The sequence below is a fragment of the Sphingobium wenxiniae genome (assembly GCF_007830065.1).
In the GTDB taxonomy this organism is placed as follows: domain Bacteria; phylum Pseudomonadota; class Alphaproteobacteria; order Sphingomonadales; family Sphingomonadaceae; genus Sphingobium; species Sphingobium wenxiniae.
The window spans coordinates 222735-332419 of the sequence record NZ_VLKK01000003.1; the positions used below are offsets into that span (position 1 = coordinate 222735).

The 109685-nt window shown below is 64.1% G+C and carries 127 protein-coding genes, 2 tRNA genes, 1 other RNA gene and 1 pseudogene (2 of these 131 cut by a window edge); 59 read left to right on the top strand and 72 right to left on the bottom strand.

Going from position 1 to position 109685, the window contains the following annotated elements; translation table 11 throughout:
- The 4 genes from IQ35_RS05410 to IQ35_RS05425 form a co-directional block, all read left to right on the top strand.
- Nucleotides 1-11, top strand: the 3' end of a protein-coding gene (locus tag IQ35_RS05410; RefSeq protein WP_021246975.1) for an FAD assembly factor SdhE. The gene continues 253 nt to the left of window position 1, outside the view; only the last 11 of its 264 coding nucleotides appear in the window; the start codon falls outside the window, past its left edge; it ends in the stop codon at nucleotides 9-11.
- A gap of 46 nt (nucleotides 12-57) precedes the next feature.
- The gene (mfd, locus tag IQ35_RS05415; RefSeq protein ID WP_145072191.1) at nucleotides 58-3537 is read left to right on the top strand and encodes a transcription-repair coupling factor; all 3480 of its coding nucleotides are present in this window, start codon (nucleotides 58-60) and stop codon (nucleotides 3535-3537) included.
- 120 nt (nucleotides 3538-3657) lie between these two features.
- Nucleotides 3658-4068, top strand: coding sequence for a hypothetical protein (locus IQ35_RS05420; protein WP_145072192.1), 411 nt, complete (start codon nucleotides 3658-3660; stop codon nucleotides 4066-4068).
- Nucleotides 4040-4792 carry a TorF family putative porin gene (locus tag IQ35_RS05425; RefSeq protein ID WP_311768308.1) on the top strand — a complete coding sequence of 251 codons (753 nt, stop codon included), beginning with the start codon at nucleotides 4040-4042 and terminating at the stop codon, nucleotides 4790-4792. The genes IQ35_RS05420 and IQ35_RS05425 overlap by 29 nt, the downstream gene beginning before the upstream one ends.
- Here the strand turns inward: IQ35_RS05425 and IQ35_RS05430 are convergent.
- Nucleotides 4781-6796 carry a putative bifunctional diguanylate cyclase/phosphodiesterase gene (locus IQ35_RS05430; protein ID WP_145072193.1) on the bottom strand — a complete coding sequence of 672 codons (2016 nt, stop codon included), beginning with the start codon at nucleotides 6794-6796 and terminating at the stop codon, nucleotides 4781-4783. The genes IQ35_RS05425 and IQ35_RS05430 overlap by 12 nt on opposite strands.
- 131 nt (nucleotides 6797-6927) lie before the next feature.
- On the opposite strand from IQ35_RS05430, the gene moaA reads away from it, so the two are divergent.
- The 5 genes from moaA to IQ35_RS05455 all read left to right on the top strand — a co-directional run bounded on the left by moaA (nucleotide 6928) and on the right by IQ35_RS05455 (nucleotide 11010).
- Nucleotides 6928-7941, top strand: coding sequence for a GTP 3',8-cyclase MoaA (moaA, locus tag IQ35_RS05435; RefSeq protein ID WP_145072194.1), 1014 nt, complete (start codon nucleotides 6928-6930; stop codon nucleotides 7939-7941).
- Nucleotides 7938-8714, top strand: coding sequence for an NAD kinase (locus IQ35_RS05440; protein WP_021246981.1), 777 nt, complete (start codon nucleotides 7938-7940; stop codon nucleotides 8712-8714). Before moaA ends, IQ35_RS05440 begins: the two co-directional genes overlap by 4 nt.
- A gap of 79 nt (nucleotides 8715-8793) precedes the next feature.
- Nucleotides 8794-8868: transfer RNA gene (locus tag IQ35_RS05445), tRNA-Asn, on the top strand.
- A 146-nt stretch (nucleotides 8869-9014) separates the two neighbouring features.
- Complete coding sequence (locus tag IQ35_RS05450; RefSeq protein WP_145072195.1) at nucleotides 9015-10265, top strand: tyrosine-type recombinase/integrase; 1251 nt, start codon at nucleotides 9015-9017, stop codon at nucleotides 10263-10265.
- A gap of 28 nt (nucleotides 10266-10293) precedes the next feature.
- A complete protein-coding gene (locus tag IQ35_RS05455; protein ID WP_145072196.1) occupies nucleotides 10294-11010 on the top strand; it encodes a helix-turn-helix domain-containing protein in 717 nt (238 codons plus the stop codon).
- 170 nt (nucleotides 11011-11180) lie between these two features.
- Here IQ35_RS05455 and IQ35_RS05460 read toward each other — a convergent pair whose 3' ends face one another.
- From IQ35_RS05460 to IQ35_RS05480, 6 genes and pseudogenes are all read right to left on the bottom strand, one after another.
- Nucleotides 11181-12020, bottom strand: coding sequence for a DNA adenine methylase (locus IQ35_RS05460; RefSeq protein WP_145072197.1), 840 nt, complete (start codon nucleotides 12018-12020; stop codon nucleotides 11181-11183).
- A gap of 81 nt (nucleotides 12021-12101) precedes the next feature.
- Nucleotides 12102-12482, bottom strand: a complete 381-nt coding sequence (locus IQ35_RS21425) for a hypothetical protein (RefSeq protein WP_242003286.1) — start codon at nucleotides 12480-12482, stop codon at nucleotides 12102-12104.
- 91 nt (nucleotides 12483-12573) lie between these two features.
- Nucleotides 12574-13047 (bottom strand): annotated as a pseudogene (locus IQ35_RS21865) (DNA cytosine methyltransferase); the annotation flags it as partial.
- On the bottom strand, nucleotides 13019-13240 hold the full coding sequence (locus IQ35_RS21870; protein WP_145072198.1) for a Com family DNA-binding transcriptional regulator: 222 nt from the start codon (nucleotides 13238-13240) through the stop codon (nucleotides 13019-13021). The pseudogene IQ35_RS21865 and the gene IQ35_RS21870, both read right to left, overlap by 29 nt.
- 183 nt (nucleotides 13241-13423) lie before the next feature.
- On the bottom strand, nucleotides 13424-14596 hold the full coding sequence (locus IQ35_RS05475) for a tyrosine-type recombinase/integrase (protein WP_145072199.1): 1173 nt from the start codon (nucleotides 14594-14596) through the stop codon (nucleotides 13424-13426).
- Between the two features lie 262 nt (nucleotides 14597-14858).
- Complete coding sequence (locus IQ35_RS05480; protein ID WP_145072200.1) at nucleotides 14859-15125, bottom strand: hypothetical protein; 267 nt, start codon at nucleotides 15123-15125, stop codon at nucleotides 14859-14861.
- A gap of 364 nt (nucleotides 15126-15489) precedes the next feature.
- Between IQ35_RS05480 and IQ35_RS05485 the strand changes: the two genes are divergently transcribed.
- A complete protein-coding gene (locus tag IQ35_RS05485) occupies nucleotides 15490-15765 on the top strand; it encodes a hypothetical protein (protein ID WP_145072201.1) in 276 nt (91 codons plus the stop codon).
- Nucleotide 15766: 1 nt separating this feature from the next.
- Here IQ35_RS05485 and IQ35_RS05490 read toward each other — a convergent pair whose 3' ends face one another.
- The 30 genes from IQ35_RS05490 to IQ35_RS05630 form a co-directional block, all read right to left on the bottom strand.
- Nucleotides 15767-16003, bottom strand: coding sequence for a hypothetical protein (locus IQ35_RS05490; protein WP_145072202.1), 237 nt, complete (start codon nucleotides 16001-16003; stop codon nucleotides 15767-15769).
- Nucleotides 16004-16189: 186 nt separating this feature from the next.
- Nucleotides 16190-16789: a glycoside hydrolase family 108 protein gene (locus IQ35_RS05495; RefSeq protein WP_145072203.1), complete on the bottom strand. Its 600-nt coding sequence runs from the start codon at nucleotides 16787-16789 to the stop codon at nucleotides 16190-16192.
- 4 nt (nucleotides 16790-16793) lie between these two features.
- Complete coding sequence (locus IQ35_RS21180; protein ID WP_184204894.1) at nucleotides 16794-16967, bottom strand: hypothetical protein; 174 nt, start codon at nucleotides 16965-16967, stop codon at nucleotides 16794-16796.
- 30 nt (nucleotides 16968-16997) lie between these two features.
- Nucleotides 16998-17348 (bottom strand): DUF7936 family protein, encoded by a 351-nt coding sequence (locus IQ35_RS05500; protein ID WP_145072204.1) that lies wholly within the window; start codon nucleotides 17346-17348, stop codon nucleotides 16998-17000.
- A complete protein-coding gene (locus tag IQ35_RS21185) occupies nucleotides 17345-18157 on the bottom strand; it encodes a hypothetical protein (RefSeq protein ID WP_184204891.1) in 813 nt (270 codons plus the stop codon). Before IQ35_RS21185 ends, IQ35_RS05500 begins: the two co-directional genes overlap by 4 nt.
- Entirely contained in the window at nucleotides 18157-18978 is an 822-nt protein-coding gene (locus IQ35_RS05505; RefSeq protein ID WP_145072205.1) for a hypothetical protein, read from the bottom strand. The genes IQ35_RS21185 and IQ35_RS05505 overlap by 1 nt, the downstream gene beginning before the upstream one ends.
- Nucleotides 18978-20018 carry a hypothetical protein gene (locus IQ35_RS05510; RefSeq protein ID WP_145072206.1) on the bottom strand — a complete coding sequence of 347 codons (1041 nt, stop codon included), beginning with the start codon at nucleotides 20016-20018 and terminating at the stop codon, nucleotides 18978-18980. Before IQ35_RS05510 ends, IQ35_RS05505 begins: the two co-directional genes overlap by 1 nt.
- Nucleotides 20015-24616, bottom strand: a complete 4602-nt coding sequence (locus tag IQ35_RS05515) for a tape measure protein (protein WP_145072207.1) — start codon at nucleotides 24614-24616, stop codon at nucleotides 20015-20017. Before IQ35_RS05515 ends, IQ35_RS05510 begins: the two co-directional genes overlap by 4 nt.
- A complete protein-coding gene (locus IQ35_RS05520; protein WP_145072208.1) occupies nucleotides 24613-25104 on the bottom strand; it encodes a hypothetical protein in 492 nt (163 codons plus the stop codon). Before IQ35_RS05520 ends, IQ35_RS05515 begins: the two co-directional genes overlap by 4 nt.
- Nucleotides 25068-25487, bottom strand: a complete 420-nt coding sequence (locus IQ35_RS05525) for a hypothetical protein (protein ID WP_145072209.1) — start codon at nucleotides 25485-25487, stop codon at nucleotides 25068-25070. Before IQ35_RS05525 ends, IQ35_RS05520 begins: the two co-directional genes overlap by 37 nt.
- Before the next feature lie 136 nt (nucleotides 25488-25623).
- The gene (locus tag IQ35_RS05530) at nucleotides 25624-26130 is read right to left on the bottom strand and encodes a hypothetical protein (protein ID WP_145072210.1); all 507 of its coding nucleotides are present in this window, start codon (nucleotides 26128-26130) and stop codon (nucleotides 25624-25626) included.
- 12 nt (nucleotides 26131-26142) lie between these two features.
- Complete coding sequence (locus IQ35_RS05535; protein ID WP_145072211.1) at nucleotides 26143-26601, bottom strand: hypothetical protein; 459 nt, start codon at nucleotides 26599-26601, stop codon at nucleotides 26143-26145.
- A gap of 78 nt (nucleotides 26602-26679) precedes the next feature.
- Entirely contained in the window at nucleotides 26680-26880 is a 201-nt protein-coding gene (locus IQ35_RS05540) for a hypothetical protein (protein WP_145072212.1), read from the bottom strand.
- Nucleotides 26881-26894: 14 nt separating this feature from the next.
- Complete coding sequence (gene gp17 / locus IQ35_RS05545; protein ID WP_145072213.1) at nucleotides 26895-27296, bottom strand: tail completion protein gp17; 402 nt, start codon at nucleotides 27294-27296, stop codon at nucleotides 26895-26897.
- Between the two features lie 2 nt (nucleotides 27297-27298).
- A complete protein-coding gene (locus IQ35_RS05550) occupies nucleotides 27299-27838 on the bottom strand; it encodes an HK97-gp10 family putative phage morphogenesis protein (RefSeq protein WP_145072214.1) in 540 nt (179 codons plus the stop codon).
- Nucleotides 27835-28185, bottom strand: a complete 351-nt coding sequence (locus IQ35_RS05555) for a phage head closure protein (protein WP_158636593.1) — start codon at nucleotides 28183-28185, stop codon at nucleotides 27835-27837. The genes IQ35_RS05550 and IQ35_RS05555 overlap by 4 nt, the downstream gene beginning before the upstream one ends.
- Nucleotides 28182-28709 carry a head-tail connector protein gene (locus IQ35_RS05560; protein WP_145072216.1) on the bottom strand — a complete coding sequence of 176 codons (528 nt, stop codon included), beginning with the start codon at nucleotides 28707-28709 and terminating at the stop codon, nucleotides 28182-28184. The genes IQ35_RS05555 and IQ35_RS05560 overlap by 4 nt, the downstream gene beginning before the upstream one ends.
- Before the next feature lie 3 nt (nucleotides 28710-28712).
- Complete coding sequence (locus IQ35_RS05565) at nucleotides 28713-29117, bottom strand: hypothetical protein (RefSeq protein WP_145072217.1); 405 nt, start codon at nucleotides 29115-29117, stop codon at nucleotides 28713-28715.
- A gap of 65 nt (nucleotides 29118-29182) precedes the next feature.
- Nucleotides 29183-30457 carry a phage major capsid protein gene (locus tag IQ35_RS05570; RefSeq protein WP_145072218.1) on the bottom strand — a complete coding sequence of 425 codons (1275 nt, stop codon included), beginning with the start codon at nucleotides 30455-30457 and terminating at the stop codon, nucleotides 29183-29185.
- Nucleotides 30458-30546: 89 nt separating this feature from the next.
- Entirely contained in the window at nucleotides 30547-31164 is a 618-nt protein-coding gene (locus IQ35_RS05575; RefSeq protein ID WP_145072219.1) for an HK97 family phage prohead protease, read from the bottom strand.
- Nucleotides 31133-32407 (bottom strand): phage portal protein, encoded by a 1275-nt coding sequence (locus IQ35_RS05580; protein ID WP_145072220.1) that lies wholly within the window; start codon nucleotides 32405-32407, stop codon nucleotides 31133-31135. Before IQ35_RS05580 ends, IQ35_RS05575 begins: the two co-directional genes overlap by 32 nt.
- Complete coding sequence (locus IQ35_RS05585) at nucleotides 32404-34176, bottom strand: terminase large subunit (protein WP_145072221.1); 1773 nt, start codon at nucleotides 34174-34176, stop codon at nucleotides 32404-32406. Before IQ35_RS05585 ends, IQ35_RS05580 begins: the two co-directional genes overlap by 4 nt.
- A 1-nt stretch (nucleotide 34177) precedes the next feature.
- Nucleotides 34178-34591 carry a P27 family phage terminase small subunit gene (locus tag IQ35_RS05590; RefSeq protein WP_242003288.1) on the bottom strand — a complete coding sequence of 138 codons (414 nt, stop codon included), beginning with the start codon at nucleotides 34589-34591 and terminating at the stop codon, nucleotides 34178-34180.
- A gap of 242 nt (nucleotides 34592-34833) precedes the next feature.
- Nucleotides 34834-35022 carry a hypothetical protein gene (locus IQ35_RS05595; protein WP_145072223.1) on the bottom strand — a complete coding sequence of 63 codons (189 nt, stop codon included), beginning with the start codon at nucleotides 35020-35022 and terminating at the stop codon, nucleotides 34834-34836.
- Nucleotides 35023-35347: 325 nt separating this feature from the next.
- Nucleotides 35348-35602 (bottom strand): hypothetical protein, encoded by a 255-nt coding sequence (locus tag IQ35_RS05605; protein WP_145072225.1) that lies wholly within the window; start codon nucleotides 35600-35602, stop codon nucleotides 35348-35350.
- Between the two features lie 3 nt (nucleotides 35603-35605).
- On the bottom strand, nucleotides 35606-35917 hold the full coding sequence (locus IQ35_RS05610; protein WP_145072226.1) for a PH domain-containing protein: 312 nt from the start codon (nucleotides 35915-35917) through the stop codon (nucleotides 35606-35608).
- Entirely contained in the window at nucleotides 35914-36570 is a 657-nt protein-coding gene (locus tag IQ35_RS05615; RefSeq protein WP_145072227.1) for a DUF3164 family protein, read from the bottom strand. Before IQ35_RS05615 ends, IQ35_RS05610 begins: the two co-directional genes overlap by 4 nt.
- The gene (locus IQ35_RS05620) at nucleotides 36567-36761 is read right to left on the bottom strand and encodes a hypothetical protein (protein WP_145072228.1); all 195 of its coding nucleotides are present in this window, start codon (nucleotides 36759-36761) and stop codon (nucleotides 36567-36569) included. The genes IQ35_RS05615 and IQ35_RS05620 overlap by 4 nt, the downstream gene beginning before the upstream one ends.
- Nucleotides 36762-36780: 19 nt before the next feature.
- A complete protein-coding gene (locus IQ35_RS05625; RefSeq protein WP_145072229.1) occupies nucleotides 36781-36981 on the bottom strand; it encodes a hypothetical protein in 201 nt (66 codons plus the stop codon).
- Nucleotides 36968-37225, bottom strand: coding sequence for a hypothetical protein (locus tag IQ35_RS05630; RefSeq protein WP_145072230.1), 258 nt, complete (start codon nucleotides 37223-37225; stop codon nucleotides 36968-36970). Before IQ35_RS05630 ends, IQ35_RS05625 begins: the two co-directional genes overlap by 14 nt.
- A gap of 189 nt (nucleotides 37226-37414) precedes the next feature.
- Between IQ35_RS05630 and IQ35_RS05635 the strand changes: the two genes are divergently transcribed.
- Genes IQ35_RS05635 through IQ35_RS05645 form a run of 3 tightly spaced genes read left to right on the top strand, consistent with a single transcriptional unit; the run spans nucleotide 37415 to nucleotide 38276 of the window.
- Nucleotides 37415-37723, top strand: a complete 309-nt coding sequence (locus IQ35_RS05635) for a type II toxin-antitoxin system RelE/ParE family toxin (protein WP_242003289.1) — start codon at nucleotides 37415-37417, stop codon at nucleotides 37721-37723.
- Between the two features lie 3 nt (nucleotides 37724-37726).
- Nucleotides 37727-38005: an addiction module antidote protein gene (locus IQ35_RS05640; RefSeq protein ID WP_145072231.1), complete on the top strand. Its 279-nt coding sequence runs from the start codon at nucleotides 37727-37729 to the stop codon at nucleotides 38003-38005.
- A 1-nt stretch (nucleotide 38006) separates the two neighbouring features.
- A complete protein-coding gene (locus IQ35_RS05645) occupies nucleotides 38007-38276 on the top strand; it encodes a type II toxin-antitoxin system HicB family antitoxin (RefSeq protein ID WP_145072232.1) in 270 nt (89 codons plus the stop codon).
- On the opposite strand, the gene IQ35_RS05650 is transcribed toward IQ35_RS05645, so the two are convergent.
- The 5 genes from IQ35_RS05650 to IQ35_RS05670 all read right to left on the bottom strand — a co-directional run bounded on the left by IQ35_RS05650 (nucleotide 38268) and on the right by IQ35_RS05670 (nucleotide 41523).
- On the bottom strand, nucleotides 38268-38897 hold the full coding sequence (locus tag IQ35_RS05650; RefSeq protein WP_242003290.1) for a hypothetical protein: 630 nt from the start codon (nucleotides 38895-38897) through the stop codon (nucleotides 38268-38270). The genes IQ35_RS05645 and IQ35_RS05650 overlap by 9 nt on opposite strands.
- A complete protein-coding gene (locus tag IQ35_RS05655; RefSeq protein ID WP_242003296.1) occupies nucleotides 38860-39288 on the bottom strand; it encodes a LexA family protein in 429 nt (142 codons plus the stop codon). The genes IQ35_RS05650 and IQ35_RS05655 overlap by 38 nt, the downstream gene beginning before the upstream one ends.
- 367 nt (nucleotides 39289-39655) lie before the next feature.
- On the bottom strand, nucleotides 39656-40330 hold the full coding sequence (locus IQ35_RS05660) for a zinc ribbon domain-containing protein (protein WP_145072234.1): 675 nt from the start codon (nucleotides 40328-40330) through the stop codon (nucleotides 39656-39658).
- A 52-nt stretch (nucleotides 40331-40382) separates the two neighbouring features.
- Entirely contained in the window at nucleotides 40383-41123 is a 741-nt protein-coding gene (locus IQ35_RS05665) for a tellurite resistance TerB family protein (protein WP_145072235.1), read from the bottom strand.
- A gap of 10 nt (nucleotides 41124-41133) precedes the next feature.
- Nucleotides 41134-41523, bottom strand: a complete 390-nt coding sequence (locus tag IQ35_RS05670; protein ID WP_158636596.1) for a helix-turn-helix domain-containing protein — start codon at nucleotides 41521-41523, stop codon at nucleotides 41134-41136.
- Between the two features lie 50 nt (nucleotides 41524-41573).
- Here IQ35_RS05670 and IQ35_RS21875 point away from each other — a divergent pair, with 50 nt between their 5' ends.
- From IQ35_RS21875 to IQ35_RS05755, 17 genes are all read left to right on the top strand, one after another.
- Nucleotides 41574-41858 carry a DNA-binding protein gene (locus IQ35_RS21875; RefSeq protein ID WP_145072237.1) on the top strand — a complete coding sequence of 95 codons (285 nt, stop codon included), beginning with the start codon at nucleotides 41574-41576 and terminating at the stop codon, nucleotides 41856-41858.
- Between the two features lie 256 nt (nucleotides 41859-42114).
- On the top strand, nucleotides 42115-42573 hold the full coding sequence (locus IQ35_RS05680; RefSeq protein WP_145072238.1) for a hypothetical protein: 459 nt from the start codon (nucleotides 42115-42117) through the stop codon (nucleotides 42571-42573).
- A gap of 137 nt (nucleotides 42574-42710) precedes the next feature.
- On the top strand, nucleotides 42711-43103 hold the full coding sequence (locus tag IQ35_RS05685; RefSeq protein WP_145072239.1) for a helix-turn-helix domain-containing protein: 393 nt from the start codon (nucleotides 42711-42713) through the stop codon (nucleotides 43101-43103).
- Nucleotides 43093-43299 (top strand): hypothetical protein, encoded by a 207-nt coding sequence (locus IQ35_RS05690; protein ID WP_145072240.1) that lies wholly within the window; start codon nucleotides 43093-43095, stop codon nucleotides 43297-43299. The genes IQ35_RS05685 and IQ35_RS05690 overlap by 11 nt, the downstream gene beginning before the upstream one ends.
- Nucleotides 43296-43697: a hypothetical protein gene (locus tag IQ35_RS05695; RefSeq protein WP_242003291.1), complete on the top strand. Its 402-nt coding sequence runs from the start codon at nucleotides 43296-43298 to the stop codon at nucleotides 43695-43697. The genes IQ35_RS05690 and IQ35_RS05695 overlap by 4 nt, the downstream gene beginning before the upstream one ends.
- Nucleotides 43697-44011, top strand: coding sequence for a MarR family winged helix-turn-helix transcriptional regulator (locus IQ35_RS05700; protein WP_158636598.1), 315 nt, complete (start codon nucleotides 43697-43699; stop codon nucleotides 44009-44011). The genes IQ35_RS05695 and IQ35_RS05700 overlap by 1 nt, the downstream gene beginning before the upstream one ends.
- Nucleotides 44004-44264 (top strand): hypothetical protein, encoded by a 261-nt coding sequence (locus IQ35_RS05705; protein ID WP_145072242.1) that lies wholly within the window; start codon nucleotides 44004-44006, stop codon nucleotides 44262-44264. Before IQ35_RS05700 ends, IQ35_RS05705 begins: the two co-directional genes overlap by 8 nt.
- Nucleotides 44261-44569, top strand: a complete 309-nt coding sequence (locus IQ35_RS05710; RefSeq protein ID WP_199739920.1) for a hypothetical protein — start codon at nucleotides 44261-44263, stop codon at nucleotides 44567-44569. The genes IQ35_RS05705 and IQ35_RS05710 overlap by 4 nt, the downstream gene beginning before the upstream one ends.
- Nucleotides 44566-45018 (top strand): hypothetical protein, encoded by a 453-nt coding sequence (locus IQ35_RS05715; RefSeq protein ID WP_145072243.1) that lies wholly within the window; start codon nucleotides 44566-44568, stop codon nucleotides 45016-45018. Before IQ35_RS05710 ends, IQ35_RS05715 begins: the two co-directional genes overlap by 4 nt.
- A complete protein-coding gene (locus tag IQ35_RS05720) occupies nucleotides 45018-45281 on the top strand; it encodes a hypothetical protein (RefSeq protein ID WP_145072244.1) in 264 nt (87 codons plus the stop codon). Before IQ35_RS05715 ends, IQ35_RS05720 begins: the two co-directional genes overlap by 1 nt.
- Nucleotides 45278-45757 carry a hypothetical protein gene (locus tag IQ35_RS05725; protein ID WP_242003292.1) on the top strand — a complete coding sequence of 160 codons (480 nt, stop codon included), beginning with the start codon at nucleotides 45278-45280 and terminating at the stop codon, nucleotides 45755-45757. Before IQ35_RS05720 ends, IQ35_RS05725 begins: the two co-directional genes overlap by 4 nt.
- A 305-nt stretch (nucleotides 45758-46062) precedes the next feature.
- Nucleotides 46063-48195 carry a ParB/RepB/Spo0J family partition protein gene (locus tag IQ35_RS05730; RefSeq protein ID WP_158636600.1) on the top strand — a complete coding sequence of 711 codons (2133 nt, stop codon included), beginning with the start codon at nucleotides 46063-46065 and terminating at the stop codon, nucleotides 48193-48195.
- Nucleotides 48192-48527 carry a hypothetical protein gene (locus tag IQ35_RS05735; protein WP_145072246.1) on the top strand — a complete coding sequence of 112 codons (336 nt, stop codon included), beginning with the start codon at nucleotides 48192-48194 and terminating at the stop codon, nucleotides 48525-48527. Before IQ35_RS05730 ends, IQ35_RS05735 begins: the two co-directional genes overlap by 4 nt.
- Complete coding sequence (locus IQ35_RS05740; protein WP_145072247.1) at nucleotides 48524-48841, top strand: hypothetical protein; 318 nt, start codon at nucleotides 48524-48526, stop codon at nucleotides 48839-48841. Before IQ35_RS05735 ends, IQ35_RS05740 begins: the two co-directional genes overlap by 4 nt.
- Nucleotides 48838-49416, top strand: a complete 579-nt coding sequence (locus IQ35_RS05745; protein ID WP_145072248.1) for a J domain-containing protein — start codon at nucleotides 48838-48840, stop codon at nucleotides 49414-49416. Before IQ35_RS05740 ends, IQ35_RS05745 begins: the two co-directional genes overlap by 4 nt.
- Nucleotides 49417-49665: 249 nt before the next feature.
- Nucleotides 49666-49875 (top strand): hypothetical protein, encoded by a 210-nt coding sequence (locus IQ35_RS05750; protein ID WP_145072249.1) that lies wholly within the window; start codon nucleotides 49666-49668, stop codon nucleotides 49873-49875.
- 5 nt (nucleotides 49876-49880) lie between these two features.
- On the top strand, nucleotides 49881-50087 hold the full coding sequence (locus IQ35_RS05755) for a helix-turn-helix transcriptional regulator (protein ID WP_145072302.1): 207 nt from the start codon (nucleotides 49881-49883) through the stop codon (nucleotides 50085-50087).
- A gap of 332 nt (nucleotides 50088-50419) precedes the next feature.
- On the opposite strand, the gene IQ35_RS21030 is transcribed toward IQ35_RS05755, so the two are convergent.
- Nucleotides 50420-50560, bottom strand: coding sequence for a hypothetical protein (locus tag IQ35_RS21030; RefSeq protein ID WP_021247056.1), 141 nt, complete (start codon nucleotides 50558-50560; stop codon nucleotides 50420-50422).
- A 45-nt stretch (nucleotides 50561-50605) separates the two neighbouring features.
- A complete protein-coding gene (locus tag IQ35_RS05765; protein ID WP_021247057.1) occupies nucleotides 50606-51286 on the bottom strand; it encodes a CDP-alcohol phosphatidyltransferase family protein in 681 nt (226 codons plus the stop codon).
- Between the two features lie 426 nt (nucleotides 51287-51712).
- On the opposite strand from IQ35_RS05765, the gene IQ35_RS05770 reads away from it, so the two are divergent.
- The 5 genes from IQ35_RS05770 (at nucleotide 51713) to IQ35_RS05785 (ending at nucleotide 54894) form a co-directional block, all read left to right on the top strand.
- Nucleotides 51713-51928: a hypothetical protein gene (locus IQ35_RS05770; protein ID WP_021247058.1), complete on the top strand. Its 216-nt coding sequence runs from the start codon at nucleotides 51713-51715 to the stop codon at nucleotides 51926-51928.
- Entirely contained in the window at nucleotides 51925-52167 is a 243-nt protein-coding gene (locus tag IQ35_RS05775; protein WP_145072251.1) for a hypothetical protein, read from the top strand. The genes IQ35_RS05770 and IQ35_RS05775 overlap by 4 nt, the downstream gene beginning before the upstream one ends.
- 4 nt (nucleotides 52168-52171) lie before the next feature.
- Nucleotides 52172-52339 (top strand): hypothetical protein, encoded by a 168-nt coding sequence (locus tag IQ35_RS21190; RefSeq protein WP_021247060.1) that lies wholly within the window; start codon nucleotides 52172-52174, stop codon nucleotides 52337-52339.
- A 165-nt stretch (nucleotides 52340-52504) separates the two neighbouring features.
- The gene (locus IQ35_RS05780) at nucleotides 52505-53542 is read left to right on the top strand and encodes a rod shape-determining protein (protein WP_021247061.1); all 1038 of its coding nucleotides are present in this window, start codon (nucleotides 52505-52507) and stop codon (nucleotides 53540-53542) included.
- A 125-nt stretch (nucleotides 53543-53667) separates the two neighbouring features.
- The gene (locus IQ35_RS05785; RefSeq protein WP_145072252.1) at nucleotides 53668-54894 is read left to right on the top strand and encodes an NAD(P)/FAD-dependent oxidoreductase; all 1227 of its coding nucleotides are present in this window, start codon (nucleotides 53668-53670) and stop codon (nucleotides 54892-54894) included.
- A gap of 206 nt (nucleotides 54895-55100) precedes the next feature.
- Here the strand turns inward: IQ35_RS05785 and mltG are convergent, their stop codons facing one another.
- From mltG to IQ35_RS05800, 3 genes are all read right to left on the bottom strand, one after another.
- The gene (gene mltG, locus IQ35_RS05790) at nucleotides 55101-56072 is read right to left on the bottom strand and encodes an endolytic transglycosylase MltG (protein ID WP_021247063.1); all 972 of its coding nucleotides are present in this window, start codon (nucleotides 56070-56072) and stop codon (nucleotides 55101-55103) included.
- Between the two features lie 10 nt (nucleotides 56073-56082).
- Nucleotides 56083-57342 (bottom strand): beta-ketoacyl-ACP synthase II, encoded by a 1260-nt coding sequence (gene fabF, locus IQ35_RS05795; protein ID WP_021247064.1) that lies wholly within the window; start codon nucleotides 57340-57342, stop codon nucleotides 56083-56085.
- A gap of 185 nt (nucleotides 57343-57527) precedes the next feature.
- Complete coding sequence (locus IQ35_RS05800; RefSeq protein ID WP_007689016.1) at nucleotides 57528-57761, bottom strand: acyl carrier protein; 234 nt, start codon at nucleotides 57759-57761, stop codon at nucleotides 57528-57530.
- 197 nt (nucleotides 57762-57958) lie between these two features.
- Between IQ35_RS05800 and IQ35_RS05805 the strand changes: the two genes are divergently transcribed.
- Entirely contained in the window at nucleotides 57959-58936 is a 978-nt protein-coding gene (locus IQ35_RS05805) for a phosphatase PAP2 family protein (protein ID WP_145072253.1), read from the top strand.
- 5 nt (nucleotides 58937-58941) lie between these two features.
- On the opposite strand, the gene fabG is transcribed toward IQ35_RS05805, so the two are convergent.
- Entirely contained in the window at nucleotides 58942-59697 is a 756-nt protein-coding gene (fabG, locus tag IQ35_RS05810; RefSeq protein ID WP_145072254.1) for a 3-oxoacyl-[acyl-carrier-protein] reductase, read from the bottom strand.
- Nucleotides 59698-59716: 19 nt separating this feature from the next.
- Nucleotides 59717-60652: an ACP S-malonyltransferase gene (fabD, locus tag IQ35_RS05815; protein WP_145072255.1), complete on the bottom strand. Its 936-nt coding sequence runs from the start codon at nucleotides 60650-60652 to the stop codon at nucleotides 59717-59719.
- Between the two features lie 159 nt (nucleotides 60653-60811).
- On the opposite strand from fabD, the gene IQ35_RS05820 reads away from it, so the two are divergent.
- The 5 genes from IQ35_RS05820 (at nucleotide 60812) to IQ35_RS05840 (ending at nucleotide 66269) form a co-directional block, all read left to right on the top strand.
- Nucleotides 60812-62284, top strand: a complete 1473-nt coding sequence (locus IQ35_RS05820) for an efflux transporter outer membrane subunit (protein ID WP_031292335.1) — start codon at nucleotides 60812-60814, stop codon at nucleotides 62282-62284.
- Nucleotides 62274-63812 carry an efflux RND transporter periplasmic adaptor subunit gene (locus IQ35_RS05825; protein ID WP_145072256.1) on the top strand — a complete coding sequence of 513 codons (1539 nt, stop codon included), beginning with the start codon at nucleotides 62274-62276 and terminating at the stop codon, nucleotides 63810-63812. Before IQ35_RS05820 ends, IQ35_RS05825 begins: the two co-directional genes overlap by 11 nt.
- Nucleotides 63813-63816: 4 nt before the next feature.
- On the top strand, nucleotides 63817-64521 hold the full coding sequence (locus IQ35_RS05830) for an ABC transporter ATP-binding protein (protein ID WP_021247070.1): 705 nt from the start codon (nucleotides 63817-63819) through the stop codon (nucleotides 64519-64521).
- A 49-nt stretch (nucleotides 64522-64570) separates the two neighbouring features.
- Nucleotides 64571-65776, top strand: coding sequence for an ABC transporter permease (locus IQ35_RS05835; protein ID WP_021247071.1), 1206 nt, complete (start codon nucleotides 64571-64573; stop codon nucleotides 65774-65776).
- 118 nt (nucleotides 65777-65894) lie between these two features.
- Nucleotides 65895-66269, top strand: coding sequence for an RcnB family protein (locus tag IQ35_RS05840; RefSeq protein WP_031292337.1), 375 nt, complete (start codon nucleotides 65895-65897; stop codon nucleotides 66267-66269).
- A gap of 65 nt (nucleotides 66270-66334) precedes the next feature.
- On the opposite strand, the gene IQ35_RS05845 is transcribed toward IQ35_RS05840, so the two are convergent.
- Nucleotides 66335-67735 (bottom strand): GntP family permease, encoded by a 1401-nt coding sequence (locus tag IQ35_RS05845; RefSeq protein WP_145072257.1) that lies wholly within the window; start codon nucleotides 67733-67735, stop codon nucleotides 66335-66337.
- 216 nt (nucleotides 67736-67951) lie between these two features.
- On the opposite strand from IQ35_RS05845, the gene rpsF reads away from it, so the two are divergent.
- The 7 genes from rpsF to IQ35_RS05880 all read left to right on the top strand — a co-directional run bounded on the left by rpsF (nucleotide 67952) and on the right by IQ35_RS05880 (nucleotide 71462).
- Nucleotides 67952-68398, top strand: coding sequence for a 30S ribosomal protein S6 (rpsF, locus tag IQ35_RS05850; protein WP_021247074.1), 447 nt, complete (start codon nucleotides 67952-67954; stop codon nucleotides 68396-68398).
- Between the two features lie 13 nt (nucleotides 68399-68411).
- Nucleotides 68412-68636, top strand: a complete 225-nt coding sequence (gene rpsR, locus IQ35_RS05855) for a 30S ribosomal protein S18 (RefSeq protein WP_004212076.1) — start codon at nucleotides 68412-68414, stop codon at nucleotides 68634-68636.
- A gap of 13 nt (nucleotides 68637-68649) precedes the next feature.
- Nucleotides 68650-69246, top strand: a complete 597-nt coding sequence (rplI, locus tag IQ35_RS05860) for a 50S ribosomal protein L9 (protein ID WP_145072258.1) — start codon at nucleotides 68650-68652, stop codon at nucleotides 69244-69246.
- 162 nt (nucleotides 69247-69408) lie between these two features.
- Nucleotides 69409-69741 (top strand): hypothetical protein, encoded by a 333-nt coding sequence (locus tag IQ35_RS05865; RefSeq protein WP_021247076.1) that lies wholly within the window; start codon nucleotides 69409-69411, stop codon nucleotides 69739-69741.
- Nucleotides 69738-69986 (top strand): hypothetical protein, encoded by a 249-nt coding sequence (locus tag IQ35_RS05870; protein ID WP_021247077.1) that lies wholly within the window; start codon nucleotides 69738-69740, stop codon nucleotides 69984-69986. The genes IQ35_RS05865 and IQ35_RS05870 overlap by 4 nt, the downstream gene beginning before the upstream one ends.
- A gap of 100 nt (nucleotides 69987-70086) precedes the next feature.
- On the top strand, nucleotides 70087-71019 hold the full coding sequence (locus tag IQ35_RS05875; RefSeq protein ID WP_021247078.1) for a DUF808 domain-containing protein: 933 nt from the start codon (nucleotides 70087-70089) through the stop codon (nucleotides 71017-71019).
- 122 nt (nucleotides 71020-71141) lie between these two features.
- Complete coding sequence (locus IQ35_RS05880; RefSeq protein ID WP_021247079.1) at nucleotides 71142-71462, top strand: hypothetical protein; 321 nt, start codon at nucleotides 71142-71144, stop codon at nucleotides 71460-71462.
- Between the two features lie 4 nt (nucleotides 71463-71466).
- Here the strand turns inward: IQ35_RS05880 and IQ35_RS05885 are convergent, their stop codons facing one another.
- From IQ35_RS05885 to folE, 6 genes are all read right to left on the bottom strand, one after another.
- Nucleotides 71467-72237, bottom strand: a complete 771-nt coding sequence (locus IQ35_RS05885; protein WP_021247080.1) for an ABC transporter permease — start codon at nucleotides 72235-72237, stop codon at nucleotides 71467-71469.
- The gene (locus IQ35_RS05890) at nucleotides 72234-73166 is read right to left on the bottom strand and encodes an ABC transporter ATP-binding protein (protein WP_145072259.1); all 933 of its coding nucleotides are present in this window, start codon (nucleotides 73164-73166) and stop codon (nucleotides 72234-72236) included. The genes IQ35_RS05885 and IQ35_RS05890 overlap by 4 nt, the downstream gene beginning before the upstream one ends.
- A 69-nt stretch (nucleotides 73167-73235) precedes the next feature.
- The gene (locus IQ35_RS05895) at nucleotides 73236-73865 is read right to left on the bottom strand and encodes a class I SAM-dependent methyltransferase (protein WP_021247082.1); all 630 of its coding nucleotides are present in this window, start codon (nucleotides 73863-73865) and stop codon (nucleotides 73236-73238) included.
- A gap of 164 nt (nucleotides 73866-74029) precedes the next feature.
- The gene (locus IQ35_RS05900; protein ID WP_021247083.1) at nucleotides 74030-74806 is read right to left on the bottom strand and encodes an enoyl-CoA hydratase-related protein; all 777 of its coding nucleotides are present in this window, start codon (nucleotides 74804-74806) and stop codon (nucleotides 74030-74032) included.
- A gap of 43 nt (nucleotides 74807-74849) precedes the next feature.
- On the bottom strand, nucleotides 74850-75686 hold the full coding sequence (locus IQ35_RS05905) for an SDR family oxidoreductase (RefSeq protein ID WP_021247084.1): 837 nt from the start codon (nucleotides 75684-75686) through the stop codon (nucleotides 74850-74852).
- Entirely contained in the window at nucleotides 75683-76291 is a 609-nt protein-coding gene (folE, locus tag IQ35_RS05910; RefSeq protein WP_021247085.1) for a GTP cyclohydrolase I FolE, read from the bottom strand. Before folE ends, IQ35_RS05905 begins: the two co-directional genes overlap by 4 nt.
- Nucleotides 76292-76440: 149 nt before the next feature.
- Between folE and IQ35_RS05915 the strand changes: the two genes are divergently transcribed.
- Nucleotides 76441-77043 carry a nucleotidyltransferase family protein gene (locus tag IQ35_RS05915; protein WP_145072260.1) on the top strand — a complete coding sequence of 201 codons (603 nt, stop codon included), beginning with the start codon at nucleotides 76441-76443 and terminating at the stop codon, nucleotides 77041-77043.
- On the opposite strand, the gene IQ35_RS05920 is transcribed toward IQ35_RS05915, so the two are convergent.
- Nucleotides 77044-78705, bottom strand: a complete 1662-nt coding sequence (locus IQ35_RS05920) for an MFS transporter (protein ID WP_145072303.1) — start codon at nucleotides 78703-78705, stop codon at nucleotides 77044-77046.
- Nucleotides 78706-78935: 230 nt separating this feature from the next.
- Between IQ35_RS05920 and IQ35_RS05925 the strand changes: the two genes are divergently transcribed.
- The 6 genes from IQ35_RS05925 (at nucleotide 78936) to IQ35_RS05950 (ending at nucleotide 86039) form a co-directional block, all read left to right on the top strand.
- Entirely contained in the window at nucleotides 78936-80144 is a 1209-nt protein-coding gene (locus IQ35_RS05925) for an acetyl-CoA C-acetyltransferase (protein WP_021247088.1), read from the top strand.
- Nucleotides 80145-80240: 96 nt separating this feature from the next.
- The gene (locus IQ35_RS05930; protein WP_145072261.1) at nucleotides 80241-82418 is read left to right on the top strand and encodes a 3-hydroxyacyl-CoA dehydrogenase NAD-binding domain-containing protein; all 2178 of its coding nucleotides are present in this window, start codon (nucleotides 80241-80243) and stop codon (nucleotides 82416-82418) included.
- Between the two features lie 66 nt (nucleotides 82419-82484).
- A complete protein-coding gene (gene galE, locus IQ35_RS05935; protein WP_145072262.1) occupies nucleotides 82485-83489 on the top strand; it encodes a UDP-glucose 4-epimerase GalE in 1005 nt (334 codons plus the stop codon).
- Nucleotides 83486-83962 carry a YbaK/EbsC family protein gene (locus IQ35_RS05940; RefSeq protein ID WP_145072263.1) on the top strand — a complete coding sequence of 159 codons (477 nt, stop codon included), beginning with the start codon at nucleotides 83486-83488 and terminating at the stop codon, nucleotides 83960-83962. The genes galE and IQ35_RS05940 overlap by 4 nt, the downstream gene beginning before the upstream one ends.
- Complete coding sequence (gene pgl / locus IQ35_RS05945) at nucleotides 83959-84654, top strand: 6-phosphogluconolactonase (protein ID WP_145072264.1); 696 nt, start codon at nucleotides 83959-83961, stop codon at nucleotides 84652-84654. The genes IQ35_RS05940 and pgl overlap by 4 nt, the downstream gene beginning before the upstream one ends.
- Before the next feature lie 125 nt (nucleotides 84655-84779).
- Nucleotides 84780-86039, top strand: a complete 1260-nt coding sequence (locus IQ35_RS05950) for a tetratricopeptide repeat protein (RefSeq protein ID WP_145072265.1) — start codon at nucleotides 84780-84782, stop codon at nucleotides 86037-86039.
- Between the two features lie 48 nt (nucleotides 86040-86087).
- On the opposite strand, the gene eda is transcribed toward IQ35_RS05950, so the two are convergent.
- From eda to zwf, 4 genes are read right to left on the bottom strand one after another with little or no spacing between them, the layout of a single operon-like run.
- Nucleotides 86088-86723, bottom strand: a complete 636-nt coding sequence (eda, locus tag IQ35_RS05955; protein ID WP_145072266.1) for a bifunctional 4-hydroxy-2-oxoglutarate aldolase/2-dehydro-3-deoxy-phosphogluconate aldolase — start codon at nucleotides 86721-86723, stop codon at nucleotides 86088-86090.
- Complete coding sequence (glk, locus tag IQ35_RS05960; RefSeq protein WP_021247095.1) at nucleotides 86724-87689, bottom strand: glucokinase; 966 nt, start codon at nucleotides 87687-87689, stop codon at nucleotides 86724-86726. It lies immediately after the preceding gene.
- Complete coding sequence (gene edd, locus IQ35_RS05965) at nucleotides 87686-89518, bottom strand: phosphogluconate dehydratase (RefSeq protein ID WP_145072267.1); 1833 nt, start codon at nucleotides 89516-89518, stop codon at nucleotides 87686-87688. Before edd ends, glk begins: the two co-directional genes overlap by 4 nt.
- A complete protein-coding gene (gene zwf / locus IQ35_RS05970; RefSeq protein ID WP_021247097.1) occupies nucleotides 89511-90974 on the bottom strand; it encodes a glucose-6-phosphate dehydrogenase in 1464 nt (487 codons plus the stop codon). The genes edd and zwf overlap by 8 nt, the downstream gene beginning before the upstream one ends.
- 201 nt (nucleotides 90975-91175) lie before the next feature.
- Here zwf and IQ35_RS05975 point away from each other — a divergent pair.
- Nucleotides 91176-91260, top strand: a tRNA-Leu gene (locus IQ35_RS05975).
- Between the two features lie 165 nt (nucleotides 91261-91425).
- On the opposite strand, the gene IQ35_RS05980 is transcribed toward IQ35_RS05975, so the two are convergent.
- From IQ35_RS05980 to IQ35_RS05995, 4 genes are all read right to left on the bottom strand, one after another.
- A complete protein-coding gene (locus tag IQ35_RS05980; RefSeq protein ID WP_059140272.1) occupies nucleotides 91426-92997 on the bottom strand; it encodes an amidase in 1572 nt (523 codons plus the stop codon).
- Nucleotides 92998-93002: 5 nt separating this feature from the next.
- Entirely contained in the window at nucleotides 93003-95483 is a 2481-nt protein-coding gene (locus tag IQ35_RS05985) for a TonB-dependent receptor (protein WP_021247099.1), read from the bottom strand.
- Nucleotides 95484-95583: 100 nt separating this feature from the next.
- Nucleotides 95584-97260: a tannase/feruloyl esterase family alpha/beta hydrolase gene (locus IQ35_RS05990; protein WP_145072268.1), complete on the bottom strand. Its 1677-nt coding sequence runs from the start codon at nucleotides 97258-97260 to the stop codon at nucleotides 95584-95586.
- Nucleotides 97261-97287: 27 nt separating this feature from the next.
- Nucleotides 97288-98661, bottom strand: coding sequence for a GntR family transcriptional regulator (locus IQ35_RS05995; RefSeq protein ID WP_145072269.1), 1374 nt, complete (start codon nucleotides 98659-98661; stop codon nucleotides 97288-97290).
- A gap of 319 nt (nucleotides 98662-98980) precedes the next feature.
- Here IQ35_RS05995 and IQ35_RS06000 point away from each other — a divergent pair, with 319 nt between their 5' ends.
- The gene (locus IQ35_RS06000; RefSeq protein WP_021247102.1) at nucleotides 98981-99640 is read left to right on the top strand and encodes an FABP family protein; all 660 of its coding nucleotides are present in this window, start codon (nucleotides 98981-98983) and stop codon (nucleotides 99638-99640) included.
- Between the two features lie 57 nt (nucleotides 99641-99697).
- On the opposite strand, the gene IQ35_RS06005 is transcribed toward IQ35_RS06000, so the two are convergent.
- The 4 genes from IQ35_RS06005 to ssrA all read right to left on the bottom strand — a co-directional run bounded on the left by IQ35_RS06005 (nucleotide 99698) and on the right by ssrA (nucleotide 105360).
- Nucleotides 99698-102382, bottom strand: a complete 2685-nt coding sequence (locus IQ35_RS06005; protein WP_145072270.1) for a TonB-dependent receptor domain-containing protein — start codon at nucleotides 102380-102382, stop codon at nucleotides 99698-99700.
- Between the two features lie 88 nt (nucleotides 102383-102470).
- A complete protein-coding gene (locus IQ35_RS06010) occupies nucleotides 102471-104066 on the bottom strand; it encodes a hypothetical protein (RefSeq protein WP_145072271.1) in 1596 nt (531 codons plus the stop codon).
- 252 nt (nucleotides 104067-104318) lie between these two features.
- Nucleotides 104319-104702, bottom strand: coding sequence for a hypothetical protein (locus IQ35_RS06015; protein WP_031292345.1), 384 nt, complete (start codon nucleotides 104700-104702; stop codon nucleotides 104319-104321).
- Nucleotides 104703-105000: 298 nt separating this feature from the next.
- Nucleotides 105001-105360, bottom strand: a transfer-messenger RNA (tmRNA) gene (gene ssrA, locus IQ35_RS06020).
- 34 nt (nucleotides 105361-105394) lie between these two features.
- Here ssrA and IQ35_RS06025 point away from each other — a divergent pair.
- Together IQ35_RS06025 and IQ35_RS06030 are read left to right on the top strand one after the other, a co-directional pair.
- Nucleotides 105395-106144: an NRDE family protein gene (locus IQ35_RS06025; RefSeq protein ID WP_145072272.1), complete on the top strand. Its 750-nt coding sequence runs from the start codon at nucleotides 105395-105397 to the stop codon at nucleotides 106142-106144.
- A gap of 106 nt (nucleotides 106145-106250) precedes the next feature.
- On the top strand, nucleotides 106251-106841 hold the full coding sequence (locus tag IQ35_RS06030; protein ID WP_021247107.1) for an anthranilate synthase component II: 591 nt from the start codon (nucleotides 106251-106253) through the stop codon (nucleotides 106839-106841).
- Nucleotides 106842-106917: 76 nt separating this feature from the next.
- On the opposite strand, the gene IQ35_RS06035 is transcribed toward IQ35_RS06030, so the two are convergent.
- The 3 genes in view from IQ35_RS06035 to IQ35_RS06045 are tightly spaced (at most 57 nt apart) and all read right to left on the bottom strand, a layout consistent with a single transcriptional unit that may run on beyond the window.
- A complete protein-coding gene (locus tag IQ35_RS06035; protein WP_031292347.1) occupies nucleotides 106918-108291 on the bottom strand; it encodes a sensor histidine kinase in 1374 nt (457 codons plus the stop codon).
- Nucleotides 108288-109370, bottom strand: a complete 1083-nt coding sequence (locus tag IQ35_RS06040) for a DUF2336 domain-containing protein (protein ID WP_021247109.1) — start codon at nucleotides 109368-109370, stop codon at nucleotides 108288-108290. The genes IQ35_RS06035 and IQ35_RS06040 overlap by 4 nt, the downstream gene beginning before the upstream one ends.
- 57 nt (nucleotides 109371-109427) lie before the next feature.
- On the bottom strand, nucleotides 109428-109685 hold the 3' portion of the coding sequence (locus tag IQ35_RS06045) for a hypothetical protein (RefSeq protein WP_021247110.1). 909 nt of this gene lie beyond the right edge of the window; the window shows 258 of its 1167 coding nt (coding positions 910-1167); the start codon falls outside the window, past its right edge — the gene reads right to left on this strand; it ends in the stop codon at nucleotides 109428-109430.

The following is a 109685-nucleotide window of genomic DNA, read 5'->3' on the forward strand; positions in this document are numbered from 1 at the left end:
AGATCGTTTGAAAATGGAAGCCGGTGCGCGATTGAGCCGAAAGACAATATTTCCCCTATGACCGACCTCCCCAAAATCCTTAAGGCCAGGGCGCCCCTCACCCTGTCGGGCGTCCCCGCGGGTTTCCAGCCTTGGCTGCTGGCCGACATGGCCCGCGCTGCCTTCGGTTCGGGCGAGGGCCGCGCTTTGTTCGTCGCTCCCGACGACGCGCTGATGCGCGCCGTCGCCGACTCCGCCGCCTATTTCGCGCCGGAAGTCGAGATCGTAGAAATCCCGGCCTGGGACTGCCTGCCCTATGATCGCGCCAGCCCCTCGCTGCGCAGCGCATCGGCCCGCCTCGCCGGGCTTCATATGCTTCAGGCCGGTCCTCAGCGGCCGCAACTCGTCGTCACCACCCTCAACGCGCTGACCCAACGGACCCTGACGCCCTTCCGCGTCCGCCAGCTTGTCGCGCGGCTCGCGCCCAAGGAACGGATCGCCATCCAGCGGCTGGCCGACATGTTGCAGGCCAATGGCTATGTCCGCACCGACACCGTGCACGACCGGGGCGAGTTCGCCGTTCGCGGCGGCATTGTGGACCTCTTTCCCGGCGGCGAGGACCAACCCCTGCGCCTCGACTTCTTCGGCGATGAGATCGAGACGGTCCGCCGGTTCGACCCCGCCGACCAGCGCACCACCGGCAGCGTCGATGGCTTCACCCTCCTCCCCGCCTCCGAAGCTCTGCTGGACGAGGACACGATCAAGCGTTTCCGCAGCCGCTATCGCGAAACCTTCGGGGCGACCGCAACCGGCGATCCGCTCTATCAGGCGGTGAGCGACGGGCGGCGTCTCGCGGGCATGGAGCATTGGCTGCCCCTGTTCGAGGAACGGCTGGTGCCGCTCACCGATCATCTGAGCGGCGACAACACCGTCATCATCCTCGACCATGGCGCCGCGGGCGCGGCCGAAGCCCGTTTCGAGGCGATCCGCGACTATCACGCCAACCGCATCGCCGCGAAATCGTCCGATCCCGGAGCCTATCGCCCGCTGGAACCGAAAGCGCTCTATCTGGACGCGCAGGAGTGGGAAGCTCTGGCCCGCGACTGGCCGATGCACGCCACCACGCCTTTCCACGAACCGGAAAGCGCCGCCGTCATCGACTTCAACGTCGACGGCCCCCGCGACTTCGCCCCCGAACGCGCCCAGAACGCGAACGTCTACGAAGCTGTAGGAAAACATATCGCCGCCCTCCAGCGCGATAGGAAAAGGGTGATCATCGCCTCCTATTCGCCCGGCGCGCGCGAACGCCTGTCCGGCCTCCTCGCCGACCACGGCGTCAAAAGGCTGGCGGCCGCCGACGACTGGCAGGAAGCCCTCGGCCTCGCCGCCACGGGCGCAATAACGCTTTCCGTTCTATATCTCGATCATGGTTTCACTACGCCCGATGTCGCCGTCCTCACCGAACAGGACATGCTGGGCGACCGCCTCGTCCGCCGCGCCAGACGCAAGAAAAGCGCCGACGCTTTCCTCCAGGAACTGGCGACCCTGTCTCCCGGCGACCTCGTCGTCCACCGCGACCACGGCATCGGCCGCTATGAGGGGCTGACCCAGATCCCGGTCGCCAAGGCCGCGCATGATTGCGTCGCGCTGGAATATGCAGGCGGCGACAAGCTTTACGTCCCGGTCGAAAATCTCGAAGTCCTCTCCCGCTACGGCTCCGAAAGCGAAGGCGTTGCACTCGACCGCCTGGGCGGCGAGGCATGGCAGCGGCGCAAGGCGCGGATGAAGGAACGCATCCGCGAGATTGCGGGCGAACTCCTCAAGACCGCCGCCGAACGCGCCCTGCGCCCCGCCACCGTCGCGGAGCCGGATGCGGCGGGCTATCCCGCCTTCGTCGACCGATTCCCTTATCAGGAAACGGACGATCAGGACCGCGCTATCAGCGACGTAGTCGAGGATCTGGGCACGGGTAAACCGATGGACCGCCTCGTCTGCGGCGATGTCGGCTTCGGCAAGACCGAGGTCGCCCTGCGCGCCGCCTTCGTCGCGGCCATGGCGGGGATGCAAGTCGTGCTCATCTGCCCCACCACCCTGCTCGCTCGCCAGCATCACATGAATTTCGTGGAGCGTTTCCGCGGCTTCCCGGTCAATATCGGCCGCCTCTCCCGCCTCGTCCCCGACAAGGAGGCAAAGGCTGTGAAAGCCGGTTTGGCGGACGGCACCGTCGACATCGTGGTCGGCACCCATGCGCTGCTCGCCAAGGGTCTGGAGTTCAAGCGCCTCGGCCTCGTCATCGTGGATGAGGAACAGCGCTTCGGCGTCACGCACAAGGAACGGCTCAAGAGCCTCAAGACCGACGTGCATGTCCTGACGCTGACCGCCACCCCCATCCCCCGCACGCTCCAGATGGCGATGTCGGGCTTGCGCGAACTGTCCGTCATTCAGACGCCGCCGGTCGACCGCCTCGCCGTCCGCACCTATATCATGCCATGGGATGGCGTGGTCATTCGCGAGGCGCTGCTGCGCGAACATTATCGCGGCGGGCAGAGCTTCTTCGTCGTGCCGCGCATTGCCGACCTTGCCGACATAGAGGAATATCTGCGGACCGAAGTGCCCGAAGTCCGCCCCGTCGTCGCCCACGGCCAGATGGCGGCGAGCGAGGTGGAAGAACGCATGTCGGCCTTCTACGACAAGCGTTACGACGTGCTGCTGTCGACCACCATCGTCGAAAGCGGCCTCGACATCCCCAGCGCCAACACGCTCATCATCCACCGCGCCGACCGCTTCGGCCTCGCCCAGCTTTACCAACTGCGCGGGCGCGTGGGCCGGGCCAAGACGCGGGCCTATGCCTATTTCACCACGCCCGCCAATCGCGTCATTACCGAAACGGCGGAAAAGCGGCTGAAGGTGCTGTCCGACCTCGACACACTGGGCGCAGGGTTCCAGTTGGCCTCCCACGATCTCGATATTCGCGGGGCGGGCAATTTGGTGGGCGACGAGCAGTCGGGGCACATCAGGGAAGTCGGATTCGAACTTTACCAGTCGATGCTGGAGGACGCGATCATGGAGGCAAAGGCCGGCGGCGTCGGCCTCGAACGCCCGCGCGACAGCTACTCGCCCCAGATCAGCGTCGACGCGCCGATCATGATCCCGGACGATTATGTCCCCGATCTCGACCTGCGCATGGGCCTGTATCGCCGTATCAACGAGCTGGAGGACCGGCAGGGGCTGGAGTCCTTTGCCGCCGAACTCATCGACCGTTTCGGCAAGCTGCCCGCGCCGACGCAAAACCTGCTCAAGATCATCGAGATCAAGCAGAACTGCCTCAAGGCCAATATCTCCAAGATCGATGTGGGACCGAAGGGCGCGCTGGTCAGCTTCCATGAGGACCGTTTCCCCAATCCGGCGGGCCTCGTCAGCTATATCCAGCGTCTCGATGGCGTGGCGCGGCTCCGCCCCGACAGCAAGGTCGTGGTCAACCGCGCATGGACCGATCCTGGCGCGCGGCTCAACGGCGCGCTGCAATTGTCCAAGGGGCTGGCCAAGGCGGCGGGCTGACCCCTTGCAGGCGCGGGGCAGGACTTTGTCATTGCCCGGCAAAAGAGCAGCAACAGTCTTTTCCTAAATCCTGCCGTGACGACCGGGCGGCACAGTCCGGCTTCGCAGCAGGAGAATGACATGAGTTTAACGCTTATCGCGCTCGCGGCAGCTGTCGCGACGCATACCGTCCAGATCGACCATCGCGGCGCCCCGGTCGAGGCAACCTATACCGCCCGCGCCGACGTCAAGACGCGCACGGTCGGCGCCCACACGCCCAACCGCGCCGACATGCGCCGCTGCCACTGGAAGGCAACGGTGGTGGTAGATCGCCAATTGAGCCACAGTCCGTCCCTGACGCGCGCCATCCCGACCGACCATGCCTTTTCCGGCAGCGAAGCGGGCGCCTGCACCCCCGGCCGCGACATTGCGGCGCGTCAAGTCGCCAAGCATCAGGACAATATCCGCGCTCATCTCATGACGGTTGCGCAGCAGGACCGTGCGCCGCTATTGGCGGAGCTTGATGCCATTCTTAATCTTGCCTCGAACTGATCGGACGGGCTGGGCGGCGCTCGCCTGCTGCGCGATCGCCGCTACAGGCGCCGCTCCGGCCCATGCCCAATATGCCAGCGGTCTGTCCGCCACGGTTGAGGCCGCCAGCGACGAACGCCGCCGGGGCATAAGCTGGAGCGACGGCGACCCGGTGTTCCGCGGCACCCTGTCCCTGCCCGTCGCCGAGGGCCTCAGCCTGGATGCCGCCGCCGTTTCCCTTTGGGGGAGCGACCGGCACGGTGGAGCGGACGCCGTGGCCGATCTCGGCGCGACCTATGTGCGGCAGATCGGCGGCTGGCGTCTGTCCGCCGAAGGGCGCTATCACCTGTTCCCCGGCGCATCGCATCAGGGCTATGGCGAACTGGGCGCGGGAGCGGGTTTCCTGATCGGACCGGCCAGCATCGATCTCGCGGCAAATTATGCGCCGAAGCAATCGTCCATCGGCGGCGACAACCTGTACCTTGCGGCATCCGCGGCGGTCGGCGTTCCGGGCACGCCCCTCACCCTGTCCGCCCGCGTGGGACGCTCATCGGGCGATGTGGACGATCCCGTCCGAACCGCGCGGCTGCGGCCGGACGGCGCCTATTGGGATCATGGCGTCAGCATCGACTATCTGCAAGGCCGCTGGTTCGCAGGGCTTCGCTATGCGAACAGTGACATCGACGGGCCGGGCAGCGCGCATGCGGGCGCGAGCCTGATCGCCCGCTTCGGCCTAAGTCTTTAGGACCAGCGCCACCAGCTCATCGGACGACACACCCGCCGACCGCAGGAAACCCTGATAATAATCGCAGCCTTCATGGGCCAGCAGGTCCAGTTGCTGCTCGGTCTCCACCCCCTCCGCGATTACCTTCAGCCCAAGCGATTTCGCCATGTGGATGACCCCGCGCACGATGATCCGGTCCCGTGCCGTGCCCGAAATATCCTGCGCCAGCCCGCTGTCGATCTTCAGATAATCGAGCGGCAGGTTCTTGAGATAGGCAAGGCTGGAATAGCCGGTACCGAAATCGTCGATCGCCACCGCCAACCCCTCGCCTCGCAATGCCGTCAGCAATGCGGCGGCGGCGCTCACATCCTCTATCAGGCCGCTTTCCGTGATTTCCACGGTCAGGCGCGATCGCGGGAAGCCGGCCCGGTCGACAAGCGCCAGGAACTCCGACAGGAAGCCGGGCTGGGCGATATCGGCGGCCGTGACGTTGAGCGACAGTCGCAGGTCCGACAGGGCGCGCGGCCATGCGGCGGCTTGGCGCAGGGCTTCCGCCTGGATATGAGCGGACAACGGCAGCATATAGTCGGACCGTTCCGCCGTGGTGAACAATATCCCTGCGCCCAGCGGCCCATATTGCGAATGATTCCAGCGGGCGAGCGCCTCCACGCCGATGATCCGTTCCTGCCCGACGGAATATTGCGGCTGGAACGCGATGCCGATCTCCCCCCGATCGAGCGCCAGGCGCAAATCCGTTTCAAGCTGATCGGAATCGACCTGACGGCTGCGCTTTTCCGCGGAAAGGATCCGAATTCCCTCCCCGTCCGTGCGTCTGGCGTCGGCCAAGGCCGTTCCCGCCCGCTTCAACAAGTATGTCGCGTCGTCCTCCGGACGGGACTGGGCGATGCCGCAGCGCGCCGTCAGGCGAATGAGGTGATCGCCCGCGCTGAAGGGCCGGCCGATCGCCCCGATGATCTGGCGCGCAAGGAACGTCGCCCGATCACGCTCGGCCGCTTCGCCCGTCAAGCCGACCAGAAATTCGGTGCCCGCTATCCGTGCCACGGTAGCGCCCTCCGCCACATCGCCCGCCACGCGCTCGATCCGGCGCGCTATGCGGCCCAGCAGGGCGTCCCCGACCACTTGTCCATAAGCGGCATTCATCCGGTCGAACTGGCTGATCGAAAGGAGCAGGATCGTCGTCGCCAGCCCCGCTCGCCCATCCAGCCAGTCAAGCGCGGCCTGCCGCGAATACAAACCGGTCAGATAGTCGCGGCCGACCCCTTCCTGCTCGTTCCCGCCATGCAGCCATTCGACATCCGCCGCGGGGACGCCATCCGCATAACGCAGATGGTGGACCAGCCTGTCGCCGTCGCGCCCCGGCACATCATGCGCGAACGCAGCGGACCGGCCGGACCGTCCCAGGCTCTGCAACGCGGCCAGCGCGGCGCGGCGCTCCGGTCGCGACAGACGGCGCAGCAAACCGGATGCTGTCATATACCGGTCCGGCAAATCCAGTTGACGCGCAAGATTTTCGCTGAGCCGCACTTCGCCGCGATTGCGGTCCATCTCCCAATAGAGGGCGTCTCCCCGCCTGATCCGCTGGGCGCGGCGGCTGTGCATCGCGCCGCCGCCCAGCCGCTCCACCAGCCGCTCCGCCGACCACAATGTCGCGTTCAACGCGGCCTGAGTGAAAGGCTCCGTCAGGAAATGCGTGGCTCCCGCCGTCAGCAGGGCGGGAATCGAGGCGGTATCGATCGCATCCACCAGAATGATCAGCGCACCGCCGCCCGCCACGGTGGCGGGCACCAGCGGCGCAAGCAGTCGTTCGGCTTCGCCCCCGTCCCGCATGTCTATCAGCGCGATCTGCGCCTCGCTCCGCAAATAACGCTGGGGCGCGTCGGATGCGCGGCGCGCGCCGATGGCATGCCATCCGGCCGCCTGCACGGCATGGCACAGCCCATCCCGGTCTCGCGGGGAGAGGATGAAAACACTGCGCTGCCCATCGGGCGCGGCCGTTCCGCTCACACATTCGACTCCTTGGGCGACTCCTCGAGAAGCGCACCGCCTCCCCTTAGCAGCAATCGGTTACCGTCCTCTTGCCCGCCCCGCAACCGGCGGCGCTTGCACCTGCGCGGTGCATCGCCTAGCTATAAGCCATGGCCATGGTCGCCCCTTCCCGCGCGTCGATGACCGACGGCCTTGGCCGCCGGATCGATTATCTGCGGATATCCGTTACGGATCGCTGTGATCTGCGCTGCCGCTATTGCATGGCGGAGCGCATGACCTTCCTGCCGAAGAACCAGGTGCTGACGCTGGAAGAAATCGCCCTGCTGTCGGACCTGTTCATTGCGCGCGGCGTCAGGAAGATCAGGCTGACGGGGGGCGAACCGCTGATGCGGCGCGACATGCCCGATCTGGTCCGCCGGATCGGACGCCATCTGGGCGGGAGCCTGGACGAGCTTACCTTGACCACCAACGGCACCCGGCTGGCCGAACATGCCGCCAGATTGCACGATGCCGGGGTGCGGCGGATCAACGTCAGCCTGGACAGCCTTTCGCCCGCGCGTTTCGCGCACATCACGCGAGGCGGCGAGATTTCCAGGGTCATGCAGGGCCTGGATGCGGCGCGAGAAGCGGGCCTTGCCGTCAAGATCAACATGGTTGCGCTCAAAGGCGTGAACGAAGATGAAATCCTGCCCATGCTCCATTGGTGCGATAGCCGGGGCTTCGACCTTACGCTTATCGAAACCATGCCGCTGGGCGATACCGGCGAAGATCGCACCGACCATTATCTACCGCTGACGCATGTGATGGAACATATCCGGCAGCGCCGCCGCCTGACGGCCCTGCCGGAACGGACCGGCGGCCCCGCGCGCTATTACGCGGTCGAAGGCATGGGCGCGCGCCTGGGATTTATCACGCCGCTCACCGATAATTTCTGCGCGGACTGCAATCGGATGCGCATGACCTGCGAGGGCAAGATTTTCATGTGCCTGGGTCATGAGGATCATGTCGATTTCCGTGCGGCTCTGCGCGAAGGCGGGCTGGAAGCCGTCCAGCCCCTGATCGGTCGCGCTCTGCGCCTGAAGCCCGCGCGGCATGATTTCCGCATCGGGGCGGCCGCCCCGGCCGCCGCCCTGTCCCGCCATATGAGCGTCACCGGCGGATGAACGGCGAAGCGCGGCGCGCTCTTGTCGCGTCTCCGACCCCGGCGGCCAGGGCGGCCGAAGAAAGGCTTCGGGCCGCTTACGACTTCGTGCCGTTGGAGCAGGCGAACATGATCGTTGCGCTGGGCGGCGACGGCTTCATGTTGCAGACGCTCCATTCCATGCTCGAAAGCCGCCGCATTCTGCCGATCTTCGGCATGAACCTGGGAACCGTGGGCTTCCTGATGAACGAATGGCGGCTGGAAAGGCTGGATCAGCGGATGCAGTCGGCCAAGCCGTTCAAGGTCACGCCGCTGCGCATGACCGTGGACACGGTGGATGGCGAACGCTTTTCCATTCCTGCTATCAACGAAGTATCGCTACTCCGCGAAACCCGCCAGACCGCCAGGTTGGAAGTTCAGGTCAACGGCCGCACAGTCCTGCCGGATCTGGTGTGCGACGGCGTGCTGGTTGCGACACCCGCGGGATCGACGGCATATAATCTGTCGGCCCATGGCCCGATCCTTCCCCTCGGCTCCGGCCTTGTCGCCCTGACGCCGATCAGCCCATTTCGTCCCCGGCGCTGGCGGGGAGCCATATTGCCGGAAAACACGACGATCCTCTTCACCGTGCTCGATCCCGTCAAACGTCCCGTCAGCGCCGTGGCCGACCAGCGCGAGGTCCGCGACGTGGCGCGGGTGGAGGTCGGCATCGATCGCGCGATCCCCCTGACACTGCTTTTCGACCCGGAACATACGCTGGACGACCGAATCGCCGCCGAGCAGTTCATAGCGTAAAATTTTCCACGGATTAGCGCTTGCCATTCCGTGAATCCCGCTGCTATAGGCGCGGCCTGCCCGGTGAGAACCAGGCTGCTCCCCGATAGCTCAGCGGTAGAGCATTCGACTGTTAATCGAATGGCCGTAGGTTCGAATCCTACTCGGGGAGCCAACTCTTTGTTTCTGGCAGTGTCAGCCAGCGCCGAAACCCTTGCAAATCTGCGCCTTTTCCCTCTAGCATAGTCTCATGCGGAATCATCGGGGATCATCCGAGCGCCCCCATTTCGGGGGCACTACCGGGGGCATCGGGGGCACGACATGCTGACAGATGTCCGATGCCGAACGGCGAAGCCGAAGGAGAAGCCTTACAAGCTCTCCGACGCGCACGGCCTTTATCTCTACGTCATGCCATCTGGCACCCGCTCTTGGCGATTGAAATATCGCTTCGGCGGCAAGGAACATCGGCTGACGTTCGGCACCTACCCCGACATGACCTTGGTCGAAGCGCGCGAGGCGCGCGAGGCAGCGCGCAAACTCCTGCGGGAAGGCACCAATCCCAAGGTAGACAAGAAGCAGCGACAGGCCGTTGCGGCCATCGAGAACGGCAACACGTTCGAAGCGATAGCGCGCCAATGGCATGCCCAACAGGAGAAAATCCGGGCGCAGCGCTATGCGGGACAGATTCTCGATCGACTGGAAGCAGACGCTTTCCCGGCGATCGGGGCGCTGCCCATCAAAGCGATTACGCCCGCTTTGCTATTAGCGCTTATCCGCGCGATCGAAGGGCGCGGGGCGATCGAAATGGCGCATCGCGTCCGTCAGCACATATCGTCAGTCTTCGTCTTCGCGATCGGAGCGGGATGGGCCGAAGCGAATCCTGCCGCCACGATCCAGCCCGTGCTGGAGCCGCGGCGCAAGACTTTGCGTCCGGCGATGCTGAAGATCGAACAGGCCAGGAAGGTTTTGCGAGACGTCGAATCACAGGAAGACGCCTATGTCGTCACGAAGCTGGCATCGCGCATGCTGGCGCTGACGGTGGTGCGCCCGGGCGTGTTACGTTTGGCCGAACCGAAGGAATTCGAGGATCTGGACGGCAAGAGCCCGATCTGGCGCATTCCAGCCGCGAAAATGAAACTGACACGCGAGCGCAAGCAGGATGCGAGCTACGAATTTGTCGTTCCGCTCAGCGCGCAAGCCGTGGAAACGGCGAAGGCCGCGATGGAACTGGCGGGCGCGAAGCCCCTCCTTTTTCCCAGCGTCCGTTATGTCGACCGGCCAATCACGGACAGCACTTTGAGCAAGCTCTATCGGACGGCGGGCTATGCAGGCAAGCACGTCCCGCATGGCTGGCGCGCGACCTTCTCGACCGTGATGAACGAACTGGCGGGACGCGAAAATCGCGTCGGCGATCGGGAGGTCATCGACCTGATGCTGGCGCACATACAGGAAGGGGTCGAGGCCGCTTACAACCGCGCCGCCTATATGCCCCGCCGCCGCGAACTCGCGCAGGAATGGGCGGATATGCTCATGACGGCAATGCCACCTGCCAGCGCGCTGCTGAAGGGCTGACATTTGCCCTCGGGCGGGAGGCGCGGGCATGACCGCGTATTCCTTTGGGCAGGTCGCCGACCGTTTCGTCGCCAACCGCAAGCCCGGCCGACGCACCGAGCAGCCCATTCGCCGCAACAGCTATGACGTCGACGACCGCCGCGCGCAGGTCTTCCGCCCGATCGGCGACGGGACGTTGAAGGGCGCCATGCGATGGCGCGACAAATACCTGCAGGTCGCCAAGGAATATGACCGGCAGATGAAGGAGAAGGGCAAGCGCCATCCCATCGGCGCCAACGCGCTGCGCGTCCTCGAAGCTCTGCTCTGGCACAAAGGCATCGACTTCAAGACCGGCCGTCTCGATCCGGCGATCGCCACCATCCAGGACGTCACCGGCTTCGCGCGCAAGACCGTCATCGACGCGCTGGCTCGACTGAAGGACCATGGTTTCCTGAGCTGGATCAGGCGCACGGAGAAGACCGGAAACGAAAAGGGCTTCGGCCCCCAGGTCAAACAGGCGACCAACGCCTACTATTTCGACCCGTCGCGCCTGGCGAAGCGGGCCCTGATGCGCCTGCAGCAGCTTCTCAGGCGAAAGGGGGACTCCCCCTCTCCCTCCCCGGCCCAGGGCGACAAGTCCTCTCTGACCCCATCCCCTCCCCAAAATAACCCTGAATTAGAAGGAGTTCTTTCGCGTATCGACAGCGCCTTGGAAACAAGGGATGCGAGTTCAGAGAGCGGTCGGAATCACGCATCCAGAATTTAAGAGGGAAAAGGACTGCCTTCGGCAGACTTAATTAGCGGGATATTTCACACACCTAGCGCCCACCTGGCACCGTCACCCTTGCGACGCACCGCAGGGGACGGGGAGGCTTTGCCTCCCCGCTTGCTCTCCAGGGGAGCAAGAGGTTGGGATCGCCCTCCCCAGCCCCTGTATCATGCAACGGCACGGTCGGGCGCGAAATTCGTGACGATCAGCTCGCCGACCTTCTTCGTCCGGCCTGTCGCCTTCGCCGCGATGGAGTAGCTCGTCTCAATCTCCGTCATGTGCAGACCGACAAAGCAGGCGCGCACCTCCGGCGTGTCGTTGATCGAGAGAATGAATTTCCCCGCGGCCCCCTTCATTTGGGCCGCGATCGCGGCGAAATCCTCCTTGGCAAAGAGCCCCGCGCCATAATCCCGCTCACAATCCCAATAAGGGGGGTCGAGGTAGAACAACATGCCCGGCCGGTCGTAGCGCCGGATGAACTCGCCATAGGGCAACCGTTCGATGACGGTCGGCGCGAGGCGGTCGCGGATCTTCGCCAGGGTTGACCGGAGGATAGCCAGATTGAACCGCGCCGGCGCATGACGATCTACGCCGAAAGTCTGGCCCTTCACCTTGCCGCCGAACGCGAGCCGCTGGAGATAGAGGAAGCGCGCGGCGCGCTCGATATCGGTCAGCGTCGACGGATCGACCATCTTGAGCCGGTCGAACTCATCGCGGCTGGCGAGCAGCCACTCCAGCTCGTCGACCAACGCTTGATAATGGCGGCGCACTACGCGGAACAATGTGGTGATGTCACCGGAAATATCGTTGATGAACTCGGCGCGCGGCCGGCGCGCGCGGCGGAAGAATATCCCGCCCATGCCGACAAACGGCTCGGCATAGCCGTCATGCTCGACGGCTTCGATGAGTGTGCAGATCCGGCGGGCCAGATTGCGCTTGCCGCCCAGATAACCGGCGGCGGGAGAAACGGGGGAAACGGCGGAAAGAACGGATTGATCGAAAGACATGCGGAAAAACAGGCTCCATGGCGCCCGCCTGGCGGCGGGCGCCGCATAAAGGGAAAAATGGGAGGAAGGATCAGGCGTCCGTCAGGACGAAGCCGCGCGCTCGGGGAGGCTCGCCACGATGGGCAGCCGTGAGAGTGCGCCACGCGATCGCCGCAGCCATGCTGCAAACCCCGTTACCGGCTGCGCGGGTTCGCTCCACCCGATCGGCCAGCCCATCAGATGTTCGTAAAATCGCGGGTTGGAGACGAGCATCGCGATCGAGGATTGCCGCCCATGCGGGAAGGTCACCCGGACCGGGAGCGAAGAGGGGCGCCGCGTCGCCGTCGGCCGAAGCCCCAGCGCATGAATTGCGATCCAGAACTGCGTCCAGATCCGCGCCGCATTGTTCACCGCGAACTGGCCGCAACTCCCCTTCGCGATGTCCAGGGGCGATATCGTCCGCATCGGCTCCTGGCCGATCATCAGATCCGGGAAATAGCCCGCATCCGTTGCGGTCGGCGTGGGCCAGGATGAAGATCCTTCGCCGGCGATGGCTTGCGCCTGCTTCTCGCGCCGTGAACAGTCCTGCCTTTGGCGTGTAGCCCATGCCGCGAAGGCAGTCGGCGACGTCGGCAAGTCCCAGATCGATATGCCCTTCGACATTTTCGCAGAACACCCATTCGGGATCGGTCTCTCCGATGACGCGGGCGACGTCGGGCCACAGGTGGCGCGGATCGTCGCTCCCCCGGCGTTTTCCGGCGCGGCTGAAGGGCTGGCAGGGATAACCGGCAGAGACGATATGAACGCGGCCGCGCCATGGCCGGCCGTCGAAGGATTTAAGATCGTCCCAAATAGGGGCCTGGCCCAGGGACGCGTCTTCCATCCGGGCCACGAGGGTTGCCGCAGCATGGGCTTCCCGCTCGACATAAGCCACAGTCCGATATCCGGGCTCGGCGATATGCAATCCGAGATCGAGTCCGCCGTAGCCGGCGCAGAGCGAGATGCCTCGCAGGTCGCGTTCATGAACGCGGGGGGAATGTAGATCCACAATGGTTGCCTCCTTCTGCCGCTCGGCTGGCGGTCGAATGGGGGCTCGCGGGCCTCAGACAGTTGAAGGTGCCGCAACGGCGGCACTTGATCTCGATGACGCCGGCGATGGCGTCGGGATCGCATTTGAACAGCAGAGCGCGGCAATGCGCGCATTTCATTGAAACGGTAACGAAATGAGTTGACGGAACCATGAAAAATCGCTCCTAGACCCCCGCCCGTATGCGCGGGTGCGGGGCGGCCGGTCGGCCAGCCGTGTCGTGGCGAGGAGGATTCTCGTCGGTTCGCCGGGTGGCAGCCCGGAGACCCCCGCTCCCGGCGCTTTGGGCGTCAGGTTCGGCGGAAACTCATGATTTTATGTGGGACGACACATGTAATTATGTGCTCAGCATCTCTCCCCAGCGCTGGAACAGGACGCGCCGCTGATCGAGCAGCTTGGCGCGGTTATAGGCATATTCGCTTTCGCTCTCGCCCTTGGGCGTGTGCGCCAGCGCCATGTCGATCGCGGCCCGCTCCTGGCGGAACTGCTCGTTCATGATGGTGGAGAAGGTCGCGCGCCAGCCATGCGGCACATGCCGCCCCGCATAGCCCGCGCGGGCATAGAGCGCGCCGATCGCCGCCGGCCGGATCGGGAAGACGCGAGAACGGGTATCATACCCGTTCGTCCGCACGTCCTTCAGCACCGCGACCGCCGCGGCGGACAGCGGCACGATATGATCATTCTCCGGGTTCTCCTTGCGCGCTTTCTTCAGCTTCATATGCGCGGCCGGGATGCGCCACAGCGGCGCGTCGCCGTCGAGATCCTCGATCTCGTCCCAACCCATGGCGATCAGCGCGCCCATGCGGACGGCGGTAAGGGCGAGGAAGCGCGAAGCGAGCCGCACGATCGGCAGACCCCCCGCCCGTTCGCAGGCCGCGAGCAGCGCGCGCGCACCGTCGATATCGGTCAGCGCCGGCTGCCGCCTGGACGGCGCGGGCGGGCGCAGGGCCTCGCCCACGTCGGCGGCGGGGTTCTGAGTGGCAATGCCCTCCGCGATCGCGAAGGAAAAGACCGCCGAGATCCGCTGCCGGATTCTCCGCGCGGTTTCGATCGAGCCGCGCCGCTCCACCTCGCGCAGCACCTGAAGCACAGCCGGTGCGCTGATCGCGCCGACCGGCAGCGCCCCCAGCTCGGGGAAGACGTCCCGCGCGAGGCTGTCGATGACGTCGGCCGCGTGGCGCTCCGTCCAGTTCTCCCGCTTCAGCCCATGCCATTCCCGCGCGACAGCCTCGAACGTCCGGATCTGGCGCGCCGCGCGCGAGCTGCCCGAAGGATCGACGCCCTGCGCGACAAGCGCCCTCGCCTCCTCCGCCCGGTCGCGCGCGTCGACCAGTTGCACGTCGGGCCACTGGCCCAGGCACAGCAGCTTCTCGCGGCCCTCGATCCGGTATTTGAGCCGCCAGCTCCGCAAGCCGCCCGGCGTCACGAACAGGAACAGCCCGCGTTCGTCGAACAGCTTATAGGCGCGCGATCGCGGCCGCGCGGTTTTCACCGCGGCGTTGGAGAGCATGACAGATCTCGCTATGACAATGGGATGGGAAGGTCGCTTGCTGCTAGCGAAAGCGGCCCTGACTGAAGACAAACGGGTTTGTTGCTAAGAGGCAGCCGTCAAATGACCATTGGCGCGACGGACAATCCCTCCGTCACGCGATTCAAAAAAATAGCGGATTTCCGTGTTTTTCGCGGCATCGAGAAAGGGGTCGATACCCCACACGATACCCCGTCATTTGGCCGACAATACCTTGGGGCGACCCGAAGGCAGCAGGCCGAACTTAGGCCTTGGTGCTGATTTCTATGTTCTTGCGCAGCTGGCGACGGATCGCACACCGCAATGCTGGCAGCATTCTTACCAGCACTTGCAGTTCACGCATTGCCCCGTCCTGATAGCCCCGTTGATATGAGTCTACGGTTTCCGGCCGACCAAGCACACCCGGAGCCGGAAATAGCATTTCAATTCGATCTTCGTCGCCAAGCCTGAGAATGGCGTGATGGTGCGCCATCCTTTCCGCGATGGCGCTCGCCAACTCATTGTAAGGCATAGTAGCAGTTCCCCCCACGCCCAGCGATTTCGCTGCGGCTGGAGTCGCATAGCTAACTTAATTAATAGGAAAACAAAAAATTAATCATATGTAATGAGTTCACGGCAAATTCATTAAGATGACCTCCGCAGCCGATGGGCGCACCAGCGCAAAAACGGGTGTCGATAGTGAAATGCCAGAGCCAGTCCCACTAGATTTCCGGCAATGAACCAGGCGGCAGGCGTCATCATATCTCCTTGGCGCGACCTCAATTATCGCTGCATAAAGCCTCGCTGACCCAACGGTTCCAATTTTCCATCAAGGGAACCGTTTGCCGGCTCGCGCATTTTGAGGCGGCGCCGCATATCGGCCTGGGAGAAACAAATTGCCTCCGCTTGAACGCGCTGCCCGCGCCTTCGCCAAAGCCTATCTTATTGAAAGCCAATCCTGGCACGAAGGCGATCCCTATCTCGCGGATTGGGTGAACACACATTGGTCGGACTTCCTGCCCCATGTGCGCACTGTCCTCGCCGCAATTCGCGAACTGGACCCCATACTGATTGCCAGGCTGAAGGACGAAGGAACTTGCGGCGCGGCCATCAAAGGGATTGAAGCAACCCATGCCGCGACGATCGACGCTATGCTGGAAGAGGTAGCCTGATCTAACGCGCGGAGCACAGCGCGTCCCACTTGGCATTGTGTGCATCGATTTCATTCACTGTCGGGTCGCTGTCCGCCTTGTTCCCCAGATCATCCGCGACGCCTGCGGGGAGCTGTGCATAGCTGATCGCCCGGAAGGACGTGCAGGACGTATCAACGACAATTTTCCGGGGTTCGGGAGTGGCGCAGGCAGCCGTCACGGCGAGCAACGGGATCAGTGCGCACGGCTTCAGCGGCATTGTGGGCCTCCATGGTTCGATTGAGGGTTTCGTCGGCCGCTTCTTCCCGGATCTGGGCCGCCCCGGCTTCGCGCGCCTGCTCCACGGCGCTGTCCTGCGATCGGTCGGAGCAGCGAACGAGAAGGAGGATCAAGGCGAGGATCGAAACTGCGGCGATGACAGGCCAATAGCGCGACGGACTGATGCTCACGCGCATTTTCCGAGCGGCACATTGCCGATCCGGTTGATCGTCCATCCGGGCATGAAAGTTTCATAGGTCGAATTATCGCCCGCCAGGCGAAGATAATGGCCTGCCTGCTGGGCATCCATCAGCTTGACGATCATCCGGCAGGCTTCGGCCCTGCCCCGGACGCGCTGAAGGCTGGCATAGGCCGCCATGGTGGCCGGTCCGGTACGGCCGTCGACCGTGACGTCCGGATAATCCTTGCCGCGCCGGTTGAGGCTGTTGAGCGCGATCTGCAACCATTTCGATGGCTGCACGGGCCCGGCATTGACGCCGCTGTCCACCGCTTCCTCGCCCACGGCCGGCGAAAGCTCGATCAGCCGGTCGAAGCCGGGCTTGCGGATATAATCCTCGAAATAGATCTGCTGAGCCAGTTCCTTGGGAAAATCCCGCATGTCGCCCTGATAGCCATGCTCGCGCGCGACGGCCTGCGTCACGCCATGACGGGTCGGCCCGCCCGGATCGTTCGGATTGTTCACATAGTCGCCTTCGACATGGAATATGGCCGCAATGATCGCCAGCGCCGCGGCGCTGGCCCCGGCGAGCAGCTTCACCTTATTCATAATGTCAGTCCTTCCGGCCGGTCAGCCGCTTGGCTGTGTCTGTTTCCCAGATCCGGATCGCGGTCCAGATGATGGTCATGAGCGCCGCGAGTGCAGGCAGCACATTGGCGAGGGTGCCGATCATCACGCCGATGGACAGCCCATCGGCCGCATGCTTCAGCCCTTCAGTCAGGTTCATTAATCGCTCCGGCTAAGAAAAAGGCGGCTCTCAGACCGCCGGTTCGTTGTCAGTCTGCTGCGCCGCCCATGGCGGCGTCAGGATCGCCACGGGCGGATCGATCATTTCCGCGATCCGCGCATCCAGCATCGCCTTGAGCTTGCCCGCCTCGCTGCCGAGCTGGTCCTCGACCCAACCCTGCACCTGCTCGGTGGTCAGGCTGTCGAAATCGGTGAAACTGCCTGCATCCGGGTCGGCGATGCCCACGCGCCCGGTGATGGCGGCGCTGTGGCCTTCGTCGTCGCTCGCGCTCAGCATCCAGTCCACATCGGTGACGACATTGCTCAGCCCGTCCGCATGGCGCGCGACGTGCAGCGCGGGGAAATTCCACGAATAGATCATAAATAATACTCCAGGATAATCAGGCCCGCGCCGCCCGCGCCGCCTCCCGCCGTTCCGCCGCCGCCCCCGCCGCCGTAAAGTCCGCCGGCACCCCCCGAGGCGCCGCCGCCGCCGCCGCCGCCGCCGCCTGGGCCATAGATAGTGCCGCCGCTCGAATTGAAATGCATGATCGCCATGCCGCCATCGCCCCCCTTCGACCCCGAAATGCCGCTAGCGCCGCCCCCACCGCCATCGGTGCCATTGCCGCCATTTCCTGACAGTCCACCGCCAGCGCCCCCGCCCGTGCCATATGGGCCATTTCCACCGCTATCCCCGCCGGCTGCCGTGGACAGTCCGCCGCCGGCCCCGCCGCCTCCGCTATAGTTGGCGCCTGCTTTGCCTGTCCCCAATGGTCCGGCTGCTCCTCCACCGCCACCATATGCCCCACCGCCAGCGCCGCCCGCATATTTGATGTCTCCCACGCTCGCCGCGGAAGAACCGCCAGCGCCGCCAGAGCCGGACAATCCGTTGCCCGCCGCCATAGCGAGAACGGTTCCGGTCGATGAAAACCATGTAGCGTTGCCGGAGCCGCCCGCGCCGATCTGGCAGGACACGGAGCCTCCCGGCGTGACGCTGACGCCCGCCTTGAACGCATAGGCTCCCCCGCCGCCGCCTCCCGGTGGAGATGCGTTGGAGCCGTTACCACCCGCGCCATAGCAATGCACATCGACCTTCGTCACGCCGGACGGCACGGTCCAGCTCGTGCCGGACGTGAGCGCCACAACCTTTTTGCCACCGCCGCCCAGAAGCATATGGATGCATCCGGACATCAGGAAACCCCCGGCCCGGAAACGATCCAGCGATCGGCCTTCACCTTCTTGAGCGTTGCGATGCCGCCCGGAACCACCGTCCTGTTTCCCGTGGACGTCGATCCCGCCAACCTCAGCGTCACGCCAGAACCCTGCGAAAGCGTGATGTTGCTCGTCCCCTCATTGATGATCGTCAGAACAGTATTGAGCGGGAAAGCCGCGCTGGAATTGGGCGGAACGGTGATGGTCTGCGCGCCGGTGTTTTCCGAATAGACCGCGCCGCCCAGATCGGTCAGCGCCAGCGTGAAATTGCCGTTCTGAGATGTCTGCGGAATGCCGCGATAGGGCGCAAGGGCGCTGACCTCTCCTGACAGAACGCCGACATCCCCCTGCAAGGCGGCGATGGCAGCGTTGATGACGCTCAGCACGGCCGGATTGACCGAAAGCGCGATCATCCAGCTATCGAACGTCCCCGATCCCGTCACCGCCGTGACGTTCACCACCAGCGCGCCGGTCACCGGATCATAGCTGATGACAGTCCCCAGCATCGCATTGCCGGGGCCTGAAGCGCTGGCGATCGAAACGAACTGCCCGGCCTTCAGCAAGCGCCCGGTGGACGCGGTGAAGGATTTGGAGCCCGTCCCGATCGCCACGCTGCTGCTGGACGTGGCATTATAGTTCGTCGCCTGAGCCGCCTCCTCGACAGCCTCGCCGAACGCATTCATCTGCGTCGCCAGCACCGCCATCGCCGCGACGAAGGCATCCGCGCGCGTGATGAATGTAGCAGGCGCATCGGAACGGCTCGGCGGCGTTGGCAGGGGGTCGATTGCAGGCAAAGCCATCAGGTCAGTCCTTCGATTTCGAGGGTGCAGACGCTCACCGTCGGATAGGCGATCTCGACGTTGAAATCCTTGTAGAAGCCGAACAACGCGGTGACGGCCATGTTTTCCTCACCGATCCAGACGACCGGCGTGGCGCGATAGTCGCCCATCAGACTGAGCAGCGCCTCGACCTGTGTATTTCCGGTCCAGACGGTAAAGCGGCCGCGCCGGGAAAAGGCGCGGGGAATTATGACGTAATTGCCGAAATCGTCCGCTTCCTTTTTGGAAAAATCCGTGATCCCGATCGACGCGCCATACTGCGCTGCCCCCAGTTCGCGGGCTGCTCCCAGCACCAGCGTCCCGCAAGACACTTCCGATCCGGGATCGCTGAGCGTCACCGTGACCGCAGGATTGGCATAAAAGGGCAGGTTCAGCCGCACCAGGTCGCTGCGGCGGATGATCTCCTCGAAGAAATAGGCGAACCAGTCGGTAATGCCGCTGTCGCTCGCCATGTTGATCGTCTCATCATGGATAATGCCGTCCGCCGCTGTGGAAACCGTGATCTGCACCGTCGCGGCCGACACGTTGAACAGCGCGATGCTGTCGATGCGGCCCGCAAGGTCGATGGTGACGGTCAGGCTGTCGCGCGCGCGCGTCGCCGTGCCGTTTACCTGGTCGAACATGGCCCAGCGGTTCGACGGGAGCGGATACCACCACGCCGCATCGGTCAGCGGATGATTGAGGTTGCCCGCCTGAAGGCTGACATATTCGAGACGATTCGCGGCATCGAGGGCGCGATCGTCCTCACCATAGGTCGTGCCGCCCGCCCAGGCGAGCCAGGTGGTCGCGACCTCCCGCCACCAGGCAGGGGAGGACACAGGATCATTGCCCACATTCGCCGCCGCAAGACTCTCATAGACAACCGCCCGCGATCCGGTGACGATGCTGGCGCGTTCTCCCTCGCCATAGGCTGTGCCGCCCGCCCAGGCGCCGGGCGCGGTTTCGGGGACTGAGCTGGTGAGCGTCGCCGGCGTCACCGCGACCGGACGGATCATCTTCATGCGGTTTCCACCGTGACGGCCTGCGTATCGCCCCGGTCGTGGCGGCGCGCGATTCGGGCGCTTTCACCCGTATTGCTGGCGATGGAGATCAGCGCAGGCTGCATTTCGGCGCGGAGCGCGGCGATCTGTTCGGTCGTGTCGGCCTGCGTGTCATTGAGCCGCTCGATCACGTCGCCGATATCGGTCAGATTGACATTGACCTCCTGAAGCTGGGGCACCGGATTGGTCAGCTTGTCCAGCTCGGCCTGCGCCTCGTCCGCTTCCTCCTGCGCCTTTTTCAGGTCGATGATGGCCTGCGAGACGGAAGTCACATTGTCGTTGAGGTCGATCAGCCCCTTTACGCTGGCGGTGAGTTGGGCGAGCTGGCGATCCGCCATTGATGCGACGCCATTGGCCCCGGCCTGCGCCTGATCGGCCGCGCGCGCCACGCGGGCGACGTCCCGCGCATAATCGAGCGCGGACCCGGCCTGATTGCGGGCAGTGTCCAGATAGGATTGCGCATCGCCGGTGAACGCGCTGAGGCTCGCTTCATTGCCCAGCCGGGCAAGGCTGGCGGTCTTTTCGAAACGCGCGCGGGCGATGCCATAGGAATCGACGCCGGGGACATCGGTGAACAGGCTGGCGCGGAACTCGCCAATGGCCTTGGCGAAATCGCGGAACCTGTCCGCAGTCGACTGGATATTGGCGCTCTCGCGGCTGTAGGCGGCCGACAGGGCGCTTTGAGCATCGCTCACCTTCTGCGCGGCTTCCTGCTGCTTCGCCGCCAGATCCTGATAGGCATAGATCGCGCGCTGAAGCGGTCGGAGGCTTTCGTCCATCGCGGCCAGCTCGGCGCGCCGGCGCAGGGCCAGCGCCTCGGTCTTGCGGCCCATCAATTCCAGCAGCGTGATTTCCATGCTCTGACGCTTGTCGGCCAGCGCCGCCTGATATTTCTCGACCGCGTTGAACCCCGGCGCCAGCGCCATCAGCGCCGCATAGAGTTCGCGGCCAGCTTCGGTCGTGAGGTCGAGGCCGTTCACCACGGACTTGAAGGAATCGATGCTGTCAACGCCCGAAAGGCCCAACCGCTCCAGCTCGGCCGCCACCGCCGTCATCACCGGCGCGACCTGCTCGGCTTCGGTGAGGAAATTGTCCCGATAATATTGCGTCTGGTCGACGAACTCGTCCAGCGACCCGAACAGATCGATCAGGGCTTCGCGCGCTTCGACGGACGATGCGCCGACCGCGCCGAAGGTCCGGCCTATCGACTGCATTTGCACGTCGATGGTCTGATAATCCTTCGCCAGCCGCATCAGCGTCTCGAACTGCCCCTCTCCCACCTTCTGGAAGGCGGAAAGGCCGGGGATCGCGGCGGCCGCCATGTCGTCGCCCAGCTTCGAGAAGATCGCGGAAAGCTGCTCCTGGATCTCGCTGCCCTTCAGATCCTTCAGGCTGATCTTGCCCAGGTCCACCCTGAAGGCGTCGATGGCGGCCTGCGCGCCCTCGATGCCCAGCGCGCCGGCGGCAGCCATGATCCCAGAACGCATGGAGCCGATCAACAGCGCAACCTGCTGCTCGGTGCCGTCGTCCAGCGCGCCGGTGACCGTATCGACGCGCGTCTTGTTGCTGGTCGTGATCCCGAACGTCTTCTTCTTTTTCTTGGTCTGGATGTCCTGATAGGTCTGACCGTCGATTCCGCCCGCCAATATGTCGGCGACCGTCGCCGGATCGAACATGATCCCCTGATCGAGCAGTGTCTTCGTGGTCTTGGTGCCGAACAGCGCCTTACCGATGCCGCCCAGCAGCCCGCCGATGGCGGGGATTTTCGACGCGAGGCTGAGCGCGTTCTTGACGATGAAGCCGAAGCCCAGATCGCTTTCGATCTTCGTCGATGACCCAAGGCCCAACCCGGACGTATCGAACGACCCGCCCGACACGCCGAGCTGGCGCGCGAGGAGTGAGGAAAGGGAGCCGATATTAGTCTCGATAGACCGCAGCGACCGCACCATGGCATTGGAATATTCCAGCTCACGGTCGCTGTTTGCCGTCAGCAGGTCCAGCGAGCGCGCTATGCTGTCGGACTTGGCGGTGGAATCGCCCAGCACCGATCCGGTGCCCATCGCATCCTGATAGGATTTGAGGTCGAACGACGGCCCCGACTTTCCGCCGGAACGGAAGCCGAGCGACGCCATGACGCCCAGCATCGCCGCGACGGCCGGGAAAGCGAACGGGCCAAGGGTGGCGAACATGCGCGCAGCGCCGCCCGCGACGTCCACGGCCGTGCGCGCAAGCTGGATCGCGGACAGCACCTTCTCCGCCGCCGCCATCGCCTGATAGCCTTTGCTATGTTCCTTGAAGAGGCCCTTCGCCGCGCTGGTCAGGGCGACCATGCCGGAAAGCTGGTTGCTGGCCTCGCGCTTGCGCAGTTCGGCAAGCTCCCTTTCGCTCAGGCCACCGATCTTGCGCTGCTCGTCGATCTCCGCCTGACGCTTTCCATATTCATCCAGGACCGTGATGATATCGCCGATCGCGCCGCCCACCGATCCGAAGGCGTCGCGCATCGAAGCCGCCGCCGCGTCGACGCGGTCGGATACGACGTCGAGGCCGCGCGAGAAATTATCCAGGTAATCGTTCCAATTATCAGCGGCAGCTTGGGCCAGATCGGCGGCGTCGCGCATCGTCTTTATATCGAAATTGCCAAGAACCGGGCCGTTATTCTTGGCGAAATCGGCATCGTTCCAATCATCCTGCTGCCGCTTTTGCGCCTCCTGCGCCAAGTCCCAGACATTCCCCTGGGCGACGGCGCGGGCATTGAGCATGGACTTTACGAGTTCATCGACGTCACTCTTGGCCTGCTTCGCCTTTTTGCCGGTTTCACCGAGGGCCTTGACGATGCCGCCGCCAGAGAGGTCGCCATTGCCGAGAGGTGTATTCAGCGCCTTATCCAGATCCTCGCGCAGCCGGCCTGCAATGCGGGCGGCATCCTTCATATCGCGCAGGCCGTCGCGGCCCGTCCTGCCGCCGCTAAACAGGTTGGCGAGATCGGATTTAACCGAGCTCCAGCCCAGGCCGACGCCCCGCGAAATATCCCACTGGCCCAGCGCCTCCCAAGATTCCCGCGACAGATTGCGGCTTCCAGCCCATGTGGAATCGAATGCCTCGTTCTGGCGCTGCTCGGCCTCAGCGACTTTTTTCTGGAGCAGTTCCACCTTCGCAGCTCGCGCGGCTCTAGCCTGTTCCCAAAGCGATTGGGTTAGGCCGTCGACGCTGTTCTTGAATGACCATATTTCCGGCTCCGCCTGTCCAGCAGCGATCCCCACGCCGGTCTGTCCCTCCGCCGCCGCCAGCGCCTGCCGGCTGGACTGCGACAGGCTAATGCCGAGTTCATCGGCGGCCTTAGCATTGGCGAGCAGCCGCTTTTCCGACGCGGCATTGGCATCGGCCACGGACATGAGGCCGACTGCGACCAATCCGGCGACGCCAATCAGGGCGTTCATAGGCGTGAATACCGCCGCAGAAGCGCCCTGGAGGGACTTCTGCGCGGCGCTGAGCATGGCGGTTCCCGCCGTGGTTGCGCCCAATGCGCGCTCCAACGCCACCAGAGACGCGATGTAACGATAGACGCTGCCGATGGCGAGCGCAGCGTGAAAGGTTACGAAGCCAGCCGCAGCCATGACGACAAGATCTTCGAGCAACTCCAGATTTTCGAGCACGAAGTTAAGGGGCTCGCCCAGGATCGCTGCCAGCTCAGCGCCCATACGGATGAGATTGCCTACCATCTCGCCCAGCTCGGCCGCTGCCGTCTGCGATCCATCCGCTGTGGCGGTGAGGCCGGCGAGAACCTCCGCGAGTGCGTCATTGAACCCGCCCTGCCCAAAGGCAACCATGGCGGCTTGCACTGCATCCTCCAGATTGGCGAAGCCGCCTTCCAGCGTCTTCATCTGCTCGTCCATCGTGCCGGCGAACTGCACGTTGCCGATGTCCATCAGATATTTCTGGATCGCGGCCGAGCTGTTCTGGACCGTCGTCGTGACCCCCTGGAAGGTGAAGCTGACCTTGCTCCCCTCCTTCGATGCGCGGATGCCGAATTCCTTCAGGCGCTCGAATTCTCCGGTGGCGGCGTCCGCCACCGCCTCGATCATGTCCATCAGGGTTTTGCTCATGGACGCGGCCGTGTTGCCGTAGCTGGTGAGCGCCGCCGTGCTGGGATCGAGGCCGAGATTCTTCAGGCGCAAAAATGCCTGCACCGATTGTTCAAGGCCGTAGGGCGTCTTTTCGGCGAAATTGCGCAGCACCGCCATCTGCGCGGCGGCCGCATCAGCCGATCCGGTGGCGACCTTCAGGGAGGCGTCGAGCCGCTGGAATTCCCGATTGACGCCGATCGCTTCTCCGCCGAGCGCGGTGAGGCCGAGGGCGGCGGCGGCGGCCTTCACCAGGCCGAAACCGGACGCCAGTCTGGCGCCGGTCGCGTTCAACGCCGTCATCGCCTCTTCGGCTGCTTTCGACGACATTTCGACGTCGTGCATCGCCGATCCCACGGACCGTTTCATCTGGTCCATGTCCTTTTGCAGCCGCGCCATGTTGGCGATCAGCTCGATTTCAAGCGTTCCTGCCTTCATGACGGTCTCCGGCCGCGCGAGCCCAGCAATGCGCGGAACGCATTGCCGACCTTCGCGGAAATGGCGGCGCGCCGCTCTGCGTCCGGATCGGGTTCCGTCCAGGGCGGCGGCGCATCGGGTTTTTCGGCTGCCTGGGATTCGGCGAGCCAGTCGGATGACAGGCGCCGCAGCAAGCGGGCCTGCCAGGGTGGCAGCGTGACGCAGGTCATCGCCGACCATGCGGCGATATCGGCCCAGCCGATCGGCGCTCGGCCCATGCCAGCGGCGACGACGGGGCCGATCTCGACGAGCTGCTCGACGATCCACGGGGTGGCGCACGGCGGCATCGCGGGAACGATACCGCCGTCCTTCATCTCGCGCAGGCGGCTTTTCGGTTCGGTCTTATCGGTGATCGACCGCTTTTCCGGCTTGGGCACGGTGTTGAGCCATGCCAGATGCCGGACATGGAGACTCAACTCGTCGCCGAGTTCCCCGTAAAATTTTCCCATTCGCCGATGAAGGCGAAGACCTGCTCACGAATGAAGCCCAACTTCGGATCGGCATAGGCCGCGCGGAACATCTCCTGCTGGCTGACATTGCCGGCGGGCGGATAGGTCCAGCCGTCGAAGCTGACGGTGCAGGCGGCGAGGAATTCCGCATTCTCGGCAGCCATCTCGGCGGCGCTGGCGTCCACCTTGCCCTTCTTGCGGAGGCGGGTGACGATCCGGTTCTGCTTGCGCTGCTGCGCTTCGGCATATTGCTCGGAACCGGGACCATAGACGGTGACCGTCAAGCGGTTGCCCTCATTGTCGAGCAGCGGAGCGTCGTCGCCGTTCACCAGCTTGACGACCGCAGTGTCGGCGGCGGCGAATTTCGTGATGTCGAAAGCCATGTTTCTATCCTTTCACGGCAGGAATGGTGGCGCCCCGGCCCGCCCGTTCCGTGACACGAACAGGCCGGGACATAAGGCCCCGACGAAGCGGGACATGCGTTGGAGGGAAATATCCGGCTCACGGGCCGGATGGAGATCAGACGACGCCTATGACGACGATCGTGAAGGACACGGCGGACCCTGCGCCGCTATTGGCGACCTTCAGCAGATCGGCGGTGCCGGCCGTCAGTGCGTAGCCGGCCGCATCGGGCGCGACGAGCGCGACCATGCCACCGGGCTTCACCCTGATCGTGTCGGATACGTCGCCGAAAACCGAGGCGATCGCATTGGCGGCCGCTCCGCCGACGACCACGTCGTTGGTGTTGGCGGCAGCCGCCACGACGACGAGGGCCTTGATCTTTGTGAAGGCGAGCGACGTGCCGAAAATATCCGACACGCCGCCGCTCAGATCGAGATCCTCGCTACCGGACGCCGCGATGGTGCGGGTATCCGCCCACAGCTCATTCGCCTGATTGGCGCCGGTGCCGTTCTGAAGCACATAGGTCGGCCCGAAGGCCACCTCATGAGCGCCCGTGCCGACGTCCAGCGCGGCGGCGAGGTTCGCCGCGACGCTGAGCGCGATCTTGGAGGTCAGTGTTGCCATGGATCAGCCTCCTCAGCTCAGCTTCTCGACGACGCCGGTGCCATCGTCGGCCGACGAAATCTCCAGCGTCGCGGTGGCGGACGTGATCTGGTCGACGCCGCCGACCCCGACCTTCCAGCTCATGACCTTCGCGGGGAAGAAATAGATTTCCCCGTTCTGGAGCGTGACGCGGAAATAATAATCGGCGTCGGACTTCGAAGCAGCCTTCATGATGACCTGGCCGGCGTCGTTATTGTCGAGGCCGAGCTGGAGCGTAATCGATCCCTCGTTGAAGCTGCCCTTGAATTTGCGGGTGCTGCGCGTCCCCAGGGGATTATGCGTCACCAGATTATATTCGCGGCCGAACTCGCCCAGATCGGTGACTTCGCCGACATCGGTGAAGGTCAGGGCGGCATATCCAGCCGCGTTGAAGGTGGCGGGTGCGGTGGCGGTGACCGCAAGAGTGGTCCCCGCCGACGTGCGAACGGTCATATTCGGTTCCTTTTCCAATAAAAAAGCCCGCCGGAGGGGCGGGCTGGGCTGCCACGGATGGAGGGGAAGGAGGCTCGATCAGCCTTTGGCGGATCGGGATTTCCTGCCGGTCGAAGGGAGAGAAACCGGCGCCAGATCCTCGGGCTTCGCCGCGCGAACCAGTTCCACCGCCTCAAGGTCGGAAAACTGTCCGTCGGGAAGATCCGGCAGGATCGCTCCTTGCAGATACGACCTGTCGCCCAGCGTGAACCGGCGAATGGCCACGGCCTGTTTGCCCATGATGAAAATTCCCGTCAGATCTCGTTGTAGGACACACGGAAATCCTGCGTCCCCATATGGATGCCCGTTTCGGGATCGCGCCCGTCGGCGCCCGCGCCGATGCTATGCACGGTGACGTGCAGAATTCCCTCGACGGTCGGCATTTTCCCATCGGCGGCTTTCTTGGCCGTCCGCTGGACGAGCTGCCGCACGGCGCTATCAGGCGCCATCACCGTGGCCTGGACGCGCTCCGTCACCCGCTTCACCGCGCCGTGCTTCAGCGTGTTGCGGTCGACCGCCGATATGGAAAACAGGGCAATGCAGGGCACGGGAAAACCTGCCGGGACATCGCCGATGACGATCCGCTCCGCCGGAACCAGTGCCGTCAGCGCATTGTCGCCGGCGAACAAACCGCGCACCGCTTCGCATCCGCCCATCTTTAGTCCTCGTCGATTTCAAGGGGCGGCAGGGTGCTGATGTCGATCTGCATCCGCTTGCGCACATATTCGCCCACTGCGGCGATCGCCTCGCCCTGCTTCTCGTCCAGCGCTGGCCGCATGAATGGGTGCGGGCGGATACCGGGATGTGAAATGATGCCGGAGACGAAATCGCCGCCGATCTTCATAGGCCGGTTGGCTATCGTGCCGTTGCCCTGCGCGGCCTTCCGCACGGCAACGCGCCCCTCTCTGGCGCCCGTCCGGGCGATCAGGTGCGGCGTGACGCCGGTTTCCAGAAAATATCCGACATGCGCATGGGGGCCTTTCAGCTTCACGCGGGCCTTGGGAATGCCGCCCTTTGCATCGGTTTCGATCTTGATATCCTTGGCTGTCTGGCCCGATTCCTTCTCGACCTTCTGCCGCGCGGATTTCTGAAACACCTTCGCCCCGGCGCGCAGCGCGCCGCGCATCACATTCCGCTGCATTTTCACGGGATAGGCGCTAAGAAACGCATCCAACTCCCTGCCGCCCTTCAGCTTCATCCGCCGGCCCCCATGGTGGAAAGCTCCTCGGCGAGGATCTCGGTGCCCTGGCGTCGGCCCAGCTCCGCTGGCCCCGCGATGATCTTCAACATGCGTCCGCCGATCTTCACGCGCATCGACGCGTCGATATCGTCGCGGTAGCGCATCCGAATGCGACAGGGCCGGGCCGCGATATCGATCGCTTCCGCCACCCGCTCCGACCGGCTGGGCAAGATATCGACGACCTCGGCCCATGGCGCGGCCACTCTCAGCCAACGGTCGACGACATGCCCCTTTTCGTTCGGTCCGGGGGTATTGCTCCAGATCTCGATCCGCGTGTCGAGTTTCAGGGCGATGACGCCGGTCACAGCCAGATCCTGTCATTGACCGTCGCCTCGAACAGATCGAACGGCGTTCCATCGAACCGGGAACGGACGGCCATCTTGACCGCTAGAGCCAGGCTGGGCGGCAGATCCGCATAGCCCACCGTCAGGCGCGCCGCGATCGCGCCGGCGACGGGCCGCACGGCCGGCCAGCTCTGACCGGACGCCGGGCGGATGCCCATCGCCAGGCCGGAACCGAAAAGCTCATACGCATCTTCGGAAAGCGTCTGCTGCGCCCCGTCGCCATCTTCATATGTGATGGCAACGACGTCCGTTACGGGCCCGATATTAAAGCGCGCGAGATCCGCGAAGGAATCGGCGCGGATCTCCACCACCTGCGAGGCGAGCCGTGTCGACGTCATGCGCTCGATATCGGCAACGACCGCGCCGACATAGCCCGCGATCTCCGCATCCAACGCCTCGCCATCGACACGCAGGAACAGCTTCACCTCATCGATATCGACGGGCTCGTCAGTCGGCGCGGTGGTGACGATCGGCGCGCTCAGCATCGATCAGGCCTTCGGCGGTTCGCATTCGACGCCGAAACCGGCCTCGATCAGCCGCTGCGCCTCCGAAGGCTCGCCCTCCGGTCCGGGAACATCCCTGAAGGGATGGGTATCGCCGCGGCTGAGCGAAAGGCGCGGGCCTGACAGGCTCGTGGTCATTCGCAGCCACCGGACGGGGCCGGATACCTGCTCCTGTTCATCTACGTCCTGGTGAGCGTCCTCGATGTCGGCTGCGGTCGCGGAGCTTTCCGCAACGGCAGGCTCGGCCGGTTCGGACGCGGTTTCGGCGGCTTGATCCGTTTCCTGCGCGATTTCCGCTTCTGCAGGCGCAGGAGTCTGCTCGGCCGCTTCGGGCATTGCCGATTCTGGTTTCGCCGCGACGGCGCGGCGGGGGGGCTTGTTCGTGGCCATGGATTTGCTCCGGATGCGAAAAAGGGGCGAGCCAGGCCCGCCCCTATGAGGACGCCGATTGGCGCCTAGGACGCCGGCTGCGCCAGATGCTTGATGGCGATGGAATCGACCAGCTCGCCGTCATAGCGGATGAGACCCGCCATGCCGACCTTCGGCCAGAACCGCTCGCGGACCGTGCCGATCAGCGGCGAGCCGACCTTGCGAACCCAATAGCGGCTGAAATCGCCGAACAGGATGGACTTCGCGCTGGCGGCGATCGACGGCACGTCGTCGTTGATCGAATAGGGGTGGTCGAGCAGCATGGAAGGCGCGCCGACGCGGACATCGCCCATGGTCCACAGATAATTGCCCTCGCCGTCCTTCAGCTTGCGGATAGCCAGCAAGGTGGTGTCTGCGAACATCCACCGGCACTTGGGGCTGCGCCTATAAGGCGCGCGCACCGAATGCTGCAGTTCGATCAGCTCGTCGGCCGCGATCGCCGTGGCGCTGGCGGCGGTCTTGCCCAGGGTGCTGGCGGTCAGGACGCCATTGGCCTGGCCCGTGCCCGTCCCGGTCGTCAGGCGGCCATTGGCACGCCGGCCGAGTCGTTCGCCCAGCGCTTCAGCGAGGAACTCTTCCAGGTTGAACACGCTGTCCTGCAGCAGTTCGAAGCTCAGCTTCACCCACGGCGTCGCATCGACATAGGCGTCGAGGCGCTTCTGCCCGAATTCCAGGTCGCCGCTGTTATCGTCGGGCAAATCCGCACCTTCGGACAGGGCCGACGCGGAATTGCCGGTGTCGTCATTGGTCGGGATGTCGAATTCGTTGCCCGAGCCGGTGGTGATGTCGCGCACGATGGTGCCGTCATACATCGGCCCCCAGTCCTTCATGGTCTTGACGATCTCGTTCGCCAGATCCTTCGGAACCGTATAACCACCCGCCGAAGCCGTGCCTGCGATCTGGACGCGAAGCTCCTGATGACCGCGGCGCAGAAGATCGCGCTGTTCGGCCGCCAGGCTTTCCACGCTGCCGCCATCGCGCATGCAGGCATAGAAGGCATCGCGATATTCGGCCTGCACGTCGCCGCCGCCTTCGCCCTCGCCGCTGCGGGTTTCGCCATCGGGATTGAGCGGCCGGTTGCGTTCACGGCGCTCGGCTTCCTCCTTCTCGATGCGGGCGGTGCGCTCCTCGCGGGCGATATCCTTTTCGAGCTTGTCGAAATCGACCATGATCTTGTCATGGCGGTCCTCCAGCTCGGCCGCGCGGCTTTCGTCGGTGTTGGCGGTGATGGCGTCGAGCGCTTCGCGGGCCTGGGTCACCAACTGGCCCCGCTTCTCCTGCAGTTCGGTCAAAGACGGCATGTCATTCTCCTGGACATGAAAAAGCCCGCCAGAGGCGGGCGAGATGGCGGAAAGCGGGATGCTTCTGCCGACCGGCTGGGCCGGGATGGTTATCGGATGCCGCGCTCCATCTGCGCCTGGCGGGCGCGGCGCTCGGCGAGCTGGTGTGCAGGGGGAATATGGCGGCGCTCCGCACGCGCATGCTCCAGCGATCGCAGGCCGACGGACGTGTCGGGATAGGCCGGAAAGGCCGTGTAAGTGATCTCGAAGAGATCCGCTTCCAATATCGTGCGTCTGGGCGGATCGACCGTCTCGTCCCACTCCTCCTTGCGCGTCCGGAAGCCGAAAGACATGCCCGGTATGTCCTGCCGCTCGATCTGGACCGCCAGATCGCGGCCGTCGGACGTATCCGGCAGGTCGTTCGAAAATTGCAGGCCGGTGTCGTCTTCGCGCAGGCTTAGCGTCCCTGCATCCTTCCGGCCGACGACGCGGCCGGTGTCATGACTATGCAGCGCGACGACATCGCGCTCGCGCAGCGACCGGGTGAAGGCGCCGGGCGCGATCGTCTCCTTCCAATATCCGCCGATATCGGTTTCGACATTGAACAGCGCCGCATAGCCGGTCGCGGTGCGCCCTTCCCCCTCGCCGGCCGCACGCAGCTCCAGGCCGCGCGTGATGGCCCGCGTTTCGCGGCCGTCAGGATTCGGTTTTGTCGCCGGCGTCGGCATTGGCATCTCCGTTGTCTGCGGGGGCTTTCAGGAGCGGCTGGGTGCCAAGCGGCACGGTGGCGCCCTGAATGTAGAGCTTGTCGCCTTCCGGCATCGGCTCCCGGTTTTCGAGCTTTCTGGCCTCGTTCGGCGTGATTTGCGCCGTCTGGATCGCGCGGGCGATGCCCTCGACCCGGCTCTTGAAGTCGCCGCGCTGGACGCCATCGACATTATGTTCGACATGGCGGGCGCGGCTTCGCTGGCCGAAGAGCTTGAGGTTCAGCTCCTGCTCGAACTTCCCTGCCCAATGGGTGACGACGTGTTTTACGAGCTGCAGATCCTGCTGCTCGGTGTTGTTGAACGTGCCGTGCGCCAGGTCATGCAGAAAAACAGGCGGCAGACCCCAGATCCGGGACGATTCCCCGATCTGGAATTGCCGCGCCTCGATTGTCTGTCCCTTTTGCGGGTCGATGCCGATCGGGTTGAGCTTATGACCGGGAGGCATTCCGAAAAATGGGGAGCCGCTCTGCTTCGCCAGGTCGATGGCCCGCTGAATATCCGCCTGGGCGCGTTTGAACGCTTCAGCGCCTTGCGGCAACGGGCCTTCCAGCGAGAGCGGCGGCGTCCCGCCACTGGCGAAGAATGAACTGGCATAGTCGTTCATCGCCAGCATCAGCCCGATCGCGCGCTTGTTTTTCTGGATCGGGCTGTAGACGTCCAGTTGGTTCCGCTTCAGCAGGAAAGTGACATCGATGACGTCGGCGGCGGGATATTCCTTAGCCTCGAAACGATAATATTTTCGGCCATTGCGGCGGCGGACGGAGGTGCGGTCCGGGTCCATCGGCCAAAGGGCGAGGATCTTGCTTCCCTGCCGTTCGATCCACGTCGTGCCGCGACCGCCGGTGAAAACCTGCGACCAGATATATTCCCGCCATCCCTGGCTGGTCCATTCCGGGTTAGGCGCTTCATTGAGCAGCATCTGCAGGTCGCCATCGACGCGCTGCGATGTGTCGCCTACCTTTTTGAACAGATGCAGCGGCAGACTTGCCATCATGCGTGAAAGGAAATTGACGGCGCACCAGTTCGACGGCACCTCAAGGGCGCTCTCGATCGTGACGGTCGGCAGTTTCGGGTCATGACCGAGCAGGCCGAAGAAGGTCAGCAGATCGTCCGTGTGCGATCCGGTCGATACGACCGGGTTTTCCAGCGGATTGAGCGAACGCTGTTCCCCGCCGCCGCGCAGGAACTCGAAGGCGATCCTCAACTCGGCACCATGCTGTAATTCGGGTCATCCCAAGGCGATGCAGGCACTTCTTCCTTCTCCTCGCCCATGTGGACGCCGATCGCGCTCATCAGCGCGACCGGGTTGTCGATCTTCAAATGCGGCTGCCCCTCAGGCTTGTTGGGGTAGACATTGTCTTTCTTGTCCGGCGCGCCGACGACGTTGGAGATTTCCCACTCCATCACCGGATCGCCGCCATGGATGATGCGACGGGAGCGCGTGAGCGCGTCCAGTTCCTTCATCGGCTCGCTGAAATTCAGCACGGTCGGCCGATATTCGACGACCGGGACGCCGGCCTTCGCCAGGCGCGTCGATAACTGCGTCGCCTGGAACGGATCGTAGGGAACCGCCTCGACCTGCAAAATCTCGCTGATCTCGACGATCAGGGCCTCGATTTCGTCGTAATCGACGATATTGCCGGGCGTGACTTCCAGCAGCCCAAGGCTGTCCCAGCTCTGATAGTGCGGCACCTCCGCAACCGTATCTTCGGGTAGGAAGTAAAAGCCGAACCGGATATAGGGATCGTCTACGGTCGCCTTTTCACCGTTGGGCAGCACCAATACTTCCACGGCGGCGATATCGACCTTCGACGCGAGATCGAGGCCGATGATTGCGCGCCGCCCGCGCAGCCACGCCAGCTTCAGCGCATCGCGCGGATTTTGCGGAATCTCCGGATCCGCGCATTTTCTCCATGCCTCGACGTCGAAATAGGCCGCCTTCGCCGAAACCCACAGGTTGAGGTGCTTCGTCTTGAAGACGCCTGCCTTGCGCGGGGTTGCGATCGCGTCGCGTTGCCGCGCACGAAGGAAGTCGAGCGATACCGACACGTCGGCGTTCGGATTGGCCTTACGGAGCGCAAGGTCCGACTTCCAATCGTCATCCTCGTCCATCGTATATTCGATGAACAGGGTTTCGTCGTCGAGCGGCGGGCCACCGTTATGGCCGATCCCCGCGAGCTTTTTCCGCTCCTCCTGGATCAGCGCGTAACAAGGGCCGGCCAGATTGTCGCCGGCTGTGGTGATGAGCAGTTGCAGCGGCTGATCGCGCGCGCCCATGCCCGTCATCATGGTGTCGACCTGACCGTCGTCGCCATGTTCGTGATATTCGTCGTGGATCGAGCAGCTCGGGCTTTGCCCGTCGCCAGGATCTCCGATGATCGTCTCGAACTTCGATCCGTCCGCGATCCGAACGATCGCGCGCGCCGGCACCTCCAGGCCGAAATGCTTTTTGAGCGCGGGAGTGCGCTCCACCATCAGCCGCGCGGGTTTGAAGACTTCCCACGCCTGCTTTTCGTTCGTCGCGCCCGAATAGACTTCCGCGCCGAACTCGCCGTCGGCGCAGAGCATATACAGGCCAAGACCCGCCGCTATGGCCGACTTGCCGTTCTTGCGCGGAACGACCAGGAACAGACGGCGGAATCGCCGCAGCCCTTTCCGTTCGCCCGCCCTATGGACCCAGCCGAAGGTCAGGCAGATGATCCAGATCTGCCACGGCTGAAGAACCAGCCGTTCCTTCTTGCTGGCCCACTTTCCCTTGCTGTGCGGCAGCTTCTCGATGAACCGGCACGGGCGCGCCGCGAGCGCCTCGTCGAAGACGTAGGGGAATTTGCTCCCGCGAACCTTGCTGAGCTTCAGCTCATCCAGGAATCGGCGGCACTGAAGCCGGATCTGCAATCCGGCCGGGATCTTACCCGCGCAAACGTCGGTCGCATATTTAAGGGCTATCGCCGGATAGTCGCGCACCTCCGCCACATCAGAAATCGCCGAATTCGTTGTCGGCCTGCGTCTTGTGACCGCTCGCGAGCTTCAGCGCAGCCGACGGATTGAGCATCAGTTCGCCCAGCAGGGATTGCGCATGGCGCAAGGCTTCGGACAGCATCGCCACCTCCGGCCGAGCGCGCACCATTTCGAAGACGACTTCCTTGCCGTCGATCTTCTTCACCGTCTGACTGGTGAAGGTGTCGCCGGTCATTTCCAGCACGGCCTGGAACCGGGCGATCTGCGCCAGGCGCAACGCGAGCAGACCGACATGATCGGCATAGTGCGGGCTGGCGCGCTTCTGCTCCTCCAGAATCGTGGCGAGCGCCGCGAAGTAATTCCGCTCCGTTTCGGACAGGTGCAGCGGCGCGATCATCGGCCCGAGAGGAACGTCATCATTGACAGCCACATCGCGATCCTGCCTATAGGTGCCCTGCACCAGCTTCAGCGCCGGCTCCTTTCGCTTACGGCCGGCCCCCGATCGCGGCCCGCCTCTAGCCATCCGAGGGCCTCAACTTTTTACCCTTTGATTTCGACCGCGCAAAAATGTGGTCACAGGAGCGGTCCTGACCCGGACGGGCCTGAGCTTCGACCCCACCCCCTCCCCGGCGCCGGCCGGCGCGGTCTTCGAGGCGGTTCGATGGCCGACCCTCAATCTGCCGCATCGGCCGCATCGAACTGGACGGACACCTCGACATTGCAGCCGAGCACCGTCGCCGCGAGGCGCATAAGCGCCGCCGCGATGCGGACGCGAAAGCGAAAGGAACGACGCGGCCGAAACACGATGCGCAAGGTGCATCGCTCCATGACATCGCGGTCGGAGATGGTGACATCGGTCATGATGCGTTTCGCCTCCTCGCCCGCGCGCTTTCCTTCGCGGTCTTCGCCTTGCTGTGCGGCCAGCAAAGGCCCTGATAATTCTCGCGCTCGCTGCCACCGCCCTCAGCCTTGGGGCGGATATGGTCGGCAACGACGGATCGACGCGGTGGGACTGTCCCGTTAGCGATGCAGGCGCGGCAATATGGCTCCTCAATGAGGACGCGCTTGCGCATTTCATCATGCTCGCGCCCATATCCGCGCTGCTGTCGGCTCTTTCCCTTGGACGTCACCCACGCCTCGACAGGCTTCCATCCAGGTGGACGGAAGCGTGGCGCCTGGCGCGGCATCACGCCTGCGACCGGGCATTGTTCCTGATGGTGACGGTGACTTCGCCCGAAACTGTTTCGATCTGAGCGTTGCCTTCCCGGACGATGATCGTGTCTTTCTCATCGGTCGCATAGCGCACGATCTTGCAGCCGCACAGATCATAGCCGATGACCGCGCTCTGCACGACGCCATCGAGCGCGATCTCCAACAGCGCGCCAAGATCGGGATCATAGTCCGGATCACTGACGCTCAGCCTGTCGGGGATGATGGACATGGGCTAGGCTTCCTTCACCGTCGTCGCTTCCAGCGTGGCAAACAGATCCTCGCCGCGCCCTTCGATCGCGCCGATCTCCAGCCGCACCAGCACGAAGCCGGGCAGGTAAACCGAATGTTCGTCCAGCGCTTCCAGCCAGGCGCGCCGTGACAACCCGCCGAGCGCAAATGACAACTCGTGCAGCCCGCCCACGAAGCTCGCGCTATCCCATGGCCTGGTGCGCTCGACTATCCAGTCGACGGTGCAACCGGCCTGCTCGGCCGACCGCTCCAGTTCGCGCTTCAGCCGTTCGCCGGCGACGAGGTGGATGCTCACGCGGCGGACACGTCGATCGTGATCGCCTGCCACGGCGCCTGCGCATTCTGCCGCTGGTAGAGGCGGATATAGCGCTTCGAGCCGATGACGCGGATGCTGTCGCGGATCGCCTGCATGGCGTTGAGCCAGCGCGGGTCCGTAATATCCAGCCGTAGCAGCGAGAACAGGTCGTTCCGGTTGATCCGGCCCTGACTGTCCACGTCGAACGCGCGATTGATGATGGCGCGGATCTCGGTGCGGCTGTCGGCCGACCATTCGCGCAGGCATTCGTCGACAATGCCCTTGGCGACCTGCAACTCCGGGCCGAAGATGATATTCTCCGACACCTGCACCACCAGCTTCAGCAGGCCGTCATAGGAGGTGAAGGTCAGATTGCCCTTCGCCCCGCCCCGCCGCGACTGATATTCCTGTTCGAGCAGCGCGACGAACTCGTCCACGTCGTCGAAGCTATGTTGCCGGAACCGCGCCACCTGCGCGGAGAGCGGAAGCGCGAAGCCGACGATCTTGCGGACCAACTCGTCCTGCAGCTTGTCGATCGTCTTGACGGCCGCGTCCGGGATCAGCCCGCCATCGGCGTTTGCCCAGTAGATCGAGCCGTCAATCTCGCGCCGCCCCGCAGGCGTCGCGGACGGATCGCCTGGAGCGTCGGTCATGCGGCTGCGCGTCCCGGCACCGGCCAATGATAGCCGGCGGGATTGTCGAGCGGATCGAGGATCAGCCCGCCGCGCCTGACAGGCACGGGATGGAACTGGCCGTCAAGGCCCAACTCGATACGATAGCGGGTGCGCACATAGCCGCGCGCTTTCATGGCGCGGATCTGCATCCGCCGGGGAAGGCTGCTCATAAAAGGCTCCGAAAGTGGATCAGCGGGTGGGACGAGACGGCTGAAGATCGAGCAACGCGGTCCTGGCCTCGGCGCGCGTGATGGCGGCCGCGTCGAGCAGCTTCACCAGTTGAGCCAGATAGCGTCGTGTCACGCGGACCTGCTCCTGCTCGGGACCGTTGGCTTCGGCGCGTAGCCGGTCGATATCGATCACATCGCGCTCTCCGTCAGAACCAGGCACTGGATTTTGCGCCCTGGACTTCCATCCGGAGCGGCGGCGCGCTGCGCGTTACCTCTCCGCGAAAGGATGCGACGATGGAGGCGGCGATGGCCTGCGCCCGCTCTTCCAGATCGGCATGACGCCTGTCATGCCGCTGGTCGGGGGACACGCGGGCGTCGCGGATCAGCAGGTCCAGCTCATGGCTGGCATTTTCGAGCTGATCGGGGATCGAAGGCCGGGTAGCGCGCTTCGGGTTCGGTGCCACTGTGACGCCTCCATCGACGCAAAAAGCCCGCCGATGGGGGACCGGCGGGCCTTGGACGCAATTGTCGCGGGGTCGTTTCTGGCCCTTTCGTGACCGTTTAGGGAGGCCCGTTTTTGTAACGATTGCGATTTTTGCGCGGGGCAAGCAAATATGTCCACTTTAGTGAACATTCGCTTGACGAGCGCCGTCATGTCGTCTACCAAAGTTTACATGATCGAAGTCCGCCAGACAGTCCACTTCCGCACCTGGTTCGACGGGCTTCGTGACATGCGTGCGCGGGCGAAGGTCGATGCCCGCATCCGCCGCGTGTCGATGGGTAACTTCGGCGATGCCAAGTTCTTCGATGGGATCGGCGAACTGCGGATCGACTTCGGGCCGGGATACCGCGTCTACTTCGTGAAGAAGGGCAACGCTCTGGTGATCCTGCTCGCAGGCGGAGACAAGAAATCGCAGAAGCGGGATATCCGCGATGCAATCGAGATGGCGAAGGAGATTTGAGCCATGGTTACGACCACAGTTTGGGATGTGACGGAGCATCTGGACAGCGAAGAGGCGATTGCCGCCTATCTGGATGCGGTCATGGAGGAAGGTGATCCGGCGCTTGTCGTGGCGGCGCTTGGCGACGTTGCGAAGGCGCGCGGCATGACCGATATCGCGGCCAGGACGGGTGTCAGTCGCGCAGGGCTTTACAAAGCGCTTGGCGAGGGTGGCAATCCGACCCTGTCCAGCCTCATGGGCATCATGAAGGCGCTGGGCGTCCGGCTCGCCGTCGCCGCCTGACATGCACCACTATTACGGCATCCTTCATAAGGATAGTGACAGCGCCTACGGCATCCACTTTCCGGATCTGCCCGGCTGTTTTTCGGCCGCTGACGACGAAAACGACATTGTCGCGCGGGCAAGCGAAGCCATTGCGCTCTGGTTGGAAGGAAGGCCGCCGGTAAAACCGAGCGACTTGCGCAGCATCACCCGAATCGCCAGGGCCGATATCGCTCGCGGCGGGACTATCGTGCTCGTGCCCTGTCCTGCCCTGCCTGCCCTGTCACGATAGGCCAGCCTGCGCCGCCGCCAGATCGGCCGCGCTGACGTCGCGGCAGGTGGCGCGGATCATCGCCCCCCATAATTGCAGGCTGGCTTCGAGCACCGCGCCAGCGCGCCGCGTCGACATGCGATAGCGCCGCGCCGCCTCGGTCAGCGCCAGATCGCCGACGATGACGTCCAGCGGCAGCGCGGCCCTGCCGCCCAGCGCAGCGCGCCAGCGCGAATAGGCGACCTCTGCCCGCACCGCGCCCAGAGCTTCCCAGAACGCGTCGCCGTGGCGCGAACTATCGACGCGTGTTTCCAGGCTCGCGGTGCAGATCGCGACGTCCGCGCCGATCCGCTCGGCGACCGTCCGTATCTCCTGCGCCCAGCCCACCTCCTCGATGGCGAGCCGCCCGCTGGCATAGAGCCGCGCGACCGCGCCCTGCTGGACGCGGCTGGCATGATGGTGGGTTTCCGGCGTTCCGTTGCGCTTGTGGCTGAAGTCGGCGATCAGCTCCGCGCGCTCCTTGCGAAAGGCCCGCTCCTGCGCGGCCTGCTGCGGATGACGTCTAGCCCAGGCGCTGCGCTGGAGCGACGCCCATGATGGCGTCCTAGCGCCCTGCCCTTTCTTCGCCCCCGTCCGCGCCATATCCGCCGCCTCCCTGCAACGGCGCATTATGACCGTGCGGGGAGTGGCCGGGCAGGCCCGCTTTTGTAACAGGCATTTCGATATCCAGCAGCGGCACGGATGCGGGATCGAGCACCAGATAACCCGCATCGCGGACATGGCGCACGGCTTCCTCCTGCGCGCTGAGCGGCCGGACGCCCCGCGTCTGGCCCGGCGCGCGATGGATGCGCCCCTCCGCTGCCAGCTTGCGGATGGCGTCCTGCACCCGCGAACGGTTGGAACCGATCGCCGCGGCCATCTCGCTCAGCGAAGGGCCGACGCCATGCGCCGCATAAAAGGCGCGGATGAACGCCAGCACTTGCAGCTTCCTGCTCGCCATCTGCGGCGACAGGCGCGGTATGTCGTCGATCATGCCCAACAGGCTGCCTCCCTGCCCGCCGGAATATAGGAGAAAATCACCATTTTTCCAATTAATAGGGCGAACGCGGGCGCTGCCGCATATCTTCATGGCTGGGTCCGGTTGGCGGACACACGACCAGTCTGATCGCCCTGTCCAGCGCTTCCTGTTCCCCTTCCAAGGTGGAGGTGCCGAACCAGGCATGATGTTCCCCGTTGCGCCAGGTGCGTGCCTCGGCGTGCCAGTGTCCTTCCTTGCACCACGTCCGCCAGCGGTAAGTCAGCCCATGCTTTCGGGCATATTCGCGGAGTCGGCTGTCATCGGGCATAAGAACATATAAAGAACGTCTGGCGCGGCGGTCAACGCGCGCGGAACGCCCGCGCTATTCCGGCGGCCATTTCAGACCCTCGGTCTGGAAGGTGAAGTTCGGCTCGCCGCCCTGATAGATCTCCAGCGACACGACGACCTTTTTCGCGTTCTTCAGCCGCGTGATGAACTCGGCCGGACTGGCAACGAACACAGTGTCGGAACTATGGTCGGAAGCGCCATTCATCCGGATCTTGCGCGGCGCGGCGTCGTCGAAACGCACCATCGCTGAACAGCCGTCATAGGACCGGCAAAGCAATTGCCCACTGCTGAGCACGAAATACACGTCCGTTCCATGACGCGGATGCCGCCGCACGCTCATCCTTACATCGGATCCGCCGCTATAAGGCGGGGCAAGCTGGACGACATTGTCGCTGGTGACGCTTGCGACGTTCCATGCCTTGCCGCTCATCTCGTCGGTTCCGGACGAATAGCTCCAGCCGGGCACCTTTTCGGGAAGGGCCGCGCTTTCATCCAGCGACGCCAGGGACACCGAAGGAGAAGGCGAAGACGTATCCGGTCTATCGACCAGAGCGGCCACCACGATCAATGCGAGAATACCGCCGATGATCCACCTTAGTCGATTTCCTTTCGGCTTGGCTCCTTCACCCTTTTCAAGATTCCAGCCGCATGACCCGCAGAAGCGATCGCCGGGGCGCGTCTCCGCCCCGCAACCCGTGCAATTCGCCATGGATAACTCCCCCCGTGCCATTTCCTCCAGACTACACCTTAGGCTATGCAACCTATTCCCCGTCGGCTTGCGCCTTCAGAGCCTGACTGAGTTCCAGCGCCCATGTCACTTCCTTTCTATGATGCTGGCCATCCGCATCCATGATCAAGCCGCAATGATCTAGAATGAGGCGGGTGGCGCGCTTTCCAATCGGCGAAGTCCTCAGTCGTTTCAGGGCGAGCAACACATCCCTTCCGTCTGGAGCGATGGCGGGCGAACGATGCATCGCGGATTCGACCATCGCATCATCGCCGCCGAACCGCATGACATAAGCCGTGATCGCCGCTTCCAGCGCATCGGCCTCCATCGGGTGATAGTCTCCGTCGCACTTTGCCATGAACAGGGCGATCTGGACGAAGGCAGTGAATCCCTTGTCCTCGAAAGGAAGCACGCCGGTTGACGCGAGCGTGTCGAAATGGCTGATGGGATCGACCAATTCGCCGGTCGACAGGTCCATGAGTTCGCGGATGTTCCCGATCTTGAACATCCGGGGCCGCTCGCGGGAATGGCAATAGGCGTGGACATGGGTCGCCGCGCCATACCCGTCCAGCTTGCTGCAGGTGATCTGCCGCCAACTCTCGACGCCCTTCGCGTCGACATAGGCGATCTCGCATGACCAGGAAGAACTTTGATCCCGTTCCTCACTGTGGGCGGCGATCATGTCATCGTCGTCATCCTCATCGCAGCCCCACGTGAGGCTAATGCCAAGCGGCTCCGGCGTGACCTTCAGCCGCAGAAACTCATTCGAGAACATCTATTCCCCCTTATTCCCCCGTAAAATCCTGCCTCTTGTCGTGAACGGACGATGATGGCGCATGCGTATTGTTCACCATGCACTCCAGCACAGTGAAAACCGCGCCTTGTGCGGTCGGCCCGAGCAATCGAAACAGATCGACCAACCGCGCCTCGCCTTGGCTGATGCTATCGCTCACCCGCTGACCACTGAGGATCCAATACCAATCCGCGCCCGCATCGCCGATTCGAAGGAGGTATTCAATGGAAGGCAGCGTCCCAGATTCATAACGATGTTGTGTATTGAGCGTCACGCCTCCGAGGCCCGCAAAATCCTTTTGAGACAAGCCCATAGCGTTCCGCGCAGCCCGAAGCCGCATCGGAATATTATCAATTTCGATAATATCCTCTTGACTGTTCATCACATCTAGTAAACATCTGTCGCCAGTTACAACAGAATGGCACATTGCACATGTCGGGGGTCGGAGTCACACATTCCGAGAGCCAAAAGGCGCGCGCGCGGCGCATTCGTGAACGGTTCGTCGCATCCGGGACGAATATCAGCGAGTGGGCGCGTGAACGCGGCTTCTCGGTCAGCCTCGTCCAGTCTGTTCTTCAGGGCGATCGTCCCTGCCGCCGCGGCGAATCGCATCGCATCGCCGTGGCTCTTGGCCTCAAAGATGAAGTGCCTGCGCCTGGCACGGATGTCCCCGTTCGCTCGACGGCTCCCGATCGTCTCGAAGGTGTGCGCCCATGATCGCTGCATCCTTCCTCGCTATCCGCCGCGCAGTCGTTCGTCTTGGCGAATTGCAGCCGCATTTTCGTCCCCGTGACCCCGGCGCTTCGACCCGCGCCGGTCACGATCCTGCCGGCGCCGCCCCCCAAAGCGCGGCGCCGGTCTTTCTCATCGGGCGTCCCGGCCGCCCTGGTCCCGCTGCAACCTGGCCGTATGCCGGGATCGAGCGATCGGCGACCCTTCCCCTCGTCGTCCTGAGCGCAGCCGGGAATCTCGCATGACGAAGCGCCGCCCACCCCTTTCCCTCGATGCCGCCCTCGCGCGGATAGCCGGGCAAATCCCCGGCGGCTGGAAGACGATGGCCGAACTCGTCGGCTATGAGGAAAGCTATGTCCGTGCCTGGGGCGACGAAACCCGCGACGGCAAGATCAACCTGCCCGCCGCGATCACGCTCGATATCGCCTATCAGGCGGCGGGCGGCACGGGCGCGCCGATCTACACAGCCTATGGCGACCTGATCGGCGCGGCGCAGGCGGATCATTTCGGCGACAAGCAGGAACTGCAACGCGCCACCATCGACTTCATGCGCGAGAACAGCGAGGCGGAAACCGCCCTGCTCGAAGCCGCGCAGCCCGCCGCTGGACCGCTCGAGGAAGCGAAGGCCCAGCGCGAACTGCTCGACGTCCGCAACAAGGCGGACGAGCTGCTCTTGCGCATGGGCCGCAAGCCGCCCTGATCGCGCGGGCGGCCCCCATCCCGATCCTGGGGTGAACCACAGGATGATCGGGGGTGAACCCCCGGTTTCGAAGAACAGGAACCCAGCCGACCCGGCGCGACTCCGGGAGGGCTTTTTTGCTGCCCGGAAAGATACGGATGATGACTCCCGGCACCTATATCGCGAAGCGGCGGCAGGCGGCTGGCCTGTCGATCGATGACGTCGCCGCGATGGTCAGCACATCGCCGCGCCTGGGCGTGATCGATCGGCGCGCCTGGATCGAACGCATCGAGCAGGACGTCGCCTCGATCAGCTATGATGTCGCTGCCACGCTGGCCGATGCCTTCCCGTTGTCGCTGCATGTCCTGAAGCAGCTCATCGACCTACGCAGCTTCGGTCAATGCTCGGGGCCGGAACCCAGCCTCTGCATTCATTGCGGTTGTTCCGACCGCGACCCCTGCATCGATCCCGAAACCCACGCCGCCTGCGGCTGGGCGGCCGGGGACATCTGCACCTCCTGCACCGGAAAGGACTCATCCCATGCGGCATGAAGTCATCTCAACGAAGCTGCACCCACAGGATTGCCGCTGCAAGCTGCATCGGCCGCAACACAACCGCTGGGCGGCAGCTATGGAACCGGGCGATCTGGACAGCCTGAAAAAGGGCGTCATTATCGCCCTTTGGGGCAACGGATTAATCGCCGCCGCCCATTATGCGCCGACCGTCATCGACTGGCTGTCCTCGTGATCGGAGTCGCGCTCACCCGTCAGGATATCGCCGCAGTAGGCAAGGTTTCCGAGAGCCTGGGCTTAGGCTTCATCGCGGCCGCCAACACGATTCTGCAGCCGATAGCCGCGCGCGAACTTCCCCCGCTTTCGACGCCGGTCCTGCTCGACGAAACGGGAAGCGCATGGATTCCCCATGCTTGGCGGGCGGGCTGCTTCACTTATACGCCCATCTGTGAAGGGATAGGCGCCGCCTGGACGCCCGTGCCCGAGATCGGGAAAGTCCTGCTGGCGTTCGCCGGCGGCAACCCTTTCGCGCCCACCGATGAGGCCATCGCCATCGTGCTCAGCCGGGATGGCCTGCGAGAACTCATCGCCGATCTCCGGTCGATCGATCGGCAATGGGACGCGCGGGACTGATGGCCGACCTCGCCGCCGCCGCCCGCCGCTTCGTCCAGTCGCCCGCCTATAGCGAGCTGACGCTGCGCCAGCTTGCCTTGCTCTGCGTCGTCGCCGACGATGAAGGTCCGCATCATGTGCGGCATCTGGCGGCTACGCTCGGCGTATCGAAGCCGGTCGTCACCCGCGCCGTGCATCTGCTGGCGCGCCGGGGCCTTCTGAAACGCCAGCGCCGGCAGGACGATCGCCGCGATGTCGTCATCGCCACGACAGAGGCCGGGCGGGATCTGCGCGACTGGTTTCGCGACCCCGCAAACGGAGGGCATCGTGGCTGAGGCGCTGGCCTATCGCCCGTCCAACGGAACCGAGGACGACCTGTTTCTGTCGCGCTGGTGCGACCGCTGCGCCCGCAATGACGGCGGTTGCGAAATCCTGTCCGCGACCATGCACTTCCGGGTCACCGATCCGGAATATCCGTCTGAGTGGCGGACGGATGAGGCGAGCGGCCCCCGCTGCACCGCCTTCGATGCGCTCGATCCCCTCGATCAGCCGTTCGACCCCGCCGCCGCGATCGGACTGCTGCTATGACGGCCGCGATGAATGAGCGGCAGGAGATTCTCGACCGCTTCTATTGGCAGCACGGCCCCTGCTGCGCGGGCTGCGACCATTGGCGCCACATCAACGCGCTTTTCGGCGAGTGCGTGAAATCGCAGCCCGGCCTGTCGGGCGCCGATCGCGCGGCCATGCTGGGGATGACATCCATCTCGGCGCAGATCAGCGCCGGTCGCGCAGTGACCAAACGCGACGAGCATTGTGGCGCCTTTGCCGACGCGTTCGCCTGGCGCGCCCTGCCTCTCCCCTATCTCAAGCGAATTGGAGCGCCACTGCGATGAGCCGCGAAACCATCCCCGTCATCGCCTGCGACCGCTGCCGCCTGCGTCTCGAAGTGCGTGAGGAAGGCCAGGACAAAGGCTGGGGCCGCGCCTGGGCAAGTGCACCGCATGCCGATCCGGCGAAGCCGATGTCCCGGCAGATCGGCGGCGATACCATGCAGGCGGATCTCTGCCCGGCCTGCGTGGAGGATCTGTTTGCGTGGTGGACGTCGCCGCCGGCGCGCGAGGACGCGATCCCGGCCGCGCCCCCCGCCCGCAAAAAGCCCAGCCGCCGCCGTCTGGCCGATATCGTCGACCAGGCGCTGCGCGAGCAGGCCACGGAGTCGATCGACGCCATCCGGGAGCAGCCGACGTCCATCCTCAGCGGCGAAATCGTGCCGGGCGCCCTTGCTGGCGTCGAAATGCGCGCCAGGCGGATCGCCCGCGAATTGAGTGAGGAACTCGACTGATGTGCATCATCACCGATATCGCCGACACGCTTGCCGCTATGCCGCGCGGCCAGACTTTCCAGATCCTGCTGGGAAACAGCGGATGGCATGCTCTTCACGCCGCGGCGCACTGGATCGACAACGCCTCATCGAAAAAGCAGGCGGACTGGCATGCCATCAAGGATCTCGGTCGCTCCCAGACGACGGATTTTCAGGGATGGAGCCTTGAACCGGCCGGAACATACTGGCCCGTCCCGCCGCAGGGCGAAAGGCGGGCCGCATGATGTCTCTCCCTCCCTCCTGCGGATCATGCACCCTGTGCTGCACCGTGATGAAGGTCACGATGCCGTCGTCGGTGAAACCCGCCCATACGGCTTGCGAACATTGCACGCTGGCGGGCTGTTCGATCTATGCCGACCGGCCGGATGTCTGCGCGGAGTTTCAGTGTCTGTGGCTCGCCACCCAGCAGGCGCCACAGTTCGCAATGCCTTCCTCCTTCCGCCCGGATCGCTGCGGCGTCCTCATAGATTTGAACGCTGCAGGCACCGTGCTCGCGCATTGCGCCTTTCCTTCTTCGTGGAAGCGGCAGCCGATTCACGGCTGGCTTCTCGGCATGGCGCAGCGGGGTCATAATGTTCTGCTCCATAGCGCACACGCGGATCTGTTGCTGAAGGCGGACGGGTCCACCCAGCCGTTGCGCTGCATCGGCGTCGATCCCGTCACGAAAAATCGGGTCTATGTCCCCGAGGCGGCCGCATGAGCCGCGTGGGCCGATCCTTGCCCAAGCGGGCCAGCCCCTGCACCTGCCCGGAATGCCAGGCGCTCGACGCCGAATTTCCGAACGAAGGGCGCCAGCTCGCCCTGATCGAAGCACGGTCGCGCTGCGCGTCCGCCCCTCCCGCCCGTCTGCCGGCTGGCTCCCCCCAATCACCCGCCCGGCAGGCGAAGCGGCCCCGCGCCGGGCGTGTGCCTCGAAGCGAGTCACATGCCTCGCTTCGACCCGGCGCGGGGAAAGCATCCCCCGAAAACCTCCACGCCAGGGAGAGCAGCTCCAGGAGAAGCCCCATGTCCTTTACCACCATGACGATCGGCGATCTATGTGTCTCGCCTTATAATGCGCGCATCAACCGCCACGACGCCGAATCCGTCGACGGCATGGCGGGATCGCTACTGAATAGCGGGCAACTCTATCCGCTCATCGTCCATCCCATGTCCACAAAGAAGGGCGCGCCGAAACAATGGGGCGTCTTCGCGGGAGGACGCCGCTATCGCGCGTTCCGCATGTTGATCGACAGCGGCCGGCTTCCCGCCGACCATCCGATCGAGGTCATCGTCCGCGATATCACGGACGAGGCGGAGCTAGTGGCGCTGAGCCTTGCCGAAAACCTCGTCCGGCTCGGCCTGCGAACCTATGAGGTCTATACGGCCGTCGTGCGCGCCCATGAACGCGGCCGCTCGCTTCAGGAGATCGCGGACACCAACGGCCAGCCCGTCACGACCATCCGCCAATGGATACGTCTCGGTCGCCTTCATCCTGCCATCTTCGCGGCGCTGGAACAGGAAGAGATCGCGACGCCCCATGCGATGGCGTTCGCCGCCACCGAGGATCATCAGCTCCAGCTCCGCACCTTCGAACAGTTCATGCAATTGTCGCTGCCCCAGCGCCGCGACAAGGACGCGCCGACCGTCATCCGCCGGATGCTGAAGATCGGCGATAGCGAACTGACGAAGATGCTGCGCTTCGTCGGCGAGAAAGCCTACGCCGACGCCGGCGGCCGCTATGAGCTGGATCTGTTCGCCGAGCAGGCGGAAGAGCGCGGCCGCATCGTGGACGAGGGCCTGCTCATGCAGTTCGCCGACGCGAAGCTGGAACGGGTCCGCGACCTTCTGCGCCGCCAGGCCGGCCGTGATCTTCGCTTCGAGCGGGAATATCCCCGCGATCCAGAATTCGGCGGCGTATCGCGCGATCTGGAGATCGCGGCCGAGCCGATGCCTCTCACGCCAGCCGACGCCGAACGGCTCGCCTTCCTTCAGAACGAGATGACCGAACTGGAAGCGAAGGCGCAACAGATCCTCGACGCGCCGGATCTCGACGAGGAGCAGCGCGCGTCCCTGATCGCCGCCATCGATGTAGATTATGAGCCGATGGAAAGCGAAGTGGCGGAGATTGGCGACCGCATGTTGCTGCACCTGCCGCAAGGCGACATTTTCGGGACGTTGATCGTCCAGCAGGACGGTTCGCTCGAAACACGCTTCTGGTGGGCGAGCCGCAAGGAAAAGCGCAAGGCTCTCGCTGCCGAACAGAAGAACGCCGCCACTCCCGCGAAACCCACCGCCGTCTCTGCCGGGCCGATCGCCCGGCCCGCCACCCCGGAAATCACTCCGGCATTCCGGCCGACGCCCATGACCGGCGGCCGCGCCATCGATGCGAGTTACGGCTTCGGCGAACGGCAGAAGGCCGACGCCGCGATCAAGGAAGAACACGGCCTGACCGGCGAGGGCGTCCAGATTATGCGGGCAATCCGCCGTGAGACCCTGCGCGCCGGCATCGTCCAGGACGCCGACGAACTGGAAGGCATTCTGGGTCAGGACTTCGTCATCTGGTCGCTTGCCCGATACGAACTGAGCGGTGGCTATGGTTACGAGCTGGGGGCACGCCGGCTGAGCAGCGGCTATGCGGATCGCTCCGATCAGGCAGAGGCTCATGTCCAGCGGACGGAAGCGCACCGGGTCTGGCAGGCAGCGCTCGGCGAGGTGAAGGTGCATCCCAGCATGACCGGAACGGATCTGGCGCTTGCCTTCGATGCTTTCCACAACGAAACCTATCAGTTCCGCCGCATGGTTGGCGCGATCGTCGCCGGCCTGATGCTGGAACGCAGCCTCAACGCCGGCGGCTATCAGGTGCCGCTTCACGATCAGCTTGCCTTCTATTGCGGCCTCGACGACGCGGCGGAGGTTCGCCGACTGGTCGAGCCGACAGAAGAGTTGGTCGACCTGTTCCCCAAGGCGCACCGGATCGCCATGGCGCGGCCGCTGGCTCCGCCCGTCGCTTCCGCCAGTTGGGAAAAGCTCAAGGCCGGCGAACTCACATCGCCCGTCACCCGCGCGCTGAAGGCCGCGAAACATTGGGTGCACCCCCTCCTGCGCTTTGGCGAGGACGAACCTGCCCACGCCATCGAGGAGGAAATGGCGCAATGAGCACCGATCATCTGCACCGGCCGATGCCCGACGCCGCCCGCGCTGTCGGCGAACGGCTCGAACCGGAAGCGGCCGCGCTACTGAAGCGCGCCTTCGACGAGGTGATGGCGATCGAGGCGCTCGGCCCCACACGCCATCATGACGCCTTGTCCCTGATGTTCGCAATCTGCGCATCGATGACCGCGAAGGCGATCATCATGTTGGCAAAACTCTATCCGGCCGCACCGTCTGACTCGATTTGGCAGGCCGGCATCGTCGACCTGCAGATGCAGGCCTCCAACGATTTCGCGACCTATCTCGCCATGCTTCAGGAGAAGGGGGACCGCCAATGACCCTGCTCGATCTGCTCGCCACCATCATCATGGCCCGCCTGCCCCGCTCGCCCGAGGATTGGGCGCCGGGCGATCTTGCCGTCTGCATCGACACCAGCAGATTTCTTTCGGACGAGATCAATCCGAAAGAAGGCGATTATCTCCGTGTCTCCCGCCCGTGCAGCGGCGGGCTTTTCCTTCATTTCGAAGGCAAGCCGGACACACGGCACTGGCTTGCCGTCTGTTTCCACAAGGTGAAGCCCGACGCCAAGCCAGCCGACGATGAAGAATGGGTCGAGCAGCTCAAGCATATGCGCCGGAGGGTCGACGCATGACGCAGGCCTATCCGCTTCATTGGCCCGATGGCCTGCCCCGCACCGAACGTAAGGCCGCGTCCCAATTTCGGACCAGCCTTTCTGCGGCGCTCAAGAATGTGAAGGGCGCTCTGGAATCGTTCGGCCGCGATAGCGGCAAGCCGGTTTCCAACATCGTGCTGTCGTCCAACGTCGGGGGTCTGGACCTGGAACCGCCCAGGGACACCGGGGTCGCCGCCTGGTTCACATGGGAGGGCGAGCAGCGCTGCATAGCCGTCGATCGTTATCCTAAGCCTGAGGACAATCTCCAGGCGATCTTCCATATCCTGGAAGCGCGCCGCACGGAGATCCGGCACGGCGGCCTGCATATCGTGCGGCAGACATTCAAGGGCTTCACGGCCCTCCCTGCACCGGAACATTGGACACAGGCGCTTGGCGTCTCGCCCCACGCGACCGCCGAGGAAGTCAACGCCGCCTATCGCCGGCATGCGCGCGCAGCTCATCCCGATCAGGGCGGCAGCGGCGACCAGATGGCCCGTCTCAACGCGGCCCGCGATGCCGCCATCCGTCAGATCGGAGGGCCGCATGGCGTGTGAAACTGTCAAATTGCCGGCCGGTGGCGCGGCGATCGTCTGCTTCTCAGGCCGCCGCGCCCGATGCTCGTGCGGCCGGTCAGCGCCATTGCTCTGCGACTGGAAAGTGCCGACGAAAAAAAGCGGCACATGCGATGCGCCGATCTGCCATCCCTGCGCCATCTCTCCTGGACCTGACAAGCATCTGTGCCGGGCGCATCGGCCAGCATTTGAAAAATGGAAGGCGGAGCAATCATCCCGCGGAGCGGACAGATGAGTCTCCCGTGGATCCGCAAGACCTACCGCGTTCCCGCCCGCCGCGGCGGCCGCGTTCGATATACCGGCTGCGGCCGCAACAAACTCGGCACCATCCGATCCGCCAACGGCGGCCATCTCAACATCCAGCTCGACGGATGGAAATTTTCCATGCCGTTCCACCCTACGTGGGAGCTGGAATATCTCGACCAGGGAGCATTTCAGTGAACGCCATGTCCTCTGCGCCCACGCGGGAAGCGTATTTGCGTCTGCCCGCCGTGATCTCCGCAACGGGTCTCAGCAAGGCGACCATCTACCGGCGAATCAAGGCTGGCGAATTTCCAGATGCCTACTCGCTTGGGGGGCACAGTGTCGCGTGGAAGCGCTCCGAACTGGAAGACTGGATGGAAAACCGCATGCCCCGCGCGAAACCGGGGTGAGCAAAGCGGGGGCACCTGTGGGGGCACCAATCAAGACGGAACTTCCAAAATCCACGAATTTTCACGGGAATTAGCGCAATGATAGAATCCTACTCGGGGAGCCAGATCATTTTTGGGGATGTCGATCGCTTAACCGAGATCGAACCATTCCCGCTTTTCCCCCGAAAATTTACCAATCAAATGGCCCCAAAATTGAAAGGGGATTTCACCTTTCGCGTATCGCGCGTTCGACAAGACCAGATCGAGGGTCCGTTGCTCGATGGCCGAAGACTGTCTTGGGAAGTCTTCATAGGCATTGCGCGCGATATCCAGTAAAGCGGTTCCATCGTCAATCAGATCATCCTCGGCGATGGCAAGTCGAGCTGATCGAATGTCGCTCCGATCTTCAGGACCATGCCGTCCTCCAACGTCAATTGGAGGCGATATTGTCCGCCATCCGGCTCTATGGCGAAGTGGGACAGGGAAATGGTCATGAAATCTCCGATGCATGAGAGCCGGTTCGCGTAGGCGGAACGCCGCTATGCTCCTCCCTCCACCCGGGCGAGCCGGCGCCCCGTCACCAGCGTCTGACCGATGAACAGCAGGATCAGGATCGAGCCTACAGATCCCACGAAGATGTCGAAGCCCGACCAGCGCCCGAACAGGCCGGGGCCTGCGCCCAGCGCCATCATCATGATGGTGAGGGCGATCAGCATGATCCTGAGTTCGGTCGGTCCGGCCGAGAGGTAGGACAGCTTGAACTCCCCGAGCACGCGCGCCGACAGATAGGCGTGGATCGACAGCAGCAGATAGCCGGCCAGTGCGATCAAGGCGACATCCATCGTCACGAACGGACTGAGGCCGATCCCGGCAAGGATCAACAGCGTCGCCAGACCGTCACAGCTATGATCGATGAAATATCCATAGGAAGGCCGCTCTATGCGGCGGTATCGCGCCAAGCTGCCGTCCATGGAGTCGCCAAACCACTGGACGACATAGCCGCCGATGGCGAGCAGCAGCCAGGAAGAGGCCAGATTGCTCCCGACATAACCGGCAAAGATCATGACGGCGCCGACCATGCCCGTCGCGGTCAGACGATCGGGCGTAACCCATCGAGGCATATGACGACATAGCCAGTCAAGCAGCCGCCGCTCGTTCGCGGCAAGCCAGTTCTGCTGGATTCGGGAAAGGGATTGGGGGGACTTCGGTTGAATCGTCATAAGCCTTCATCGGGGCGATATTCCCCGCGCTGTGATGGTGTTTGCCGGACTGCCGACGCTCTTCCTACTTCCCCTGTCAACCGCTGCCGTCAACTGCCAGCGCCAAGAATGCATCGGCCAGGGGAAAGCAGCAAACCAGCGAATGCAATCAAGGTTGCCGAAAAGAGAAAGTCCGCTTGCGTCGTCAGCTCCCATTTTTGCGGGAGCACATAAGTCTCTCTGTCGGATCGTGCGGAACAAGAACCCGATGACCCTTCATATCAGGCTGACGAAGCCCGGGATAGAAGTTTTCGGATGCAGGGGCTTTTAGGCGCGACGGTGACGGCGCCATATGGTACAGACATTTCATTGCGCGAATTTTGCTGCAAGCATTCGCCGTGACTGAGAGACTATCGTGCTCCCGCTTGCCAGGCCGAGGAGCGCCCCATGGAAGATCTCAATCATCTGCTCAAGCGCGAACAGGAGGAAATGCTGCGCGCCCAGGCTTCCCGCTGCTCCGCCACGCGCCACGCCCATCAGGGCCTTGCGCAGGGCTATGCACGCCGAATCCGCGATCATCACCATCCCTATCGAACCGAACGGACGGACGGAACGATGGCGTTCAATCCCTATCCTTTCGGTGCGGAAGGCGGACGGGCATGAGCCGGGCCATTCACGTGCAGGCAACCCCCGACATGATCGAGGCTATCTGCCGGAAGCACGCTTACCGGATATCGACGGTGGAGCCGTTGGATTCCGGCGGCTCGCGGGTGGTCATGCTCGATCCGCGGGATGCCGAAGCCTTTCGCGTCCTGATGAAGGGAAAGCTGATCGCGGGGACGGTCGCGCGGTCTTCCTCCCATATCGCGCGGCAGTTGCCGCCATCGGCCCGTTGGAGATGAAGGCATGGACAAAGCCGCCTACCTCAAACGCCGGAGAGCGACAGAACTGAACCACGCCCATGTCGCCACCTGTCCCCGCAAGCGGAACCAGCATGAAGAGCAGGCGCGCGCCTATGGGAAGATCATCGATGTGCTCAGCCGGGAACAACAGGATGCCGCACGCGGCCGATAGCTGCGGGAGAACAGGAATCGAATGACTCCGGGGCTTGCATCATCCGGAATGTCCCTTCATCTGGTCGCGTGAATGCGGCTGACTGCCGCAACCGCCTTCTGCCCGGATGGCCGTCCGATGCACTGCGCTGCGGCCGGCCCCGCATGACGAGTAGCTTCTTCCTCGATGAAAATTCCTTCCTTCTTCTCCTCTTCCGCCTGCGACATGGCTATCGATCTCGGCACGGTGAACACCGTCATCTATGTCCGCAACCGGGGCATCGTGCTCAACGAGCCATCCGTCATCGCGCTTGAAACGCGGCAGGGAATTCGGCGCGTCAAGGTCGTAGGCAATGAAGCAAAGCTGATGATGGGCAAGACGCCGGCGGGCATCGAGGCGATAAGGCCCCTGCGCGACGGGGTCATCGCCGATCTGGATATCGCCGAGCAGATGATAAAGCATTTCATCGGCAAGGCGCTGGAAGGCGGCCGTTTCGGACGGCGTCATGCGATCGTGGTCTGTGTGCCGTCCGGTTCGACGATGGTGGAACGCCGCGCCCTGAGGGATGCGGCGTCCAATGCAGGCGCATCGCGCGTGCAACTGATCGAGGAACCGATGGCCGCGGCCATCGGGGCCGACCTGCCCGTCACCGAACCGCGCGGCGCCATGGTCGTGGACATCGGCGGCGGCACCACCGAAGTGGCCGTCCTGTCGCTGAACGGGATCGCCTATAGCGGATCGGCCAGGGTGGGCGGCGACCGGCTGGATGAAGCGATCGCGTCCTATGTCCGCCGGGCGCACAACCTCATGATCGGGGAGGTCACGTCCGAGCGGATCAAATGCCAGATCGGCGCGGCGACCCTGCCCGACGGAGAAGGCCGCCGCATCACCGTAAAGGGACGGGATCTGGTCAATGGCCGCCCCGCCGAAATCTCCATTGCCGAAGTCGAAATCGCGCAGGCGCTTTCGGAGCCGGTGGGACAGATCAAGGCGGCGGTCCGCGCCGCGCTGGAACAAACGGCGCCGGAACTGTCGGCGGACATCATCGACGAAGGGATCACGCTGACCGGCGGCGGAGCCTTGCTGGGCCGTCTGGACGAAGCGCTGGCGGACGCGACGGGTTTGCCGGTCAAGGTCGCCGACGCGCCGCTCACATGCGTGGCCATGGGTGCCGGCCGGGCGCTTGAACAGGACGCCTATGAAGGGGTGCTCGCCAGCCTGTGATTCCTTTCCGCCGTTGCGGAAAGCGCCGCCGGGGGCTGCGTCAGGCGAAAATCTGCCCGCGCACTCTTGAAAGCAGAAGCAAAGCCGTTCAATCACGCCTCGATAATGATTGAGGATGAGCACGGATGAGCTATTATGACGTTCTGATCGTAGGGGCCGGCCATGCCGGGGCGCAAGCGGCGATTGCGCTGCGCCAGTTCGGCTTCGAGGGATCGGTCGCCATGATCGGCGATGAAAAGGACCCGCCCTACGAACGTCCGCCCTTGTCCAAGGAATATTTCGCGGGCGACAAGAGCTTTGACCGCATCCTTATCAGGCCCGCCGCCTTCTGGGCAGAGCGCAAGATCGACATGCTGCTGGGCAGGCGGGTGAAGCATGTCGACCCGTCCGCCAGGTTCGTGACCGTGGGCAATGAGGAAATCGGTTATGGCAAGCTGATCTGGGCGACGGGCGGCAGCCCGCGCATGTTGACGTGCAACGGCGCGGATGCCTCCAATGTCCATGCCGTCCGCCGCCGCGACGATGTCGACGCCATGATGGCGAAGCTGGACCAGATCAAGCATGTCACCATCATCGGCGGCGGCTATATCGGATTGGAAGCCGCCGCTGTCCTGACCAAGCTCGGCAAGCAGGTCGTGCTGCTCGAAGCGCTCGACCGCGTGCTCGCCCGCGTGGCGGGGGAAGAACTCTCCCGCTTTTACGAAGCCGAGCACCGCGCGCATGGCGTGGACCTGCGGACCGGGGCGAAGATGGACTGCATCGAGGTCAAGGACGGCAGGGCGACCGCCGTGCTGATGGCCGATGGCGGGCGCATCGAAACGGACATGGTCATCGTCGGCATCGGCATCGTGCCGGAAACCGGTCCGCTCATCGCGGCAGGGGCAGCCGGCGGCAATGGCGTCGACGTGGACGAATATTGCCGCACCAGCCTGCCCGATATTTATGCCGTGGGGGACTGCGCCGCCCATGCCAATTCCTTTGCACGCGGCGCGCAAATCCGCCTCGAATCCGTTCAGAACGCAAACGATCAGGCAAAAACGGCGGTCGCCCACATCATGGGCAAGGAAGAAGCCTATGAAGCGGTGCCGTGGTTCTGGTCCAACCAATATAACCTGAAATTGCAGACGGTCGGGCTGTCGATCGGCCATGACCAGGCCCTGTTGCGCGGCGATCCGGCGACACGCAGCTTTTCCGTGCTCTATCTCAAGGGCGGGAAACTCATCGCGCTCGATTGCGTCAACGCGGTGAAGGATTATGTCCAGGGCCGCGCCCATGTCCTTTCCGGCGCGGTTCTCGATCAGGCGCAGTTGGCCGACGCGTCAGTGCCGCTCAAGGAAGTCGGATTGGCCTGAGACGGAGCGTCATTGGGCGGACGGATCCGTTTTTCACGCGGAGGCGCGGAGACGCGGAGTTGCAGGGGGCCGACCCTGCGCATCCGTCCTCATCGGCCGCGCAGGGGTCGGCCAGAGGGGGAGGACATTGCCTCTCAAAAACTCCGCGTCTCCGCGTGAACCTGACCGATCAGGGCAGGCCACGCCGCGGCATACTCGGCCGGGCCTTAAAGCTCCCCCCGCGCGCGGCGGATTTCGAACCATTTGCGGACATTGTCATTATGTTCCTGATAGGTGTCGGCGAAGATATGCCCACCCTTCCCATCCGCCACGAAATAGAGCGCCTTGGTTTCGGCCGGATGCAATACCGCCAGGATCGACAGCCGTCCCGGATTGGCGATCGGCCCCTTGGGCAGTCCGACCATCGCATAGGTATTATAGTCGTTGACCGCCGCGATCTCCGATTTCCTGATGCGTCGGCCCAGCGGCTTCCCCTTCGTAATGGGATAGATGATGGTGGGGTCCGCTTGCAGCATCATCCCCGCTCGCAGGCGATTGGCGTAGACGCCCGCGACCATCGGCCTTTCCCTGGGGATCGCCGTTTCCTTCTCCACGATGCTGGCGAGGGTAATCGCCTCGCGCGGCGACTTGACGACAAGGTTCGGCGCGCGCTCCGCCCATAGCTTCGCCAGCATACGATCCATCGCCGCCTGCATCCGCTTCAACACCGCCTCGCGGCTTTCCCCCTTGTCATAGGCATAGCTGTCGGGGAGGATGCTGCCTTCCTCCGGCACCTTGATCCCGCCGGACAGTTCCTCGTTCGCCATCAGCCGCTCATGGACGAGGATCGAGGGCATCCCTTCGGGAATGGTGACGAGACGGGTCAGCGTCTTGCCGCCTTGGAGGATGGAGAGAATAGCCGAATTGCTCGCGCCCTTGGGAATGACGAATTCCCCGGCCTTGATCGGCTGGCCGCCGCCGAAAACCTTGGCGCGCGTCAGGAAGGCGTCGGCTGATCGCACGGCCCCCGCCTGTTTCAACAGCACCGCCGCGTCGGACAGCGTCGCGCCTTCGGGAACGACCAGCGCGATATCCTTGCCCGCCGGTCCCGCCTCCGTCCAGCCGTAGACGAAACGGAACGCCACGAAGGCGGCGACGGCCAGGCCGATCAGCACTATGCCACAGCCCAGCCGCCGCATGGCGTTATCCTCAGACCGCCTTCATGATGAGCGACGCGTTGGTGCCGCCGAAGCCGAAGCTATTGTTCAGCACCGCCCGCACCTTGCGCTCCTTGGCGACGTGCGGGACCAGGTCCACGCCCGCGCAGCTTTCGCTCGGTTCGTCGAGGTTCAGTGTCGGCGGCACGATCTGGTCGCGCATCGCGAGGATGCAGAAGATGCTCTCCACCGCGCCTGCGCCGCCCAGCAAGTGACCGATGGCGGACTTGGTCGAACTCATCGACATGGAACCGATATGATCGCCGAACAGCCGCTTGACCGCGCCCAGTTCCAGCTCATCGCCCAGCGGAGTCGAGGTGCCGTGCGCGTTCACATAATCGATGTCGGCCAGGCTGAGGCCCGACTTCCTGAGCGCCATTTCCATCGAGCGGTAGCCGCCCGACCCTTCGGGATGCGGCGCGGTGACGTGATAGGCGTCGCCCGACAGGCCATAGCCCAGGACTTCGGCATAGATTTTCGCGCCGCGCTTCTTCGCGCGCTCATATTCCTCCAGCACGACCACGCCCGCGCCTTCGCCCATGACGAAGCCGTCGCGGTTGACGTCATAGGGCCGCGAAGCCTTTTCCGGCGTGTCGTTGAAGCCGGTCGAGAGCGCCCGCGCCTGCGCGAAGCCCGCGATGCCGATGGGGCAGATCGCGCTTTCCGCGCCGCCCGCCAGCATCACGTCGGCATCGTCCATCGCGATCATGCGCGCCGCGTCGCCGATGGAGTGCGCGCCGGTCGAGCAGGCGGTGACGACCGCATGATTGGGGCCCATCAGCCCATATTTGATCGAAACCTGCCCGGAAATCAGGTTGATGAGGCGGCCATGGACGAAGTGCGGCGACACACGCCCCGGCCCCTTGTTCGCCAATACCAGCGATTCGCTCTCGATGCCCGGCAGGCCGCCGATGCCCGACCCGATGGAGCAGCCCGCGCGCAGGCGCTCCGCCTCGGTCATGTCGGTGAGGCCCGCATCCTTCAACGCCTCGCTCGCGGCGGCGATGCCGAAGACGATGAACAGATCGACCTGACGCTGGATCTTGTGGTCGACTTCCAGATTCGCGTCGAAGCCATATTCATGGGCGGCAGGCTTCACTTCGCAGGCTATGCGGCATTTATAGTCGGCGGCGTCGAAGCGCGTGATCGTGGCCGCGCCGGATTTCGACGCGATAATGTTCTTCCAACTGGTCTCCACATCTCCGCCCAGCGGGCTGACCATGCCAAGACCGGTTACGACGACACGACGCATATGTTGCTCCGAAATTCCTTATTGGCTTACCGTCCCTTAGCCGCTTGCGAACCGATTGTCGAAAGCTGACGCATGGGAAACGGCGCCAGATACGAAAAGGCTCCCCAAGACCCGGAAGACCGGACAGGAGGAGCCGTTTCCTTCAAACGCTGCGGCCCGCCGGTCGGGCTGGCCGCGAAACGCCCTTACTGCTTGCTGTCGATATAGTCGATCGCGTCCTTGACGGTGGCGATCTTCTCAGCCGCATCGTCGGGGATTTCGACGCCGAACTCTTCCTCGAACGCCATCACCAGCTCGACGATATCCAGGCTGTCTGCGCCCAGATCGTCGATGAAGCTTGCGTCCTCGGTCACCTTTTCGGCTTCGACGCCCAGATGCTCGACGACGATTTTCTTTACGCGATCCGCGGTCTCACTCATGAGTGGTCCTTTTTACTGGGTATCGTTGGTTGGTATGAATATCCGTTAAGGGATGCCCTAAAGCCAAGCTCCGATAGAGGCAAGAGGCAAGACAGCCAAGCCCCCTCTTTCTGCCATGGGGTGAAATCCCGCCCATCATCGCAGGAAAAGAGGACCGCTTTTACGCAATTTTAGCAGAGCCCTGCGATATCCCGGCCATGGTTGACGCCCGCCCCCATCCATCGCTCGCGCCGTCCGGCCATGACGGCCATGACGATGCCGGTTGGATGGCCCTGCTCGTCACCCTGATCGTCGCCCTTGGATTTCAGTTCGCCGATCCATTCCAGATTCCGCTGCGGGGCGTGGCCGGGCCGGCTCTTTTCATCCTGATATTGGGAGCGGCTGCCGCCTTCTATCGTCAGCGCCGATCCGACGGAAACATCGTATCGATGTGCGTCGGCCTCCAGCAGATGACGCTGTTCAGCGCCATCGGGGCCATATTATCCTATATGGTGGCGGCACGGGGCGGCCCCTATTGGGACGCGCGGATCGCGGGATGGGACCAGGCTCTGGGCCTGGACTGGCGCGCCTATCTCCGCTGGATGGACCGGCACGCCTTTCTGGGGGGACCGCTGAAATCTGCCTATGCCACCATCATCCCCCAGATGGCGCTGCTCATCATCGTGCTGGGCCTCGCCAACAGGCTCGCGGCGCTGCGGACCGCCATTTTGGCGGCGATGATCGCCGGGCTGGCCGTCATCCTCCTGTCGGGAGCCATGCCGGCCGTCGCGGCCTATGCCCATTTCGGCCTGCGCCCCGCCGACTATCCGCATCTGCAACCCGCCGCCGCGCTGATTCACATGAACGACCTTGCGGCGCTGCGCGCGGGAACCCTGCACGTGCTGTCGCTCGACCGGATGGAAGGGATCATCACCTTCCCCAGCTATCACGCGGCGTTGGCAACGGTCTTCGGGTGGGGTTTCCTGAAGGCGCCCCAGCTCTGGATACGGGCGACGGGAACCGGACTGGCCCTTCTCACCCTTGCGGCCACGCCCATCGACGGCGGTCATTATTTCAGCGACGTCCTTGCCGGATGCGCCATCGCCTGCGCCAGCCTGCTGATCGCCCGGCGCGCGATACATCTTCGCCTTCTGCCGGGAACGCGCGGCAAAATGCCCGCCTCGCTCCCGGCCTGAAAGCGTCAGATCATCGCCATGCCGCCGTTCACATGCAGCGTCTGGCCAGTGACATAGCCCGCCTCGCGGCTCGCCAGATAGACGACCGCCGCGCCGATATCTTCGCCGGCGCCCAGATCGCCCGCTGGGATCTTCTGGAGGATCGCGCCCTTCTGCGCGTCGTTCAGCGCATCGGTCATGGCTGAGCGGATGAAGCCCGGCGCGACGCAGTTCACGGTGATGCCCCGGCTCGCCAGTTCCTGCGCCAGCGATTTGGACATGCCGATGATGCCCGCCTTGGACGCGGCATAATTGGCCTGCCCCGGATTGCCGGTGACGCCCACGACCGAGGTGATGGAGACGATGCGGCCGAAGCGCGCCTTCATCATCGGCCTGGCCGCCGCGCGGGCGAGGCGGAAGGCGGCTTCCAGATTGACCGCGATCACATCGGCCCATTCATCGTCCTTCATGCGAAGGATGAGGTTGTCGCGCGTGATGCCCGCATTGTTGACGAGGATGTCGATCTTGCCGCCCAGCGCCTCGACCGCCTGCGGCACCAGCGCATCGACGGAAGCCGCGTCGGACAGGTCGCAGACGAGCGTCTTGTGCCCAGCTTCCGATTTACCGCCCCCAAGCTCCGCCGCGAAGGCTTTCAGCTTCTCCTCATTGCTCCCCGAAAGCGCCAGGGTCGCGCCCTGCGCCGCCAGCGATTTCGCGATGGCGGACCCGATCCCCCCCGAAGCGCCCGTCACCAGCGCGGTCATGCCTGTCAGATCGAACATGTTCTTGTATCCCGTCTCGTCAAAATTCGGCCAGTGCCGCTTCGATATCGTCCATGGTCACGATGCTGCGGACGGTGGCGTCGGGCGCGATGCGCTTCACCATCGGTCCCAGCACCTTGCCGCCCAGTTCCACGAACTCCGTGACGCCCGCGTCCCACATCGCCGCCACGGATTCGCGCCAGCGCACGCGCCCCGTCACCTGCTCCACCAGCCGCGCCCTGATCTCGGCTGGCTCGGCGATGGGAGCGGCCAGCACATTGGCATAGACCGGCAACAGCGGCGTGTTGATCGCCGCCTTCGCCAGCGCCTCCTCCATCACCTCGGCAGCGGGCTGCATCAGCGGGCAGTGGAAAGGCGCGGACACGGGCAGCAGCACCCCGCGCTTGATGCCGTGATCCTTGACCATGGCCACCGCACGCTCGATCGCGCCGCGATGGCCGGAAATCACCACCTGCGTCGGATCATTGTCATTGGCGACGGTGCAGACTTCCCCCTCGGCCGCCGCGTCGGCCAGAGCCTGCGCCTTGCCAATGTCCGCGCCCAGCAGGGCCGCCATCGCGCCCTCGCCCACGGGCACCGCTGCCTGCATCGCCCGCCCGCGCAGTTTCAGCAGCTTCGCCGTGGTCGCGATGTCGAACGCCTCCGCCGCGCAGAGGGCGCTATATTCGCCCAGGCTGTGCCCTGCGACATAATCCCCCTTGCCGGCCAGCGAAAAGCCGCCTTCCCGCTGCATCACCCGCAGCGTCGCCAGCGCATTGGCCATGATCGCGGGCTGGGCGTTTTCGGTGAGCGTCAGATCGCTTTCAGGCCCGTCCACCATGATGCGGAACAAATGCTGCGACAGGGCGTCGTCAACTTCCTGAAACAATTCCCTCGCGGCCGGGCTTGCTTGCGCCAGCGCATTGCCCATGCCAACCGACTGGCTGCCCTGACCCGGAAATAGAAATGCCCTCATGCTTAACCCTCTGAACCCGATGGCGCGGAAAAACGCCATTTTCATAGACCGTTACACTTTACGACAAGATTGGCATTGAGGCATCGTCACGATTTCGGCAGTTATTTCGCAAAGAACCCCAACACCGCCCGCAAGCGGCTGTCTGCGGCCCCTTTAACGATGACGGAGTGCAAGGAAAAGGTGCGATATCGCATTGCATGGATCACCGGAACGGCGCTCGCGCTGTCGGCCTGCGCCGCCGGTCCCGATTATCGCCCGCCCGAAACGGCGGCTCTCGGGCTTCCTCCCGCCTATAGCCAGGGCACGGCCGCGCCGCTCAGCGAGGGCGATCTGGCGAGTTGGTGGACGCGCCTCGACGATCCCGCGCTCAGCTATCTGATCGATCAGGCCGTCGCCCGCAACCTCGACATCGTGCAAGCGCAGGCGCGGCTTCGGCAGGCGCGGGAATCGCTCCGCCAGGCCAACGCCGCTTTCCTGCCGCAGGTGAATGCGTCGGGCAGCGGGGGCAAGAATTATCGCAGTCAGGCGGGCGGCACCCGCACAGACAGCAACGGCAATGTCATCGGCCTGGGTTCCAGCAACTGGTCCAGCAGCTATTCGCTCGGCGCCAATGCCAGTTGGCAGATCGACCTGTTCGGCGAACTGTCCCGCTCGGCCGAAGCAGCACGCGCCGATCTGGCCGCATCGGGCTATGACCTTGCCAATGTGCGGATGACCATCATTGCCGAACTGGTCACCAATTACGTGCAGGCCCGCCTCGCCCAGGCCCAGCTCAAGATCGCCCGCGAAACGCAGGCGATTCAGCAGGATAATTACAACATCGCCAACTGGCGCTTGCAGGCAGGCCTCGTCTCCTCGCTGGACGAGCAGCAGGCGAGGGCGCAGCTTGCCCAGACCAACGCGTCCATTCCCCAGCTCGAAGCCAGCCTCAAGGGCAGTCTCAACCGCATCGCCGTGCTGACGGGACAAGCGCCCGGCGAAGCGACCCGCACCCTCGAAACGCCCGCCGCCATTCCCGCCGCCGCGACGGACATCGCCACCGGCATCCCCGCCGACACGCTGCGCCAGCGCCCGGACGTCCGCGCCGCCGAACGCACGCTCGCCGCCGCGACCGCGCGGATCGGCGTGGCGCAGGCGCAGCTTTATCCGTCGCTGGGGATCAGCGGCAATATCGGCACCACCTCCAACGCCTTCAAGAATCTGTTCGACCTCGTCACCGGCGGCGTCTTCGCCAATGTGGCGCAGGTGATCTTCGACGGCGGCCGCCTGTCCTCGCAGGTCCGATCGCAAAGGGCGGCCGCCGACGGAGCCTTCGCCGCCTACAGGCAAAGCGTGCTGACGGCGCTGGAGGACGTGGAAAACGCGATGGCCTCGCTCAGCAGCGCCCGCGCCCGCAAGGCCGAGTTCGCCATCGCCTATGAAGCGTCGAACAATGCCGCGATCATGGCCCGCAGCCAGTATCAGGCGGGCCTCATCGACTTCCAGACCCTCTCCACCAGCGAATCCACGCTTTTGAACGCGCGCAACAGCCTTGCCTCCGCTCAGGCCGACGAAGTCCTTGCCATCGCCCAGCTCTACAATGCGCTGGGCGGCGGCTGGCAGAACATGGAAAACCGCCCCGATGAGCAATGATGTGACGACCGATCAGGATCTCGACGACTTCCTCGGCGCGAAGCCGGAAAGACCGTGGCGCAAATGGGCGATCCGGGGCGGCATCGGCGTCGCGCTGCTGATCGTCATCCTGCTGCTGGCCCGCTGCTTTTCGGGCGACGACAAGCCCGATTACGCCACGCGGGAAGTGCGCAAGGGCGACCTGACCGTCACGGTTTCCGCCACCGGCAACCTGAAACCCATCAACCAGGTCGATGTCGGTTCCGAACAGTCGGGCAAGATCACGGCGGTCTATGTCGACGTGAACGACCGCGTGACCAAAGGGCAGAAGCTCGCCGAACTCGACACGCGCCGTCTGGTCGACACGATCAACCAGAACCGGGCACAGGTCACATCCTCGCAGGCCGGTGTCGCGCAGGCGCAGGCGCAGGTCGCGCTGGCGAAGGCGACGCTGGATCGCCAGCTCGACGTCTTCAGGCTGTCGGGGGGCCGCGTCCCCGCCAAGACGGAGATGGACGCCGCCCGCGCCGATTATCAGTCCGCGCTCGCCGGCCTCAATTCCGCGCAGGCGCAGGTCCGCGTGTCGCAGGCCCAGCTTTCGACCGCGCAGACCAACCTGTCCATCGCCCAGATCGTCTCGCCCGTCACCGGCGTCGTCCTGTCCCGCGATATCGAGCCGGGCCAGACGGTCGCGGCCTCGCTCAATGCGCCGGTCCTCTTCACCCTCGCCGAGGATCTGACCAAGATGGAAGTCGAAGTGTCGGTGGACGAAGCCGATGTGGGACAGGTGAAGGAAGGCCAGAGCGCGAATTTCTCCGTCGACGCGTTCCCCGGCCGCACCTTCCCGGCGAAGGTCACGCGGGTCAATGTCGGATCGAACAGCGCCAGCGCGTCTTCCTCATCCTCCTCGTCCACCAGCACGGCCAGCTCAACGGGCACGGTGGTCGCCTATACGGCGGTGCTCGCGGTGGACAATCGGGACGAAACCCTGCGTCCCGGCATGACCGCGACGGCGGATATCGTGACGCAGGAATTGCGTGACGTGCTGCTCGTCCCGAACGCCGCGCTGCGTTTCAAGCCCGCCACCGGCGCCAGCCAGGGCGGCGGCATCACCAGCCAGATCCTGCCCGGCGCGCGCCGCCTGCGCCGGGGCAACGCCCGGCAGGTCAGCTTCGGCGAAGGCAGCAGCCAGACCGTCTATGTCGAGGATGAGAATGGCGAGCCGAAGGCCGTGCAAGTCACCATCGGGGCAAGCGACGGCTCCCGCACCGCCATCACGGGCGGCGACCTGAAAGCCGGCATGCGCGTCATCACCGGCCAGCTTGCCGCCGGGCAGCAACAGCCCGCGGAAGATCAGAAGGCCGATCAGGATACCGGCGAACGCAAGGCAGGCCCGCGCAACAAGGCGGCGGACGGCAGTCCCGCAACCGTCGGCAAGCTTGGCAATTCCGGCGACAGAGCACCCGAGACCGCGCCCGTCGTCCCCTCTCCCGCCGCTTCCGCTCCACGCGACGAACCGCGCGGCACGGGGCGGGAAAGCGGAACCTGACGCCATGGCTTCTCCCGCCCCCATCATCTCCATGCGCGGAATCACCAAGGTCTTCGGCAGCGGCCCCACCGCCTTCCAGGCGTTGAAGGGAATCGACCTCGACATAGAGGAAGGCGATTTCGTGGCCGTCATGGGGCCGTCCGGCTCCGGCAAGTCGACGACGATGAACATATTGGGCTGCCTCGACGTGCCGACGGCAGGGGAGTTCCTGTTCAAGGGCCGCCATGTGGAGCAGCTCGACCGCGACCAGCGCGCCCTGCTCCGCCGCCGCTATCTGGGCTTCGTGTTTCAGGGCTTCAACCTGCTCGCCCGCACCAGCGCGCTGGAAAATGTGGAACTGCCGCTGCTCTATCGGGGGGAGGACAAGAAGACCCGCTATGACGCCGGCATGGCCGCGCTGGACAAGGTCGGCCTCAAGGAGTGGTGGGACCATACGCCCGCCGAACTGTCGGGCGGCCAGCAGCAGCGCGTCGCCATCGCCCGCGCCATCGTGACCCAGCCCGCCGTGCTGCTGGCCGACGAACCGACCGGCAATCTCGATTCGGAGCGATCGATAGAAATCATGGAACTGCTGACCGACCTCAACCGCAACAGCGGCATCACTGTCCTCATGGTCACGCACGAGCCGGACATGGCCGCCTTTGCCCACACCATCGTCCACTTCAAGGACGGGCTGGTCGAACGGGTCGAGGAAAGGGTGAAGGCATGAGGACGGCGCGTTCCAAACCTTCTCTCCTGAAGGGGCGAGGGATGTCAAAATGCTAGGCACCACCGTCATCCTCGCCTTCCGCGCGATCAACCGGCACAAGCTGCGATCCTTCCTGACGACGCTGGGCATCATCATCGGCGTGGCGGCGGTCGTGACCATGGTGACGCTGGGCAACGGCGCGACGGCGGCGGTGCGCGAGCAGATCAGTTCGCTCGGCGCCAATGTGCTGCAACTGCGTCCCGGCCAGGGTTTCGGCCGTGGCGGCGGCGGCCCCCGCCCGCCCGATTTCAAGCCGCAGGACCTGACCGCCATCGAAAACCAGCTCACCGGCGTCCGCGCCGTGGCCCCGCTCGTGCAATCCAGCGGCACGGCGATCTACGAAGGCAGCAACTGGTCCACCACCGTCTACGGCACCACCGCCGCCTATTTCGAGGTGCAAAGCTGGAAAGCCGACACCGGCCGCCTGTTCCTGCCGGACGAGGAAGAGGCCGGAAAGCCCGTCTGCATCATCGGCAACACCGTCCGCACCAACCTGTTCCAGGGCAACGACGCCGTCGGCAAGCGGATGCGGATCAAGGGCGTGTCCTGTCAGGTGATCGGCACGCTCGCCACGCGCGGCCAGGGCGGATTCGGCGATCAGGACGACGTCGTCGTCATGCCCATCAAGTTCGTGCAGCGCCGCTTCACCGGCGACCGCGACATCAGCCAGATCCTGATCGCGGTGGACGACGCCTACGACACCTCCGCCGTACAGGGCAGCCTGGAAGAGCTGATGCGCGAACGCCGCAAGGTCAAGACGGGATCGGAGGACAATTTCAACGTCTTCGACACCAAGCAGATTTCCGACACGCTGACCGGCACCACCACTATCCTGACGCAGATCGTGGCGGCGGTGGCCGCGATTTCGCTGCTGGTGGGCGGCATCGGCATCATGAACATCATGCTGGTATCCGTGACGGAGCGGACGCGGGAAATCGGCATCCGCCTGGCCATCGGCGCCGTCGCGCGCGAAGTGCTTTTGCAGTTCCTGGTCGAAGCCATCGTGCTGTCGTGCCTGGGCGGCCTGATCGGCCTGTTCCTCGCCCTGATCGCCTCCGTCGCCATCGCGCCGCTGATGCAGGTGCCCTTCATATTCAACGTGAAGGTAAACCTCATCGCCTTCCTCTTTTCCGCCGCCATCGGCGTGGTATTCGGTTATTTCCCGGCCCGCCGCGCCGCCGCGCTCAACCCCATAGACGCGCTACGCCACGAATAGGGCCGATACACTTTCCGACATTTAAGGGAGTATCCGGCACATCCCTGCGACAAGTGCATCCTAATTCTGTCTTCGACGCCAAGGAATGGCGCCCGAGATCGAAGAAGGAGCAATTACGATGATGAAGAAGTTCCTGATGGCCCTGGCCGCCACCACCATGATCGCCAGCCCGCTGGTCACCGCGCAGGCGCAGGCCGCCCCTCATCGCGAAGTCCACCGCGTCGTGAAGCAGAACCCGCACGGCCGCACCGTGGTCCGGCAGAAGACGGTCGTCCGCCAGAACGATTATCGCAACAATTACCGCCATTGGTCGAAGGGCCAGCGGTTCGACCGCCGCTATGCGAACAATTACCGGGTCGTCGACAATTACCGCAACTATCGCCTCTCCACCCCGCCGCGCGGTTATCAGTGGGTGCGGTCGGGCAATGACGCGGTGCTGGTGGCGATCACCAGCGGCATCATCGGCGCGGTGATCGGAGGCGCCCTGCGCTAAACAGCCTTGCCTGAGCGGCGGGAAGCGCTCCGGGGATTTCTCCTCCCCGGAGCGCTTTTTGCATCCTATACCCATCCGGTCAGATAATAGACGGCGATGACGATGAAGACCGTAAGCGTCTTGATGAGCGTCAGCGCGAATATGTCCTTATATGCCTGGCGGTGCGTCAGCCCGGTTACTGCCAGCAGGGTGATGATCGCGCCATTATGCGGCAGGCTGTCCATGCCTCCCGATGCCATGGATGCGACGCGGTGCAGCACTTCGCGGGGGATGCCCGCCGCATCGCCCGCCGCCATGAACTGATCCGCCATGGCCGCGAGCGCGATGGACAGCCCGCCCGAAGCCGATCCGGTGATACCGGCGAGCGACGTGACCGTGATCGCTTCGTTGAGCAGGGGATTGGGCACGGATTTCAGCGCTTCCTTGACGATGAGGAAGCCTGGCAACGCGGCGATCACCGCGCCGAACCCATATTCGACCGCCGTGTTCATCCCCGCCAGCAGCGCCCCGCCCACCGCCGCCTTCGACCCGTCGGCAAAACGCTTCGCCACCGCCGGAAAGGCGAAGAGCAGGATCGTCGCGATGCCCAGCAGCAGCGCGCCCTCCACCGCCCAGAGCGCCGCCGTCTGCGCCACCTTGATCGTTACCGGCTCGGCAAGACCGGCGAGCGGCACGCTGACCTCCTCTCCGGGCCAGATTCGCGGGATCAGCATGGTCAGCCCCAGATTGCCGAATCCCACCACCAGCAGCGGCAGCAGCGCGATCAGCGCGGGCGTCCGCACTTCGTCCGCGACAGGCTCCGGCTCATTGACCAGCGTTCCGGGCGCGCCATAGCCCTCCCCCGCTGCCATCAGCGCCCGCCGCCGCCAGCCCAGATAGGCCAGCCCCATCCCCATGATGCAGGCCGATCCGATCAGTCCCAGCACGGGCGCCGCCCAGGCCGTCGTTCCGAAGAAGCTCGTCGGGATGATGTTCTGGATCTGCGGCGTGCCCGGCATGGCGTCCATCGTAAAGGTGATAGCACCCAGCCCGATGGTGGCGGGCACCAGCCGCTTGGGGATGTCGGCGCGCCGGAACATCTCCGCCGCGAACGGGTAGACCGCGAACACCGCGACAAAGACCGATACGCCGCCATAGGTCAGCAGCGCCGTCACCAGCATGATCGCCGGAATCGCCTGCTCCGCCCCCACGAAACCGATCGCGGCCGTCACGATGGCGCGGGAGAAGCCCGAAATCTCGATCAGCTTGCCAAATAGCGCGCCCAGCAGGAACACCGGGAAATACAGCTTCAGGAAGCTTCCCACCTTCTCCATGAACAGCCCGGAAAAGACGGCGGGAACGGCGGACGGCTCCGTCAGGAACACCGCCAGCATCGCCAGCAGGGGCGCCATCAGGATGACGCTCATCCCCCGATAGGCTGCCAGCATCAGCAATATCAGCGACAATGCCGCGATCCCGACCGCCATATCCCCTTCCTTTCCCCGCTTTCGGTACGGAGCCTATGCGGTAGAAGGCGGCAAGCCAACTCCTCCTTGCCTTTCCCGCGCATTTCCCCCATAGGGCCGCCTTCGCACGGGCCGGGGTGACTCGCTCCCGCGCGGAAGAATGTTTGAGACGACAGCCGGAGGGGCGATCCGCATGGGGCGGGCGTCAGCGATCGGCCAAGAGATGAGGCAATACCCATGGCTCTTTACGAGCATGTGTTCCTTGCGCGCCAGGATCTGGCACAGGCGCAGGTGGACGCGCTGGCGGAAACCGCCACCAAAATCGTCGAGGATCTGCAGGGCAAGGTGACCAAGGTCGAAACCTGGGGCCTGCGTTCGCTCGCATACAAGATCGCCAAGAACCGCAAGGCGCACTATGTGATGCTCAACATCGACGCCCCCGCCGGTGTCGTGGCCGAGCTGGAACGCCAGACCCAGATCAACGAAGACGTCATTCGCTACATGACCGTCAAGGTCGATGAGCTGGAAGGTGGCCCGTCAGTCATGATGCGCAAGCAGGAACGCTCCGAGCGTGGCGATCGCGGCCCGCGCGGCGACCGTGGCGACCGTGGCCCGCGCGAAGGCGGTTCTCGCGAAGATCGTGGCCCGCGCCGCGACCGCGACGAAGCCCCGGCTGGCGAATAAGGAGATCTGACCAATGGCACGCCCGTTTTTCCGCCGCCGCAAGAGCTGCCCCTTCGCCGCCAAGGATGCGCCGAAGATCGATTACAAGGATGTCCGCCTGCTCCAGGGCTTCGTGTCCGAGCGGGGCAAGATCGTCCCCAGCCGCATCACCGCGGTGTCCGCCAAGAAGCAGCGTGAGCTGGCCCAGGCCATCAAGCGCGCCCGTCATCTGGGCCTGCTGCCCTACATCGTGAAGTGAGGGAGTAGAAATCATGGAAATCATTCTCCTCGAACGAATCGAGAAGCTGGGCGCGATCGGCGATGTCGTCACTGTGAAGGACGGTTACGCCCGTAACTACCTGCTGCCCAACAAGAAGGCGCTGCGTTCCAACAACGCCAACAGACAAGTCTTCGAAGCCAACCGCGCGAAGATCGAGGCTGACAATGCCGCCCGCCGCTCCGACGCCGAAAAGGCTGCGGAAGGCGTCAACGGCAAGCAGGTCGTCCTGATCCGCCAGTCGTCCAACGCCGGCCACCTCTACGGTTCGGTCGCCGTCCGCGATCTGGTCGAAGCGCTGCATGCCGATGGCGTCACCAACGTCACCAAGGCGATGGTGGTTCTGGAACGCCCGATCAAGACGCTGGGCGTTTTCGACGTCAAGGTCGCGCTGCACCCGGAAGTCGCCGTCACCATCCAAGTGAATGTCGCGCGCTCGCCGGAAGAAGCCGAACTGCAGTCGCAGGGCGTCGACGTGATGGCCGACCTGTTCGAAAAGGACGAGGCGGGCTTCACGGAAGATTACGATCCGAACGCCGAACCGGGCGAAATCGCCACGGAAACGGAAGAGACTCCGGCCGAACAGGCCTGAGCTTCCCCACAGGATCGGAAAAGAAAGCCGCCCCCCACCGGGCGGCTTTTTTGCTTTCTCTGGAGGCGCTTGCCGCCCCGCCGAACAGCGAATCGGTTCAGGCTGCCCTGCCGACGCCGCGAAAGGGGCGGAACAGGAACCGGGCGCGGGCGTTCCCCCGCCATGGAGCAGCGCCCCCTCATCGAACGCCTGGCCCGCCATCTTTCCGCCGGCCATCCGGACCGATGGGCAAACCGCGTGGAAGATGCAGCCAGCATTCTGGCGATCCTCAAGGAACCGGACTGCATCATGATGGAAGCAGGCTCCGGCGACATATGGCGTTCCATGATCGAGGCGGCATTGCGCCAACGCTGGGAAATGGCGGCAGCGGAGGAAAGATCGCTACCCCCGGCCGGAGCGGACGAAGAAGGCGAAATCCCGCTGTCGGAAAAGACCGTGGGCGGCGATCCTGCCGACTGGATTCATCTTCGGGAATCGCGGGAGAAGAAATCATGAAATCCTTGTTGAAACTGGCCTTTTTGACAGGCTTGGGCACCGTGGCCTGGAAAAGCTGGCGGGAATGGAAGGCCAGCCGCGGCGACGAAGACGATCGCGGAGCGGTTGGCTCTTCGGGTATCGTCAGGGATGCCGGACCGGACGAACAGCATTTGGATGCGGCGGATTGGGATTTGGTCGACGAACAATCGGACGAATCCTTTCCCGCAAGCGATCCGCCCGCCAATTTCCGGGGCATAGCCTGAAACCCCCTTTTGCCGCATTGCCCCGTCCTCCCACCTCTTCTATGACGCGCAACGCGGGGACGCCGAACGCCGGCGTCCGACAGAGGAAAGCTGAAAATTCATGCCTTCGGGTCTGATCGCGCTGCTGGACGATGTGGCGGGCATAGCGAAACTGACGGCAACGTCGCTGGATGACGTCGCGGCAGCGGCGGGAAAAGCGGGAAGCAAGGCCGCCGGGGTCGTGATCGACGACACGGCGGTAACGCCTCGCTATGTGATCGGGCTGACTCCCGACCGCGAACTTCCGATCATATTCAAGATCGCCAAAGGCTCGCTTCGCAACAAGCTGCTTTTCCTCCTTCCCGCGGCTTTGGCGCTGAGCGCGCTGGCGCCCTGGCTGCTGCCTCCGCTTCTCATGCTGGGCGGGGCCTTCCTTTGTTTCGAAGCGACCGAGAAACTGGCGGAGGCGCTGGGCGGCGGCCATGACCTCGCGCAGGAAGCCTTGGCAACGCACAGTTCGCAGGAGTTGGAGGACCAGAAAGTTTCCGGAGCCATCCGCACCGATTTCATCCTTTCAGGGGAGATCATGGCGATCGCGCTCGGGACGGTCGCCACCGAGCCTCTTTGGGAACAGGCGGTCGTTCTGTTGGTCGTGGCCGTATTCATCACTGCGGGCGTCTATGGCGTCGTCGGCTTCATCGTGAAGATGGACGATATCGGGCTGCATCTGGCGCAGCGGACTTCCTATCTCCTGCGCACCATCGGACGCGGGCTGGTGATGGCCATGCCGGTGCTCATGAAGATATTGAGCGTAGTCGGAACCGCCGCGATGCTCTGGGTAGGCGGGGGCCTGATCGTGCACGGCCTGCATGAATTTCATTGGGACCTGATCCCGGATAGCATTCATCGCATGGCGCAAAGCGGCGCCGCCGCCCTACCCGCCATCGGGCCGGCGATCGAATGGACGCTCGGCGCGGCCGGCTCCGCGATCGTGGGAATGGCGATCGGCGCGATCATCGTGGGGCTGCTTCATCTTCTGCCGCGAAAGCATTGAAGCGGCGCGCCTTCGCACCAGCGAAGACGGCACAGGCAGAAAACCGATGATTTTAGCCTGCCTGAATGACGCGTCGCACAAAAGAATTGAAGAGGGTCCCGCGAATCGGTAATTATCGGACCATGCAAGCGCCGACCGACATCTTCCAAGCCATAGCCCAGCAGAAATGCCTGATCGCAACCTATAATCGCATGATCGTGAAGCTGGCGCCCCACATCCTCTATACCCGTCACGATGAAATGTTCATCGACGCCGTGACGATCGAACGGGATGGCCGGCCTCCGCGCGAGTTGAAGCTGGGCACCTTCAAGCTCACGGGCCTCAGCAATATCGGCGTGGTCGATGAGCCGTTCGAGGCCATGCACGGCCTTTATGATGAAACGGACGCCAAATATAAGGGCGTGACGCTGTTCGCGGTGCAGTCGGAAAACGCGACGGCCTGATCCGTTATTTTTTCAGCCGATAGCCCGTCCGGAACACCCATCCCACGACCGCAAGGCACAGCACCAGCATCGCCGCGATGAAGGCGATGCTGAATCCGATGCCGACATCCCCCTTGCCGAAGAAGGTCCAGCGAAAGCCGGAGATCAGATAGACGATCGGATTGAACAGCGTGATCGTCCGCCACGGCTCGGCCAGCATGTGGATCGAGTAGAAAGCGCCGCCCAGAAAGGTCATCGGCATGATGAGCAATAGGGGAATGACCTGCAACTGCTCGAAGCTCTGCGCCCAGATGCCTAGGATGAAGCCGAACAGGCAGAAGCTGACCGCGATCAGGATCATGAAAGCGATCATTGCGAAAGGATGGGCGACGGGAAGGTCGACGAACAGATGCGCGGTCGCGAAGATGATGATGCCGACGATGAAGGCTTTCGTCGCCGCCGCGCTCACATAGGCGGTCACGGTTTCCGCGGCCGAAACCGGCGCGGACAGCAGTTCATAAATGGTGCCGGTGAATTTCGGCATGTAAATCCCGAAACTGGCGTTGAAGATGCTTTCCGTGAACATCGACATCATGATGAGGCCCGGCACGATGAAAGCGGCATAGGGGATGCCGTCGATTTCCGTCATGCGGGAACCGATCGCGCCGCCGAAGACCACGAAATAAAGGGATGTGGTGATCACCGGCACCAGAAGCCCGGTCAGGAGCGTGCGCCGGAACCTGTGCAGTTCGAATCTGTAGATCGCCCATATGGCGCGCAGGTTGGGGCCGCTCATGCCGCCTGCTCCCGATGCACCAGGCTGACGAAAATATCCTCCAGGCTGCTTTGCTGCGTGTTGAGATCCTTATAGGCGATGCCAAGATCGCCCAGCTTGCGAAGCAGGGAAGACACGCCCGTGCGTTCGGCCCGCGTGTCGAACAGATATTCCATCTCGTTCCCTTCGGCCTCCAGGGACACGCCCCATTCCGCCAGTTCGCCCGGAACGTCCGGAAGCGGTTCCGAAAGCGTGATGGTCAACGTCTTCTTGCCGAGTTTCCGCATCAGGGCGTCCTTGTCCTCGACGAGCACCAGTTCGCCCTTGTTGATGACGCCCACGCGATCCGCCATCTCCTCCGCCTCCTCGATATAATGGGTGGTGAGGATGATCGTCACGCCGGTCTGGCGCAGTTCGCCGATCAGTTTCCACATGTCCCGCCGCAATTCGACGTCCACGCCCGCCGTGGGTTCGTCCAGGAACAGGACGCGCGGTTCGTGGCTGAGCGCCTTGGCGATCATGACGCGGCGCTTCATGCCCCCCGACAGCTCCAAGATCCTGTTGTGCCGCTTGTCCCACAGGGAAAGATCGCGCAACACCTTTTCGATAGTGGCGTCATTACGCGGCTTGCCGAACAGGCCGCGGGAAAAGGCGACCGTGTCGATCACCCGCTCGAACTGGTCAGTGGACAATTCCTGCGGCACAAGACCGATGGCCGATCGCGCCCCGCGATAGTCGCGGACGATGTCATGGCCAGCGACCGATACGGAGCCGCCGCCCGGCCGCACATTGCCGCAGACGATCGAGATCAGGGTTGTCTTGCCCGCGCCATTCGGGCCCAGCAGCGCGAAAATCTCCCCCTCCTCGATGGAAAGATCGATACCTTTGAGTGCCTGAAAGCCCGACGCATAGCTTTTCGTCAGCCCGGAAATCGTGATGATGGACGCCATATGCGGCAAGGCCCTTTTTTCTGCTTTGCCCGGAGCATAGACGCTCGGTCCCGTCAGGCAACCGCGCGCTTATTCCCCCCGGCGGAAAAAGCGGAACACCGTCGCGGGGGGAAAATTCCGGACGGTCTGGCCGACGCGGACGACATCCAGGTTCAGCATGTCGAGAATGTCTCGATTGACCGGCGGGCGCATGGAATAGGTGAACTGGATGAAGGCCCCGCCCGGACGCAACATGCGGAAAGCCTCCGTCAATATGTCCACATGCATGGCGCGATCCATGGCGAGCAGGGGCAGGCCGCTGATAACCGCCTGATATTGACCCGGCTCTCCCGCCGCGACGGTCGAAACGACCTGCGCGGGCGTTTCCAGTATCTCGACATTGGGAAAGTGCCGCCGCAGGCTTCTGGCAAAGGCCGGGTTGATTTCCACCACCTCCAGCCTTTCCGCCGGAAGGCCGGTTCCCAATATGGCGCGCGTGAACACGCCCGTGCCGCCGCCCAGTTCCAGAACGCGGCCATCGCCGGGGTCGATATGCGACACCATGAGGCGCGCCAGATAGCGGCTGCTGGGCACGACGGACGCCGTCTGGCGCGGCTTTTTCAACCAAGCGGCGAGGAAGTCCAGATATTCTGATGCACGGGTGCGCAATTCGCTTTGGGGCATGGCGATAGCCCGGCTGCGCTTCGATTTATGCTGCATGGGCGAAATACGACCGCTCCGTTTCGGTTGCGAGTTCTCTTAGCCGCGAGATCCGGCCGCGTCGATTGTGTTTCGGCACAAAACCAGCCGAATAACCGTTCCATGAGGCAAAGCGACCGGCCCATGATCCACCCGTTTCCCGCACATCATGGGCCGAACGGAAATCAACGCCCCTTCCACACGCCCGGACGCTTCTCGACGAAGGCAGCCATGCCTTCCTTCTTGTCTTCCGTCGCGGTCAGAATCTGGAACAGGCGACGTTCGGTCAGCAATCCCTGCGCCAGACCGGTTTCAAAGGCGATGTTGACCATTTCCTTGTTCACCATGGCCGCCATGGGAGGCATGGAGGCTATCGTCGCGGCGGTTTTCAGGGCGTCGTCGATCAAATCCGCCGCCGGAACGATCCGCGCGACAAGCCCCGCGCGCTCCGCCTCCTGCGCATCCATCATCCGTCCGGTCAGGCACATTTCCATCGCCTTGGCCTTACCGACGGCGCGGGTCAGCCGCTGCGATCCTCCCATGCCCGGCGCAACGCCCAGCTTGATTTCGGGTTGGCCGAATTTGGCCGTGTCCGCCGCGATGATGAAATCGGCCATCATGGCCAGCTCGCATCCCCCGCCTAGGGCGAAACCGGCCACGGCGGCGATCCATGGCTTGCGCGTTGCAACGACTTTCGACTGCCAGCCTGAAAAGAAGTCTTCCAGGAAAAAGTCCGACGCGGGCTTATCCGCCATTTCCTTGATATCGGCGCCGGCCGCAAAAGCCTTTTCGCTGCCGGTGACGACGGCGCAATGCCGGGACGGATCGGCGTCAAAAGCAGCGAAGGCAGCGCTCAGTTCAACCAGCACCTGGCTATTAAGCGCGTTGAGCGCCTGCGGACGGTTGAGGGTGATGAGCGTCACCGCATCGCGCTGTTCCACCAGAATCGTTTCATAGGTCATGGCTGTCTTCCTTCTTCCGTCCGCTCCGCTCATGTCAGAGGTTTCATCGGCACAAATGCATGAAATCCCGGTCGTAGCTGCGCATATGCGCGCCTGCGTCGATATAGAGGGTCTGGCCCGTCACGGCGGTCGCCTGCGCCAGATACAGAACTGCTTCGGCAATCTGTTCCGGCTGCGGCAATCGATCCAGAGGCATCAGGTTCTTCAACCGTTCCGTCTGCGCTTCGTCATAGTCGGGCGTCGGAATGGTAAGGCCGGGCGCCACTGCGTTCACCCTGATCCGAGGTGCCAGGCTGCCGGCGCTCAATCGGGTCAGACCGGCCAGCGCCAGCTTGGACAGCGTATAGGCCAGTTGATCCTCATGCGGATGATCGATCCGCTGGTCGAGTATATTGACGATGCACCGATCGACCGCGCCTGCCGGCACCATCGCAAACGCCTTGGTCAGCAAGGTGGGCGCCACGCAATTGACGGCATAATGCCGCATCATATCGTCGGCCGTGACGTCGCCCAGCCGATCCTGGCCGAACAGGGCGGCGCTGTTCACCAGCACGTCGGGCGGCCGGCCGAAGCGTTCCGCCACCTTCGCGATCAACTCTTCCGCACCCTCCGGATCGGAGAAATCGACGACAAAGCCCTCCCATTCTGTGCCGTTTTCCTCCAGCGCCAGAGCCAGGTGCGACTCGAGCCGCGTGTCGTGGCTGCCATGGATCGCGAGGGAAAAACCGGCCCTGGCAAAGGCGACGGCGATATGGGCGCCCAGCCGCCGATGCCCGCCCGTGACCAGCGCAAGCCTCTTCCCGGCGAGAGGCGCCGGCCCCCCTTCGCCCTCAGGCCGCGCGCGTCCCAGCGGACGATAGGATGTATCGCGTTCCTTCACGATTCGATGAGCTTCAGCACTTCCTCACGGCTTTTTTCATCCTCGCGGAAAATGCCGAGCATACGGCTGGTTTTCATGATGACGTTGGGCGTGCGCACGCCACGGCCGGTCATGCAGCCATGGGTTGCCTCGATCACCACGGCGACGCCCTGGGGCTTCAAATTTTCCCAGATGCAGTTGGCGACCTGAGACGTCAGCCGTTCCTGCACTTGCAGGCGGTGGGCAAAGGCATGAAGGACACGCGCGAGCTTCGATATGCCCACCACATAGTCGCCGGGCAGATAGGCGATATGCGCCCGGCCGATGATGGGCGCCATATGATGTTCGCAATGCGACTGGAAGGGGATGTCCTTGAGCAGCACGACATCGTCATAGCCGCCCACCTCATGAAAGATGCGGGAGAGATGATAGGCCGGATCGTCGCCATAACCACGGCAATATTCCCGCCAGGCCCGGGCGACGCGCTCGGGCGTTTCGAGCAATCCTTCCCGCGCCGGATCGTCGCCCGACCATCTGATCAACGCACGGATCGCATCGGACACCTCGGCCGGCACCGGCTCCTTCGAAGATTCTCCTACGGTTTCCGCATCGGGATCATAAATCATGATAAAGACGGCTCCTTGTTTCGGCCTGCATATGGCGTCTCCTCCGCGAGATGACCAGCCCTTTCCGGCTGCTGGACACAGAGCCGCTCCGATGGCACATCGCGCCCAAAGGAGCTTGATCGAGCAAATGCCATTCCCGGCGGCCTTCCATGCGCACTGAACGTATCGCCGCCATATTGCTGGCGGCGGGCACATCCTCCCGCTTCGGCGAAGGCGACAAGCTGATGGCCGATTTGCGCGGCAAACCGGTCGTTCAGCACACGATGGAAACGGTCGCCTCCATGGCCTTCGCGGAATTGATCGCGGTGGCCCGCCCCATCGGGCAGGCGCCCGTCATCCATCGCAAACTGGAACGGCGCGGCTATAGCATTCTCATCAACGAACGACCCGAAGAGGGTGTTTCCGGCAGCATCGTGCGGGCCGTCGAACATGTCATGCCGATCAGGCATGTTCGCGGCATATTGATATGCCTGGCCGACATGCCCGATGTGCCGCAGACCCATTATAACCGCCTTTGCCTGGCGGCGGCGGACATCCGCTCCGTCGTCGCCAGCACCGACGGCTTTTCCTCATCCCCGCCCGCCTTCATCGGCCGCAAGCATTTTGGGGAATTGCTGACGCTGCGCGGCGATCAGGGCGCGCGCGCTCTGCTGAGCCGCGGCATCCAGATCGAAACCCACAGCGCCCTGCTGCGCGACATCGATACGCCGGAAGACTTGATGAACGGACAATCCGCCCTGGACGGAGGATGATCAGCTCGACCGGGTGGGGTCCGTCATCGGATCGCCCATTTCGCGCGGATCGGGTGCGCGGCTCAGCGGCAGCGATCCGGTCTGCCGCTCCAGCATCCGATGCACGACAGGCGGATTGGGACCGCGATGGAGCGCGCCTATCGCTTCGCTATTGGCCTGATCGGCGAAGGTGCGGCGTTGATTATGCCGGACATAATCGAGCCAAGTGGACACATGATAGCGTTCGATCCACAATTCCGGATCGCCCAGATCACGCATCAACGACCAACCATGGGCGCCGTCGCGCCGCCTGATCCGGCGGCGTTCGCTCATGGCCCTCAAGAACGGCACGATCGAGCCGGGCGGAATGCGATATTCGATCGTCACCACCACCGGCCCGCTGCGCGCCTCCACCGGCACCGCCGTTTCAGGTTCGCGCCAGAGATTCTGGAGGTCCAGATTGTCTTCGCCGATCTGCGGCAGCGGACGGACCAGCCCGATCAGCATGACCGCGAATTGCGCCGCGGCGGCGGCATGGAGCGCGAGGACGACTCCATGCTCCTCAGCGACGGTTCCGAATATCGATGCGCCGATCGCCATGCCGCCGAACGCGACCATTTGATAAAGGGCGACGGCGCGCGCCACCACCCAGCGCGGCGCGGACATCTGGACCGACACATTGAAGGTGGCGAGCGCGATCACCCAGCCTGCCCCCGCCATCAGATAACCCAGAATGGCAAGCAGCGGCCAGTCGCTCAACCCCATGACGGCTGTGCCGGCGGCAAGCCCGAATGTTCCGATCTGCACGATCCGTTCGACGGAATAGCGCGCCCGCAGCCAGCTCGTGCTCAATGCGCCGCCTACCGCGCCAATACCGAAGCCGCCGCTGAGCAGACCGAAGGTGAGCGCGCCGCCGCCCAGCACATCGCGGGCGACAAGCGGCATGAGGGCGGACACGGCGCTGGCGCCAAAGCCGAAAGCCAGCGCGCGCACGAGCACGAGCTTTATGTTGGGCGACATCGCCACATAGCGCACGCCGGCCCGCATCGCGACGCCCAGATGCTCACGCGGGAGAAGCTGCGGCGCTCTTTCCGGTTTCCAGCGGGCCAGGACGAAGATCAGCGGAATATAGCTGACGGCGTTGGTCAGAAAGGCGGCGGCCGCACCGGCTGCGGCGACGATAACGCCACCGAGCGCGGGGCCCATGCTGCGCGCCAGGTTGAATCCCATGCTGTTGAGGCCCACCGCGCTGGGCAAGGCCGAACGCGGCACCATGTCGCCGACAGACGCCTGCCATGCCGGGCCGTTCACCGCCGTGGCGCAGCCGATGAAAAAGGTCAGGCCCAGCAAGGTCCACGGCGTCAGCCAGGCTTGCCATGCGGCGAGCGCGAGGATCGTCGAGACGAACAGCATGAAGCTCTGGCAGGCCAGCATCACCTTGCGCCGTTCCAGATTGTCCGCGACCGCCCCGGCCCAAAGCGACAGCAGCATGATGGGAAGCGTCGTCGCCGCGGGAACGAGCGCCACCATCAGCGACGATCCGGAGAGCGACGTCATCATCCACGCCGCCCCGACCGACTGGATCAGGCCGCCGAAGTTCGACGAAAGGCTGGCCAGCCAGATGGCGCGGAAGATGGGAATGGAAAGGGGCGACGGCGCGGCGGGGGAATCGGCTTCGGACACCGGGACGGTGAAGCGGAAAATGGCTGGGGCGTCAAACCGGCGAATCGCCAAGCCGGCGGATCCATAGAGTGAAGTAGAGAAAGGATCGCGTTTTTCTGTTATCCTATTGCCCCTACGGCAGGCTGGAATGCGCGGCTTTCGGGCAGCTTCCGCTTGCACTTTACGTAAACGTAAATACATCTTGTGGACGCAACCGCATCGCGCCGACGCCATCGGAGAGGACTGGATTCATGGAAGCCTATATTTACGACGCCGTCAGGACGCCTCGTGGAAGGGGCAAGGCCGACGGGTCGCTGCACGAGATCACCCCCATCCAGCTTGCGACGCAGATGCTGGAAGCGGTGCGCGATCGCAGCGGGATCGACACCGCCGATGTCGATGACGTGATCCTGGGCTGCGTATCGCCGGTGGGCGAACAGGGCGCGGACATCGCCCGCGTCGCCGTGCTGAACGCCGATTATGCCCAGACGGTGCCGGGCGTGCAGATCAACCGGTTCTGCGCTTCGGGGCTGGAAGCGGTGAACATGGCGGCGGGCAAGGTCGTGTCGGGCGAAGCGGGTTTCGTGGTCGCGGGCGGCGTCGAGGCGATGAGCCGCGTGCCGATGGCGTCGGACGGCGGCGCATGGGCGATGGACCCGGCGGTCGCCTACAAGACCTATTTCGCGCCGCAAGGCATCGGCGCGGACGTGATCGCGACGAAGTTCGGCTTTTCGCGGGACGATGTGGACGCCTATGCCGTCGAGAGCCAGAAGCGCGCCAAAACGGCATGGGACGAGGGACGCTTTGCAAGGTCCATCGTGCCGGTGAAGGACATTATCGGCCGCGTCGTGCTGGACCATGACGAGCATATGCGGCCCGACGCCACCATGCAGTCGCTTGCCGCGCTCAAGCCCAGCTTCGCGCTATTGGGCGAGGAAATGCCGGGCTTCGACGCGGTGGCGCTGCTGCGCTATCCCGAGTTGGAGAAGGTCAACCATGTGCACCATGCGGGCAACAGTTCCGGCATCGTGGACGGCGCGGCGGCCGTGCTGGTCGGCAGCAAGGCGATGGGCGAGAAATATGGGCTGAAACCGCGCGCGCGCATCCGGGCGGCGGCCTCCATCGGGTCCGAACCGCTCATCATGCTGACCGGGCCGGAGTTCGTCGCGGACAAGCTGCTCACGCGCGCGGGGATGAGCAAGGCCGACATCGACCTGTGGGAACTCAACGAAGCCTTTGCCGCCGTGGTGCTGCGCTACATGCAGGCGATGGACCTCGACCATGGCCTGATCAACGTCAATGGCGGCGCGATCGCCATGGGGCATCCGCTGGGCGCGACCGGCGCGATGGTGCTGGGCACCGCGCTGGATGAACTGGAGCGGACGGGCAAGGGCACCGCGCTCGTCAACCTGTGCGTGGGCGCGGGCATGGGCACCGGCACGATCATCGAGCGTATTTGAGGCATTCAAAACACCCCGTTCGGGCTGTTGAAGCCCGGTTCGCAAGCGCCCTTCGACAGGATCAGGGCGAACGGAGAATGGGGAAGGAGACAGGATATGAGCACCATCGCATTCGACATTGACGGCGACGGCATCGCCACGCTGACCATCGACGTGCCCGGTCAGTCGATGAACGTCATCGGCCCGGACTTCATCGCCGATCTGGACGCGGCGATCACGCGCATCGCTTCGGAAGACGGGATCAGGGGCGCGGTGATCGCGTCGGGCAAGGACAGCGGCTTCATGGCGGGCATGGACCTGAAATATTTCGGGTCCATGCTGGCGAGCGCGGAAGGCGAGCGCCCCTCCCCCGCCGATATATTCGACAAGGTGTTCGTGCTGAACCAGCTTTTCCGCCGTCTGGAAACCTGCGGCAAGCCGGTCGCCTGCGCCATTGAGGGCACCTGCGTCGGCGGCGGGCTGGAACTGGCGATGGCCTGTCATCGGCGCGTGGTGGGGGATAGCCCCAAAACGCAGTTGGGATTGCCCGAAATACTGATCGGCCTGTTTCCCGGCGGTGGCGGGTCGCAGCGCATGACGCGCCTGATGGGGGTACAGGCGGCGCTGATGTATATGTTGCAAGGCAAGCTGTTCCGGCCCGCCGAAGCGGCGATGCTGAAAGTCGTCGATGAAGTGGTGCCGCAGGGCACGGCGCTGGACACGGCAAAGGCATGGGTGAAGGCGAATCCGACCGCATCGGTGCAGCCATGGGATGTGAAGGGTTTCAAATTCCCCGGCGGCGCGGGCGGCTTCAACCCCGCTTTCGTGCAGACCATGGCGGCTGCTGTGCCGATGACCGTCAAGCAGACGCAGCGCAACATGAACGCGCCCATCGCCTTGCTGTCGGCGGTCTATGAAGGCGCGATACTGCCCATCGATCAGGCGATCCGGATCGAGAGCAAATATTTCGCCAGGGTCGCCGCCGACCCGCAGGCGAGCAACATGATCCGCAGCCTGTTCGTTAACAAGCAGGCCGCCGAACGCGGCGCGCGCCGCCCCAAGGACCAGCCCAAGGCGCCGACGAGGAAGCTCGCCATGCTGGGCGCGGGCATGATGGGCGCGGGCATCGCCACGGTCGCCGCTCAGGCGGGGATGGAGGTCATGCTGTTCGACCGGGATCAGGCCTATGCGGAAAAAGGCAAGGCGCATGTCGAGGAGCAGTTAAGCAAGCGGCTCGGCAAGGGCATGACGCCGGAAAAGATGGCGGAGACGCTGGCCCGCGTGACGCCGACGACCGACTATGCGGCGCTGGCCGGGGCGGATTTCGTGATCGAGGCGGTGTTCGAGGATGTCGCCATCAAGGCGGAAGTCACGAAGAAAGTCGAGGAAGTGCTGGGCGCGGACACGATCTTCGGCTCCAACACGTCGACGCTGCCGATCACCAAGCTGGCGAAGGCGTGGAGCAAGCCGGCGAATTTCATCGGCATCCACTTTTTCTCGCCGGTCGAGAAGATGCCGCTGGTGGAGATCATCCTGGGGCGCGAAACCGGCCCCGCCGCCATCGCCAAGGCGCTGGATTTCGTGGCGCAGATCAAGAAGACGCCCATCGTCGTCAATGACTCGCGCGGCTTCTATACCTCGCGCTGCTTCGGCACCTATGTGCAGGAGGGTGTGGAGATGGTGGCCGAAGGGGTCAATCCGGCGCTGATCGAAAATGGCGGGCGGCAATTGGGGATGCCCGTGGGGCCGCTGGCCGTGGGCGACGAAGTGTCCATCGAGCTGGGCAACAAGATCGTGCTCGCGGCGAAGAAGGAACTGGGCGACGCCTATGTTCCGCAGCGGTCCGATGAACTGATGGCGCAGATGGTGGAATTGGGCCGTCTGGGGCGCAAGAGCGCGAAGGGATGGTATGACTATCCCGAAGGCGGGAAGAAGCATCTGTGGCCCGGGCTGGCCGATCTGTTCCCGCTGGCCGCCGATCAGCCCGATGTGGAGGCCGTGAAGGAGCGGCTGCTCTATCGGCAACTGATCGAATGTGCCCGCTGTTTCGAGGAGGGCGTGCTGGAGACGCCGGAGGATGGCGATATCGGCGCGATCTTCGGCTGGGGCTTTGCGCCCTGGACCGGCGGGCCGTTCAGCCACATGGATACGGTCGGCATCGCGCATGTGGTGGCGGTGCTGGACCGGCTGGCGGCGGCGCATGGCGAACGGTTCGCGCCGACGAAGCAATTGCGGGAGATGGCGGCGAGCGGTGCGGCCTTCTATCGCCCCGCTCCGTCCCGCGCCGCGGCATAAACAGGCTGACAATCCCCCTCCCCCTCGGCTAGGTCTTCCCGGAACATCCGGGGAGACCTTCTTTTTATGAGCGAAAAGCCGACGATCTTGGTGACGGGCGGAGCCGGTTATATCGGCAGCCATGCGGTGCTGGCGCTCAAGGACGCGGGCTATGGCGTGGTGGTGATCGACAACCTCGTCACCGGCTTCGATTGGGCGGTGCCCGATGGCGTGCCGCTGGTGCGGGGCGATATCGCCGACCAGCCGCTGGTGGAGGCGGCTCTGCGGGAGCATGGCGTCAGGGCGATCATGCATTTCGCCGGTTCAGTCGTGGTGCCGGAGTCGGTCGAGAACCCTCTGAAATATTATCATAACAACAGCGCCAAGACCCGCGACCTGATCGAAAGCGCGGTGCGGGTGGGCGTGCCGCATTTCATCTTCTCCTCGACGGCGGCGACCTATGGCATCCCGGAGGAAAGCCCGGTCAAGGAGACGACGCCGCAGCGGCCGATCAACCCTTATGGCATGTCGAAGCTGATGACCGAATATATGCTGCGGGACGTCAGCGCGGCGCATGACATGAACTTCTGCGCGCTGCGTTACTTCAACGTGGCGGGGGCCGATCCGCAGGGGCGCAGCGGACAATCGACGGCGGGCGCGACGCATCTTATCAAGGTGGCGGTGGAGGCGGCCCTGGGGAAGCGCGATGGCGTCAGCGTGTTCGGGACGGATTTCGATACGCCGGACGGGACGGGCGTGCGCGACTATATCCATGTGACCGATCTGGCCGCCGCGCATGTGCTGGCGCTGGAGGCGCTGATGGCGAAGCCGGAGCGGAATTACCTGCTGAACTGCGGCTATGGGCGGGGCTTTTCCGTGCTGGAGGTGCTGGACGCCGTGGACCGCGTGACGAACATGAAGGTGGAGCGGCGGATGGAAGGACGGCGGGCAGGCGATCCCGACTCGCTGATTTCCGATAACCGGGCGATTATGAATGAATTTCCGTGGGAGCCGCGCCATGCCGATCTGGAGCAGATCGTGACGCACGCTCTGGCGTGGGAACGCAAGCTCAGTGAGATTCGCGGGGCATGAGCGAGGCGAGCGTCCGGGCCTTTTTCGCGACCCATGCGCCCGATGTGCCGATCATCGACCAGGGCGTGAGCACGGCGACGGTGGTGGAAGCCGCCGCCGCGCTGGGCGTGGAACCGGCGCGGATCGCCAAGACGCTGTCGCTGCGGGTGGGCGACCAGGTCGCGCTGGTGGTGGCGCGGGGCGATGCGCGGCTGAGCAACGGCAAGGCGAAGGCGGCGCTGGGCGGCAAGCCCCGGATGCTGGGCGCGGAAGAGGTCGAAGCGATCACCGGGCATCCGGTGGGGGGCGTGTGCCCCTTTGGGCTGGCCTCTCCCCTGCCCGTCTATTGCGATGTGAGTTTGCAGGCGTTCGCAACGGTGTTTCCGGCGGCGGGATCGCGCACCGCTTCGGTGGAACTGACGCCGGCGCGGCTGGCGGAACTGACGGGCGCGCGGTGGATCGACGCCTGCACCCTGCCGGAGGAAGTGGCGTGAGCAGGCCTATCGAGCATGTCTTTGCCGATGGCGCGGCGGCGGCGGAGAATCTGGCGCGGCGGATCGGCGCGGTGCTGGGCGAAGCGATCGCGGCGCGGGGCGTGGCGGGCATCGCGCTGTCGGGCGGGCAATCCCCCCGGCCGGTGCTGGAGGCGCTGTCGGGGCTGCCGCTCGACTGGGGCAAGGTGGTCGTGACGCTGGTGGACGAACGCTGGGTCGCGCCGGACCATGCGGACAGCAATGAGAGGTTGATCCGCGAGACGCTGCTGACCGGCGCGGCGGCCAAGGCGCGGTTCGTGGCGATGAAGAATGACGCGGGGGATGCCTATGCCGGGGCGGCGGCATGCGAGGCGGTTTTCGCGGCGCTGCCCTGGCCATTGGACATCGTGCTGCTGGGCATGGGGGAGGATGGACATACCGCCTCCCTGTTCCCGCAAGCGAGGGAACTGGCGGAGGGCCTTTCCACGCAAGCGCGCGTGCTGGCGATGACGCCGCCTGCCGCCCCCCACCAGCGCATGACGCTGAGCGCCGGCGCGATTGTGGATAGCCGTCATATCTTCCTCCAGATCGGCGGGGCGGCGAAGAAAGCCGTCTATGACCGCGCTTTGGCGGGAGGGTCTGTCGAGGAACTGCCGATCCGGCTGGCGCTTTGTCAGGACAAGGTGCCGGTGGAGGTGTGGATCAGCGATTGAGCGGTTGGGGGGCCGATCGTCGAAAATGTCGGGGGGTGGGTGGCGGATCGGCCGCTTTGCGATGGTTTCCAAGGAAAAATCGACGTAAGCATGTGGCTCAGTCGAACCAACTATCCGGATGCCATATGCTGTTCCTCTCGCTGTTTCTTGCTACCGCAGCAATCATCCCGCCGGTGCAAGTCGCTCCCGCTGATCCAACCGCTATGTTCAAAGGCGACGGAATTGCGCTGAAGTTCGATCCTACCTGTCGCGATTACAACATCGACACTGTACAAACCAATCCAGAGTGCGCCGCACGGGTGGCCAAGGGGGAAGCAGCGCCGTCTCTCGCTATCGCAGCGTCAACCTTTCAGTCCTTGCCTGCGAAGGGCAACGAAGCAATCAAGCTGCTGGAACACTCTGCAACAGTGACAGATAGCCCGGCTATCCACTATCTCCTCGGATCGGTGCTAGGGTCAGCAGAGCGGTATCAGCCGAATTATGCGTTGGCCATCCGGCATCTCAGTATCGCAGCCCAGCGGGGCAACCCGGCAGCCGCAGATTTTCTGGCTACTCTATTGATTGCAGGCAAGGGAGCGCCACGCGATGTTCCCCGTGCGATCAATCTCTACGCGACTGCTGCCGCAAATGGATTTCCCGGTGCGGCGGTCACATTGGGTAAGCTCTACCTTGCTGGTAAGTTCGTACCCAAAGATGAGGCGAAGGGAACTGCGTGGCTCGACGCAGCGGCTGCCGTCAATACTCCGGGCGCGGCGCAGTTGGCAACCCTAGCAAAAAATCAGGGTAGAATCTCGAACTTCCAGCTCGTGCCTTCGCCTGACCCGACAAAGGTCAAGGCAGTTCGATACGGCACATTCAATAATCCCGATATTCCGCCCAATTTTGGTTTCGATGTGAACTTCCAATCCATTCACGATGCGCCGTACGACGATGCGGCAATATTAGCGCGACTGGAGAAAGAAGCGGCCTTGATGCCTACTCCCTATCTTTACGAACTCGCGCGTCGCCTAGCAGCAAAGGACCCTGACAGAAGTCTCCAGACCTACCTCGTTGCGCGAACGCGATTGACCTACGATGCGAGCCGGTGCGCCGATCCTGCTGCCCTTGAGGGCCTTCGCGCGTGGGACATGATCGTTGCACCCGATATCCGTTTCTTGTTTGTAACCAGGCGCCCCTCAAACTCCGTAGTGAATGGTGCCCTTGCGGAAGAAGCGAAACTTCCGGCCAATACTGAGCCTTGGTGGATTTGCAGGTCGGGCATGCCTGCGATGACGGCAGCCATGAACAGTGCACCAGGCCCACTCAAGCTTAAGCCCACCAGCGAGTGGCCTGAGTTAAGGACCGCGGCGCAGATGCGCTTACGGGAGCTCGTAGGGTCGCAGTGATATACTGCGCTTCACGGGGACAGACCATTCACTGTGGATAGGTGCCCGCTACCCGGAGCATAACTTATTGCCCGTCAATGCCGCCGCCTCCCGCGCCAGTGCCTCGATCCTTGCGGGGTCGATGGGGCCTTTGGGCACGACCCAGCTTCCGCCGACGCATTGGACGAAGGGTTCGGCCAGCCATCTGGGCGCGCTTTCCGCCGTGATGCCGCCGGTGGGGCAGAAGCGGGATTCTTGGAGGGGGGCAGCGAGCGCCTTAAGCGCGGGCAAGCCGCCGGAGGTTTCCGCCGGGAAGAATTTGAAGTGGGTGAGGCCCATGTCCATGCCGCGCATGATGTCGCCTGCCGTCGCCGTGCCGGGGAGGAAGGGGATGTTCGCGGCGATGGCTGCCCGGCCCAGCGGATCGGTGAGGCCGGGGCTGACGATGAAGCGCGCGCCTGCTTCCATCGCGGCGTCGAGCTGACGTGGGTTGAGGACGGTGCCCGCGCCGACGACGGCGCCTTCGACCTTGGCCATTTCGCGGATGACGTCCAACGCGGCGGGGGTCCGCAACGTGACTTCCAGCGCGGGGAGACCGCCCTTCACCAGCGCCTGCGCGATGGGGAGCGCGTCCTCCACACGTTCGACCACCAGCACGGGGATCACCGGGGCCAGCGCCATCACCTGTTCAACGCTGAGCGACATTCACTTCTTCTCCCGAAAGGCGGCGGCGGCGCCGAAAAGCCCGATCTCGTCATGCAGGGCGAGGCGGATGGGCACGGATTTCATGAGGCTTTCGAAGCGGCCCTTGGCGGTGAAACGGCTGTGGAAACCGCTTGGCGGCAACAGGTCGCGCATCCGCTGTGTGAGGCCGCCCGCCAGCACGACCGCATGAGGGCCGTGCGCCAGCGCCAGATCGCCCGCCACCGCGCCATAGCAGAGGCAGAAACGGTCGAAGGCGGCGCGGGCGAACGGGTCGCTGTCCTCCAACGCCGCCTGCCACAGTTCGGCGTCCTCCATCAGCAAGATGCGTTCATGGCCGATGGTGGCCATCGCCTTGTAGATATTGTTGAGGCCGGGGCCTGAGACGATGCGCTCGACGGATACGCGGAGGAACTTGTCGCGGAGGTAGGCGAGGATTTTCTCCTCCATCGTGTCGAGCGGGGCGAAATCCAGATGGCCGCCTTCTGTCGCGATGACATGGGGGACGCCGTCGTCATAGGCGATCATCGCGACGCCAAGACCCGTGCCGGGGCCGATCACGGTGACGCCGCCATCGGCGGGGAAAGGCCGGTCCTCACCGAAAAGCAGCGGCAGGTTTTCAGGCGGCAGGCGCGTGACGGCATGGGCGACCGCCTCGAAATCGTTGACGAGGCGCATCTGGTCGAGGCCCAGTTCCTCGTCCAGCGTGTCGGGGCGGATCACCCAGTTGCTGTTGGTGAGCTTGATGACGTCACGGCCGATGGCGGTGGCGAAGGCGATGGAGGCGGCTTTGGGCAGGTCGCCCCCCTCCTCCGCCGCGAAGGCCGCCCAGCAGGCTTGCAGGCTGGAAAAGTCGGCGACCTTGTATTTCCGGATTTCGCCAAGCGTCGGCACGCCCTGTGCGTCCAGTTTCGCACGGGCGAAGCGGGCGTTGGTGCCGCCGATGTCGGCTGCGATGATGTCCGTCATGATCCAAGCTCACTTTCCATCGCCGCGAGGATGGGCGACGCGCCTGCTTCGGCCAGATCGCTGTGCTGGCGGAAGAGGGCGAACAATTCGCGGCCTGTGTCATAGGGTGGCGGCGGGGCTTGGGGCATGGTGCGGGCGTCCCATTGCACGGCGTCGACCAGCGCCTCGATAGAGCCGGTCCGGGCGCAGACGCGGACCATATCGCCGTCGCGCAGTCGGGCGATGGGGCCGTCGCCCAGCGCTTCGGGCGAAAGGTGGATGGCGGCGGGCACCTTGCCGCTCGCGCCGGACATGCGGCCGTCCGTCACCAATGCGACCTTGAAGCCGCGATCCTGCAACACGCCGAGCGCGGGGGTGAGCTTGTGCAGTTCGGGCATCCCGTTGGCGCGCGGCCCCTGGAAGCGGACCACGACCACCACGTCGCGCTCCAGTTCCCCGGCCTTGAAGGCGCGCAGTACATCGTCCTGATCGTGGAAGATCGCCGCGGGCGCTTCGATGGTCCAGCGCGACGGATCGACCGCGCTCACCTTCATGACGCAGCGGCCGAGATTGCCGGACAGCAGCTTCATGCCGCCGTCCGGGCTGAAGGGGCTGGAGACGGGACGCAGCATCGCTTCGTCGCGGGAGGCGGGAATGTCGCGCCACAGGAGCGCCTCATCCTCCAGCACGGGTTCCTTGCCATAGTCGGTGAGGTCCTGCCGGGCGACGGTCAATATATCGCGGTGGAGCAGGCCGTTGTCGAGCAGTTCGCGGATGACATAGGCCATGCCGCCCGCCGCCTCGAACGCGTTCACATCGCCCGAGCCATTGGGATAGATACGCGCCAGCAGCGGCACCACGTCCGACAGTTCGGCGAAATCGGTCCAGTCGACGCTGATCCCCGCCGCCCGCGCTATGGCGGGCACATGGATGGCGTGATTGGTGGAGCCGCCGGTCGCCATCAGGCCTATGATCGCGTTCACGATAGCCTTTTCGTCGATGCAATGGCCGAGCGGGCGATAATCCTCGCCGTCCCAGCCGATGCCGGCGAGGCGGTGGACGGCGGCGCGGGTAATTTCGGTCCGCAGCTTCGTGCCGGGGTTGATGAAGGCCGCGCCGGGCATGTGGAGGCCCATCACCTCCATCATCATCTGGTTGCTGTTCGCCGTGCCGTAGAAGGTGCAGGTGCCTGCGCCGTGATAGCTGGCGCTTTCGGCTTCCAGCAGTTCCTCCTTGCCGACCTTTCCTTCGGCATAGAGCTGGCGGATGCGGACCTTTTCCTTGTTGGCGAGGCCCGAGGGCATGGGGCCGGAGGGAACCAGGATCGTCGGCAAATGGCCGAAGCGCAGCGCGCCGATGAGGAGGCCGGGCACGATCTTGTCGCAAATGCCGAGCAGCAGCGCGCCTTCGAACATGGCGTGGCTGAGCGCCACCGCCGTCCCCAGCGCGATGGTGTCGCGGGAGAAGAGCGACAGGTCCATGCCCGCCTGCCCCTGCGTCACGCCGTCGCACATGGCGGGGACGCCGCCCGCGACCTGCGCCGTGGCGCCGACCTCGCGCGCGGCGATCTTGATCGCTTCGGGATAGCGGCCATAGGGCTGATGCGCCGAGAGCATGTCGTTATAGGCGGTGACGATCCCCATGTTCATCGCCCGGCCGGTGCGGATGACGGGCTTGTCGTCGCCGCTCGCCGCGAAGGCGTGGGCGAGGTTGCCGCAGCTAAGCTGCGCGCGGTTGGTGCCCGCGTCGCGGCCCCGCTCGATCAGGTCGAGATATTGGCGGCGGCGCGGGGCGCTGCGCCTGATGATGCGGTCGGTGACTTTGGCGATCACCGGGTTGAGGTCAGTCATGCCAGCTTGCTCCATCGCGTTCGATAAGGGCAATGGCTGAGGACGGCCCCCAGTTCCCCGATGCATAGGGCGAAACCTTCATTCCGGCGGCTTTCCAGCCGTCGATGATGGAATCGATCCAGGTCCATTGCGCCTCCACCTCGTCGCGGCGGACGAACAGCGTCTGGTCGCCCGCCAGCAGATCGAGGAGCAGCCGCTCATAGGCGATGCGGCGGCGCTGCCCGGCGAAGGCGGCGGTCAGCGACACGTCCAGCGACACTTCATCCAGATGCACCTGCCGTTCGAGGCCGGGGCGTTTGCTCATGATGAGCAGGCGGATATATTCCTCCGGCTGAAGGCGGATGATGAGCGTGTTGGGTTCCAGCCCCGAACCATGGCCGTCGCGGCCGAAGATGGAATGACGCACCGGCTTGAACTGGATCAGGATTTCCGACTGGCGGGCGGGCATCCGCTTGCCGGTGCGGAGGTAAAAAGGCACGCCCTGCCAGCGCCAGTTATCGATATGGGCCTTCAGTGCCACGAAGGTTTCGGTGTCGGAGGGCTTTCCCAATTCGTCGGCATAGCCGGTGACGATCTGCCCGCCGACCGCGCCGGGCGTATATTGGCCGCGCACGCTGTGGGTCTTGACCGTTTCGGCGGTCATGGGACGCAAGGAGCGCAGCGCCTTCACCTTCTCGTCACGCACGGAGGTGGGGTCCATGCGCGCGGGCGGCTCCATGGCGATGATCGACAGGATCTGGAGCACATGGTTCTGCACCATGTCGCGCAACGCGCCCACGCCGTCATAATAGGAGACGCGGCCTTCCAGCCCGACCGTCTCGCCCACGGTGATCTGCACATGGTCGATGGCGCTGGCGTTCCACAGCGGCTCGAACATCACATTGCCGAAGCGCAGCGCAAGCAGGTTCTGGACCGTTTCCTTGCCGAGATAATGGTCGACGCGGAAAATCTGATCTTCGGCGAACAAGGCGCCGATGCCGTCATTGACCTGTTTCGAGGATGCCAGATCCTTGCCGATCGGCTTTTCCATGGCGATGCGGGTTTTAGGCGTGATGATCCCCGCTTGCGCCAGCCCCTGCGCAGTGGGCGCGAAGAGCGAGGGCGGAGTCGAAAGATAGACGGCAAGACCGCGATCCAGCCGTCCTTCCACGCGCCTGGCGAGAGCCGCGAATTGATCCGCATTGCCCGCCTCGACCGGCTGATAGCAGATGATGGCGCAGAGGCGGTCGGCCACGGCCGCGTCGTGGCGGTCCGCCGGCAGGAATTTGGGCAGGCTGGCCCTTATATCCGCGCGGAAGGCTTCGTCCGACAGGTCGGAGCGGCCCGATGCAACGACGAGGAAATCGTCCGGCAGCAACCCGTCCGCCAGCAGATTATAAAGCGAGGGAAAGATCATCCGGTGCGCCAGATCGCCGGTGGCGCCGAACAACAGGAACGTGGCAGACGGTTCGGTCAAAGGATCACCCTTTTCCGTTGGAGTGTTATGTCTGCACGAAGCGGCCTTTATAACGAGCCGTTTTCGAGACGCAAGCCAAGCTATCGGGCCATGTCCGCTCCCGCAATATGAGGAACGGCAATTATCCCTTCAAATCCCGCCGGATGATTTTTGGCTGGACGCCTGCCGCGCTTTTTGTCATCTGGCGCTCCCCAACCATGCGCGGGCGTGGTGAAATTGGTAGACGCGCCGGACTCAAAATCCGGTTCCGCAAGGAGTGTCGGTTCGAGTCCGACCGCCCGCACCATTGTTGGCCGCAAGCGCGGGCCGCCTGGCCGTCATGCCCCGATCAGCGCCGCGCATTACGGCCATCTTTCAAGACAAGACGCAGTTTGCAAACGGCCATCGCGGGATGGCCGTTTAGGGCGTGACGACTATGCGATCGGCCGCGCCGCGGCCCGTCCGGCCACCATCATGCGACAGGAGGCGGCGTTTCCGTGCGTGGGAAGCGGGTCAGGAAAGCCTGGGCAATCCGGAAGAGCTTCGGTTCGCTGTCGGGCGGCCCGACAAGCTGGAGCCCGATGGGCAGTCCTTCGACGAAGCCGCACGGAACGGACATGGCCGGCAAGCCCAGCCAGTTGAACATGAATGTGTCCGACGTATAGACCGGACTGAACTTCAGCACGTCGCGCCAGGATCGATCCCATTCTTCCACCGTTGGCGCGGTGAACTGGATGGTCGGACTCATCAGCACGTCGAAGCGAGTCAGCAGGGCATCGAATTTGGCCCGGTTCCGCGCACGCACTTCCGACGAACGGATCAGGTCCTCCGTAGAAGGGCGCTGCGTTCCGGGCCGCACGGAATAGGCGGCTGTCGTGACAAGATAATGCGGCCAGAAGCTTTCCCATTGCTCGTCGACGGGCGTGAAGGCCGCACCAAGCGCGCTCACACCCTGCGCCGCATTTCGGACGGCATCGATGATCCCGTCCGTTTGGGTCGATCCCAAGGAGCGGGTAAAGCCATAGTCGTCGGTCCAGGCCATCTTCATTCCGCGCGCGCCATCGTTCAGCGCCGCCAGATAGTCGGGCGCGGGCGGATGTATGGTCGACAGCATATCGCGCCCGTCCGGGCCAGCGATGGCCTGCATGACGATGGCGGCATCCCGGACGTCACGCGCGATGGGACCCAGGCTCGTCGTCAGCGGCAGGTCGGGATGGTCCAGATTGAGGTTGGGCACGCGCCCGATCGTCGTATGAACGCCGATGGTGCCGGTCAAAGCGGCGGGAAGGCGCGTCGATCCGCCGCCATCCGATCCGATCGCCACAGGCACCATGCCGGCCGCCACGGCCGCTGCGCTGCCTGCGCTGGACGAACCCGGCACGCGTTTGGGGTCCCAGGGATTGCGCGGATGCCGCGCAAGATCGGGCATTCCCGCGCCGATCCCCATGCCCGGCATGATCGTCACGCCCATGATGATGGCCCCGGCGGCGCGCAGACGTTCCGCCACCACCGAATCGCGGGCAGCCGGTTGGAGCGCGGCGGCCTTGTTATTCGACGGGGAGCCGTCGAAGACCGGCAGGCCCTTGACCGCGACATGATCCTTGATGGCGATGGGAACGCCGGCGAGAGGCCCCACGGGCTTCCCCTGCGCGACCGCTTCGTCGATCGCGCGTGCCTGGCTGCGCGCGCCTTCCGGATCGAAGGCGCGAAAGGCGTGCAGCACCGGATCGATCTTCCCGATCCGCGCGATGAAATGTTCGGTCACCGCACTGGCGGTGATCTTGCCGCTCGCGACCATGTCCCGGATGCGCCATGCCGGCATCCATGTCAGATCGTCCTTGCCCGTCTTGTCCGCCGCCATTGCCGTTTCCATTCCGATGCCTAAGATTGGGGTGATGCCCGCCGCCGCCAGCCCGCCCAGCATTGTGCGGCGGTCTGCGGAAAAATGGCCTGATGCCCTGTCCGTGCCCTTGTTCGTTTCGCTCATCTGATCCTCATCCCATGCTGTCGCCCGCCACGGGTCGCGCGGCGGGCGATCGTCCATTTTTCCTAGCTGCCGAATTTGTACCGCAATTCGATGCCCCAGGTTCGCGGTTCGCTGTAAATGCCGGTGATGACGCCCAGATTGTTGATCAGGTTGCCGACCCCCAGAAGATGGACATTCTTGGTGACGTTGCGCGCGAACAGGCCCGCGTCGATTCCGGTTCCGCCGGCATTGTTCCAGTCGAGCCGCAGGTTCAGATTGCTCCACGCCTTCTGCTTGCCGACCTGTTCCGGATCTTGCAGCGCCTGATCGTCCAGCCACACGCGGCTCTGGCGATAAAGGTCGCCCGATATCGACACATTGCCCACATTGTCGGATTCGACCGCGAGGAAGCGAATACCCAGCGTCCCCTGATGCTTGGGCGTGCCGACATAGGGCGCCTCGACATTGGGAATGACATTGCCCAATATGTCCGTCGTCGTGCCGGGGTAGCGGGTATATTTCGCGTCGGTGAAGCTGTAGTTCAGCGTGAAGGTCAACCGCCGGCCGACCTGGATCACATTTTCCAGCTCCAGCCCCTTGATCGACGCCCTGGCGATATTCGCCACCTGCGTCACCGTGCCGAAAGGCGGGTTCGGGTTGATCAGGATCTGGTTGCGCTGGATGTCGCTATACCATTGTTTGTAGAGCGCGATATTGGTGCGCCCGCTCACGACGCCGCTTTCCCAGTCATATTTGGCGCCCAGTTCGACGTCCTTCAGAATTTCCGGCCGGAAGCTGGTCAGCGCGCCTGGGATCGGTTCAGCCGGAGGGGGGTTGACGCCGCCCGGCTTGTAACCCTTGCGCGTGGCCGCATAGAGCAGCAGGTTCGACGCCGCCCGATAGTCGACGCTGAAATTATAGCTGCTGACCTTTTCCTTCAAGCCGACGCCCGGCACGACCACGCCGGGAACGACCCCGGTCGGCGTAACGACAGCCGGCGCGTTGAAGGATCTGCGCGTCGATTTCGACTTGCGATAGCCGGCGGTGACGGACAGTCCGCCGATCAACGAATCCAGCTTCACGGTCGCCTGACCGAAGAGGCCCCGGTCTATGTCCTTCTGATTGAGGACCAACTGCCCCTGATAGGCGAGCGCATCGAGCGGAATGGAGAAGGCGTTGTTGAACGCCGGGAAGATCGGCGGGAAAGAAAGCGGATTCTTGTCCACCTCCACAAAATATCCCACCAGCCAGTCGACCGTCGGCGACCCGCCGCCCAATTGCACCTCTTCCGTGAAATGGTCGAAGAACTTGGTGGTCCCCGATCGATTGGTGATGGTGGGCACGCCGCCGATCAGTTCCTGACCGTTGATCGGCTGGCCATGGGGCAGTGGCGACCCGCCGATCTCCCGCGTGCTGGCGGCCTTGATCGTCCGCCCGGTCGCGAAGATGTTCTTGATCATCAGATCGCCCAGCACCGGCACTTCGCCGGGCCTGATCGTCGTGGTGTTCTGCAACACCTGTGACGAACCGCGCAGGAAATCCTGATAGGCGGTCGGCGTCTGGCGAATGCTGCCTCCCCCCTTGATGCGCGCTTCTTCCGCGTTCAGGGCGGCGTGGAGCGCATCCAGGCGCGCGGCCCGGATAGCGGCCGTGCCGGCGCAGTTGGCCGCAATCGCCACGGCCGGGTTGGCGCAAAAGCCTGCTATGACAAGGTTCGACGGCGCGGCGAATTGCGCGATCGACGTGTCGTTGAATTCCAGCAGGACGGAGCCGGACGCGTTCTCATTGATATGTTCGCCATAGAAGAGCGTGTAGTTTTCAAAGCTCTCGGACGGTCGGAACAACAGACCGACGCGATAGGATTCCCGCCGGCGGTCATCCAGTTTCTGCCCGGTCGTGGAGCTGATGGTGAAACCATCGCGGCGGACGATATTGCCCGCCACGCGCAGCATCAGCACATCGCCCACCAACGGCACGTTGAGTGCGCCCGTCACCTCCCGCATGTCGTAATTGCCGGCCTTGACCTCCACAAAGCCGCCGAAGTCGGCCGTGGGCCTGGCGGGTTCGATCAGGACGGCGCCGCCTGTCGTGCTGCGGCCGAACAGGGTGCCCTGCGGACCTTTGAGAACCTGGACGGAGGCAAGATCGTAGAATTGGATATTGTTGCCCAGCAAAGAACCGAAGGCAGGCACGTCGGAGAAATAGCTGACCACGCCCGGCCCGGACCCATAGGTCGATCCCTGGCCGCGAATGAAGAAATCGGCGCCGCTTCGTTCCGCACTGGCGGTGCGGACGGTCAGCCCCGGCGTGTGCAGCGGCACGTCATAGAATGTATCGATATTCTTTTCCCGCAGGGCTTCCCCGCCGAAAGCGGTGATCGCGACAGGGACGTTCTGGAGCGATTCCTCCCGCTTGCGGGCCGTGACGACGATATCGCCCAGCCCGCTGCCCGGGTCCGCCTGGGGAGGTTGGGAAGCCTGCGATTCCTGCGCGGCCGCCGGAAACGCCAGCGCAATGCCGGATGCCGACAGAAGTGCCGTGACAATGGCTTTATGACCACTCATTTTCTTACCCTCTCCTGTTACCCGCTTAATGATTGGCCGGCGCCGCGGAATCGCCGGTCATGGGAAGGCGGCCGGCTCCGACGGGCCGGCCGGTCGTTCGTCAGGACTTTACGCAGCTCCAGTTGGCGGCATCATTTTCCCCTCCCGCCTTGCCGTTGAACCTGGCGACCTGCGGAGCGGGGCAGAGCAGGAAATCGCGATCGGCTCCCTTCGATGTCGGGATCAGCACGCCGGACGTGGTCGGGCCGTTCTTGTCCGCAAAGATGGGATGTGCCCGGCTCGGTCCGCGCCCAGTCACCACCGGCCCGGGCCTCACCCCTTTTTCCGTCCAGGCGATCAGCGTCTGGAGCAGCTGGTCGGGCACGTCGTCCGGACCCGTGCCCGATCCGCAATGCAGCATGCCGGGCACTTCGTAGAGCTTGGCCACCTTGTCGAGACGCGCGGCGCTTCCACCGAGGGACTTTTGCGCATCGCGGAAATAACCGAGCGTCGTGTCCAGTGTCGGCCCGGCATCGCTCACCCCATGCCACCAGATGATCTTGGTGTTGGCGCGCTCCACCCCGGAAAGATCGGCGGTGCTGGGACGGCCGAAGCCGGTGCGGTCGGCCGCGGCCCACCATGCGTCGAATTGCTTCTGGTTGTTGAAGTCGAAGTCACGGAAATAATCGAAATCCGGGCCGAAATAGGCTTTCGACATGACATGCCCCATGATCGTGGCGGCGTTGGTCCTGGCCATGTCCTTCAGGCTGATGCTGTCGGGCCAGGGCGGCGGCGTCGCGCCCAGGAACGACATCCAGCCCGCGGCGGTATTCGTGATCGGCATACCGCCGGTGATCCGGGTGCCGTCGGGATATTTCGGCCCTTCGGCTATCGCCTTGAAGGTGCGGATTTCCGGCGCGGTCAGACAGTCCGGGCCGTCGGCGCCCTTGCATTGCAGGACTTCGGGCTTGAAATGGCATTTGCCCGGTTGCTGAACGATGGAATCCTTCGCCCCGTCCAGCGCGTCGCATTGCGCCGTCACCTTCTGTTCGATCAGGCCGAGTTTCGCCGGGGAAAGCCATGCGCCCGGTTCGCGGGCCATCTGCTTGGTCGCCCACATGAACATCAGCATGGTGGCCGTGCTGCGCCCCGGCGCGCCGATCAATATGCCGTCATAATCCTCCGGATGCCGCTCGGCCGCCTGCACCCCCATGCGGCCGCCGCCGGAACAGCCCGAATGATAGCGATAGAGCTTCTGGACCGCATAATAGTCGCGGGTGATCTTCTGCATCGCGACCGTGGAGACATGTCCGCCGCGATGGACATAGTCCACGCTCTGGGCCGGATTGTCGCGGATGAAGCTCCAGTCCAGCATCTCGCCGCTATGGCCCGTATCGGTCCCGGCCATGGCGAAACCGGCCAGGATGGCATTGCCGTTCGGGATTTGCATATCCGTCGGCACATAGCCCGCCGCGCCGCCCAGGCCCGCCATGATGAAGCGGCCGTTAAATCCCTTGTCGGGCAATTGCAGGCGGAAGCGGACCTTGTTCGGCCCCGGATCGGTGGTGGTGACATAACCGTCGATCCGGCAATGCGGCACAGGCGCGGCGGTGGGCGCGGCGCTCTCGATCACGGTGTCGGCGGCCACCATCGCCTGAATGACGGCGACGGTGCATTTTCCGGCCGGCGCATCATATGTCCGGGGCGCATCGGCCGGTCCCGGCACAGGCGCGGCGGCGGTCAGCGTGAAACTCGCAGCCATGATGGTAGCCGATCCCAATAACTGGCGTCTGTTCATCGTCTTTCCTCTCCATTTTAATTTTTATTATTTCGCCTTGCGCCTTGATGGTTGTTCCGTCCTTCCTTCCTTGAGTGTGCGATGAGGAAGGACAGGCTCGCGACGGGCGGCGGCTGCACGCATATCGCGAACCATGATGAGCAGCAGCCGATGTGCCAGCGGCTCGTTCCTCTGCGCCATGGCTTCATTCCATTCGCTGGACAGATGCGCGCAAGCGGCTTGGTCCAGCGCGGAGCCGCTCAGGAAAGAGTCCAGTTCCGGCAGCAGAATTGCCAATATGGGGCATCCCGACACCTCGGCGATCGCGGCAAGGATCGCGGCGAGAGAAGGCGCGGGCCTGCCCTCCACGCCGAAGAGCAGCGCGACATGCGGCAAGGCAAGCGGCGCCAGAAGTTCCAGCAGTTGTTCCAGCGTCGCCCGTTCCGCCTGGAGCCACTCCCGCGCCAGATGCATCGCCTCGTCAGCATCGGTAGCAGCGACATAAACGCCGCCGCCCCGCCCCCGCCGACTTTTCACCGCCCGATATTCCTCCAGGACATGGAGCGCTTCCCGCCAGGTTCCCCGGCTGACCGCATAGCGCGCCATCAGGTCGGCCTCCGAACCCAGGAAAGTGCCGGGCGCCGATCGGGCCTCCCTGATCTCGCGCAGCATCCGTCTCGCCAGAGCGACCGGCCGGTTATGCGGCGAAGCGCCGAGGGGGGCGTCGACGACGTCGGCCGTCTCCCGCCATCGCTGGAAACGGCTGAGTATGTCCCGATGATACAATCGCAATTGATGCTCCGCCCGCCGGATATCTCCGGCGACCACGCCCTGCACGATCATGTCTACCTGATGCAGCGCGCGAACCAGCCGCTCATCCTGCGGATAGAGTTCGAACGGCATGGCATTGGTCATGAAGCGGACGGCAATCATGTGCGCCAGCGTCACAAAGGGATTGCCCGCCAGTTCCGCGAGCGCGCGCTGGCGTTCTCCGGCGCGCTGACTGCGTTCGATAGGATCGGCCACATCGCGGCTGGCGTTCAGCAAGTCCAGCAACCGGCGCGCCTCGCGTGCGGTCATGCGCTCGCTCGCCAGCCGGAACATGACGCTGTCGACGATCTCCGCCCCCGCCAGCAAGGATTCCACCGCCACACCCGCCGCCTCGAGATGAGCGGCCATATAATTGGCGACCTGGGACAGGGATGTCGTCGTCGCGAGAAGGCCGCCCCCGACGCCGCGCTGCACCCGGGCGACTCCGCGCGCCTCCAATATCCGCGCGGCCTGACGCAGTTGAGCGACGCCGACCCCATATTGCGCGCAAAGACCGGCTTCCTGACCGATCAACGTGCCAGCCGGCAGGCACCGGGCCTTTATGTCCGCTTCCATGGCGTTGGCGAGCGCGCGCCCAGCCTTCATTGCCATCCCCCTTGCCTATGCGTCGATCGTATCAGCGAGAGGGAAACACGACAATGGAAATATGACTTAATAGGCCTAAGTTTATTCCATAGCAGGAGGAAAATGGCTGTTTTCTGCGATAATATGCCTCAAACAGGGCATTGCCTGTCGAAATAGGTGCAATGTATAGGGGTCAGGGGGAATGTGGCACAGCGATGGGGCTGGATGCCGTTCAAGCCCAAACAGGAGTCCGCCTTGCCTCCGGCGCGTGAAACGGCCAAATCGAACAACAGCAATTCACCGAACGACGGTTATCGCCATCGATCAACCGAGAGGAAGCAACAGCGTGGACATTCCAGACGATATTTTCACCGAACCCGATCCCATCGATGCCGACACCCTGACCAATCTGGGGCCGCTGCGGCGGCTCGCGGGAATATGGGAGGGACATCGGGGCGTCGATCTCAACCCCAAGGCGGACGGGCCTGAGCAGCGGGCCTATTATGAGCGCATCGAAATGCAGCCGATCGACCCGCAGACCAACGGGCCGCAACTTTTCTACGGCCTGCGCTATCATGTCCACATCAACACGCCGGAGGAGGAGATCGCCTTCCACGATCAGGTCGGCTACTGGCTTTGGGAACCGGCAACCGGCCTCATTCTCCAGACCGTGGCGATCCCGCGCGGGCAAGTCGCGATCGCCGCCGGCCATGCGGAGCCGAACGCGACAAAGCTGGTCCTGACGGCGAATCGCGGGCAGACCGAATATGGAATCTGCTCGACGACCTTTCTCGAACTGGCGTTTCGCACAGATTCCTACCGCATCGAGGTCGACTTCCACGACGATGGTTCATGGAGCTATGTGTCCGACACCACATTGCAGGTGCGGGGCCGCGACGAGCCCTTCCTGCATCGTGACCGGAACAGCCTGACGAAGATCGCCGAGCCTGACCTCAATCCCTGGGCGCGGATCGTCCGCGAGGCGAAGACCAAACCGGGCAAGTGATGCGGGATCGCCCATGACGGCGGGAGCGATCGGCCTTCGCGTCCCGCCGTCCACGCATCAGAACGCCACCGTCAGCGATGCCGCGATGGTCGTGCCGACCTTATATCTGTTGTAGAACACCTTGTTGCCGTCCAGTTGCTGGACCTCCTGATATTTCCGGCCGGTGATGTTGCGCGCTTCGAACTTGAATTCGCTGTTGATCGCATTGAACAGCTTCACGCCCTGCCGCGCCACGAAGTCCAGCGTCAGGCCCGGTTTTTCCTTGATGTCCGGTTGCAGATTGGGGCCGCGGCTGGTGACGCGCGGGCTGGCATAGGTCAGCAAGAGCGTCTGCTGCGACAGCCTGTCGGTATCCTCCAGCCCCAGTTGCAGGTTCACCAGATGATCCGACTGCCCCGTCATCGGCGCGCCGTCGACGAAATAGTCCGTCGCGGCGGGCAGCGGTCCGGTCGTGTAGCTATAGGGAATGGTCGTGTCGTCCGCGCCCACCTTCAGCTTCGACTGGGTATAGGTATAGTTGCCGATCAGGACGACGCGGCGGCTCTGGAAGAAGGGCGCACTCCACCCGTCGAGCGGCAGATATTTCTGCGCCTCCAGCTCGAAACCGTAAAGCGTCGCTTCCGGCGCGTTGGCGAAGCTGGTCGTGACATCATATTTGTCGTTGATGGTGGTGTAGGTTTCGATCGGATTGTCGATCTTCTTGTAGAAGGCCGCCGCCGTCAGCCGCTCGTCACGCCCCATATACCATTCGGCGCGGATATCCGCGTTCCACAGTTCGCTGTCCTGCAGGAAGGGGTTGCCGCGATAGAAACGGTTGGCGTCGGTGTCGACGAAAGGCTGCGCGATCAGTTCGCGGAACTGCGGCCGGGCGATGGTCTTGGAGCCGCTGAGGCGGAATTGCAGACCCTTGGACGCCTCGAACGTGATGGTCGCGGCGGGGAGCCAATATTCCTTGCGGATGCGGTTCACCGGCTCGACGCCGGTGTTGTAGACATCCACGCCGGTGACGGACTGATTGCCCTTTTCATAGCGCACGCCCCCATCGATCGACAGGCCCGGCACGATTTCCGCCCGCACCTGCCCATAACCCGCATGGACCCGCATCGCCGCCTCATAGACCGGATAATTGCCGGAAAAGTCCAGCAGCGTCAGGTCGAAGAGCTGGATCGTCGCGTCCGACAGCAGATAGTCCGGCCGCTGCTGCTGCACCGGGATCGGCAGGTTGGTCGCATCGAAATGCAGCTCATAGCGGGACGAGGTGCGCTTCGTGTCGCTGAAGGCATAGCCCGCCGTCAACGTCAGCGCGGGCGAAACCTTGTAGCTCAGGTCCGCGCCCGCCGACCACAGATCCTCATTGAGGTCGCTGAAGGTGATCGACGCATCGCCGCGCTGGCGGTTGAGCGCATTGATGAAGCGGTCGCCTACCGGATCAACAGTCAGGTCGCGGTTGCTCCGCACATAGACGAACTCGCGCTCATAGGGCGCCTCGCGCTGCGAATTGGCATAGCCGCCGCGCAGGTCGAGGCTGAGACCGTTGCCCAGCTTGAACTCCCCGACCAGTTGCGTGTCGATCAACTGCCGCTCATACCAGGCGGTGTTCTGGTGCATATAATCCGCGCCCGCGATCGCGCCGTCATTCTGGCCGATCGAAAGCGCGCCGCGCTTCAGCGTGTCGCGGATATAGAGGTTGGTCCAGCGGATCTTCTGCTCGCCCAGTTCCAGCCCGACGCCCAGCAGGCCGTTGACCGTCACCTCATTGTCGGTGGTGATCTGGTGGTATGTCTTGCCCGCCGGCTGCGTCAGGTCGATGGACGCTTGCTGCAACGCGTCGCGCGTCCGCCATTTATTGCTGTAGGACATGGTGGCGATGACGCCCAGCCGCCCGTCGCTGCCCACATCGACGGCCGTGCCGCCATTGATAGAGCCGGAGAAGTTGAACGGCAGGCTGTTCGTCCGCTGCAACACGGACGTCTTGGCGTTCAGGAACTGCATGGAGATGTCCTGAAGATCGCTGCGCTCCATATTGGAGAAGGGCACGCCGCTTTTGAGCGCTTGGCGTAGCAGCGGCGGCACATCGCGCGATCCGTCGTCGAAGCCGGTCCAGTCCGATTTGGCGCCATAATAGCTATAGCCCGTCTGACCGGATGTTTCGGTATTGGCGGAACTGCCGACGCCGATTTCCAGATAGCTTTCGCTCGGGATCGCCTTGGTCGTCAGGTTGATGACGCCGCCGCCGAACTCGCCGGGAAAGTTGGGGGAAAAGCTCTTCTGCACCATCGTCGAGGCGATCACGCTGGTCGGAAAGATGTCGAGCGGCACCACGCGCTTGAGCGGTTCGGGGCTGGGCAACGGCGAACCGTTGAGCAGCGCCAGCGAATAGCGGTCGCCCAAGCCGCGCACATAGACATAGCCGCCCGACACGACCGACAGGCCGGTGACGCGCTGGAGCGATCCGGCGATGTCGCCTTCGCCCGTGCGCTTGATGTCGGCGGCGGACAGCACGTTCACCACCTGCGGCGCGGCCTGGGACACGTTGCTGGTGCGGCGGCCGGTGACGATGATGTCCGAACCGGGGATGGAAACATCCACCCGGCCCGCCTCGGCATCGGCTTTTTCGCGGGCGCTGGGCGTTCCCGGCCCGGCGGAAGGCGCGGCGTCGGTTTCAGTCTGGGCCAGCGCCATCGGGGCGACCAGCGCAGAGGAAATCAGGAGCAGGCGCGCCAGATTGAGCGGCTTCGACATGCGGTTGTCCCCCTTTGGGAAAATATCTGCAAATAAGGCGGGGAAGCGCCTCGGCACGCTCCCCCGCCCCTGTTGGTTTCAGGATGGATCAGGTGGTCGGGATCGCGGTGCAGGCGCCGCTGGACGTGCCGAAACTCGCGCTCACCGAATTACATGTCCAACCGGCATACCATGTGTCGTTGCTGTCCTTGACCGCGCCGATATAGTTGGTGGTCGTGAACGCGGCGTCGATCGTCTTGGGGTCGATCGCGGTGACGGCGGTTTCGGTTGCGCCGTTGATGAACAGGCTGGTCAGCGACGGCGTGTATGCGAAGCTGCTGTTCGCGCCAGCCGTGAAGATCGACTGGACCAGCGCATCGGTGACACCCGTGCCGGTGCCCTTGAACGGCGTCGCATTGCACTGCATCACAACGGACAGGTAACGGGGCTTGCCCGCATCCTCCAGCGCGCTGTCGGCGTCGCGGACCGCCGCCGCGCCGTTGATACGCAGGCAGCTCTGGTTCGGGCTGACGATGATGCCGTTGACAAGGGCCAGATCGGCGCCGCCGCGCAGCAGCATCGACGCGCCATCGTCGCCGGTGTTCGACCGCTGGATATGGGTGAAGTTGGCGACCTTCAGATACTGGCGGGGCAGCGCGTCCTCGCTGGCGTTGCTGGCGGTCGTCGAACCGTTGGAGTCCGTTTCGAGGAAGGTGTCGCCGATATTGGCGTTAGCCCTCTGGGCGGAAATGATGAACTGGGCCGTGCCGCGGAAGCCGACATCGGTATCCAGATTGTCGTCCTCATTGCCGGTGAAGACCAGATATTTAAGGTGCGTCGACCCGCCGAAGATTTCGATGCCGTCGTCGGAGCTGTTGTGCACCTGGATATGGTCGATCTGCGTGCCGGTGCCGACGCCCGAGGGGGTGAGGCCCTGCAATTCCTTGCCGTCCGACAGGACGAAGCCGGAATAGCGGATCTGCACATAGCTCATGCGGCCCGAATTGTCGGCGTCATTGGCGCCGCCATAGATCGCCCCGCTCGTCCCTTCCGTATCGCGTTCGCACGCCACCGTGCCGGGCGCAGCGCCGCCGGCGGCGCAATCGGTGATCTTCGCGCGGCCCAGCAGCACGATGCCGCCCCACTGTCCCGACGACTGATCGTTCGCGTTGCCCAACACATTTTCACGGCTGGTGAAGACGATGGGCTGCGACGCCGTGCCGACCGCATTGATGCGATTGCCGCGATTGACGGCCAGGAACGCGCTGCCGGTATTGGCAAAGACGACCACGCCCGGATCGATCGAAAGCGTGACGTCCAGATTGTTGCTGGAAGCGCCCTGATCCGTGCCGACATCGACGCGGCCGGGCAGCGAATAGATCACGCCCGCGACCTTCGGGACGGTAACGGAAGAGCGGAAGCGCGCGGGGAAAGAGCAGTTGAGCCAGGTGTTCCCGCTCTTGTCGGAAATTTCCCCGATCCTGGTGAACTGATCCGAACCCGTCAGCGTCGGGCAATCGGACGCGGGCGTCACGCCGGTCGGCGTGGGGGTGGGCGTCGGCGTGGGGGTCGGTGTCGGCGTGGGCGAGGGAATGACGATCGTGCCTTCGCCGGGCGAGGCGATGTCGTCGGCGCCGCAAGCGCCCAGCGCCGCGCAGGCGCAGCTCGCCATCAGAATGGTGTGAATACGGTTGATCTTGGCCATGTCGTCTCCGCTCCGGCGTCTGCCGGTTTATGTTGCAATGCGGAGCGCAGGGGATTTTCGAATCGGACAACGCCCCCTGTCGCCCTCGAAGGCGGCAGCTAGGCGCGTCGGATGACAGGGGCATTTTGATTTGATGACGAAACGGCGTCTTTGAAATGACAGTTCGATGACCAGCCGTCCGCCGGAACGAAAATGGGAGCCATTCCCGAAGGAAACGGCTCCCATCAACAGGGCGTGATTTTTAACCGCCGCTCAACGCATGGCGTAGCTCGCCTGCAACTTGCCCAGTGCGCGCCGGGCGATGTCGCGTGAGGATTCCTCATTGCCGTTCGCCAGGACCAGCAGCGATTCCGGCGCGAACCGCGCCGCCTTATAGGCATCGCGCGCATCGGCCATACGGCCCATACCGGCATAGGCATTGCCCAGATTGATGAGCCGCGCCGGATCGTTCGCGCCATCGGGCATCGGAGTCTTCAGCTTGTTCGCGGCCTTCTGGAAATCGCCCGACATCAGCGCATTGGCGGCCAGCCCGCCGTCGGGCACGCCCACGACCACAACCTCATCGGGCGCCGCGAGCGCGATACCCGGCGCCGTGGCGGCCAGCGCGAGTCCGATTACCGCAGCGACCTTCAGCATCTCCATTCTCCCGAAAAAAACTTTCCATCATAGCCGGAATTATTTCACCTTCATGACGTCCGGGCAATAGTGCGCAAGATGCTGAAAAAGCATTTTTATATATTTAATTACAGATAGTTATCATTATTTCTTCAATATGTCATAAAAGTGTAATCGAATGGATTCGCCTTTTTACTTCCGATTCGAATCGGGAACGCACATGTAAATGAACCGCTCGGACCGAACATCCAGACAGTCGAAACAACAGGAGATGGGAATAGTCCGGAGGGTTCTGTTGCCCGGCCCCTCCGGCGGCCGCTGAATTCCCTTCTGTTGCCCGGTGGGTTCAACCGCGTTCTTTTTGGGTAATGTCAGGCCGTGAGGCCATCAATTACGCAGCAAGAGCAAGAGCCTCGTTATCGTTGGCACTTGTGAGTTTTGAACATTTTTACGGCGTACTCAGGCCGGGTGAAGGCAATCGCTTTTCAACACACGTCGATCCTAGTTCGGCCCCGTCAGACACCCCGTACAGCCCTTCCAAAGGCCATCGGGATATGTGGTGGAGCCGCCGGGTACTGCCCCCGGGTCCGCTGCGCCTATTGCACGACACGATTTATCACCATAGCCGGGCGAACCCGGCACGCCCTATATGGAGCGCCCCGGCCGCTTTATCAAGCCGCTCGGCAGGCAGCGATGCAGGAGACGACAAAGATATGTGCATCATGGCGATGGCATGGCACGCGCATCCGCGCTGGCGATTGCTGCTGATCGGCAATCGCGACGAACTGCACGCGCGCGCCGCCGCGCCGCTCGCCCGCTGGGACGAGCCGGACCATCTGATCGCGGGGCGCGACCTGCGATCGGGCGGCACATGGCTGGGCGTGTCGGAACAGGGACGGTGCGCCATCGTCACCAACCGCCGGGGCTATGGCCTGCCCGATCCCGCCAAAGCCTCTCGCGGCGCGCTGGTGACGGACCTGCTTCGTGGCGAGGGCGCCTATGCCGCCCCGGATCGCGCTCCGATGGGTGATTTCAACCCCTTCAACCTGATCCTGATCGACCGCGAACAAGCTCATTTCCTCACCAACCGCCCGCATCCGCTGTGCACAACGCTGACACACGGCCTTTACGGCCTGTCCAACGGCACGCTGGACGACCCATGGCCCAAGACGCTGGCGCTCAAGGCCGCGCTGCTCGACTGGCTGATGGCGCAGGCCGACGATCCTGCCGTCCTGATGGATGCCCTTCGTTCCGAAACCCTGCCTGATGCCGGCATCGCGCCGGAAATTCCATCCGATGCGCCGGACGAAGCCGCCGTCTCGCCCATTTTCATCCGCAACCCCGTCTATGGCACGCGATGCAGCAGCCTGATCGCAATCGACGGGGACGGCCGGGGAACCATCATGGAGCGCCGCTTCGACGCCGCCGGCGGGGTGACGGGCGAAAGCAGCTTCGCCTTTTGATGGCCTCATCCCATGGCATGAACGAATCAAGGATCGCGGCATTTCCGCTCCTTGCCGGAACAGCCCGCTTCCCCCCGCGCCCGTCCCGCGCTAAAGCCCTTGTCCCATGATCCTCGTCATCGACAATTATGACAGCTTCACTTGGAACCTTGTCCATTATCTGATGGAACTGGGCGCGGAGGTGGAGGTCGTCCGCAACGACGCCGTGTCCGCCGGGCAAGCGCTGTCCACCGGCGCGCGCGCCTTCCTGCTCTCGCCCGGCCCCTGCACGCCCAATGAAGCAGGGGTCAGCCTCGACCTCGTCGCCGCCTGCGCCGATGCGGGTGCGCCGCTGCTGGGCGTGTGCCTGGGCCATCAGGCGATCGGCCAGCATTTCGGCGGCAAGGTGGTGCGCGGCGGCCTGATGCACGGCAAGACATCGCCCGTCCGCCACGACGGCACCGGCTTGTTCCAGGGGCTGCCTTCGCCTTTCACCGCGACCCGCTATCATTCGCTGATCGTGGAGGATATTCCCGACAGCCTCATCGTCAACGCAACCAGCGAGGACGGCTCGGTCATGGGTTTCCGCCACCGGACGCTGCCCATCCATTCGGTGCAGTTTCACCCGGAAAGCATCGCCACCGAATATGGGCATGAGATGCTAGCGAACTTCCTCCGCATCGCGGGCCTCCCGGTCAGGGAACGCGAAACGGCCTGACGGCCGGTTTCGGCCATTTGCGGCCATCCAACCTCCGTCATCCCAGCCAAACCGGACAAAGCGACCTGCCGTCCAGCTAGTCAGCCGGCAGCGTCAGAATGAAGCGCGCGCCCTGCCCCGCTTCGCCTTCCATGTGGATATCGCCGCCCATGGCGCGCGCCAGCCTGCGCGAAATATAGAGGCCCAGCCCGCTGCCGACCTGATCGTCCCGGCCCAGGCGCTCGAACTTCTCGAAGACGCGTTCGCGGTCCTCCGGCGCGATGCCGGAACCCTGATCCGCCACGGCGATGTGGGACCGGCCATCTTCCCGCCCCGTTTCGATCCGCACGGCCGACTTCTCGGGGCTATAACGGATGGCGTTGCCGATCAGATTGACCAGAATCTGCAATACACGGCGGAACTCACCCCTGGCAGGCACGGATTCGTCCGCCTCGGGGGGCAGGAGCGTGATCTGCCGGTCAAGCGCCTTGACGCCCAGCAGGCCAGCCGCGCGACGGCCCACGTCCGCCAGATCGACCGCTTCCGAAGCGACCGTGAAGTCGGGACGGTCTATCGCCTGCAAATCGGCCAGATCGTCCACCAGAGCCATCAAATGCCGCCCCGCCACGGCAATGTCCTGCGCATAGCCGGCATAATCGGGCCGCAACGGTCCCTCCAGTTGAGCGCTGATCGTGTCCGCATTGGCAATGATCCGTCCCAGCGGCTGGCGGAGCGAACGGTCCAGCCGCTTGCCGAAAGCGAGCGGGTCGAGAGCGGCGGGCGCCGCGATCTCCGGCACGGGAACCGCGAGATCGAGCGCGAAGGCCTTGCCCCGAAAACCCGATAGCTGCCCGGTCAGATCGAAAAGCGGGAAGCCGGAAAGATGGAACCGCTTCGCCGGGTCGGAGGTCAGGCAGGCAAGCTGGTTACGAAATGCCCGCCGCTGCGTGAAGCCGCGCAGGATGGCCATGTCGCCATCCTCGTCCGGTTGCAGTTGGAAATAGCTGGAGAACGGACTGCCCGCCGCAGGCGGCCCCGCCGGCAGGATGCCATCCGGATCGGCGCCCTCCAACACCATCTGGAACCGTAATTGCGTGTCCACCTGCCAACTCCACCCGTCCGCAACGGCCGCAAGATCGGCTTCCAGAAGGCTGCCATTGTTCCGGACAGCGATAACGGGGCGCTCCTGCCAATCGATCACGGACAGGTGAACGGCCTTCCCTTCCGGCCTTGCCTGCACCCACATGTCGATATCGCACCGTTCCGTTGCCGCAGTCACCGGGCGAGACACGACGATGCCCAGCCGTACCGCCAGGCGCGCTACAGCGGCCAGTTGCGGGATCGCGAGCCGTTCCCCCAAATTGGCGCCCGTCTCCCGCTGAAGCGCCAGCAGCGGCTCGTCAGCGCTGAGCAGCAGGCCATCGGCCGAAATCGACGCCTGGATGGCGGCAGGATGCGCCGGCATGTTCACCCCGCCGTCACCCGCCGCAGATGATCGAGCTTCGCGCGGAACGCGGCGGGCGTCCGCAACGCGTTTATGGTCGCATCCGCGTCCATCGGCGCAAGCGACCGATAGCGCTCCGCCTGTACGACGATCGCCGCGTCGGCAAGGGAGGGCCGCACCGGACGCAGCGCCAGGAGGAGGTGGACATAATCCGAATCCGACCCGCCCAGCGACCGGCTGAGGGCCGCGATCTGCTCCACGGGGCCGAACAACAGGATGTCGGCGACCTGCGTGCTCTCCATCCTCAATCGGCGGGCCGCCAGCGCGGTGAAAAGCAGGAACCGGCGTTGCGACAAGGCCAATGTCAACAGACCCGGCGCATCGGCCCGGTCGCCCAATTGCCGAACGACCACTTCGGCAATGGGCATGGGGCCGGCCGCCTCGTCATGACGCCGCAGCAGGGCTTCGCCGGCCTGCTCGAAAGCACCGATGACGCCATCGTCCGATTCCGACGCGCGCTGGACGACAGCCGCGAGGCAGGCGGCAGCCGTCCATACCAGTTCGGCGAAATATTCCGCCGGCACGTCCGGCCGCAAGGGCTGATCCTCTCCGCCCGTCAGGAGCCAGCGGCCTTCCGCCAGCGCGAGGGCGGAAAGGGCGTCCCTGATTGTCGGATCGTCCGCCGGCAGAACGGAATCGACTTCTCCTTCCGCGCTTTCGCCTTCGGGACAGCCGGACTGACGCAACAGCAGGCTGATTCCGGCCCGCATCTGCATATGCGCCAGCAGCGGCGGCCCCAGCATCGTGGGTTGCGCGCAAATGGTCGGCCAGCAGAGCGGATCGGGCCATTCGTCCAGCGCGGCGGCGATGGGCGCTTCATCCTGCAAGGCCGCGCGGAACGCTATCTCTATGGCGGTCAGGCAACCGCCCAGATGACGCCGCGTTTCCGCGATCAGCGCATCATTGCGTTCCCGCCCGTCCAGAGGAAAGAGAAACGCCAGATCGATGGCGTGCCCGACGGGCACGGCGGACATGCCGGCCATGACCCGCGTCATCGGCCAGCAGTCCGCCAGGGTCGATCCAGCAAGGGTCGGATAGGCGCTCATGCCGGCACCATAATCGCACGTCGTTAAAATGCACTAAACCGTGCCGGGAAATATGTGTCAGCCACGCCGCATCAGGATGATGGCCCCGGCCGAACAGATCGCACAGATCATGACCAGATCGAGCATCCAGGCCATCCCGCCTCCCAGCAGCGCGGCGAGCAGGAGCAGCAGGGCGCTTCCCGGCGTGAAGATCATCCATGCGCGCGCGCCGTTCGTTCGATGCCATCGGTCCGCAACCAGCAGAATCGCAAGCATCAATGCCAGATATGTCGCCGTTATCGAGCCGCCCGCGATCGCCAGGCCAAGCAGCGCGAA

Coding starts and splice junctions, on each gene's coding strand:
- mfd (WP_145072191.1), top strand. CDS start 58: ATGACCGACCTCCCCAAAATCCTTAAGGCCAGGGCGCCCCTCACCCTG.
- IQ35_RS05420 (WP_145072192.1), top strand. CDS start 3,658: ATGAGTTTAACGCTTATCGCGCTCGCGGCAGCTGTCGCGACGCATACC.
- IQ35_RS05425 (WP_311768308.1), top strand. CDS start 4,040: ATGCCATTCTTAATCTTGCCTCGAACTGATCGGACGGGCTGGGCGGCG.
- moaA (WP_145072194.1), top strand. CDS start 6,928: ATGGCCATGGTCGCCCCTTCCCGCGCGTCGATGACCGACGGCCTTGGC.
- IQ35_RS05440 (WP_021246981.1), top strand. CDS start 7,938: ATGAACGGCGAAGCGCGGCGCGCTCTTGTCGCGTCTCCGACCCCGGCG.
- IQ35_RS05450 (WP_145072195.1), top strand. CDS start 9,015: ATGCTGACAGATGTCCGATGCCGAACGGCGAAGCCGAAGGAGAAGCCT.
- IQ35_RS05455 (WP_145072196.1), top strand. CDS start 10,294: ATGACCGCGTATTCCTTTGGGCAGGTCGCCGACCGTTTCGTCGCCAAC.
- IQ35_RS05460 (WP_145072197.1), bottom strand. CDS start 12,020: ATGTCTTTCGATCAATCCGTTCTTTCCGCCGTTTCCCCCGTTTCTCCC.
- IQ35_RS21425 (WP_242003286.1), bottom strand. CDS start 12,482: ATGATCGGCCAGGAGCCGATGCGGACGATATCGCCCCTGGACATCGCG.
- IQ35_RS21870 (WP_145072198.1), bottom strand. CDS start 13,240: ATGGTTCCGTCAACTCATTTCGTTACCGTTTCAATGAAATGCGCGCAT.
- IQ35_RS05475 (WP_145072199.1), bottom strand. CDS start 14,596: ATGCTCTCCAACGCCGCGGTGAAAACCGCGCGGCCGCGATCGCGCGCC.
- IQ35_RS05480 (WP_145072200.1), bottom strand. CDS start 15,125: ATGCCTTACAATGAGTTGGCGAGCGCCATCGCGGAAAGGATGGCGCAC.
- IQ35_RS05490 (WP_145072202.1), bottom strand. CDS start 16,003: ATGCCGCTGAAGCCGTGCGCACTGATCCCGTTGCTCGCCGTGACGGCT.
- IQ35_RS05495 (WP_145072203.1), bottom strand. CDS start 16,789: ATGAATAAGGTGAAGCTGCTCGCCGGGGCCAGCGCCGCGGCGCTGGCG.
- IQ35_RS21180 (WP_184204894.1), bottom strand. CDS start 16,967: ATGAACCTGACTGAAGGGCTGAAGCATGCGGCCGATGGGCTGTCCATC.
- IQ35_RS05500 (WP_145072204.1), bottom strand. CDS start 17,348: ATGATCTATTCGTGGAATTTCCCCGCGCTGCACGTCGCGCGCCATGCG.
- IQ35_RS21185 (WP_184204891.1), bottom strand. CDS start 18,157: ATGTCCGGATGCATCCATATGCTTCTGGGCGGCGGTGGCAAAAAGGTT.
- IQ35_RS05505 (WP_145072205.1), bottom strand. CDS start 18,978: ATGGCTTTGCCTGCAATCGACCCCCTGCCAACGCCGCCGAGCCGTTCC.
- IQ35_RS05510 (WP_145072206.1), bottom strand. CDS start 20,018: ATGAAGATGATCCGTCCGGTCGCGGTGACGCCGGCGACGCTCACCAGC.
- IQ35_RS05515 (WP_145072207.1), bottom strand. CDS start 24,616: ATGAAGGCAGGAACGCTTGAAATCGAGCTGATCGCCAACATGGCGCGG.
- IQ35_RS05520 (WP_145072208.1), bottom strand. CDS start 25,104: ATGGGAAAATTTTACGGGGAACTCGGCGACGAGTTGAGTCTCCATGTC.
- IQ35_RS05525 (WP_145072209.1), bottom strand. CDS start 25,487: ATGGCTTTCGACATCACGAAATTCGCCGCCGCCGACACTGCGGTCGTC.
- IQ35_RS05530 (WP_145072210.1), bottom strand. CDS start 26,130: ATGGCAACACTGACCTCCAAGATCGCGCTCAGCGTCGCGGCGAACCTC.
- IQ35_RS05535 (WP_145072211.1), bottom strand. CDS start 26,601: ATGACCGTTCGCACGTCGGCGGGGACCACTCTTGCGGTCACCGCCACC.
- IQ35_RS05540 (WP_145072212.1), bottom strand. CDS start 26,880: ATGGGCAAACAGGCCGTGGCCATTCGCCGGTTCACGCTGGGCGACAGG.
- gp17 (WP_145072213.1), bottom strand. CDS start 27,296: ATGGGCGGATGCGAAGCGGTGCGCGGTTTGTTCGCCGGCGACAATGCG.
- IQ35_RS05550 (WP_145072214.1), bottom strand. CDS start 27,838: ATGAAGCTGAAGGGCGGCAGGGAGTTGGATGCGTTTCTTAGCGCCTAT.
- IQ35_RS05560 (WP_145072216.1), bottom strand. CDS start 28,709: ATGCTGAGCGCGCCGATCGTCACCACCGCGCCGACTGACGAGCCCGTC.
- IQ35_RS05565 (WP_145072217.1), bottom strand. CDS start 29,117: ATGGCCACGAACAAGCCCCCCCGCCGCGCCGTCGCGGCGAAACCAGAA.
- IQ35_RS05570 (WP_145072218.1), bottom strand. CDS start 30,457: ATGCCGTCTTTGACCGAACTGCAGGAGAAGCGGGGCCAGTTGGTGACC.
- IQ35_RS05575 (WP_145072219.1), bottom strand. CDS start 31,164: ATGCCGACGCCGGCGACAAAACCGAATCCTGACGGCCGCGAAACGCGG.
- IQ35_RS05595 (WP_145072223.1), bottom strand. CDS start 35,022: ATGACCGATGTCACCATCTCCGACCGCGATGTCATGGAGCGATGCACC.
- IQ35_RS05605 (WP_145072225.1), bottom strand. CDS start 35,602: ATGTCCATCATCCCCGACAGGCTGAGCGTCAGTGATCCGGACTATGAT.
- IQ35_RS05615 (WP_145072227.1), bottom strand. CDS start 36,570: ATGACCGACGCTCCAGGCGATCCGTCCGCGACGCCTGCGGGGCGGCGC.
- IQ35_RS05620 (WP_145072228.1), bottom strand. CDS start 36,761: ATGAGCAGCCTTCCCCGGCGGATGCAGATCCGCGCCATGAAAGCGCGC.
- IQ35_RS05635 (WP_242003289.1), top strand. CDS start 37,415: ATGTCGTCTACCAAAGTTTACATGATCGAAGTCCGCCAGACAGTCCAC.
- IQ35_RS05640 (WP_145072231.1), top strand. CDS start 37,727: ATGGTTACGACCACAGTTTGGGATGTGACGGAGCATCTGGACAGCGAA.
- IQ35_RS05645 (WP_145072232.1), top strand. CDS start 38,007: ATGCACCACTATTACGGCATCCTTCATAAGGATAGTGACAGCGCCTAC.
- IQ35_RS05650 (WP_242003290.1), bottom strand. CDS start 38,897: ATGGCGCGGACGGGGGCGAAGAAAGGGCAGGGCGCTAGGACGCCATCA.
- IQ35_RS05655 (WP_242003296.1), bottom strand. CDS start 39,288: ATGATCGACGACATACCGCGCCTGTCGCCGCAGATGGCGAGCAGGAAG.
- IQ35_RS05660 (WP_145072234.1), bottom strand. CDS start 40,330: ATGGCGAATTGCACGGGTTGCGGGGCGGAGACGCGCCCCGGCGATCGC.
- IQ35_RS05665 (WP_145072235.1), bottom strand. CDS start 41,123: ATGTTCTCGAATGAGTTTCTGCGGCTGAAGGTCACGCCGGAGCCGCTT.
- IQ35_RS05670 (WP_158636596.1), bottom strand. CDS start 41,523: ATGAACAGTCAAGAGGATATTATCGAAATTGATAATATTCCGATGCGG.
- IQ35_RS21875 (WP_145072237.1), top strand. CDS start 41,574: ATGTCGGGGGTCGGAGTCACACATTCCGAGAGCCAAAAGGCGCGCGCG.
- IQ35_RS05680 (WP_145072238.1), top strand. CDS start 42,115: ATGACGAAGCGCCGCCCACCCCTTTCCCTCGATGCCGCCCTCGCGCGG.
- IQ35_RS05685 (WP_145072239.1), top strand. CDS start 42,711: ATGATGACTCCCGGCACCTATATCGCGAAGCGGCGGCAGGCGGCTGGC.
- IQ35_RS05690 (WP_145072240.1), top strand. CDS start 43,093: ATGCGGCATGAAGTCATCTCAACGAAGCTGCACCCACAGGATTGCCGC.
- IQ35_RS05700 (WP_158636598.1), top strand. CDS start 43,697: ATGGCCGACCTCGCCGCCGCCGCCCGCCGCTTCGTCCAGTCGCCCGCC.
- IQ35_RS05710 (WP_199739920.1), top strand. CDS start 44,261: ATGACGGCCGCGATGAATGAGCGGCAGGAGATTCTCGACCGCTTCTAT.
- IQ35_RS05715 (WP_145072243.1), top strand. CDS start 44,566: ATGAGCCGCGAAACCATCCCCGTCATCGCCTGCGACCGCTGCCGCCTG.
- IQ35_RS05720 (WP_145072244.1), top strand. CDS start 45,018: ATGTGCATCATCACCGATATCGCCGACACGCTTGCCGCTATGCCGCGC.
- IQ35_RS05725 (WP_242003292.1), top strand. CDS start 45,278: ATGATGTCTCTCCCTCCCTCCTGCGGATCATGCACCCTGTGCTGCACC.
- IQ35_RS05730 (WP_158636600.1), top strand. CDS start 46,063: ATGTCCTTTACCACCATGACGATCGGCGATCTATGTGTCTCGCCTTAT.
- IQ35_RS05735 (WP_145072246.1), top strand. CDS start 48,192: ATGAGCACCGATCATCTGCACCGGCCGATGCCCGACGCCGCCCGCGCT.
- IQ35_RS05740 (WP_145072247.1), top strand. CDS start 48,524: ATGACCCTGCTCGATCTGCTCGCCACCATCATCATGGCCCGCCTGCCC.
- IQ35_RS05745 (WP_145072248.1), top strand. CDS start 48,838: ATGACGCAGGCCTATCCGCTTCATTGGCCCGATGGCCTGCCCCGCACC.
- IQ35_RS05750 (WP_145072249.1), top strand. CDS start 49,666: ATGAGTCTCCCGTGGATCCGCAAGACCTACCGCGTTCCCGCCCGCCGC.
- IQ35_RS05755 (WP_145072302.1), top strand. CDS start 49,881: ATGTCCTCTGCGCCCACGCGGGAAGCGTATTTGCGTCTGCCCGCCGTG.
- IQ35_RS21030 (WP_021247056.1), bottom strand. CDS start 50,560: ATGACCATTTCCCTGTCCCACTTCGCCATAGAGCCGGATGGCGGACAA.
- IQ35_RS05765 (WP_021247057.1), bottom strand. CDS start 51,286: ATGACGATTCAACCGAAGTCCCCCCAATCCCTTTCCCGAATCCAGCAG.
- IQ35_RS05770 (WP_021247058.1), top strand. CDS start 51,713: ATGGAAGATCTCAATCATCTGCTCAAGCGCGAACAGGAGGAAATGCTG.
- IQ35_RS05775 (WP_145072251.1), top strand. CDS start 51,925: ATGAGCCGGGCCATTCACGTGCAGGCAACCCCCGACATGATCGAGGCT.
- IQ35_RS21190 (WP_021247060.1), top strand. CDS start 52,172: ATGGACAAAGCCGCCTACCTCAAACGCCGGAGAGCGACAGAACTGAAC.
- IQ35_RS05780 (WP_021247061.1), top strand. CDS start 52,505: ATGAAAATTCCTTCCTTCTTCTCCTCTTCCGCCTGCGACATGGCTATC.
- IQ35_RS05785 (WP_145072252.1), top strand. CDS start 53,668: ATGAGCTATTATGACGTTCTGATCGTAGGGGCCGGCCATGCCGGGGCG.
- mltG (WP_021247063.1), bottom strand. CDS start 56,072: ATGCGGCGGCTGGGCTGTGGCATAGTGCTGATCGGCCTGGCCGTCGCC.
- fabF (WP_021247064.1), bottom strand. CDS start 57,342: ATGCGTCGTGTCGTCGTAACCGGTCTTGGCATGGTCAGCCCGCTGGGC.
- IQ35_RS05800 (WP_007689016.1), bottom strand. CDS start 57,761: ATGAGTGAGACCGCGGATCGCGTAAAGAAAATCGTCGTCGAGCATCTG.
- IQ35_RS05805 (WP_145072253.1), top strand. CDS start 57,959: ATGGTTGACGCCCGCCCCCATCCATCGCTCGCGCCGTCCGGCCATGAC.
- fabG (WP_145072254.1), bottom strand. CDS start 59,697: ATGTTCGATCTGACAGGCATGACCGCGCTGGTGACGGGCGCTTCGGGG.
- fabD (WP_145072255.1), bottom strand. CDS start 60,652: ATGAGGGCATTTCTATTTCCGGGTCAGGGCAGCCAGTCGGTTGGCATG.
- IQ35_RS05820 (WP_031292335.1), top strand. CDS start 60,812: ATGACGGAGTGCAAGGAAAAGGTGCGATATCGCATTGCATGGATCACC.
- IQ35_RS05825 (WP_145072256.1), top strand. CDS start 62,274: ATGAGCAATGATGTGACGACCGATCAGGATCTCGACGACTTCCTCGGC.
- IQ35_RS05830 (WP_021247070.1), top strand. CDS start 63,817: ATGGCTTCTCCCGCCCCCATCATCTCCATGCGCGGAATCACCAAGGTC.
- IQ35_RS05835 (WP_021247071.1), top strand. CDS start 64,571: ATGCTAGGCACCACCGTCATCCTCGCCTTCCGCGCGATCAACCGGCAC.
- IQ35_RS05840 (WP_031292337.1), top strand. CDS start 65,895: ATGATGAAGAAGTTCCTGATGGCCCTGGCCGCCACCACCATGATCGCC.
- IQ35_RS05845 (WP_145072257.1), bottom strand. CDS start 67,735: ATGGCGGTCGGGATCGCGGCATTGTCGCTGATATTGCTGATGCTGGCA.
- rpsF (WP_021247074.1), top strand. CDS start 67,952: ATGGCTCTTTACGAGCATGTGTTCCTTGCGCGCCAGGATCTGGCACAG.
- rpsR (WP_004212076.1), top strand. CDS start 68,412: ATGGCACGCCCGTTTTTCCGCCGCCGCAAGAGCTGCCCCTTCGCCGCC.
- rplI (WP_145072258.1), top strand. CDS start 68,650: ATGGAAATCATTCTCCTCGAACGAATCGAGAAGCTGGGCGCGATCGGC.
- IQ35_RS05865 (WP_021247076.1), top strand. CDS start 69,409: ATGGAGCAGCGCCCCCTCATCGAACGCCTGGCCCGCCATCTTTCCGCC.
- IQ35_RS05870 (WP_021247077.1), top strand. CDS start 69,738: ATGAAATCCTTGTTGAAACTGGCCTTTTTGACAGGCTTGGGCACCGTG.
- IQ35_RS05875 (WP_021247078.1), top strand. CDS start 70,087: ATGCCTTCGGGTCTGATCGCGCTGCTGGACGATGTGGCGGGCATAGCG.
- IQ35_RS05880 (WP_021247079.1), top strand. CDS start 71,142: ATGCAAGCGCCGACCGACATCTTCCAAGCCATAGCCCAGCAGAAATGC.
- IQ35_RS05885 (WP_021247080.1), bottom strand. CDS start 72,237: ATGAGCGGCCCCAACCTGCGCGCCATATGGGCGATCTACAGATTCGAA.
- IQ35_RS05890 (WP_145072259.1), bottom strand. CDS start 73,166: ATGGCGTCCATCATCACGATTTCCGGGCTGACGAAAAGCTATGCGTCG.
- IQ35_RS05895 (WP_021247082.1), bottom strand. CDS start 73,865: ATGCAGCATAAATCGAAGCGCAGCCGGGCTATCGCCATGCCCCAAAGC.
- IQ35_RS05900 (WP_021247083.1), bottom strand. CDS start 74,806: ATGACCTATGAAACGATTCTGGTGGAACAGCGCGATGCGGTGACGCTC.
- folE (WP_021247085.1), bottom strand. CDS start 76,291: ATGATTTATGATCCCGATGCGGAAACCGTAGGAGAATCTTCGAAGGAG.
- IQ35_RS05915 (WP_145072260.1), top strand. CDS start 76,441: ATGCGCACTGAACGTATCGCCGCCATATTGCTGGCGGCGGGCACATCC.
- IQ35_RS05925 (WP_021247088.1), top strand. CDS start 78,936: ATGGAAGCCTATATTTACGACGCCGTCAGGACGCCTCGTGGAAGGGGC.
- IQ35_RS05930 (WP_145072261.1), top strand. CDS start 80,241: ATGAGCACCATCGCATTCGACATTGACGGCGACGGCATCGCCACGCTG.
- galE (WP_145072262.1), top strand. CDS start 82,485: ATGAGCGAAAAGCCGACGATCTTGGTGACGGGCGGAGCCGGTTATATC.
- IQ35_RS05940 (WP_145072263.1), top strand. CDS start 83,486: ATGAGCGAGGCGAGCGTCCGGGCCTTTTTCGCGACCCATGCGCCCGAT.
- IQ35_RS05950 (WP_145072265.1), top strand. CDS start 84,780: ATGCTGTTCCTCTCGCTGTTTCTTGCTACCGCAGCAATCATCCCGCCG.
- eda (WP_145072266.1), bottom strand. CDS start 86,723: ATGTCGCTCAGCGTTGAACAGGTGATGGCGCTGGCCCCGGTGATCCCC.
- glk (WP_021247095.1), bottom strand. CDS start 87,689: ATGACGGACATCATCGCAGCCGACATCGGCGGCACCAACGCCCGCTTC.
- edd (WP_145072267.1), bottom strand. CDS start 89,518: ATGACTGACCTCAACCCGGTGATCGCCAAAGTCACCGACCGCATCATC.
- IQ35_RS05980 (WP_059140272.1), bottom strand. CDS start 92,997: ATGGACGATCGCCCGCCGCGCGACCCGTGGCGGGCGACAGCATGGGAT.
- IQ35_RS05985 (WP_021247099.1), bottom strand. CDS start 95,483: ATGAGTGGTCATAAAGCCATTGTCACGGCACTTCTGTCGGCATCCGGC.
- IQ35_RS05990 (WP_145072268.1), bottom strand. CDS start 97,260: ATGAACAGACGCCAGTTATTGGGATCGGCTACCATCATGGCTGCGAGT.
- IQ35_RS05995 (WP_145072269.1), bottom strand. CDS start 98,661: ATGGCAATGAAGGCTGGGCGCGCGCTCGCCAACGCCATGGAAGCGGAC.
- IQ35_RS06005 (WP_145072270.1), bottom strand. CDS start 102,382: ATGTCGAAGCCGCTCAATCTGGCGCGCCTGCTCCTGATTTCCTCTGCG.
- IQ35_RS06010 (WP_145072271.1), bottom strand. CDS start 104,066: ATGGCCAAGATCAACCGTATTCACACCATTCTGATGGCGAGCTGCGCC.
- IQ35_RS06015 (WP_031292345.1), bottom strand. CDS start 104,702: ATGCTGAAGGTCGCTGCGGTAATCGGACTCGCGCTGGCCGCCACGGCG.
- IQ35_RS06025 (WP_145072272.1), top strand. CDS start 105,395: ATGTGCATCATGGCGATGGCATGGCACGCGCATCCGCGCTGGCGATTG.
- IQ35_RS06030 (WP_021247107.1), top strand. CDS start 106,251: ATGATCCTCGTCATCGACAATTATGACAGCTTCACTTGGAACCTTGTC.
- IQ35_RS06040 (WP_021247109.1), bottom strand. CDS start 109,370: ATGAGCGCCTATCCGACCCTTGCTGGATCGACCCTGGCGGACTGCTGG.